The organism is Cupriavidus sp. H19C3 (genome assembly GCF_049393815.1).
GTDB lineage: Bacteria > Pseudomonadota > Gammaproteobacteria > Burkholderiales > Burkholderiaceae > Cupriavidus.
Map to the genome: position 1 here is coordinate 1,258,581 of NZ_CP184985.1, position 115,343 is coordinate 1,373,923.

Sequence of the window (115,343 nt, forward strand, 5' to 3'; positions counted from 1 at the left end):
GCGCCCAGTCCACTGGATGCGCCGGTCACCAGCGCGCGCTTGCCGCGCAGGCCGAGCCACGTTTCCTCCATCGATGTCTCCGTCCGTTTTTATATCAGGACGAAATTGTAGGATGATTTCATCCCATGTCAACCTGAGGAAATCCCCGGCGCCGCCGTCCGCGGACAATCCATTAAAATCGCGCTGGCGACGTCGGGGCTTGCGCCCCGCCTTGTACCCCGCCCTGCCGCCGCGGTGCACCCCGCCGTGCACCCCGCCGTGCACCCCATCCATTCTTTTTCTATCCGCCACGCACCTGTGTCCGCCCAAGCCGCCTCCGATTCCCGTCACGAGCCTTTGCCCGGGTGCGCACATGAGGGCGCGCATGAGGGCGCGCATGACGCCTCGCGCAACGATGGCGGTCATGGCCGCAGCGCATCGGATACGGTGTTCTTCGGCATCATGCATGGGCTGGAACTCGGCAGTTTCGTGCCGGGCCAGCGGCTGGTGGAAACCGACCTCGTGGCCGAGTTTGGCGTGGGCCGCAACTCGGTGCGCGAGGCGCTGCAGCGGCTGGCCGCCGAGGGCATTGTGGAATTGCCGCGCCATCGCGGCGCGATGATCCGCCGCCTGACCCTGCAGGACACGCTCGATGTCCTCGATGTGGCGGAGCGCATGACGGGCCTGCTGGCGCGCGCCGCCGCGCGTGGCAGCCAGGACCGCGCCCATGCGCAGGCGCTGCGCGCGGCCATCCAGGAACTCGCGGCCGCGGAAAAAACCAGGGGTGCCCGCGCCGCCGAGTCCTTTGCCGCCGCGCGGCGGCATTTCTACCGGACCCTGCTGGAGATGGGCGGCAATCGCGAACTGCGCCGGCTATTCCCCACCATCCATATGCCGATCGTGCACGCGCAGCATCGCCTCGCGTCGCTGCCGCAGATGCGGCTGGCCGACTACCGGCGCATTGCCAGCGCCGTGCTCGGCGGCGACGCCGACCAGGCCGAAGCCGCCGGGGCGGCGCACGTGCAGAATGTGCGGGCCGGCATCCTGGCGGCGCAGCCGGGTCCGGCCTGACGCCCGCCATCGGCACGCGAGCGCCGGCGCACGGCGCCCCTACACCCCACGCCCCGCATCCCGCTCCGCGCATCACCGCACTTCCCACCACTGTGCGTGCTGGCGCTAGCGCACCGCGCCGGTGACGGCGCTCAGGGTTGCGCGGCGACGGCCGGCACGTCCGGCGCGTCCGCGGCGCCGGCCAGCAGCACGAGATCGGCGATGGCCTTGCCGCCGGCCGACACATGCATGCGCATGGCCTCGGCGGCGGCATCGGCCTGGCCCGCGAGAATGGCCTCGACCACCACGCCATGCTCGCGATGGGAACTGGCCACGCGCGCATCGTGGATCAGACCCTTGCTTTGCCAATAGATGGCCAGGCGCCGCCGCAGCTGGATGATCTGTTCGGACAGGAAGGGGTTGGCGGCGGCCTGGTATAGCACGTCGTGAAACGCGCGGTTGGCCTCCACGTAGGCTGCCGTATCGGCACGCGCGGCATGGCCGCCGGCAGCCTCGTGCGCCTGCGCGAGCGCGGCCTTGCCCGCCTGGGTGATGCGCTGCGTGGCCAGCCGCGCGACCACGCCCTCCATTTCCGCCAGGGTCTCGAACATGGCCACCAGTTCGGCCGCGCTGGGCTTGTGCACGAACATGCCGGCGCGCGGCACGATCGTCACCAGCCCCTGCGCGGCCAGCATCAGCAGCGCCTCGCGCACCGGCGTGCGCGAACTCTCGAACTGATCTGCCAGCGCCTTCTCGTCGATCTGCGCGCCCGGGCGCAGCGCGCCACTCTGGATGGCGGCGATGATGCTTTCGCGAATACGGTCCTGTAACGATTGCACGGGTTAACCCCTGTTCGCCCACTCGTAAAATATCTGTAGGCTTTTTAGATATATCAACTAAGGTCTGAGATATTACGACATGGATGATAGCGCACCGGTTCTTACCGTGGATCGTCCCGGCACGGGACATACCGCCACGATATCGCTACAACGGCCTTCGGTGGCCAACCGCATCGGGCCGGGAGATCTCGCCGTGCTGCGCGACCATCTGCAAGCCGTCAATGCTATGCCGCATGTCCTGGTGCTGCGCTTTGTGGGCACCGGCAAGTATTTCTGCAGCGGCTACGACATCGGCGCGCTTGGCGACAAACGTGGTGCGGGCGCGGTCGACTTCGGCGACGTCATGGACCTGGTCGAAGCGGCGCGGCCGGTGACCATCGCCGCGGTCAACGGCGGCGTCTACGGCGGCGCCACCGACCTGTGCCTCGCCTGCGACTTCCGTATCGGCGTGCCCCACTGCGACATGTTCATGCCCGCCGCGCGGCTGGGCCTGCATTTCTATCGCGGCGGCATGGCGCGCTACGTATCGCGCCTTGGCGTCGATGCCGCCAAACACCTGTTTCTCACCGCCGACCGCATCGACGCGGCCACCATGCTGCGCATCGGCTTCCTGACCGAGATCGTGCCGGCCGACACGCTGCCTGCGCGCGTGGACGAACTGTCCGCGCAGCTCGCCGGCATGGCGCCGCTCGCGCTGCTCGGCATGAAGCGGCACCTGAACGCGCTGGCCCGTGGCCAGCTCGACGCGGAGGCACTGGCGCACGATATCGCGCGCGCCGAAGCCTCCGCGGACCTGCGCGAAGGCGCGGCGGCATGGCGCGAAAAGCGCGCACCGGTATTCCGCGGCCAGTAACGGCGCGGGGGCATCACCCGATAACGACATGGCGAGACCGCCAGCGAGGAGACAAGGCATGATGACAACGACGTATCGCGTGGCAGCCATCGCGGCCGCCGCACTGGCCTGCCTGCCGGGCGCCGCCACGGCCCAGGCGGCCGGCTACCCCAACAAGCCGATCCGGCTCGTGATCGGCTTTCCCGCCGGGGGCGGCGCCGACAATACCGCACGGCTCTACGGCGATGCGCTGAGCCGCGAGCTCGGCCAGCCCGTGGTCGTCGACAACCGCCCCGGCGCCGGCACCACCATCGCCGCGGAGTTCGTCGCCAAGGCACCGCCGGATGGCTATACGCTCTACATCGCCACCGCGAGCCTGATGGGCGGCGACAAGGTGCTCTACAAGAATATCCGCTACGAGCCGGCCGACTTTGCGCCGGTGACGCGGCTGGTGGCCGCGCCGCTGATCCTCGCGGTCAACAAGGACACCGGCATCCGCAATGTGCAGGAACTGCTCGACAAGGCCCGCGCCGAGCCCGGCGCGCTCAACTACTCGTCGTCCGGCAACGGCGTGATCACGCATCTTGCCGGCGTCTATTTCATCAAGCTGACCGGCGTGAAGATGACCCACGTGCCCTACAAGGGCGGGGCGCCGTCGGCCCAGGCCGTGGCCGCCGGCGACGTGCAGCTGACCTTCGGCACCGCGCCGTCGGTCAAGCCGATGATCGATACCCATAAGGTCATCCCCATCGCCGTCACCTCGGCACAGCGCTCGACCGCCAGTCCGCAGTTGCCGACCATCGCCGAGAGCGGCGTCAAGGGCTACGACCTGTCGGCCTGGTATGGGCTGTTCGCGCCGGCCAGAACGCCGCCCGAGATCATCGACAAGCTGTTTGCCGCCACCGTCAAGGTGATGGCGGACCCCGAGCTCAAGAAGAAATTCCTGGCACAGGGCGACGAAGTGTCGGTCTCCGAGTCGGTGGCGGCCTTCCGCGATTTCGCCACGCGCGAGGGCAAGGTGGGCGTGGACCTCGCGGTGTCCAGCGGGGCGAAGATCGATTGAGCGGGAGCGCAGCATGACCAACGACAACCACTCCTTGCCGCTGGCCGGCATTACCGTGGTGGACCTCACGCGGGTGCTCTCGGGCCCCTACTGCACCATGATGCTGGCGGACCTCGGCGCGCGCGTGATCAAGATCGAACACCCTGACGGCGGCGACGACTCGCGCCAGGTCGGACCCTTCGTCGATGGCGAATCGGCCTATTTCGCCTCGATCAACCGCAACAAGGAATCGATCGCGCTCGACCTCAAGCGCGCCGAGGATCGTGCGGTGCTCGATCGCATGCTGGTCGGCGCCGATGTCCTGGTGGAGAACTTCCGCGCCGGCGTCATGGACCGGCTCGGCTATACCTGGGACGCCCTGCACGCGCGCCATCCGCGTCTGGTCTATGCCTCGATCTCGGGCTTCGGCCAGACCGGGCCCTACCGCAACCGGCCCGCGTACGACATGGTGGTGCAGGCCATGGGCGGCCTGATGAGCGTGACCGGCGAGGCCGGCGGCAATCCGGCGCGCGTCGGTGTCTCGATCGGCGATATCGGCGCGGGGCTGTACGCGACCATCGGCATCCAGGCGGCGCTGCTCAAGCGCGCCCACACCGGCCTGGGCGAGCGCGTCGATATCTCGATGCTCGATTGCCAGGTGGCGCTGCTGGAGAACCCCATCGCGCGCTATTCGGCCACGGGCAGCGTGCCGAAGCCGCTGGGCACGCGCCATCCGTCGATCACGCCGTTCGACATGTTCGCCACGCAGGACGGCTTTATCGTCATCGCGGTGGGCAACGATGCACTGTTTGCGCGGCTGTGCGAGGCGCTGGGGCGCGTGGACTGGGCGCGCGACGAACGCTTTGCCACGGTGCCCGCGCGCAATACGCACCACGAAGCCCTCAAGCAATGCCTGGAAGCGCGCCTGGCGGACGGCACCACCGCGCATTGGGAAGCGATTCTCGAAGCCGCCGGCGTGCCGCATGGCCCGCTCAACGGCGTGCCACAGATCGTCGACGACGCGCACGTGGCGGCGCGCGGCATGCTGCTCGAGATCGGTATCGGCGCCGGCAGGACGCTGCGCGTGGCCGGCAATCCGGTCAAGGTCGGTGCCAGCCCGGCCCACGCCGTGGTCCGCAATCCGCCGGCGCTCGATCAGGACCGCGCCGCGCTGCTGGGCGAATTCCCGGCATCATTCCCGGCATCATTCCCGGCATCATTCCCGGCGTAGTTTCCGGCGTAGTTTCCGGCATCATTCCCGGCGTAGCACACGTCTCCCTTCCGCCCCCTGCGCTCCGCCTAAGCCTCCTTTCCGCCCCACCTGCCGCCCCTCCGTCCCCCCGCTGCCGGCGCCGCCACGGGCATGGCGGCCCTGGCCAGCCGGGCGGACCGGGGCATGTTTGCGCGCATGCATCACATGGATGGCGCGCGCATGCGCTACCATGCGGCTATGCGCCGGCGCCGCGCGCCCGCGCGCCGCCCCCTTCCCAGTCATGCGAAAGCCGGCCCCTGCGCCCGCTTTCCGCCCTGCCCTATGCCCGCTGAATGGATCATCAAAACATCTCGCTCATCACCACGCTCGCGGCCGGTTTCGGCATTGCCCTGATCCTCGGCTTTCTCGCGGAGCGCCTGCGGATACCGGCGCTGGTCGGCTATCTGCTGGCAGGCATCATCATCGGGCCGGCCACGCCGGGCTTTGTCGCGGACGTCAATCTCGCTTCGCAGTTATCCGAGATCGGGGTGATGCTGCTGATGTTCGGCGTCGGCCTGCATTTCTCGCTGCGCGACCTGCTCGCGGTCAAGCGCATTGCCGTGCCGGGCGCGGTGGCGCAGATGGCGCTGGCCACGGCGCTGGGCATGGCGGTAGCCTGGTGGTGGGGCTGGAACTGGGGCAGCGGGCTGATCTTCGGGCTGTCGCTGTCGTGTGCCAGCACGGTGGTACTGCTCAAGGCGCTGGAAACGCGCAACGTGCTGGAAAGCATGAACGGCCGCATCGCGGTGGGCTGGCTGGTGGTGGAAGACCTGGCCACCGTGCTGGTGCTGGTGTTGCTGCCTCCGCTGGCCGGCGTGCTGGGCGGCGATGCGCCCGCCGCGGATGCCGGCTCGCTCTGGGGCACCATCGGCTGGACGCTGCTGCAGGTGGCCGCCTTCGTCGCGGTGATGCTGATCGCCGGCCGCCGCATCCTGCCGTGGCTGCTGTGGCAGGTGTCGCGCACCGGCTCGCGCGAACTGTTCACGCTGTCGGTGGTGGCGTGCGCGATCGGCATCGCGTACGGCGCGGCGCAACTGTTCAGCGTGTCGTTTGCATTGGGCGCCTTCTTCTCGGGTATGGTCATGCGCGAGTCCGAGTTCAGCCACCGCGCGGCCGAGGAATCGCTGCCGTTGCGCGATGCATTCTCGGTGCTGTTCTTCGTCGCGGTGGGCATGCTGTTCGACCCGCGCATCCTGATCGAGGAGCCCGCCCACGTGCTCGGCGTGGTGCTGATCATCATGTTCGGCAAGTCGCTGGCCGCCCTGGCGCTGGTGATCGCGTTCCGCTATCCGCTCAACACGGCGCTCACGGTCTCGGCCAGCCTGGCGCAGATCGGCGAGTTCTCGTTCATCCTGGCCGGGCTGGGGATGTCGCTCAAGCTGCTGCCGCAGGAAGGCATGAGCCTGATCCTGGCGGGCGCGCTGATCTCGATTGCGCTGAACCCCTTGCTGTTCGCCTTTATCGAGCCCGTGCGGCGCTGGATCCTGGCACGTTCCGCGCTGGCGCGCCGGCTGGAGCAGCGTGAGGATCCCTATGCGGAACTGCCGATGGAGACCGAGCGCAAGTATCTGGAGGGTCAGGTGGTGCTGGTCGGCTACGGCCGCGTGGGCAGGCGGATCGCCCATGCGCTGGAGGCACACGGCGTGCCCTACGTGGTGGCCGAGCAGAACCGCGAACTGGTCGAGAGCCTGCGCAATCGCGGCATCGCCGCGGTGTCCGGCGATGCGGCGGAACCCGCGGTCCTGATCCAGGCCCATATCGCCAATGCCGCGCTGCTGGTGGTGGCCACCGCCAACCCCCTCGATGTCCGTCAGATGGCCCATATCGCCCGCACGCTCAACCCCGGCATCGAGATCGTGCTGCGCACGCATAGCGAGGAAGAGTCGGTACTCCTGACACGCGAAGGGGTCGGCAAGGTCTTCTTCGGCGAGGAAGAACTTGCCAAGGGCATGTCCGGCCATGTGCTCGCGCGCTTTGCGCCGCGCACGCAGGCGGCCTGACCGCCGATTGTTTCCGCACGGCGCGGGCTGATTGTTTCCGTCCGGCCGTGCCGCGCACAACGGCATGGCCAGGCGGTCGCCGTGGGCGCCATGGGCGTGTACCATCGCACGCTGTGCGGCGCGCTACCGTCGTCGCACTGACAGCCGTCGCACTGGCGGCCGTCACCCCGACAAGCGAGGCACCGGCAGCCCCGGGGAGCCGGATGCCGGATGCCGGATGCCGGCCGCCGGCCGCCGATAGCGCAAGCCCATGACCGATCCACTGCAGAAACTCTGTTGGGATGACCTGCGCCTGATCAAGGCGATTGCCGAGCGCGGCAGCCTGGTCGCAGCCGCCGAGGCGCTTGGCATCAACCACTCCACCATCTCGCGTCGCCTGGCCCAGGCGGAACGCACGCTGGGCGCGGTACTGTTCGACCGGCACCGCACCGGCTATGCCCCCACCGGTGCCGGTGCGGACATGATTGCGCTGGCCGAGCGTGTGGAGCGCGACATCGTCGGCGTGACGCGGCGCCTGTCGGGCGCCGCGCCGGGCCTCAAGGGCACGCTCCGCATCGCCACCAGCGACGCGCTGCTGCTGGACTTCCTCATGCCGGTCGTGGCCGCCTTCCGCACCGACAATCCGGCCATCCGCATCGACATCATGATCGGCAACAAGCCGCTCAATCTCGCACGCGGAGAAGCCGATATCGCCTTTCGGGCCACCACCGCGCCGCCGGAGAACCTGTTCGGACGCAAGGTCGGAACGGTGGCATGGGCGATCTATGGCCGGCGCATCGACTACGTGGGCCAGTCGTGCCCGCGCGATGCGCTGTACCAGCAGCGCTGGGTCTCGTACGGCAAGGGCCTGGCGGGTCTCAAGGCCTACCCGTTCATCGACGACCATGTCCATGCCGACCACATCGTGTACCGCAGCGATTCGGTGGCCAGCGTGGCGTCGGCGATCGCCGCCGGCATCGGCATCGGCCTCCTGCCGTGCATGCATGGCGACCTGCAACCGGGGCTGGTGCGCATCAGCGCGGTGGAACCCGCGGTCTACGACGAGCTATGGGTGCTGACCCATCCGGACATCCGCAAATCGGAACGCGTGCATGCCTTCATGACTTACTGCGCGGAGGCGCTCGGCGCGCAGCGCGACATCATCGAGGGCCGCACCTTGCGCACGGGCCCGTATCCCGACCGCCCGCTCTGATATCCGCATCGATGCGGATGAAGTTCCGCCCAAATGCACGGTTGCCAACGGCGATGGACTCTTAGAATCGTCGTGGCGCCGGCGGCATGGGCAATCCCTCGCTCCGGCCGGCGCCCGCCCGGCGCTGCATCGCGCCGGCGCTCGATACCAAGCATTCACAGAGGATTCCCGCATGAGCATCAAAGCCGTCGCCAAACCCGCCCGATCGCTGCTGAGCCCGACCGATCACGCGCTGATCCTGATCGACCATCAGTCGCAGATGGCATTCAACACCAAGTCGATCGACGTGAACAACCTGCGCACCAACGTCGGCATCGTGGCCGAGGCGGCCAAGGGGTTCAAGGTGCCGACGATCATCTCGACGATCTCGAAGGACACCTTCGCCGGTCCGCTGTTCCCGGAAGTGACCGAAGCCTTCCCGCATGCCGACATCACCGACCGCACGACCTCCAATGCGTGGGAAGACGAGAACTTCATCGCGCGCGTCAATGCCGTCGGCAAGGATCGCCTGGTCATCGCCGGCCTGTGGACCTCGGTCTGCTGCAACGGTCCGGTGCTGTCCGCGCTCGACCAGGGCTTCGAGGTTTACGTGCTGACCGACGCGTCGGGCGACTGTACGCTCGAAGCGCACGAGGCCGCGATCCAGCGCATGATCCAGGCCGGCGCCCGCCCCATCACGTCGCTGACCTACCTGCTCGAGCTGCAGCGCGACTGGGCCCGCGTGGCCACGTACGACCTGACCACCGGCATTGCCCAGCGTCACGGCGGCGCGTTCGGCATCGGCATCCAGTTCGTCAAGTCGATGTTCGCGCACTGAGACGCTGGCCGGCTCGCGGCGGACACCCTGCCCGTCGCGAGCCGGATCGCCGGGCGTGCCGCCCGCTACAGGATTTCGTCGCGCAGGTAGTACCAGCGATACAGCATGGCCTGGCCGAGCCGACGGAACGGCGTGGCCCAGTGCAGCGGCAGCGGCGAGTCGTAGATCGGCAGCGTAAAGGCCGAATCCGCGCGGCCCGCGATGCGATCGGCCATGCGCCGGCCCGCATGGGCCGAGAACGAGACCCCATTGCCGCCGTAGCCGAGCGCGTAGAACACCGACTGCGCCGGATCGGGCTGCACGATGCGCGGCATCATGTCGTGGCTGACGTCGACCCAGCCCCACCAAGAGTAGTCGATCTGGATGCCGCGCAGCGGCGGAAACTTGCGCGCGATGGCATCGACCAGCAGCTGGTAGTGCCGCTCCGCGGGCGCATCGGCGCCCGTGATGGCACTGCGGCTGCCGATCTGGAGCCGGCGGTCGGGCAACAGACGGTAGTAGAAGCGCAGCGTGCGCGTATCGGTGATGAACGTGGTCGAGCGGAAGCCCGTGGCTTCGATCTCGGCATCGGTCAGCGGGCGCGTGACGATCGAATTCGACAGTACCGGGAAGCACCTGCCGCGCAGCAGCGGCGTCAGGCCCGGCGCCGTATAGGCGCCCGTGGCAATGGCCACCGCGCGGGCGCGCACCGTGCCGCCCGGTGTCCGCAGGTAGTGGCTGCCATTGCGCGACTCCCAGCCGATCACCGGACTGGCCGGGTGCACGCTGGCGCCCAGTTCGCGCGCCATGCGCAGGTAGCCGTAGGCCAGCTTGAGCGGATGCACGCCGATGCCATCCGGCTCGAGCAGCGCGCCGCATGCGTCGCGGTCATCGCAATACCGCTCGCGCAGCTCCGCCTGCGACAGCATGCGTGTGTCGTAGCCAAACACCTCGCGCATGACGCGCGCCTCGTTCTGCAGGAAGGCCAGCTTCTTGGGACGATGCGCGGTATAGAGGTGGCCGCCGTCCTGGGCGTCGCAGTCGACTTGCGCGACCAGGCCGCGAAACGTCTCGAACCCGCTGCGGATCTCCGCGTCGAGCCGCCTGGCGGTCTCCATGCCCCACCGCTCGATCCATTGCGAGCGATAGAGCCGGCCGCTCGCGTTCTGGCCCTGGCCGCCGTTGCGGCTGGTGCAGCCCCATGCGGCCTGGTTGGCCTCCAGCACGGTGGCACGGATGCCATGCTCGCGCGCCAGGAACAAGGCGGTGGCCAGGCCGGTAAAGCCGGAGCCGATCACCACCACGTCGGCGTCGACATCGTGGGCGATGGGGCCGTCGTCGGGCGGCGGTTCGCCCGCCGACGCCACCCAGTAGGTGGGCGCATAGGCGCGGTCGTGCCCGGGGCCGGCCGAGACGAGCGGGTCGTAGCGTGGGTCGTAGGGTTGGCCTGGCGTGCGCCCAGGCGTCGCTGTCTTCGTGGCTGGCGTCGCGGCGTCCGCCCCCGCGTTTGCCGTTGCGCCCGAGGCGGGTTGGCGGTCGAGCTGGATCGTGGTCATGGTGCGCTCCGTCGGATCAGGCCGCGCGCAGCGGACGTTGCTTGCGATATGCGCACTTGACGTGGATCTTGCCGTCGCGGAATGTGAACAGGTCCACGCCGTCCGCTTCCAGCACGCGCCCTTCGCGGTCGGTGCCGTGGAACGTCCATTCGGATACGCCGCGTGTCCCGGCCACGAAATGGCGGCCGTTGCGCCATTGCGCATCGGGGAAATTGAGCCAGGCGGCGGCGAACGCCTGGCGTACGGCCGCCTGGCCCACATGGCGCGTGCCGCAGGCGTTGTCGCCGGCAACGGTTTCGAAAATGCAATCGTCGGTCATGAAGGTCATGAGCGCGTCGATATCGTGGCGGTTCCACGCATCGGCGAAGGCTTGCAGGACGTCGACAGTAACGGTATCGGACATGGTGGCGAGGCGTTGATTCGGAGTTGGATGCGCCGGCGGCGCGGGATGCGGCGGCGTTGACGTCAAGGTACGCCCGCAACGGCCGATGCAGGTAGGTCCAGCGTGTGACGATCGTTCGGGCCAGTGCGGGCGCCGCTGGTGCCAGCAGCAGTGGCGATGCCGGTGGCGGCGCCGCCAGAGACGCGACACGCGCGCCATGCCTCCGCCAGCGCGGCGCGCGGCAAGACGCCGCGCACGCCGATGGCGATCAGCACGCCGGGCGTTGCAGCGGGCCCCGGGCCGGCATGCCGGCGCACGCTGCCGCGCTTGCCGGCGAACTGCACTTCGCTGGCACCGAGCGCGTGGGTCTGCACCACCCCCTTCAGGCGCAGCACACCGGCCGGCATGGCACGCAGCAGCGCGCGCACGGCGTCGGTATCGAACACCGCATCGGCCGCGTCGAGGGCCATGCTGTCGAACAATGCGCCGTGATCGGCAGTGCCGCAGCAACAGGCCCCGGGGTGGTGGGCGCACGGCGACCATCGCGCGCTCGACATCGACGGCAGCGCCAGTCCGGTCAGCCATGCCAATGGCACATCGCCATCGGTGGCATGGACGATCGGCGCGGCGCCGGCGTGCGCGGCAATCCAGGCGTCTAGCGCGGGATCAGGCGCGCGGCCGTCCATCTTGTTGAGGATCACGACATCGGCCGCTGCCAGCTGCGCGGTAATCACGTCGGCGACGCGCGGATCCTCGGCATGGGAACGGATGGCCTGCGCGTCGGCCATCACCACCACACCATCGAGCGCCAGCGCGGGATCGGCCAGGCCGGCCTGCGCGATGCGCCACGGATCGGATACGCCACTGGCCTCGATCACGATCCATTCGGGCGGCTGCGGCGCCTCGATCAGCCCCGCGAGCGTGTCGACCAGGGCATCGCCGATCTGGCAGCAGACGCAGCCGTTGGTCAGGCTAATGGTGTCCGCCGAGCGGCTGCGCACCAGCGCCGCGTCGATATTGACCGCGCCGAAGTCATTGACCAGCAGTGCCATGCGCACGCCTTCCATGCGCGCCAGCAGGCGATTGACCAGCGTGGTCTTGCCCGCCCCGAGAAATCCGCCGATCACGGTCAGCGGGATGCGCGCCCGCCCCCGCGCCAGCCGTACCGCGCCAGTCATGCGCGCGGCGCCGCGAACACGCGGCCGCCCACCACGGTGCCCCACACGCCGATATCCTTGAGCTCGCTCGCCGGCACGCCGAGCGGATCGGCTTCCAGCACGCAGAAGTCCGCGCGCTTGCGCACCGCGATCGAGCCGATCTCGTGATCGAGCTTGAGCGTGAACGCCGCCCCCATCGTGATCGCATGCAGCGCCTGCGGCACCGTGATGCGCTCGGCCTCGCCCAGCACCACGCCGGCGGCGGTGCGGCGGTTGACCGCGCACCACGCGGTGAACAGCGGCGCCAGCGGCGTGATCGGCGCGTCCGAGTGGATCGCGAACGGTACCCCCAGGCGCGCGGCGGTGCCGCACGCGTCCATGCGGTGGGCGCGGTCCGGCCCCATGGTCAGGTTCAGGTGCGCATCGCCCCAGTAGTAGATATGGTTGGCAAACAGGTTGACGCACATGCCGAGCCGCGCCATACGCTGGAACTGCGCTTCGTCGGCCATCTGGCAGTGCTGCAGGGTATGCCGATGATCGGGGCGCGGATGCGCGGCCAGCGCGGCCTCCACCGCATCGAGCGCGACCTCGGTGGCCTCGTCGCCATTGGTATGGATATGCAGCTGGAAGCCGGCCCGGTGGAACGCGAGCACGGCCTCGTGCACGGTCCGCGGCGACAGCACCCAGATGCCGTTGGGCGCACCGTTGAAGTAGCCCGGCCAGCGTAGCCGCGCGGTAAAGCCCTGGATCGAACCGTCCACGACCAGCTTGACCATGCCCGCGTGCAGCTTGTCGTGGCTGGCCGCGATGGCGGCGCGCACACGTGCCACGCCGGCCTCGCCGACTACCGCCTCGCCCGGCCGGAACGCCGGCACCAGTCGCAACGGATACGCATCCTCGGCGCATACGCGCTGCATCATCTCGATGCTGTCGTCGGCGAGTTCGTTGACGAGATCGGTCGCGGTGGTCACGCCGGCCAGCAGCGCCGATTGCGCGAACATGCGCAAACCCAGCTCCGACATGCCGACCTTGCGGAACAGGTTGCCGATCAGCCGGTTGACCGGGAACATCGCCGCGAATTCCTGCAGCTCGCCATTGGGCTCGCCATCGGCAAAGCGCGCGATGCCCTCGATATCGGTATGGCGATCGATTTCCGCCGCGCGCAGCGTGGCGGTATTGACGTTCATCAGATGCATGCTCGCATGCGTGATGACGATCGGCCGCGTCAGCGATACGCGGTCCAGCTCGTTGACGGTGATGCGTGCGTCGCCAAAGAAGATCGGGTCGAAACCCCACGCCAGCAGCGGCGTCTCGGCCGGCACGCCCTGACGCGTCATCTCGGCCTCGGCCTCGACCAGGCGCGCGACCACCGCCGCAAACGTATCGAGCCCCCGCCACAGCTTGCCGTCGGGGCTGCGGCGGTCATGGAAGCCCACATACGGAAACTGCCAAAGCCCGCCCTCCATCGCATGCGAATGGCCTTCGACCAGGCCGGGCATCAGCACCTTGTCGGCAAAGCGCGTATCGAGCGCGTATGGGCCCCAGGCCGCCATCGTGTCCGCGTCGCCGACGGCGAGAATGCGGCCGTCGCGCACGGCAACGTGCGTGGCGGTGGGCTGCGCCGGGTTCATGGTCAGGATCTTGCGCGCGACAAAGACCGTGGTGGTGGAAGCGGTAACCGGGGCGGAAGGCGTAGTGGACATAAGGCAATCAGGTAGCGGGCAACGAGGTAACGGACCATCGGATCGCGGCAATCGGGCCGGACGGGAGCGGGCAGATCGCAGCGGACACGATTCAGACGAGAGGCATCGCCAGCGGCGGCAGGGGCGCACCATCGCGCGTGGCGACCAGATGGCAGCGCACCGCGCGCCCCTGCCCGACCTCGCGCAGCGCGGGCGGCTCGGCATGGCAGCGGGCCTCCGCCACGGGACAGCGCGTAGCAAAGCGACACCCCGGCGGCGGCGCGAGCGGACTTGGCGGGTCCCCTTCCAGGCGAATCCGCCGCGCCGCGCGCGCGCGGCCGCCACGCACGGTCGGTACCGCCGAGCTGAGCGCCACGCTGTACGGATGCAGCGGTTCGGCAAAGAACGCCTCGCGCGGCGCACGTTCCACGATCTGCCCGAGGTACAGCACGGCAACCTCGTCGCACAGATACTCGACCACCGACATGTCGTGCGAGATAAACAGATACGAGATGCCGCGCTGCTGCTGCAGGCGGCGCAGCAGGTTCAGCGTCTGCGCGCGCACCGCGATATCCAGCGCGGACACCGGCTCGTCGCAGATCACCAGGTCGGGCTCGCTGGCCAGCGCCCGCGCGATATTGATGCGCTGGCGTTGCCCGCCCGAGAACTGGTGCGGAAACAGATGGCGTTGCTCGGGCCGCAGGCCGACCGCCTCGAACAGCTCGGCCACGCGCGCGTCGCGCTGCGTGGCCTCCCCTACCTCCATCAGGTCGAGTGGCGCGCGCACCGCGTCGCCCGCGCGCTGGCGTGGATTGAGCGCGGAGTACGGGTCCTGGAACACCATCTGCACGCGCCGGCGCGCATGACGCAAGGTGTCGCCGGACATCAACGTAAGATCGCGCCCACCCAGGCGCACGGTGCCGGCAGTGACCTGCGCCAGCCGCGCCACCGCCAGCGCGGTGGTCGATTTGCCCGAGCCCGACTCGCCCACCAGCGCGAGGGTTTTGCCGCGCTCCACCGAAAACGACACGCCATCGACCGCGCGCACCACCGGTGCGGACTTGAACAGGCTGCCGCCGCGGCCACGAAAATGCACCTTCAGGTCATCGACTTCGAGCAGCTTCATACCGTGGCCTCCTCGGCGGCATGCGTGGTGTGGTCCGACAGCGCCCAACAGGCGGCACGCTGCGTGCCACTGACGGTGGTCAGCGCCGGCACCTCGGCCGCACAGCGCGCCTGCGCAAGCGCACAGCGCGAGCGAAAGGCGCAACCGCCACCGAGTTCCCAGATCGACGGCACCATGCCCGGAATCTCCGGCAATGGCGGACGCGTACGCCGGGCCTCGCCCTCGAGTTCGGGCAGGCAGGCGATCAGCCCACGCGTGTACGGATGCGCGGGCTGGTGCAGTACGTCGTGCGTGGTGCCCTCTTCCACCACGCGGCCTGCATACATCACGGCCACGCGGTCGGCCATCTCCGAGACCGCCCCCATATCGTGGGTGATCAGCACGAGCGCGGTCCCTTCGCGCGCCTGGCGCGCGCGCAGCAGGTCGAAGATCTGCGCCTGCACGGTGACGTCGAGCGCCGTGGTCGGTTCGTCGGCAATCAGCACGCGCGGCTCGCACGCGAGCGCCATGCCGATCATCACGCGTTGCTTCATGCCGCCCGACATCTGGTGCGGATAATCGTCGATACGCGACTCGGGCGCGGGAATGCCCACCACCCGCAGCAGGTCGATGGCACGGGCACGCGCCGCGTCACGCGACAGATCCAGATGCAGCCGCAGCGTTTCCACCAGCTGACGGCCCACGGTCATGACCGGGTTCAGGGAAGTCATCGGTTCCTGGAAGATCATGGCGACGCGATTGCCACGGATCTCGCGCATGCGCGCCGGCGTGGCGCGCAACAGGTCTTCGCCTTCCAGGCGAATCGTGCCGCCGGTGATGCGGCCGGGCGGCTGCGGAATCAGGCCCAGTACCGCGAGCGAGGTCATGCTCTTGCCGCAGCCGGATTCACCGACGATGCACAGCGTCTCGCCGGCATTGACGTGGAAGCTCACCCCGTTGAGCACCGTGGCGGCCCCGCGCGACGTGCGGAATTCGAGCCGCAGGTCGTCGACCTCCAGCACCCGTTCGGCGGCGCCACGTGCAGGGCTCCGGTCCGTGCCGCCAGTGGAGACAGTCTGGTTGGCCATGGTCATCGCTCCCTCAGCTTGGGATTCAGCGCATCGTTGAGACCGTCGCCGATCAGGCTGATCGCCAGTACGGTCAGGAAGATCGCGAGGCCGGGAAATGCCACGGCCCACCAGCAGCTCAGCAGATAAGGCCGCGCCGAGCCGATCATCAGGCCCCAGCTCATGCGGTTGGGATCGCTGAGCCCGAGGAACGACAGCCCCGCCTCGAACAGGATGGCGGCGCCGATCGCCATGGTCGCCGCCACCACCAGCGGCGGCAGCGCATTGGGCAGGATCACGCGCCAGATGATGCGGGCATTGCCGGCACCGATCGAGCGCTCGGCGCGGACAAAGTCGAGATTGCGAAAGCGCATGAACTCGGCCCGTGTCAAGCGCGCGGTGGCGGTCCACGTGGTCAGGCCGATCGCCACCGAGATGGTGGTCAGCGTCGGCGAGAACAGCGTGACCAGCACCATCGCGAACAGCAGCGCGGGCAGGACCTGGAAGAACTCCATCACGCGTGTCAGCGCTTCGTCGACCACACCGCCGTAGTAGCCCGCCATGGCACCCGCGCCAAGGCCGATCATGACCGACAGCAGTGCCGCCACGGCGCCCACGGCAAGGCTCGCGCGGCCGCCATAGACCAGGCCGGTGAGGATGTCGCGGCCGAGCTGATCCGTGCCGAGCCACGCCTCGGGCGTGCCGATCGGGCTCTGCGGCGCGGCCACCATCTCGAACGGATCGGCGTCCATCAGCATGGGGCCAAAGAGCGCCACCAGCACGATGATCAGCAGCAGCACGCTGCCGGCCACCGCGGCATGGCTGCGCACGAACATGCGCGCGGCCTCGCGCAGCGGCGACGACGCCGCTTTTGTCACGACGGGCACGGCCGGCACGGCCGACACCGGATGGGCGGCGGCGGGCATCTGGGGCACCGCGACCGGCGTCGACGCCACGGACGGCGCCGCCATCGGCACGCCAGGCACGGCCGGCCCGGCAGCAGGATTGGGAGTGGAGTTCATGCGGTACGGATGCGTGGATCGATCAGCCGGTACACGACGTCGGTGACCTGGTTCATCAGCACGACCATCACGGCAGAGCCGAGCAGGATGCCCAGCACGGTCGGATAGTCGCGGCGCAGGATGGAGTCGAACGCGAGCCGGCCCAGGCCGGGCCAGTTGAAGACCGTCTCCACGAGAATGGCGCCCGCGATCACGTTGCCGAACTGCAGCCCGAGCACGGTGACCACCGGCAGCAACGCGTTGCGCAGCGCATGGACGTAGAAGACGCCGGCTTCCGACACGCCCTTGGCCCGCGCGGTACGGATATAGTCGGCGCCGAGCAGGTCCAGCACGCTGGCGCGCGCCAGCCGGCTGTATTGCGCCAGGTGGACCAGGCTCAGCGTGACGGTGGGCAGCACCATGTGCCAGGCAACGTCGAGCACGCCGGCCAGACCGGTGCTGTCGGCCGCCATGGAGCGCATGTCGGAGACCGGCAGGATCGGCCACGCCGAGGCAAACACGATGACCAGCATCATGCCGCTCCAGAACACGGGCGCGGCGTTGCCCATCATCGACAGCACGGTGATCGCCTGCGACAGCAGCCCGTGCGGCTTGCGCGCGGCAAACACACCGAGCGCGGTGCCGATCACGAACGCCGTCACCACCGACGCCACCACCAGCAGCAGGGTGGCCGGCAGGCGGTCCAGGATCAGATCGGCCACCGGCAGGTTGAAGAAGTACGACATGCCAAGGTCGCCATGCGCGACGCGGCCGACGTAGACCGCAAGCTGCTTCCACAGTGGCTGGTCGAGGCCATACTCGGCGATCAGCTGCATACGCAGCTGGTCGCTCATCCCTCCCATGGTCCCGGCGATGGTCTCCACCGGATCGCCCGGCGCCATGCGAATGAGCAGGAAGTTGAGCACCACCACCGACAGCACCAGCAGCACCGCGTGGCAACCCTTGCGGCCGATCTTCAGCAACGCATTCATGATCGCGCCCTACTTGAAGTAGACCTCGTCCAGCGGCGACGCCGGCCCCCAGATCGAGGTGGGCAGGTTGCCGAGCTTCTTGCTGGCCACGGTGTAGTACGGGATCTCGTTGATATAGACGATGGGCACGTCGTCGGTAACGAGCTTCTGGAAGGTCGCGTAGTACGCCTTGCGCCGCGTGGCGTCGAGCGTGCTGGCGGCGGTCTCGAGCACTTCGTCGACCTTCGGGTTGCGGTACGACTGCGTATTGGTCCAGATGATCGGCTTGATATTGGTCGACATGTAGGTCCGTGCCACGCCGATGACCGGATCGCCCCAGTTGAAGACGCTGTCCATGGTCAGGTCGAAGTCATGCGCGGCCACGCGCTTGGCCCACGAGGCGAAGTCGGCCGAGGCGCGCACCTGCACCGTGATGCCAAGCTTCTTGAGCTGGGCGCGCACGTATTCCGCCACGTTCTTCTGCTGCTCATCGGATCCCGGCAGGTAATCGATCGTCAGCGTCAGCCGCTCGCCATTGGCGCCGCGCTTGAGACCCGCTTCGTCGAGCAACTGGTCGGCGCGCTTGAGGTCGTACGGATAACGATGCAGATCGTCGGTATAGAACGGGCTGCTACGTACCAGCGGGCCATCGGAGACGGTCGAAAAGCCGTTGTGCAGCGCCTTGACGATAAAGTTCTTGTCGAGCGCGCTGGCGATGGCGCGGCGCACGCGCACATCGTCGAGCGGCTTCTTCTCCAGATTGAAGGCGAGCCAGTTGAGGCCGCCGATGCCCTCGTAGCCCTTGCGCGTCAGCACCAGGTTCGGATTGGCCTGCATGCGCTTGAGGTCGGTGGACACCGAGGCAAACGCCATCATCTGGATGTCCCCGCGCTCCATGCCGAGCGCCAGGCTTTGCGCATCGGGGTTGATCGTGACCACCACCTTGTCCAGGTACGGACGGCCCGGCAGGAAGAACTTGTCGAAGCGCTGCATCACGATGCGCTGGCCCGGCACGAACTCGACCAGTTTGAACGGACCCGAGCCGACCAGACCGTTGGCGTTGGCCGGATGGGTCGACACGTCGCGCCCGTCGCCGTAGACATGCTTCGGCATGATCGGGCACAGGGCCGGCGACATGGCCAGCACGATGGCCGGATGTGGCTTGCTCATGCGGATGATGGCGGTGTAGCGGTCCGGCGTTTCCACCTTCTCCACCGGCGCCAGCATGGTCTGGAACGGATGCTTGGCCTTGATGGTCATGATCGAGAACGCGACATCCTCGGACGTGATGGGCTTGCCATCGTGAAACACCGCGTCATGGCGCAGGTTCAGCGTGAGCGATTTGCCGTCGTCCGACACCTTCCACGACTGCGCGAGATATGGCTGCGGCCGCCACTGGTCGTCGAAACGTAGCGGACTGGCGAACAGTTGCGTCGACGGCAGCGCGGTCGCCAGGCCCGACTGCACCGCACCGTTGAGATGGCGCGGCGTCTGCGTGCTGCCGATGACGAGCGTGCCGCCAGGCTTCGGCGTATCGGCGGCGCTCGCGGCATTGGCGATCAGCCCGGCCGCGGCGAAACATGCCACGGGCAGCACCATGCGGCGCAGGTGGGAAACGAGGGGGGCGAGGCCTGTCATGAAGTTCTCCTGGAGATCATGGCGCTGCAATGAACGGAATGCGGTGAGAAACAAGATAAGAGAGCGGCCGTTCGTCCACGTAGCGCCAACCCGCCACGATCGATGGTGCCAGCGTCCGGCGCGCGCCGGCGCGCTCAACTGGCCAGTGTGAACAGACCGATGGCAATCAGTGCAAGCTGCACCACGCGTGCGAATCGTGCCGACGGCAGGCGCGCAAACAGTGCCTCGCCGGCCATCGCGCCCGCACAGAAAAAGGGCAACAGCAGCGCGCTGCTGCGCAATGCGTCCCAATGCAGCTGGCCGTGCACGAGCAGGCCCAGCGATGCACCGGCAAACAACAACATGAAATAGGCGAGCAGGTTGGCGCGCACCGCGGGCGCGGACCCGCCACGGCCGCTGAAGTAATAGACCACCGGTGGCCCACCCAGGCCACCGATCGCGGTGAACAGACCGCTGGTGGCGCCGGCAAGCGTGGTAGGGACATGTCCGCCGCCATGGCGTACCTGCACGCCGAGCAGCGCGAGCAGCCCCATCAGCAGCACCAGTGCGCCCACGCCACGCCGCAGCAGGTGCGGGTCGAACTGCGTCACGACGTCGAGCGAGAGCTGATGGCAGGCGAGCGCGATGGCGGCCAGCACCGACACGCGCCACCAATCGACCAGCGCGATATGGCGCCGGATGCCCTGCCACGCGGTCAGCCCGTGCAGCAGCACGATCAGCACCGCCGCCTGCGCGGGCGAGACCACCAGCGCAAACAGCGGCGCCATGATCAGCGCGGCGCCAAAGCCGGTCAGGCCCTTGGCCAGACCGGCCAGGGCGGTAATCGCCGCCAGCGCGGCGAAGGTCGGTCCGTCCATCTCAATCGCGCGATGGCGCGCGATGGATGGCGAAGTTCGAAAACGCCTGGCAGGCCGGCATCAGTTCGATGGTATTGACGTTGACGTGCGGCGGCAGCGTCAGCAGCCAGTGCACGGTCTCCGCGATGTCCTCGGCGCGCAACGGCTGCGTGCCGTCATAAACGCCGGCCGCGCGCGCGGCGTCGCCATGGAAGCGCGTCACCGAGAATTCGGTACCGCCGCACAGCCCCGGTTCGATGCAGCTCACCCGCACGTTGTGCTGCACGAGGTCGGCACGCAGGTTCAGGCTGAACTGGTGCACAAAGGCCTTGGTGCCGCCGTACACGTTGCCGCCCGGATAGGGATAGGTCCCCGCGATCGAGCCCAGGTTGACCACGTGGCCGCTGCGGCGCGCCACCATCTGCGGCAGCACCGCATGCGTGCAGAACAGCAGCCCCTTGATATTGGTGTCGACCATGGTCTCCCAGTCCTCGAGACTGGCGGCATGTGCGGGTGCCACGCCAAGCGCAAGGCCGGCATTGTTGATCAGCGCATCGATCGGGCCGATGGTCTCGGTCACATAGGAGATGGCGGCCTGCACTTCCGAGCGGCAGCGCACGTCGAGTTCGAGCGGGTGCAGGTTGGGGCCGCAGCGTGCCGCCAGCGCGGCCAGCTTGTCGGCGCGCCGCGCGGTGGCGACGACGATGTGGCCCGCATGGCAAAGCCGTTCGGCGATGGCCTCGCCGAAACCGGCCGAGGCGCCGGTAACAAAGACGATCATTGCGCGCACTCCCGGCAGCCGGGGCGCAGCGCCAGGCAAATGACTTGCATGGACACGTTGGCCTCATAGGTGGTTCAAGCTTGAGACCAGTGTCGCGCACGCTGGACTGGCATGGTTAATGCCAGAGACGACTTTCGATCGTACCAGCCGGACCTGTCATGCGCCCCACCACCGTGCACCAGCTCATGTGGCACCAGTTGCTGCCACCTCCCGAACGCGAGGGCTCCACACTGCAGAGCCAGTTGCGCACGCATATCGTCAATGCGGTGCTCGACGGCCGTCTGGTCGCCGGCACCCGCTTGCCGTCCAGCCGCGAACTGGCGGAGATGCTGGAGATTTCGCGCAATACCGTGGTGCTGGTCTACGAGCGCCTGACCGAGGATGGCTTTGTCGAGAACCGGCCGCGCTGCGGGTACTTCGTCAGCCAGCGCAACCTGGCGCAGCCGCCGACCACGCCGGTCGAGGTGATGGACGACGCTCACGCGAAACTGGTGCAGCCCGGCACCACACAAGTGCAATGGCATGCGCGGCTGCGCGGTCGGGTGGCCGACAGCCGGTGGCTCGACAAGCCGCGCGACTGGCAACGCTATCGCTATCCGTTCCTCTACGGCCAGTTCGATCCCACGCTGTTTCCGGTCGCCCACTGGCGCGAATGCAGTCGCCATGCGCTAGACGTCGGCGCGATTCGCGGCTGGGCGCCCGATGCCATTGATCATGACGACCATTCGCTGGTGGACCAGCTGATCCGTCGCGTGCTACCGCGGCGCGGCATCGCCGCGCGACGCGAGGAGATCCTGCTCACCGTGGGCGCGCAGCAAGGGCTCTATCTGCTGGCCGAATTGCTGATCGCGCCAGGCACGCGCGTCGCGGTCGAGGACCCCGGTTATATGGATGCCCGCAATATCCTGCGGCGGCGCGGCGCCACGCTGGTGGGCCTCGACGTCGATGCGCACGGGCTGGTGCCGGACGAAGTCCGGCTGCGCGATTGCCGCTACCTGTATTGCACGCCGAGCCACCAGTGCCCGAGCGGCGTTACGCTCGACAACGAGCGGCGGCTTGCTCTGCTCGAATGGGCGCGGCGCGCGGACGGCGTGCTGATCGAGGACGACTACGATGCCGAGACGCAGTACCAGGGCCAGCCGCTGCCGGCCATCAAGGCGCTCGACCGCGACGACCGCGTGATCTATGTCGGCAGCCTGTCCAAGACCTTGTCACCGGGCCTGCGTATCGGCTATATCGTCGCGCCGGCGGAGGTCATCGCGGAACTGCGGCAGTTGCGACGCATGATGATCCGGCACCCGCCGGCCAACAACCAGCTGGCGGCAGCGCTCTTCATCGAGCATGGCCACTATGACCGGCTGATGTTCCGCATGCGCGACGCGCTGGCCATCCGCGCCGATGCACTGACGGAAGCGCTGCGCCGCCACATCCCCACGCTGTCTTTCGTCGCGCCTTCCGGTGGGTCGGCACTATGGGGCCGCTTTACCGACGGGGTGCGTACCGCCGAACTGCTGGAGGTGGCGCGCGCCCACGGCATCCTGATCGAGCCGGGCGAGCCGTTCTTCCTCGACTCCGACGATGGCGGCCATCACATCCGCTTTGGCTTCTCGTCGATTCCGGTGGAACGCATCGACGCGGGGATTCGCGAGCTCGCCAGGTTGCTGGCACGCTAGCCGGTGCGGCCGCCTGCATCCGTCGCCACACCGGGAAGGTGAACCGCCCGGACCATGCTGGCCGGCGGCGTCCTGATCGCCTTCGCTGCCGTGGGCCCGGCTGGCGGTCCTGCCGGCCGCGGGGATGGCCTACTCGATTTGTCATTTCTTGGCTCTACGAAGCGGCCATGTCTCGCGGTACCTTGAAGCCTCACTCAACCCAGGTACCCGCGCCATGTCCCACACCTTCGCCCTCCAGCATCTCGACACCCCCGCCGACCTGCGCCGCGCCTTCGCGGTCATGCAGGAACTGCGGCCCCACCTGCGTGACGTCGAGCAATTCGTTGCACAACTGATCCGCCAGCAGGAGCGCGGCTACCGGCTGCCGGCGGCGCTGGAAGGCGACCAGGTGGTGGGGCTGGCCGGCTATCGCCTGACCGAGAACCTGCTCTACGGCCGCTTTGTCTATGTCGACGACCTCGTGGTCACGGCGCGTTTGCGCCGCACCCAGGTGGGTGCGCAACTGCTCGACGGCGCCCGCGCCCAGGCGGTGGAGCACGACTGCAAGACCTTTGTGCTGGATACGGGGCTCGACATGGCGCTCGCGCAGCGCTTCTACTTCCGTCAGGGGCTGCTTGCGCGCGGCATGCACTTCGTGCAGCCGTTGCAGCCGCGCTGAGCGTCCCTGACGCGCCACCGGCCACTCGTCGCCACTCGTCGCCACTCGTCGCCACTCGTCGCCAACCGGCGCCAACCGCTGGCCACCGGCCCCGGGCGCGCCCGCCGGGGCTTACAGCAGCGCCAGGATGCGCTTGCCGAGCGCCTCCGCGCTGGCCTGCGACGCCACGTTGGTGAAGTTGAGCAGCAGCGCAGGCGCAATCCTGCCGCGCGCCCACAGCGTCAGCGCCTCGCCACTGAGGCCGGCCGCGCGCATGCGCGCGACCAGCTCGCGGTCGGACTGCTGGTGCCGGAGCCGCAGGACCAGGTGCATGCCACCCGCCTGCGCCTCGATCTCGACGTGTTCGCCGAGCACGCGGGCAAGGCCGGCCGCGGTGGCATCGCGACGTTCCGCATAGAGGCGGCGCATGCGCTGGATATGGCGCGCAAAGTGTCCTTCCGCCATGAACGCGCTGACCACTGCCTGCGTGAGCTGCGGGCTGCCGCCGGCGAACACCTGCAAGACCTGCTGGAAGCGCGCCACCTGCGCCGGCGGCACCACCAGGTAGGCCAGGCGCAGGCTCGGGAACAGCACCTTGCTGAAGGTACCCGCATAGAGCACGCGCCCCTCGCGATCGAGACTCTTGAGCGCCGAGAGTGGCCGGCTGGCGTAGCGGTATTCGCCGTCGTAGTCATCCTCGACGATCCACGCCTTGTTGCGCACAGCCCAGTCGAGCAGTGCGAGCCGGCGCGGCAGCGACAGCGTGACGCAGGTCGGCGACTGGTGCGCCGGTGTCACGACGACCGCGCGGGCGCGCGGTGCGCGCGTCATCGCGTCGGATACACGCATGCCCTCGCCGTCCACGCGCACGGGCATCAGCTGCATCTGCATGTGGTGCAGCAGCTCGCGCGTGGGCGGATAGCACGGATCCTCGATGCAGACCTGGTCGCCAGCTTTCAGCAGTGCGTGCGCGATGGTGCCGAGCGTATGGCGGTAGCCCGAGGTGATGAACACCTGCTCAGGCGTGCAGTCGATGCCGCGCGACACCTGCAGGTAAGCGGCAATCCGTGCGCGCAGTTCGGGGTGGCCGTGCACGGCGCTATGCGTGGTATCGACCGGTTGCAGCGTGCGCACGCACCGCGCGCCGAGCCGCGCCCACAGCTTGCGCGGAAACTCGTCGAGCGCCGGCAGGCCCATCTGGAAGGGTCGCACCGCGGCGGAGGCATGCAGGCCGGTCGCCAGGGTGGCATCCGCCAGTGGCCCGGCGGGCGGGGGGGCGAGATTCGATGCGCGGCGGGTGCCGTGGGGCCGCACCTGCCCCGCCCCCTGCCCCCCACCGTGACTTGCCGCCTGGCCCGCCGCGCGCGGGCGCAGGGTCAGGCCCGGCGTAACGACCGTGCCGGCCTGGCCGCGCGCCTGGATATAGCCTTCCGCCGCCAGCAGCGAATACGCGGCGTCGATGGTGCCGCGCGCGAGGCCCAGCTCCTTGGTCAGCGCGCGGACGGAAGGCACGCGGTCGCCGGGCTTGAGCGTGCCGCTGTCGATCGCGCCGCGGAAGCGGTCGTAGATCTGCCGATAGAGCGGCGCGGCCGCCGTCGTATCCAGTGGCGAGACAAGGCTGGTCTTCGCTGCGGTCATGGCCCAGGTCGATCGCTCGAAAAATGGAAAATCGATCATACCACCGCGTCTGCGGCAGCCCGGCCGCGCGACACCACCCGCGTTACCGCATGTGCCATCGTCACGCCATCGTCACGTCATCGCCACGTCATCGCCACGTCATGGCGGCTGCCAGTCCGCAAGGAATACGCCGTCATGTCATCGCGCGCGCCGCGTCATGGGCGAGCGCGCACGCCATGGCCCTAAGGCCAATGCCGGTCCGCGCCACGCGCGCCTATGCTAGGATCAGGCGCCGCCGCCGGCATGCGTGCATGCATGCCGCCTCCGATCACGCCATCTCCGCTCCCATGGCGACGCACACTTCCACTTCGATGCGGACCACCCGCCCCGCCTGGCTGCAACGTCTGCCCGGCCTGCAGGTGCTCAGGACTTATGAGCGGGCGTGGCTACCGCGCGATATCGCCGCCGGGCTGGTCTTGACCACCATGCTGGTTCCGGTTGGCATTGCCTATGCCGAAGCGTCGGGCGTGCCGGGCGTGTACGGCCTGTATGCCACCGTGGTGCCGCTGCTCGCCTATGCCCTGTTCGGCCCCAGCCGCATCCTCGTGCTCGGGCCCGATTCCGCGCTGGCCGCGCCGATCCTCGCGGTGGTGCTGGCCAGCGCCGCCGGCGATCCCGCGCGCGCGGTCGCCACGGCCAGCCTGATGGCGATCGTGGCCGGCCTGTTCTGCATCGTGCTGGGCCTGTTGCGGCTCGGGTTTATTACCGAGCTGCTGTCCAAGCCGATCCGCTATGGCTATATGAACGGCATCGCGCTCACGGTGCTGATCAGCCAGCTGCCCAAGCTGTTCGGCATTCGCGTCGACGATGCCGGCCCGCTGCGCGAACTGTGGCAGTTGGGCCAGGCCATCGTGCGTGGCGAGGGCAACGCGTATACCGCCGCCATCGGCGTCGGCAGCCTCGCCATCATACTGCTGCTCAAGCGCTATCTGCGCGTACCCGGCTTGCTGATCGCCGTGGTAGTCGCCACCGTGGCGGTCGGCGTGCTGAACCTCGACGCGCAGGGCGTCAAGGTGCTCGGCGAGATCCCGCAGGGCCTGCCCGCCTTCGTGGTGCCATGGCTCGACGGCGCCGACCTGGTCCGCATCGCGCTGGGCGGCTGCGCGGTGGCGCTGATTGCCTTTGCCGATACCAGCGTGCTGTCACGCAGCTTTGCCGCACGCGCGCACGTGCGCGTCGATCCCAACCAGGAAATGGTAGGCCTGGGCGCGGCCAACCTGGCGGCGGGCTTCTTCCAGGGCTTTCCCATCAGCAGCAGCGCCTCGCGCACGCCCGTGGCGGAAGCCGCCGGCGCGCGCACGCAGCTCGCCGGCGTGGTCGGCGCCATCGCCGTGGCGATCCTGCTGATGTTTGCGCCGACCCTGCTGCGCAACCTGCCGCACAGCGCGCTGGCCGCGGTGGTCATCGCATCCGCGCTCGGGCTGTTCGAGGTACGCGACCTGCGCCGCATCTATCGCATCCAGCAATGGGAATTCTGGCTGTCGATGCTGTGCTTCGCGGCCGTGGCCACATTTGGCGCGATCCCGGGCATCGGGCTCGCGGTGGTGATCGCCGTGATCGAGTTCCTGTGGGATGGCTGGCGCCCGCACTTTGCCGTGCTCGGCCGGGTGCGCGGCTTGCGCGGCTATCACGACCTCAAGCGCTATCCGCAGGCGGAGCTGATTCCCGGCCTGGTCCTGTTCCGCTGGGACGCGCCGCTGTTCTTTGCCAATGCCGACCTGTTCCAGCAGCGCCTGCTCGAGGCCGTGGACGACGCGCCGCCGCCGGTGCGCCGCGTGGTGGTGGCCGCGGAGCCGGTGACCAGCATCGACGTCACCTCCGCCGACATGCTGCGCGAGCTCGTCGACATGCTCGACGCGCGCGGCATTGCGCTGCACTTCGCCGAAATGAAGGACCCGGTGCGTGACAAGCTGCGACGCTTCGAACTGGCGCCTCTGTTCGGCGACGACCGCTTCGCGCCCACCGTCAGCAGCGCGGTCGATGCCTACCTCGACGCCATGGGCATGACGCACGAGGACTGATGCACGAGGACTGATGCACGAGGATTGATGCACGAGGACTGACGGCAGCGTACCGACGCGCGAGGATGGATGCAGGCGCTAGGCTCGCTCGCGCACGCGTGCCACCAGCATCAGCACGGCGCCCAGCAGGGCCAGCACCGCGCACCCGAGCAGCCAGTCGCGCGCGAGCACGTTCACCAGATAGCGCGGCGGATCCGAGGCGATCCGCACCATCTGCACCTCCAGGCCGTGCAGGGCGATGCGGAACAGGTTGAGACGCTCCGGCAGCGGCCCTTCGCTGGGATCGCTGAAGAAGACGCCGAGCGCTGCCAGCGCCAGCGCAGCACCGACCAGCCACGTGCCGACTCTGTACATGATGGTTCACCCCCTGCAAAAAGCGTCGACCATGGCGTGCGCGATTGCAATTGGTCCTTGGTCCAGCATTGGACCAAAGGCCCTTGGCAAAGCCCGTCGTCATCGCCCAGATTGATAGGACACGGCGCGTCGCCAGGACGGCATGGGATGAGGTATGGCAAAGGCACAACGGCGGACCGAGGGAGACCACGCCCCCGCGGAAGACCTTGGATCGAAGGCATACGAGCGTGCGCTGCGTCCGCTCCACGAGCAACTCGTCCATATGCAGCGCTGGGTCCAGGCGACCGGCGCCAAGATCTGCATCGTATTCGAGGGGCGCGACGGCGCCGGCAAAGGCGGGGCCATCAAGGCGTTGACGGAACGGGTCAGTCCGCGCGTGTTTCGCGTGGTCGCGCTGCCGGCGCCGACCGATCGCGAAAAAAGCCAGATGTACCTGCAACGGTATTTCCCGCATCTGCCCGCGGCGGGTGAAGTCGTCATCTTCGATCGCAGCTGGTACAACCGCGCCGGCGTGGAGCGCGTGATGAAATTCTGCGACCAGGCGCAGGTCGAGGCCTTCCTGCTTGCCGTGCCCCTGGTCGAGCGCGCGATCGTCGGCTCCAATATCGTGCTGATCAAGTACTGGCTCGAAGTCAGCGAGGCCGAGCAGACCCGCCGGCTCGAGGCGCGCATTCATGACGAGCGCAAGACCTGGAAGCTGACCGACATGGACCTCAAGTCGTATAGCCGCTGGTACGACTATTCGCGCGCCCGCGACGCCATGCTGGCCGCCTCCGATACCGACTTCGCGCCATGGCATATCGTGCGCTCCGACCATAAGCGTCGTGCGCGGCTCAATATCCTGCGTCACCTGCTCGACACGGTCGGCTACGAGCGGATCCCGCACAAGAAAGTGACCTTGCCCGAGCGGCAGAAGCCCGGCGGGTACCGCGAGCCCGACTATCCCTACCGCTATATCCCGGAACGATACTGACCGAGGAGACCGCCATGTCGACATCCGACCCGCTCACCGCTCAACCGGCGGAACCGTGCGCCGAAGCGCGGGGCCTGCATCAGTTCCTCGCCGCCGCGGAAGGCCGCATCGACCGCTGGCGCACCCTGCACCGGATTGCCCGCGCGCTGGCCGCACCGGGTACCGCGACCCCGGCCGACCTGTCGGCGCAGTTCCTCGAGGTCATGGAGGAATTGCGTCCGCTGGAGCAGCTTGCCGCCTACCCGGGGCCGGAGCTGTTCGACGAGGTCGCCGCGCGCCACGCCGAAGGCAACGTTGGTGCGCTGTCGCGCCTGGTCGGGCGCATCAGCGGCGCGCTGCTCTCCAACAGCTACCGTGATACGCCGCAGGCATGGCGCCCGGACGATGAAGCCGAAGTGCACCTGCCGGAGTTCCTGCCGCCGTCGATCGGGCGCGGCCAGGCCCGCAAACCCTATTTTGAAGTGCTCTTTGTCACCGGCGGCGAACGGTCGACGTGGCACGACCTGCGCGAATCGTTCCGGCGCCTGCGCCGCGACGACGACGCCTTCGTCTACGAAGTGGTCGTCACCGGCACCTTCGAGGACGCCTTGCTTGCCGCCATCTTCAACTTCAACCTGCAGGCCGTGGTGATCGTCGACGGCTTTCCGTTTGCATCGCAGCACACCTCCCCCGCGTTGCGCGAGATCATTACGCGCAATACCCCGGTGGGCATGCATGCGGGCAGCGAGGACATGGGCGTGGCGCTCGCGCGCGTGCTGCGCCGCCTGCGCCCCGAACTCGACGCCTTCCTGTCCACCGACCGCAATGTCGCCCACCTGGCCGGCACCGACGAGGCGGCGCCGTTGCGGCGCATCTTCTACGGGGCGGAAGAGCCGATGGAAGTCCATCTCGCCATTCTGGAAGGCGTGAAGGATCGCTACGAGACGCCCTATTTCGACAACCTCAAGAAGTATGCGGCGCGTCCCATCGGCACCTTCCATGCACTCCCGGTGGCACGGGGCAAGTCGATCTTCAAGTCGAACTGGATCCGCGATATGGGCGAGTTCTACGGCGCCAACCTGTTCCTGGCGGAATCGTCGGCCACCACCGGCGGCCTCGACAGCCTGCTGGAACCCACCGGCAATATCAAGCGCGCGCAGGACAAGGCGGCACGGGCGTTTGGCGGCGACCGCAGCTTCTTCGTCACCAACGGTACGTCCACCGCCAACAAGATCGTGCACCAGGCCCTGCTGTCTCCGGGCGATATCGTGCTGATCGACCGCGACTGCCACAAGTCGCATCATTACGGTATTGTGCTGGCCGGAGCGCAGCCCTACTACATCGACGCCTACCCGCTCACGCAGTACTCGATGTACGGGAGTCTGGCCATTCGCCCCATCAAACAGGCATTGCTGGCACTCAAGGCCGAGGGCAAGCTCGACCGCGCCCGCATGCTGGTGCTGACCAACTGCACCTTCGACGGCCATGTGGCCAATGTCCGCCGCACCATGCTGGAATGCCTGGCCATCAAGCCGGACCTGATCTTCCTGTGGGACGAGGCGTGGTTCGGCTATGCGCGCTTCTCGCCATTCCTGCGCATGCGTACCGCCATGGGCGGCGCGTATGCGTTGCGCAAGCTGATGCGCGACCCGGCCTATCGCGACAAGTTTGCGGCGCACCAGGCCTCCATCGACGGCTGGTCCGATACCGATACGCGCCTGCTCGACATGGCGCTGCTGCCGGACCCGGACAAGATGCGTGTGCGCGTCTACGAGACCGACTCGATCCACAAGTCGATGTCGGCGCTGCGCCAGGGCTCGATCGTGGTGGTCGCGGACCAGGACTTCCATACCGTCGAGGCCCAGTTCAAGGAAGCGTACTTCACGCATACCTCGACCTCGCCCAACCTGCAGATCATCGCGTCGATCGACCTCGCGCGGCGGCAGATGGAGCTGGAAGGCTACGAGCTCGTGCAACGGGCCCTGCAGCTCGCCATCGAACTGCGCCGCGAGATCAATACGCACCCGCTGATCTCGCGCTTCTTCCGCGCCGCCACGCCGGCCGAGATGATTCCGGAAGAATACCGGCGCTCGGGCTTTGCCGACTACGGCATGCCCGGCAAGACCGTGGCCGATACCGCGCAGGCGCTGCGCGAGGACGAATTCTTTCTCGACCCCACGCGCATCACCCTGCTCTGCGGACGGGCCGGCTACGACGGTACCCAGTTCAAGGGCATCCTGGCGGAAAAGTACGACATCCAGATCAACAAGACCTCGCGCAACAGCGTGCTGGTGCAGATCAATATCAACAACACGCGCAGCGACATGGCGCATCTGCTCAAGGCGCTGGCCGACGAGTCGCGCGAACTGGAGCGCCGGCTGGCCGAAGGCGGCGAGAACGAGCGCGAGGCGTTTGCCGCGCGGGTCAGGTCGCTGGTCGAGGACGTGCCGGACCTGCCCAACTTCAGCCGCTTCCACGATGGCCTGCGGCTGGACCGGCGCAGCGCCACGCCGGAAGGCGATATGCGCGCGGCCTACTACCTCGCGTATCGCCCGGAAGCGTGCGAATGCATCCGCCTCAACGACCCGCGCATCGACGACCGCCTGCGCGACGGCCCCGAACTGGTCTCGGCGAAGTTCGTGATCCCGTATCCGCCCGGCTTTCCGATCATGGTGCCGGGGCAGGTCATCACGCCCGAGACCATCGCCTTCATGCGCAAGCTCGACGTCAAGGAGATCCACGGCTTCAACGCCGCCCGCGGCCTGGAACTGATCCGCCCCGAGGCGCTCGATGCCCTGCGCAAGCCCGCATCATGATCGCGCGGCAAGCGCGTGGCGGCTCAATCCTTCAGCAGCGCCTTCTTCCATTCGCCGTTGGCCTGCTGGCAATACCAGCCCAGCCAGCGCTCGCTCTTGCCGGCGCGGCTCAGTTCGCTGCGGATCTTGCGGCAGCGCTGGCCGTTCTCGGTGCGGGTGGTGAGCGGTGTGAAGGTGCCTTCGGTGGTGCGGCCACGTGCGTCGGCGGGCAACTGGAAGGGCACGCTGGTGCCGTCGGGGCTTTCGCTGAGGGTCTTGCCGAAGGTGCTCATCAGCGTCGCGGTCTGGTTCTTGTCCAGCGTGCCGACGATGGTGCCCTGGAGAAAATGCTCGAAATAGCCATGGGCCGGCGCCGCGAGGCCGAGCAGCAGCGCCACGCCGGCACAACGCATGCCATAACCGATGGTTCGGTGGAGCGCCACAAGCTGTGTCATCTCGATTCCCCTGTCCGGTCTAACGTCGACTGATCCCTGCTGCGCCGGTCCGCTATGGCTTGGCCCCTGGCACCACCGACACCGCCACGGCTTCCGTATAGACCGCCTCCACGCGATCGCCGGGCTTGATGTCGTTGAGCTGAGCGGGATCCTCCACCATCAGGTCGACCACGCGCCCCTTCGGTCCCTTGAGCGTGACGGTCTTCGCCGCCTTGTCGACGGCCACCACCTGGGCCACCACCGTGACTTCACGTCCCATCCTGCCACCGGGCTTGGCGCCGGGTTGCGCGCGCTCCGCAATCTCGCGTTCGCGCGCCGAGGCAGCGCCGGCGCCTTTCTTGAGGCTGAGGGTCAACGCTTCCGTGTACTCCACGGTGACGATGTCGCCCACACGCAGCTGATCGAAATTGCGCGCCTCCTCGCCAATGGTCATGTCGACCACCCTCCCGGTGGTGGTCTTGAGCGTGACTTCACGCCTGGGCGCATTGATGGCGGTAATGGTCGCCGTGACGGTCGCCCTGCCGGTGGCTGTGGCGGTGCCCTGCCCGCGGGTGACATCGGTCCGGATGTCGGCCTGCGCCATCGCCGGCACAGGGTGCGCCAGCACGACCGCAAGCGAAACCAACACTGTCCTGAGCATATTGCCTCCTCGATTGCTGCGTGGTCCTGACACGCGGTGCACGTCACCGCGACCGTCTTCGCACCCGCTATTGCAAACGCTATCGCAACCGCTAGCGCAAGGTATAGCCGCGCCCCTCCATGCAGGCGGCGTACGCGCGGTTGTAGGTATCGATCGCCCCCTGCGACTGCGCTTGCGCGTTGGCCTGCGCATTGCGCTGGTTCTGCCGCGCCCGCGCCCCGCCAGCCATGGTGCCGACCGCGGCCCCGGCCGCGGCGCCCTTGCCCGCGTCGCCGGCAATGCCACCGATCACCGCGCCCCCGAGCGCCCCACGCGCGGCCCCGCCGACACGCTCGCCACCCCCCACGGCCGGGCCACTCGGTGGCGGCGGTTGCGCGGCCACGGCGGCAGGATCGATGCCGGTCTGGGACTTGGCCCAGGCATAGCATTGGCCATCGTCCTTCTGCTGCTGGGCCGCGCTCTGGCCCTTGGCCGGATACGGGATCGGCTTGTTCTGCGCCATGGCGGCGCCGCATGCGCCTGCCGACAGCACCATGACGATAAGACGCGTCTTCGTGCGGGACATGTCATTACTCCTGTTGACGACTGGCCAGCGGCGGCGCCGGCGGAGATCCGGCCGGCACTGGCGGCGGTTGTCCGTCGGGCGTCTCGGGCCAGCCACCGCCGAGCGCCTTGTACAACGCGATCAGCTGACCGAACTCCGCGCCGCGCAGGCTCGACTGGTCGAGCTGGGCGGCGAACAGCGCGCGCTCGGAGTCGAGCACCTCCAGGTAGCTGGTATAGCCGCCCTCATAGCGATCGCGTGCCAGCAATGCATAGCGCGACAGCGCCGCCACCTGGTCATCCTTTGCCGCTAACTGGCCCTGCGTCCGCTGCACCCCCACCAATGCGTCCGCCACTTCGCGGAACGCGGTCTGGATGGCCTGGCGGTACGCATGCAACGCCTGCGTCTGGCGCGCCTCGGCCTGCCTGACATCGCCGGCAATGGCACCGGCGGTAAAGATCGGCATGCTGATCACGCCGGCATAGGACCACGCGCGCGCGGACCCGGTCCACAGGCCCGACAGCGCCGTGCTGGCGGCACCGAACATGCCGGTCAGCGAAATGGTCGGAAAGTACTGCGCACGCGCGGCACCGATGCGCGCATTGGCGGCCACCAGCCCCTGCTCGGCCTGCAGCAGGTCGGGCCGCTGTTCCAGCAGTGACGACGGCAGCCCGACCGGCACGACGGGCAGCGTGAGCGCATCGATGGCCTTGCCGCGCGGTATTTCGCCAGGGTACTGGCCAAGCAGGTTGGCCAGCAGATCCTCCTGCAATGCCACCTGCAGGCGGAACTGCTCGACCGATGCCTGCGCCGAGGCGTACTCGGAGCGCGCCTGCGAATATTCGACTTCCGATACCACGCCGCCCTCGAACCGATCGCGAAAGACACCCAGCGCGCCCTCGCGGCTGGCGAGGGTCTCGCGAGCGATCCGCAGGCGGTTGTCGAGGTCGCGCAACGTGATATAGGCGCTGGCCACGGCCGTCACCACGCTAAGCTCGACACTGCGGCGCGCCTGCTCGCTCGCCAGGTATTCGGCACGCGCCGCCTCGGTCAGGCGGCGGATACGGCCAAACAGGTCGATCTCCCACGAGGCGAACACATCGGCGCGCACCTGATTGAAAGGATTGTCGATCGGCACCACGCTGCCGCCATTGCTGCTCAGCCGCTGGCGGCCACCGCCGAGCTCCGCGCCAACCTGCGGAAACAGGCCCGCGCGCACGGTCATGACGCGGCCGTAGTATTCCTCCACGCGCGCCGCGGCAATCAGCAAGTCCTGGTTGGCATGGCGCGCCACCACGATGAGGTCGTCGAGCACCGGGTCGCCCATCTGGCTCCACCAGTACACGTTAGCGGGCAGCGTGGCCGGCACGGCTTCCTCGGCAAAGCGATAGGCCGGTGGCGTCTCGACGGCGGGACGCGTGTAATCTGGCCCCACCGCGCATCCGCCGAGCAGCGCGAGGGCCAGCGCCGGTCCGAAGCGCGCCGCGCTCATACGCTGCCTCCGGACGGGGTGGATGGTGCGGATGGGGTGGTGGGCGCGGCGGGGGCGGAGGGCCCTGCCGATGCGGGCGGCACCGTATGTTCCGGCGGCACCGCCACCGTCCTGGAGCGCCGCTCCAGCCCCCAGTAGAACATCGGGATAAAGAACACCGCGATCACCGTGGCGCCCAGCATGCCGCCGATCACGCCGGTTCCGAGCGACTGCCGGCTGGCCGCCGACGCCCCGCTGGCGATGGCCAGCGGAATGCAGCCCAGGATAAACGCGAGCGAGGTCATGATGATCGGGCGCAGCCGCAGCTTGGACGCCTTGACCGCGGCATCGTAGGCGTTGAGTCCTTCCTTGTGCCGCATCTCCACCGCGAACTCGAAGATCAGGATGGCATTCTTGGCGGCCAGCGCGATCAGCACCGTCAGGCCGATCTGGAAGTAGACATCGTTCTCCATGCCCCGCAGCAGAATGCCGACCAGCGCGCCAAACAGCGCGAACGGCACGGCCAGCAGCACGCCGAGCGGCAACGACCATTTTTCGTACTGCGCGGCGAGGATCAGGAACACCATCAGCAGGGCAAATGCGAATACCATCGCGGCGGTCGAGCCGGCTTTCTTTTCCTCATAGGCCTGGCCGCTCCAGCCGTAGGCATAGCCTTCGCCCAGCACTTCGGCGGCCACCTGCTCCATCGCCTGCAGCGCCTGCCCCGAGCTGTAGCCGGGCGCGGCATCGCCGGTGATCTTGGCCGCGGGGAAGTTGTTGAAGCGCGTGACCAGGTCCGCGCCGGCCACATAGCGCGAGGTGGTGACCGCCTTGATCGGCACCATATCGCCCTTGGCATTGCGCACGTAGACGCGATCGAGATCCTCGGGCCGCGAGCGGTATTCGGGTTCGGCCTGCAGAATTACCTGGAACAGGCGGCTGTTCTTGGGAAACTGGCTGACGTACAGCGACCCGAACATGGTCTGCAACGCGGAATATACCTGCTCCACCGGCACGCCCTGCGTTTCGGCGCGCTCACGGTCAAGGTCGACCAGCAACTGCCGCGAACGCGTATTGATGGTGGTGCTGATGCCGCGCAGCTCCGGCCGCGCGCGCGCCTTGGCGATAAACGCGCGCACGCGTTCCTCCAGTTGCTGGTAGTTTGCGTCGCCCGTGCTCTGCAGCCAGAACTCGAAGCCGCCGGTCGTACCCAGCCCTGGAATCGACGGCGGATTGACGGGAATCACCAGGCCCTCGCGATAGGTCGAGAACTCGCGCGTGGCCTTGGCGATCAGGTCCGCCGCGCTCTCGCCGGGCCCGCGCTCGTGGAAACTCTTGAGCGTGACGAACAGCGTGCCCGCGTTGGCCTTGTTCTGCGAATCGATCAGGCTGTAGCCGTCGGGCACGGCCACCGACTTGACGCCGGGCTGTTCCGCGAACCAGCGCTCGGCCCGCTTGGAAAGGTCGCCGGTGCGGTCGAGGCTGGCCGCATCGGGTAGTACCACGGCCCCCAGCAGATAGCCCTGGTCCTCCACCGGCAGGAACGAGCCCGGAATGCGCATGAACAGCAATACGCTGACCGCGATCAGCGCCACCACCAGCGCAATCGAAATCAGCGCGCGCCGGATCACCAGCTGCACCGCACTGCCATAGCCCTCGACCATGCGGTCGAAGCTGCGGTTGAACCAGCGGAAGAAGCGGTTCTTCTCGTGGCTGCCGGGCTTGAGCAGGATGGCGGCGAGCGCCGGCGACAGCGTCAGCGCCACCACGCCCGACAGGAACACGGACACCGCGAGCGTGATGGCGAACTGCTTGTACAGCTGGCCCGTGATCCCCGACAGGAACGCCACCGGGATAAACACCGCCAGCAGCACCAGCACGATGGCGACCACCGGTCCGCCGACCTCGTCCATCGCATGCTTGGCGGCCACCTTCGGTGGCATGTTGTATTCCACCATATTGCGCTCGACGTTCTCGATCACCACGATGGCATCGTCCACCACGATGCCGATCGCCAGCACCATGCCGAACAGCGTCAGCATGTTGACGGAGAAGCCAAACGCGGACATCGCCATGAAGGTGCCGATGATCGACACCGGCACCGCGAGGATGGGCACCAGCGTGGCGCGGAAGCTCTGCAGGAACAGATACACGACCAGAATCACCAGGATCACCGCGTCGCGCAGCGTGTGCACCACCTCGTTGATCGACTCGTGCACGAACTCGGTGGTATCGAGCGCGACTTCGTACTCCATGCCGGGCGGAAAGCTCTTCCTGGCCTCTGCCAGCGTTTTTCTCACCTGCTCCGCCACCGCCAGCGCATTCGCACCCGGCTGCTGGTAGACCGCCATCAACGTGGCGGTCCTGCCCTTGAAGCGACTCCGCAGCGAATAGTCCTTGGAACCAAGTTCGGCGCGGCCGATATCCTTGAGCCGCACGATGGCGGCATCGCCCGACGCGGCACGCAGGATGATGTTCTCGAACTCGCCCGGTTCCGTCATGCGGCCCTTGGTCGTGACCGGAAAGGTCTGCTTGACCGGGCCATCCGTGGGCGACTGCCCGATGCGCCCGGCCGAGAACTGCTCGTTCTGGTTGCTGACCGCGCTCTTCACATCCTCTGCCGTGATGCCGAGCTGCGCCATGCGGTCCGGCCGCAGCCAGATGCGCATGGCATAGTCGGGCGTGCCGAAGATCGCCGCCTGGTTCGCGCCCGGAATGCGCTTGATGGCGTCGAGAATGTAGATGTTGGTGAAATTGTCGACAAAGGTCTGCGGGTAGCTGTTGTCCGGCGAGTACACCGCAATCACCATCATGAACGCCGACGAGCGCTTTTCGACCGTGACGCCCTGGCGCGTCACCGCCTCCGGCAGCGTCGGCAAGGCCAGGTTGACCCGGTTCTGCACGTCCACCTGGGCCAGCGCCGGATCGGTGCCGATCTCGAAGTAGACCGTCAGGTTCATATTGCCGGTGGAGGAACTGGTCGACGACATGTACAGCATGTTGTCGGCGCCGTTGACCTGCTGCTCGATTGGCGCCGCCACGTTCTGCGCCACCACCTCGGCGCTGGCGCCGGGATACGTGGTGGAAACGGTAATGCTCGGCGGCGTGATGTCGGGAAACTGCGCGATCGGCAGGTTGAACATCGCCACCAGGCCACCCACCACCAGGATGATCGACAGCACCGACGCGAAGATCGGACGGTCGATAAAAAAATGCGAGAGCTTCATGATGCCGCGCCCGTCTTCTGTCCCGGAGCGGGCGGGTTGGGCACCGGCGCCGCGGGCGCCGGTGCGGCCTGACCGGTGGTCGCAGGCCCCTTGCCGCTGGCCGGGCCCCCATCCTGCGCGAGCCGCACCGGTTTGACCGGTGCCCCCGGCGCCAGCTTGACCGAACCGTCGACGATGACGAACTCACCCGGTTTGAGCCCCGACAGGATCACCCAGTTGCCGGCCGACCACTCGCCTACGTCCACCACGCGTGGCTCCGCCTTGTCCTTGGCGACCACCCACACCGATTGTCCACGCTGGCCCTGCACCACGGCTTCCTGCGGCACCGTGATGGCGTGGGTGCGCATGGCGCCATACAGCCGCACCCGCACGAACTGCCCGGGCCGCAGCGCGCCCTTCTCGTTGGGCAACTCGGCGCGCACGAGGTAGGTGCCGGTATCCGGATTGAACGATGCGTCCGCGAACGCGATGCGTCCGCGGTTGGCAAAGACCGAACCATCGGCCAGGACGACCTCGACTTCCATCGCGCCGCGCTCGGGCAGCTTGAGCGTACCTTTGGCCTGCTGGGCCTGGGTCTGCAGCACCTCGTTCTCGGACAGGCTGAAGTTGACCCAGATCGGATCGAGCTTGGCCACGTAGGTGAGCAGGCTGTTGGTCGGGTCGATATAGGAGCCGACCTGCTTCTTGGCATAGCTCGACAACCCGTTGACGGGCGAGGTAATGACCGTATAACCAAGGTTGAGCCTGGCGTTGGTGACATTGGCGCGGGCCTGCTCCACCGCCGCGGCGGCGGCCTGTTCCTGCCCGGTGGCGTCGTCGAGGTCTTTCTGGCTCAAGGCGTTCTTGGCCGCCAATGGCTTGACGCGGTTGAGGTTGGCGCGCGCCGTGCCCAGGCGCGCCTGCTCCTGTGCCAGCTGCGCCTGTGCCGCATCGAGCGCCGCGCGGAACGGCTTCTCGTCCATCTTGAACAGCACCTGCCCGGCCTTCACCAGCGAGCCCTCGGTATAGAGGCGCTGCTCCAGGAAGCCGTTGACGCGCGCGCGGATCTCCACCTGCTGCGAACTCTGGGTCTCGCCCACGAACTCGTAGACCAGCGGCACGTCGCGCGGCGCCACCTCGATCACGCCAACCTCGGTGGCAGGCGGTGCCGCCGGGGCCTTGGCTTCCTGCCGGTGACAGCCTGCCAGCGCAAGCATGGCGAGCGCCAGCAGCGCGCGCTGCCTGCTCGTGGACGTCGGGGGCTTCCGCATGTCGTCTCTCCTCCGTTGGCCAGCCGATGGCCGGTCGCGGCATCGTGCACGCGACTACTGGAATCGCTCCCTGAGGACCAATGCGTTGAGCTTGTGGCCATGCCAGAACACGCCGTGGATACGCGGCTGCAACGCCTGCAGACGGCCGATATCGAGCGCGTGGAACGTGAGCGTGACGGCCGGTCGCGTGCCATCGCCCTCCTGGCGTTCGATCTCGTCGTAGGGCGGGAAGCCATAACGGCTCAGGAATTCCCGGATCTGTTCTTCCGTGGTATCGGGATGCAAGTTGGAAAGCATCAGCAGCGCCATGACCATTCCTTCGCTCGACTCTGATAAGAGTGTGTCTCCTCGCGCGCAAATGGCAATTGGACCAAGGACCAAAGGCGCGTGCGCGAGGCGTCCTACGCGATCACGCTGCGCACCAGGTCGACCAGGTACGCGGTATTGAACGGCTTGCGCAGATAGCCGATGGCACCGGCGGAAAGCGCCTTGTCGCGCGCTTCGGGCACATCGTGGGCGGTCATGAAGATGATGGGGATACGCGTGTCGGCCAGGCGGCGCTGCATCTCCAGGCCGTCGGGATCGGGCATGCACACGTCGAGAATGACGCAGCCCGGCCGGTACCACGGCTGCATCTGCATTTTCTGCAGCAGGGCGTTGCCCGTGGTGAAGGTGTCGACCTTCAGGCCCGCCGCGCGCAGCACGCGCGAGATTGCGCGCGCGACCGACTCGTCGTCGTCGACGACCGCCGCAAATTGTCCGCTGGATGCCATAGGAACGCCCAAGAAGCACGACCACCGACCGGCCGGGAGCGGCCAGCGTGGAACGCATCATGTGCCAAGGCTACGAAACCTGCGGAGCTCCCGATATTGGACGTTGGGCCAGCGCCGCGCCGCCGCACGCGAGGCCGGCCTGATCGGCGATGCGTACCAGCGCCGGCAACGAATCGACTTCGAGCTTCTGCATCACATGGGCGCGATGCACCTTGATGGTCTTTTCCACGGTGCCGAGTTCGCTGGCGACCTGCTTGTTGCGTCGGCCCGTTACGATCCAGGCCAGTACCTCGCGCTCACGCGGCGTCAGGCGATCGAGCTTCTGTCGCAGCGCCTTCATCTCCCTCGTGCGTGCAAACCATGCCGTCGCGGCCTCGCAGGCGCGGGCAATCGCGGGCAGCAACGCGTCGCCGGCCACGGGCTTTTGCAGGAAGTCGATGGCACCGGCCTGCATCGCCACCACGGCCTTGGCCACGTCGGCATGTCCGGTCAGGATGATCACGGGGATGCGCGCACTGACCAGCTTCTGCAATGCCATGCCGTCCATGTCCGGCATCAGGATATCGAGCACCAGGCAGGCCGGGCCCTTGTCGAGATCCACTTCGTCGAGAAAGCGCGCGGCGGACTCGAACGCGACGGCATGGTAGCCATGGGCGCCCAGCATGCGCACAAGCGCGCGGCGCACGCTCTCGTCGTCGTCAACGATATACAGGCTCGGTTGCGGTGCAGTCATGAGGTTCTCCGGTTGGGCGCCAGCGCGGACACCACGGCGCGCGGGCCGACGCCGCTCACGCGATGGAGCGCGCGCACCGGCGCTTCCGCGCGGTCCATGCGCAGCCGCAGCTCGAACGTCATGCCAGGGGCGCCCTCGTTGCGGATGGCGCGCAGACGGCCGCCGTTGCGTTCGGCCAGGGCCCGGCTGAACGACAGTCCGAGGCCCATGTTCTTGGGCTTGGAGGAGACGAACGGCTCGAAGATGCGCTGCAGGTTGCCAGCCTCCACGCCGCACCCGTTGTCGCGGACGGCCAGCACGAGCTCGTCGTCCTGCCGCTCGACCCGAATAAAGATGCGGCGCTCGCCGCGCGGCCGCACCGATTCCACCGCCTCGATGGCATTCAGCAACAGGTTGAACAGCACCAGCTGGATCTCCAGCGGGTCCCCCACCGCGGCGGGGAGGCCGCGCGGCACCTGCCGATGGAGCTCGACGCCACGCCCGTCCGCGTTGTCTCCGACGCGCCCGATCACCTCGCGAACGACATCGTCCACCTGGAACAGTACCGGCGCGGGCGCGTGACCGAGGACCAGCGCGCGCACGCTGCGGACGATCTCGCTGGCGCGCGAGGCGTCGCTGACGATATCGTTGAGCGTCGACACCATCTCGGCGATATCGAGCGGCTCCTTCGTCAGGTATTGCCGCGCCGCCTGGGCATTGCTGGTGATCGCCGTAAGTGGCTGGTTCAATTCATGCGCAAGCGAGCCGGCGAGCGGCCCGACCTCCGGTCCCAGCCCATGCACAAGCCGCTCGCCCGGCACGCGCCCGGCATTGCCGGCGCGTGCCAGCGCGCGCACGGCGAGCGTGGCCGCCAGCACGCCCAGCAGCACCCCGGACATGTTGAAGCGAAGGCGTATCGTCATGGCCGATGCCCCCCCGGCCCGGCCGCGCGCACGTGCCGTGGCTGTCGCGGCAGGCCGGACAATGTCACCAACGGTATGCACGATGGACAGCAAACGGTGGGGCCGCCACGCGAATGCGCGGCATGGGCATTGAGGACCGGCGTGCGCCGGCGGACGAGTACCAGATGAGGCATGAGACATCCCTGTTGGCTGCGGGGGACGTCCCGGGGTTGGCCAGCCGCACTGGGCAGGATGGACACGCGTCATCCTGCGAATCGCTCGCCTCTGGTCCCTTGTCTACCCCTGCGACCGCGCCATTTTTCTTGGTCGAACGGCTGCGCCAGCTCGGGCACACCCCGCCAGCGTCTGCTATTGCTGCCTCTGTTACCAACCTGTCGCTTATGTCGTCTTAAAAATTGCTGATATCACGTTAGGTCGCAAACATGACGAGTTCAATAAATTGTTTTAGAGAAATCCGATAGTGAAATACGAATATTTTTTATCGCGCGCGAAGCGCGCGGACGCTTGACGACGCAAGCGTTTGCAGCGGAGCGTGCAAAGCGGCATCGGCGGTGCATCGGCGAGCCATTGTGACGCCGGTACCACCGTCACACCCATGAGGATGCCATGGATGGTGATACCGTCAGGGTGATACCGGCTCCCACCCCGGCACAGGGTCGAAACTCTGGATCGCGGCCGCACGCGTCGCGGTCTGCGGCCCGAGGTCGCGCTCATAGACCTGGCCCTGGTGATTGACCATAAAGCTCTTGATGCCGGTCTCGCCATATTGCACGGGCCACGCCAGCACCGCAAAGCCGCCGAACAGCTCGCCATTGACCAGATAACCATATTTGCCGCCGGGCGCGGCATCCCCCTGCGACGTCAGCAGCCGGTAGCGGTAACCGTGATAGCCGGTCTGGCGCTGGCCGGCCCCGGCGGCGCGCAGAAACGCGGGTCCAAGCGGACTTGGCGGATCGCCCTCGGCGGTAGGCCAGTACAGGCCGTCGCGCTTGCCGGGCGAGCTGATCAGCTTGCGCGCGTACACCAGCATGCCATTGCCGTCGTGATCCTGGAGCGCATATTCGCGCTGCGCGTCGCAGACTGCGAGCATGGTCTCGATGGTGGCCCGCTCGTTGCGGCCAATCCGGCGCAAGCGCATTTCCGTGAGTCCCGCCGCCAGATCGAAACGCCAGCCGCCCTGGGCGCGCACCAGCGGGATAGGCAGGGTCCATCCCTCGTTGCCGACGACGATATGCGCGGTCCGGTCGTCCTGAGGCTGCACGGCATGGTGCTGGCTCCAGGCGGCGAGGAAGCGATAGCGCAGATCGGCCCCCAAGGGCGGGATCACGCGCCGCGCATCCCGGCCGAGCATGCGCTCCGTCGCGGCATCGTCGCTGCTGGCGATGGCGTCGCCAAACGCCACCATGGCCTGCTCGGGTGTGCGGAACACCTGCTGCGCGCGGGCGTCGGCAGGCAAGCCGCCATACCCGGCGCACGCGGCAGCCATCAGTGCGGTGGCCATCATGCGCGCATGCCATCGACTCATCGCTGCGGGCATGGCCGGCTCCTTCCAGACAAGATTGAGATTGAGATGCGAATGCACATACCAATACAAATGAACATGCGAGTTGGCGCCGGCGGGACCTGTATCGCGATGGGGATCGCTACCCGTGGCACCACCGACTCCGACGGGTACGCCACGCCATGACACGCGGCGGCGTTAGCGGCGGCGTCAGCGGCGGCGTTAGCGGCGGCGTCAGCGGCGGCCGCCCCCGCGTCCCCCGCCGCCGCGTGCGCCGCCGCCCCCTCCGCCGAAGCTGCGCCCTCCCTGTTGCCCGCCCCCATACGCCGCGCCACCCCTGCCGCCGGCACCGGCGCCAGCGGCGCTGGCCCGCCCACGGTCGAGGTCGCGCTGTGCACCGCTGCCACTGCCGACGCCCTGGAAGGCGCTGTCGCGCCCCCCAACGGTGCCACCACCAGCGCCACCACCGTAGCTGGTCTGGCGCGTGCCACGATCGGCGGCGCCCGCGCGGCCCGTTTCGCCACCGCGCGTGGCGCCACGCTCGCCGCCACGCGCGGCCGACCGATCGCCGGCCCGGTCGCCCGATCTGTCACCACTCCTGTCAGTGGCCCGGTCTCCCGCGCGATCTCCGGCTCTGTCACCCGTCCTGTCGCCGGACCTCCCTGCCCTGTCGCCACGATCGCCTCCACGCTCGCCGGCGTTTTCGCGCCCCCGGTACGCATCGCGCCGGTCCGCCCCCGCGCTGCCCTGGCCGAACTTCTCGCGCGTGGCGTTATCGCGATATGCCACGCCCTTGCGATGGCTCGCGTCGTGTTTCCAGCGATTGCCGCCTTCGACTTTGGTACGGTCAAAATTGCGGTCGATATTGGTGGCGCGGTTGATGTCGATGTTGACGTCGCCCCCGCCCCAGTTGCAGTTGGAGAAGATCGCGCCGGCGGCGGCGAGTCCCACCCCCCAGGCAAAGCCCGTCATCAGCGCCGCGCCCGGCACATAGCCGGGATAGTAGGCCGGGTACGGCGGCCAGTAGTACGGCGGATAGGTCGGGTAGGTCCAGCTGCCGTAGACCACCGCGGGGTTATAGGCGGGCACGTAGATGACTTGCGGGTTGGCCGGCTCGATGCGCACGACGGTCTGCGTGCTGCCCGCCGCGGCCGGCTCGACGATCACCTTCTGCTGCTCGGTGGTGGCCAGGTTGCCGGCCTCGCGCGCCTTGGCGCGCAGCCGCTGCACCGCCGCCAGCACGTCTTTCTCCTGCGCGAGGAATGCATCGCCCAGCTTCTGCGTCCAGTCGAGCTTGTCGTTCATCGGCTCCAGGATCTGCGGAAAGGCCACCAGCGATTTCACGCTCACGTCCCACGGCTGGTCCTGCACGGCCTTGACCGCCGCATCGCCCTTGGCGTTGGGATTGGCCTTGACCCAGCGCGCGGCCTGCACGATCTCGAGCGGATAGGTCGAGGCCATCAGCACCTGCGCGAGTACCGAATCCGGATAGAGCGCGATGGGCGCGACCAGCGCCTCGATCGCTTCGGGCGAGAAGGTCGGCGGCGCCGCCGCCTTGTCCTGCGCGGATGCCGGAGCGATGGCGAGGCACAGGCCCGCGCACAGGGCGACGCAGATACGCGCCCCTAGCGTGGACCATGCCGCTGACCATGCCATGGAACATGCCGCGAACCATGCAGCAGAGCACACCGCGTCCCGCCCGCTCGCGCGGTTCCCGGCGCGCCTCCGCTGGCAAATCCTACCCGTTCCATCGCTGCAGAGCGTCATCGCGCGCCTCCCGGGGCAAGCGGCAGCCACGGTGCCATCACCGTTCTGCTGCTCTTATAGGTGAGGCCCGCAGCGCGGGCAATGGAACCTTGGTCCAATACCGCACGCCCGCATGCCGCACCTATGCTGACGACGACCCTCTCATGACGCCATGACCCATATCTCGTCCAGCGATCCCTCCGCCCAAGCGGATGTCCCGCCCGCCACGTATATCGAACAGGCCTGCCAGTACTGCGCGCGCCGCACGCGCCTGCCCGGCGTGGCGCAGCCTTACCTGGCCGCGACGCTGGACTGGCGCCAGGAGCGCTACTACTACGTGTTCGGCCACGACCGCAAGAACACGCCGCGCCTGATCGAGGTATTCCATGCCGGCACCGGCGGCGCGCTGGAGCCGGTGGCCGCTTTCCGTTATCCGCCCGCGCTGGCGCAGCTGTTTCCGCTCGACATGGCCGCGCTCTATCACGCCAGTCCCTGGGGCACCACACCGCCGAGCATCAACGTTACGCAGCTGGCCGACGCCTTGCGCGAGATGCTGCGCGACGGCCGCAGCCGCGGCATGCGCCACGCCTAGTGTGCCGCCGTAGTTCTTTGGGCCAATTGAGCATCGCACCGTCTGCACCTACGGTGATTATCGGGACGCCCGCGCGCCACCGCGCGCCGCCGTTGCCGTCCATATCCTTCGTCACGCTGCATCATCTCCGGGAGACGCGTCAATGAATACCAGGGATACGTCAAAGCTTGCCGGCCTGTCGCCGTTCGAACTGAAGGACGAGCTCATCAAGCTCGCGGGCAGCGTCACCAACCGCATCATGCTCAATGCCGGGCGCGGCAATCCCAACTTCCTGGCCACCGTGCCGCGCCATGGCTTCTGGCAGCTCGGACTGTTCGCGATGATCGAGTCGGAGCGCTCGTTCTCCTATCTCGCCGAAGGCGTCGGCGGCTTTCCCCGCCGCGGCGGCATCGAGGAACGCTTCGACCTGTTCGCACGGCAACACCAGGACACCCCCGGCGTGAAATTCCTGTCCGGCGCGGTGTCGTTCGTGCGCGACCAGCTCGGGCTCAGCGCCGGCGACTTTCTCTACGAAATGTGCGAAGGCATCCTCGCGTGCAACTATCCCGTGCCGGACCGCATGCTGCGGGTCAGCGAAAAGATCGTCAAGCAGTACATCCGGCGCGAGATGATCGGCACGCACCCGTTCCAGGGCGACTTCGACCTGTTCGCCGTCGAGGGCGGCACCGCGGCCATGACGTACCTGTTCCATTCGATGCGCGTCAACCATCTGCTCCGGCCCGGCGACACCATCGCGCTGGGCAAGCCGATCTTCACGCCCTACATCGAGATCCCGGAGCTCGAGGAATTCAATCTCGAGGAGCTGGCGATCAATGCCGATCCGGCAAACGGGTGGCAATACCCCAATGCCGAGCTGGACAAGCTGCGCGATCCCAAGGTCAAGGCCTTCTTCGTGGTGAACCCAAGCAACCCGCCTTCGGTCCGCATGAGCGACGAGAGTCTCGAGTACCTCGCCACCATCGTGAAGGAGCGCCCCGACCTGATCATCCTGACCGACGACGTCTACGGTACCTTCGCCGACAATTTCGTCTCGCTCTTTGCCATGTGCCCGCGCAACACCATCCTGGTGTACTCGTACTCCAAGTACTTTGGCGCCACCGGCTGGCGTCTCGGTGTGATCGCCACCCACAAGTCCAACCTGCTCGACGAGCAGCTCGCCAGGCTGCCCAAGGAGGAGTGCGCGAGCCTCGACCGCCGCTATTCGTCGATCACCACGGAACCGCGCAAGCTGCCGTTTATCGATCGCCTGGTGGCCGACAGCCGCACGGTTGCGCTCAATCACACCGCCGGTCTGTCCACGCCGCAGCAGGTGCAGATGGTGCTGTTCTCCCTGTTCTCGCTGATGGACGCGGCGGACAGCTACAAGTGCGCGATGAAGCGGCTGATCCGCAGCCGCAAGGCGGCGCTGTACCGCGGCATGGGTGCCACACCGCAGGCAGTCGATGCCAATGTGGTCGACTACTACACGCTGCTCGACGTCGAACAGATGAGCCGCGAGGTCGGCCCCGAGTTCGTCGCCTGGCTGCTCGCCACGGTCAAGCCCCACGAACTGCTGTTCCGGCTCGCCGAGGAAGCCGGCGTGGTCCTGCTGCCCGGCGGTGGCTTTGGCACGCAGCATCCGTCGGGCCGGGTCTCGCTGGCCAACCTCAATGAAGAGGACTACGTCAAGATCGGGCGCTCGGTGCGCAAGCTGCGCGACGAATACCTGGAGCGCTACCGCGAGTCCAACGGCAAGGATCAGAAAGCGAAGAAGAAGTGAAGATCGCGGCCGCACGGTTGGCATGCAGGCGGCCGCGGGGGTGATATCGCCCCGTTCGATCCGATTCACGCCATTCACGCCATTCACGCCATCGACGGCATGGAAGGGAGGCAGCCATGACCTGGTTCGTTGCCACGCTCAAGGCGTATCCGGAAATCGCCATTTTTCTCGCATTGGGAATTGGCTACTGGGTCGGCGGCAAGAGCTTCAAGGGCTTCAGCCTCGGCGCGGTCACGTCCACCTTGCTGGTGGCAATCGCGATCGGCATCCTGGGCGTCAAGATCTCCGCCAACGTCAAATCGGTCTTCTTCCTCATGTTCCTGTTTGCGGTGGGATACGGGGTGGGGCCGCAGTTCGTGCGCGGCATTGCCAAGGACGGCGTGCCGCAGGCCATCTTTGCCGTGGTGCAGGCCGTGTTATCGCTGGCGGCTGCGGTCGGCGCGGCGATGCTGGCGGGCTACGACGTGGGTTCAGCCGCCGGCCTGTTCGCGGGTTCACAGACGATCTCCGCATCGATGGGGCTGGCCACCGACGCCATCAACCGGCTTGGCCTCGGGCCCGAGCAGACCCAGCCGCTGCTCGACGCCATGCCGATCGCCTACGCCGTCACCTACATCTTCGGCACGGTCGGCTCGGCGATCATCCTGGCACAGATCGGGCCCAAGCTGCTCGGCATCGACCTCGTCGCGGCCTGCAAGGACTATGAGCGGATCCTGGGCGCCGGCACCACTGGCGAGCAAGGCATCGAATGGCACGAGTTCGAGTTGCGCGCATATTCCCTGGCACCTGACAGCCCGTTCGCGGGCAAGACCGTGGGCGAACTGGAGGGCAGTACGAGGGAAGGCGTGCGCGCGTTTATCGAGCGCATCCGCCGTGGCAACGAGATCATCGAGGCCGATATCGATACCGTGCTGCAGGCTGGCGACGTGGTAGCCATCGGCGCCAAGCGCGATCAGTTGATTGCGCGCCTTGGTCCCAGCGGCCGTGAGGTCGAGGATGCCGAACTGCTGCGCGTACCGACCGAGGGTGTCGACATTTACGTCACCAACAAGGCCGTCGACGGCAAGACCCTGACCGAACTGGCACGCTGGCCCGGCGCGCGCGGCGTGTTCCTGAAAAAGATCAAGCGGGGGCCGACCGAGACCGTGATTCCCGTGCTGCCCAGGACGCAGCTGTATCGCGGTGACGTGATCACGGTGGTGGGCCGCACGCAGGACATCAATGCAACGGCCCGGCAGGTCGGCTATATCGATCGTCCGACCACCGTCACCGATGTCGCGTTCGTGTCGCTCGCCATCACCATCGGCGCGCTGATCGGCGCCATCGTCATCAACGTGGGCGGTATTCCGCTGACGGTCTCTACGGCGGGCGGCGCGCTGATCGCCGGCATCCTCTTCGGCTGGTACCGCGCCATCCGGCCCACCTTTGGCCGCATTCCGGAGCCTACCCTGTGGTTCATGAACTCCGTCGGCCTCAACGTCTTTATCGCGGTGGTCGGCATCTCGGCCGGGCCGGGCTTTATCGCCGGCCTGCAGAAACTCGGCGTCAGCCTGTTCCTGTGGGGCGTGGTGGCTACCAGCCTTCCGCTGATCGTCGGCATGTTCCTCGCCAAGTACGTGTTCCGCTTCCACCCTGCGCTGGTGCTGGGCGTCTGCGCGGGCGCGCGTACCACCACGGCGGCGCTCGGCATGATCTGCGAAGCGGCCCGAAGCCAGGTTCCCGGGCTGGGGTACACGGTGACCTACGCAGTCGGCAATACCCTGTTGACGATCTGGGGCATGGTCATGGTGATGATCCTGGCCTGAGCGCTGGGATCAGGCGCGGGCCCCCCGCGCCTCGCGCTGCCGCGCCTTGCGGGCCTCGATCATGCCGCGGATATTGAGCGCGGCCAGCGCGAACTGCAGGACCACCAGTGCATAGCCGCCGGTGTGGAGCCCCCAGGCGACCCACAGCGCGTTACTGGCAAGGAAAATCCAGAACCCGAGCTTGCGGCGACCCGCGCCGCGCGATCCCACCAGCCACGTGGCCAGCACGGTGACGGCCATCGCCGGCCATTGCATGAGGTCGAGCCAGTCCAAGGTCTCCTCCTGTGGCGGTGTTGCCCGACGGGCAAGTCGGGAAGAGTGTCGCCAATCCCGGATGGAAGGGATATCGGCCGGCCGCCTACAGGATGTTACGAACCCGGATGTGAATGATCGGAGACGTCGAATCAGACAAACGCTGACACCGCCGGCCCCGTCGACGTCATATCGTGAATGCGGGAATTGACCCCTCCCGAAATCATCACCCCTGCTCCGAACCCGCCGTTCCCCGACCGCGGGTTCTTTTTTTGCCTGGCACGCTTCAGCCGACGCTATTTCGGCTGCGCCTGCCCGCCAGCCTTGCCGCTCTTCGCCACGTCGTCGGGCTGCGGACGCTCGTCCGGAAACTTCTGCGGCGGATTGGCGTGCGCCGCGTTCGAGCGCGTGCCCTCCGTATAGGGATCGAACTTGCCACTTCGCTGTGCGCCGGACGCCTGGCCGGTCTTGTCGGCCGGCGCCTTGCCATTCTTCTTGCTGGCGGACTGGGCATGCGCACCGCCATACAGGTCGCCACCCTCCGTGTAGTTCTTCTGCGCGCTGGCCGGCGCGGCGGCAATCGCCATCGCGGTGGCGGCGAAAACGCCAATCATTTGCATGGTCTTCATGATCATTCCTCTCGGACACCCATGGAAAAAGCGACAACGACAATCGCTGCATGGAGTCTAGAGTCGGCATCGATTCGCCGATTGATGCAGGTCAACGGGTATGGCCGTACAGCGCCTAGCTTGAATGCACGCGGCGCGCACGCGCCTCCATCTGGCATATGCGCCGATGATCAGGAGTCAGCCATGACGGATCTTGCACTCTTCTACTATTCCCGCACGGGCGTCACGCGACAGGCCGCCCAGACGCTTGCCGGCATTCTCGACTGCCCGCTGTTCGAAGTGGCCGACGCCGACAGTCGTGCGGGCTTCCTCGGCGATCTGCGCTGCGTGATGGACAACCTGCTCGGCCGCAAGGTGCCGTATCGCTACGTCGGGCCGCCACTGTCGGCCTGTGGCCCGGCCGTGGTGATGGCGCCGGTGTGGGTTGGCCGGCTGGCCGCGCCGATGCGCAGCTTTCTCGCGGATCAGGGCCCGCAGCCTCATGGCGTGGCGGCCATCACGGTCATGGCGGGCCGGGGCGGCTTTCGTGCCGCCGAAGAAGTCGGCACCCTCACCGGCCATCCGCCGCACCCGGTGCTCGTGCTGCTGCAGCGCGAAATCGTCGATGGCGAGGCCAATCCGGACCTCAAGGCATTTGCCGAGACCCTGCGGCATCCGCAGACCGACACCGGACAAGCGCGCCCCGCCTGGCTATCGCCCAACGAGGCGTAGCGTGGCGAGCGATGTCGGCAGGTGGGCTGTCGGGGGGGTGGTCGGTCGATGGCCGGCCGGTTGTCGTCGGGTTGTCGTCGGGTTGTCGTCGGGTTGTCGTCGGGTTGTCGTCGGGTTGTCGTCGGGTCGTCGGTGGGTCGACGGCGGGAATCCAGGGCGGCCAGCGCCATCGGTGGTCGACCGACCGGCGCCAACGGCCGCGGCATTGCGCCATTACCGGTCGGCAACCGGCGCCACTTCCGCCACGCCCTCCCAATCGCCGCCGAGTGCAAGGAACAATGCCACCGTATCCTGCAGGCGCTGCGTACGCGCCTGCAGATAGCCGATGCTTGCCTGTTCGTACTGGGCATTGGCCACCAGCACCTGCAGATAGCTGGCCGTGCCCGCCTGGTAGCCGGCGCGCAACTCGTCCATCAGTTCGCGCGCGGCCTGCCGCGCCCGCGCCTGCGCCTCGACGACCAGCGCATCGTGTTCGAGCGCGCGCATGGCATCGGCCACCTGGGCAAACGCGGCCAGCACCACCTGCCGATAGCCGGCCTCGGCCGCGGCCAGCCGCGCCAGCGCCGCCTCGCGCCCGTAGTACAGCGTGCCGCCCTGGAACAGCGGCGCGGTCACGCCCGCCGCCACGCCCCACACGCCGCTGCCGGCCTGGAACAGTGCCGCCGGATTGCGCCCTTCGCGGCCATAGCTCGCGCTCAGCGCGATGCCCGGCAACATCGCCGCGGTCGCCACGCCCACCTCGGCCGAGGCCACATGCAGCTCCGCCTCGGCCACGAGCACATCGGGCCGGCGCCGCACGAGCGCCGACGGCAATACCCGTGGCAGATCGACCGGTAGCGTGATCTCGTCGAGCGACAGCACCAGCGGCGCCGCCTCCGCCGGAAAGCGCCCGGCCAGCGTCGCGCCAAGATGATCGGCCTGGTCCATGCGTTGCGCCAGCGGGGGCAACGTCGCTTCCAGCGTACCAAGCTGCGTCAGCAGGCTCAGTTCGCTGGCATGGGTGACGGTACCCGCATCGACCTGCGCGCGCGTGATCGCGATCTGGTCCCGCACAACACCCAGCAGTTCCTCGGTGGCGGCCATCTGCGCCGCATAGCCGGCCCGCGCAATCGCGGTATTGACCAGCGTACCGGTCAGCGTCAGCCACGTCGCCCCGAGCGTGTACCGCTGTGCGTCGGCCTGCGCCGCCAGCGACTCGACCGCACGGCGATTGCCACCGAAGATATCGAGCGCATAGCTGACAGTGGCGCCAAGCGTGAACACCGTGAAAATGCTTGCCGGCACCTCGCTGCCAAAGCGCGCGGGCGTGGCCGTCTGCCGTGCCGCCTGGGCCTGCGCCGCCACCTGCGGATAGAACACGCCCGCGCCGGCACGTACCGCCGCGCTGGCCTGCCGCAGGTTGGCCTGTGCCGCCTGCACGCTCGGATTGCCCGCCAGCGCCGCGTCCATGGCTTCGTCCAGTTCGGCGCTGCCGAAGCGGCGCCACCAGGCCGGCCATGCCGTGGCCTGCGCAAAGCGCTGGGCCTGGCCATCCGCCACCGGGGTCGTATCCGCTTCTCCGCCGCGCAGGTAGCCAGACACCTGTGGCGCGGGCGGCCGCACGAAGTCCGGCCCGACCGCGCATCCCGCCAGCAGACCCGCCAGGGCCAGGGCCATCGCGATACGCGTGCGCGTCAACGCGGTCATGACGCACCGCCGAGGTACACGTCCACCAACTGGCCCGGATAGATCGGCGGCTGTTGCGGCCGCTGGAAGCGGAAGATGACTGGCAACACGCGTACGTCGACCCGCTCGGTACGCTGGTCCGAAAGCTGGATCTTGGGCGTCAGGTAAGGCTGCACGCGGACGAATTCGAGCGGAACGCTGATGTCCGTGCCGCGCACGAACATCCTGGCAGGCATCGACGGTCCGGGTGCGAGTCGATGGACCAGGATCTCGTCGACATAGACGCGCACGGCCAGGCGATCCTGTCGCGTGCTCATGACCACCGTCGGCATATTGCCCTGCGTGTAGGTGCTATAGGTGCCTTGCGGCGACACATAGGCGCCCATCGACGTGTTGACCGCCATCACGATGCCGTCCACGGGAGCCCGCACCACATACTTCTGCAGCAATGCCTCGGCGGCTGCCGCCGCTCGCCGCAGCGCATCGCGCTGCTTCTCCTGGTTGCGGATATCGAACGACCAGGCCCCTGCGCGCGTCAGCGCGAGCTGCCGGCGCGCCACGTTCACGTTGCTGCGCGCCACCGCGACCGCATTGGCGGCGTTGTCGAGCGCGTCCTGGCTGACCGAGCGCGCATCGAGCTGCGACGATCGCCTGAGCTTGGCATACTGGTCCTCTACCGTCTTCAGGCCGGCGCCGGCCGCGTCCGCCTGTGCCTGCGCGACCTCCAGCGTCTCCTTGCGCGGCAGCGCGCGTAGCTGCGCCAGCTGCGCATCGGCGGCGTCGGCCTGGGCGGCCTGCTGCGCCGCCAGCGCGCGCTGCACCGAATCCTCGACCACGAGCAGTTCGTCGCCCTGCCTTACCACCTGCCCTTCGCGCGCCGATACCCGCACCACGGTGCCGGTCACCTCGGGATAGACATTGACGTTGGCACCGCTATCCTGGTCGCTCTCGACGATGCCGTTGGCATAGATGCCGCTGCGATAGGGGTTCGAGGCCGGCTGGTACACCGGCGGCAGCGGCGGCCGGCGGTAGGCAAACCACACTGCCGCCGCCACCCCGATGGCCAGGCCGGCGCCCGACAGCACGAACAGCCAGCGGATATTCTTCATGCCGCCTCCGCGCGCACGGTGGCCTTGAGGTGGCCATCTTCCATGTTGATGATTCGCGTGGCCATGTCGAAGATGCGCGCGTCGTGCGTGACCACCACGATGCAGCGCCGCTCGGTGAGGAGCGTGTCGCGAATAAAGGTCATGATCGTGCGTCCGGTATCGCCGTCGAGCGACGCGGTCGGTTCGTCGAGAATGAGGATGTCCGGCTGCGTCACGATCGCGCGCGCAATCGCCACGCGCTGCTGCTCGCCCCCGCTGAGCTTGACCGGCGGCAGATCGGCGCGGCTCTCCAGCCCCACGATGGCCAGGTACCGGCGTGCACTGGCCATGGCGTCGTCCCAGTCATGACGCCGCAGGATCAGCGGAATGGCCACGTTCTCCAGCGTGGTCAGGCGCGGAAACAGGTGGAAGTCCTGGAACACGAAGCCGATCTTCTGCAGCCGGAACGTGGCCAGTGCATCGTCGTCGAGGCCCCAGACGTCGGTCTCGCCAATGCGGACATGACCGGCGTCGGGCCGCAGGATGCCGGACAGCACGCTGAGCAGCGTCGTCTTGCCACTGCCGGACGGCCCCACGATAAACAACATCTCGCCCAGATAGGCGTCGACGCTGACATCGCGCAGCGCGTGGGTGCGCGCCTCGCCCTCGCCGAACCACTTCTCGATACCCCGCGCGGAGATGGCGACCGCCGGCACGTTCAGCCCCTGAAGATATCGAACGGCTCGATGCGCAACACCTTGCGCACGCCGATATAGCCCGACATGGCCGCGATCACCACCACCATCACCAGCGCCAGGCCGAGATTGGCATAGGTGATCATGGCCGCGTAGTCCGGCAGGCGCAGCCGCGCGGCGGCGATCAGCAACGCGCATAGCCCCACGCCAAGCCCGTATCCGGTAAGCGCCACGAATGCGGCCTGGAACAGGATCATGGCCACCAGCTCGTGGCCCTTGGCGCCGATGGCCTTGAGCGCACCAAATTTCTCCAGGTTCTCGACGATAAAGGTGTAGAAGGTCTGCCCCGAGATCGAGAGGCCGACAATAAAGCTGATGACCGTCATCAGCAGGATGTTGGTGCCGAGTCCGGTCTCGTACTTGTAGAACGCCGAGATGCGCTGGATAAACTGCTGGCTGGTCAGGGCGCGGTAGCCCAGCCGGCTGACGGCCGCCTGGATCCGCGCCACATCGGCGGGCGTCTTGGGTTCGACCAGGATGTAGGACACCGTATAGCGCGCGGTGGGCAGGTACTGCACCGCGCGCCGGTAGGTCGTATAGAGCGTCGGCACGCCGAACAGCCCGCTGGTGGGCACCTCCGCGATACCGACGATCACGCCGCGATGGTCGTTGATCTCGAAGTCGGTGCCGAGATCGGGATTCTCCAGCTTGCGAAACTCGGCGTCCTTGACCACCAGGAACGCATTCTCGGCAAAGATATCCTCGATCCGGCCGCGGATGACATGGGGCCGGCCAAACAGGCTGGTATCGTCAATGCCGACCACCGTGACCGGTTGATAGGTGCCGCTCTTGAGGCGCACCAGCGCCCCACCGGAAAACAGCGGCACCGCGAACCGCACCCCGTCGATGCTGCGCACGGCGTCGAGCACGTAGTCCGGCATGCCGATGGTATTGGCCACCGTATTGACGGCGGGGTCCATGACCCAGATGCTCGCCCCCACATTGAAGACCGACGAGGACGCACGATTCAGCACACCGGCAAACAGCGACGTCATCTCGATCATCAGGAATACCGCGAACGTAATCCCGACCAGCAGGCCGCTGAACTTGGCCCGGTCGTTGACCAGCAGCTTGTAGGCAAGCAACAGGATGCCCGGCATCGCGCGCCGACGCGGCGCATGCGGGGCGGATGCCAGCGGCTCCATGAACGCACTCCATATCAATAGGCACAGGCTAGGTCATGGGTTGCGACGTGGCTTGGGATAGATCAAGGAATCGGGTATCGCCGCGGCGGACGGCGCAAGCAGGTGTCGTCTGCGTGCGACACCCCACGACGATGGCAGCGCGCAACCGCATGCACTCTGATACGGTCGTTCCGTCATCGTTGACGCGACCGCACACGGGCACCTCGTCATGCACAAGAAAATCGAAAAGCCGCAAATGTCCGGCCCGGCACAACAGTCCGCGGCCAGCCAGTCCACCACGCGGCACGACGCCCTGCGCATTGCCGACGAGCGCCCCGCGGCCGTCGCCCAGCGTCGCATACAGACCCTCGCCGATGCCAGCGCCGCGTCCTCGCGCATGCGCGCCTGGCAATCGCAATCCGATGCCGGCACCGGCACGGTGCAGCGGCACGCCACCGCCGCGCCGTCCGGCCCCGGTGTGCGTGGCACGACCGTACGCCAGGCCCACGGCCCGCGCCCTGTCGTGCAGCGTAAGGAAGACCTCTACGACGACCACGAACTCGCGGCCAACCGGGACCAGAAGCAGGCCGAGGGGATTGCCGATACCAAGCTCGATGCGCCGCTCAAGCATCAGCGCTATCGCAAGCTCAACCGCATTGCCGGCGAACTCGACCGGCGTTCCGCCGCGCCGCACATCGGGCCAGTGGTGAGCGGGCTCAAGGGGTTCTTTGGCTATATCGAGAGCAAGGCCGATCTGGTCGCCACGACACCGCCCGAGAACACGGAGATCCACGACCGCTCACTGGCGGCGGTGCAGGACGCCGCGGCCAGCGGCACGGCGACCACTGCCGAAAATTTCGAAACCTACAGCATGCTAGGGCCGCTCGACTACTGGCTCCATAACCAGGCCAGCTCCGCCGATATCGCGACCGAACTCCACAAACTGCGGCTGAAGATGGCGGAACGCCCCGGTGTCAGCATCGTCGCGCACCGCGGCGGCGGCCCGACCAACCGCACGCGCGGCGGCCTGATCAAGGACACCGACTCACGCCGGCTGAACCGCCCCGCGGAGAACTCCAAGGCCGCGTTCGATGCGGCCTACGCCGAAACCACCCGCGACGCCACGCCGCGTCTCGACGGCATCGAATGCGACGTGTACCTGTCCCGCGACCACGTGCCGATGGTCAGTCACGACGGCAATATCCGCGAGCAGCTCTCCACCGCCCGTCGAACGTTGCATGCGGCGCTGGTCGGCGACGAGCGGCACCCGGCGTACGTCGGCGACCTTGACGCGGCCCAGTTGCAGACGGTCCAGCGGACCGATAGCCCCGACAGCGCCTTTATTACTCTCGACGGCCTGCTGAACGCATCGGTGGCCGTGGCCACCACCTACTACACCGCCACCGGCCACCCGCTGCGCATCGAAGTCGAAATGAAGGGGCGTCCGAAGAACAGCCGTGATCCCGTCGCCGTGGCGGCGTATGAGAAGACCATCGATAGCGCCGTGGGCAAAAGCATCAGCCGCTTCAAGAAGGCGCATCCGCAGCCGTATTGGGAAATCATTCTCTTCAACAACCTCGGCACGCGCGCGAGCGATTTCGATGCCATCCGCAAGCGCAAATCGCGGCTGGGACATCTCTATACCGGACTGGGCTCGAATAACCCCGACACCGGCCGCAGCGTCAACGCCGACGAACTGCGCATGGCGGCCTCCACGGCCAACCTTACCGCCATGAAGGACGTGGACGACATGATCGTCACCTACGTGCCTGGCGCCGAACGTCCGTACGACACACCCAAGGCCCAATATGGCAAGCTCGCCTTCGACCCCGGGCAGAAGAAGACCTACAAGGACGGGGTCAACCGCGACATGCAGGACACCACCGGCGAGCAGGCCACACTGATCAAGCAGATCCTGCGGGAGACGCGCGATAGCCGCAACGTTCACCTGCTGACCGACATCCCCGCCAACGCGCCAAAGTACAAGCAGTACCAGCAGGGTACGCGCGACGCGGCGGTCCTGGCCGCGTCACTGAACACCAAGGCGAGACCGCAGATGCATCAGCAATGGAGAACGCTCAACACCACGCAAAAGGCTGATGTCAAGGCGTTGGTCCTCGCCGAACGCGACAAGTATCCGGAGGTCCTGCGCCATATCTTCAGCGGCCTGTAGCCGGCGGCCCTGGTGATGCCGCGGCGGCCTGTTGCCGCAGCCCCTAGTGATTTTGCGGCGGCTGTTGCGGCTGTTGCGGCTGTGGCGGCTTCCGCCGCAGGATCACCCACGTCCGGATAAACGAGCGTGCCTGCTGGCTCTGCTGCTGCAGCGCCTGCTGGTGCTCCGGATGATGGGTCAGATCCACGCTGCGCGCGCGCCGGCGCCGTATCAGCGGCGCGGTATCGCGGCGGGTGCCGTCCGCGGTGGTGCCATACCGCAGGGACTCATGCGACCGATACAGTGCCTTGATCTGGGCTCCCGTGACGGGACCGTCAAGACCTGCGATGACCGCGCGCGCCTCGGCGCGGCGCTCCTGCGGAACATTGCGTTCGATATCGTCGCGTACCTGCGCGTAGGTCAGGTTATCGCCGTCGCCATAGGACGGCAGCTCGAGCCTGCGGCCGTACAGCGGTGTGGCATGCCAGATCGCCGGATCGATGAAGCTGACGCGGCCGCGCGCGGGCAGATCCACTCCTTCGATGCCACCCGGCCCGAATAGATTGGCCCGGCGCACGTCGGCCAGCAAGGTATGTGCGCTTTGCGGAAAGCCCTGCTCGTACGGCGCATGCCCCAGGTTGTCGTGCACATACTCCGGCGACGCACCTGGCTGCGGGTTGTTGTAGGTGAGGTTGACGAACAGCGTCTCGCCGACCGAGTCCTTGTGCAGCAGCCCGCCCCGGTCCGGCGTGCGATTGGGATAGAAATCGACATCGATGAAGACGTCGTGGGTCTGGCTGACATTGCGCCAGTTGGCGAGGATCCACTGAAGCTGGCCCGCACTGAGGAGCGTGCTCAAGACATTCTCCCGGATGCGCGCGAGCAAGGCATCATCGTCGACCACGAATCTCGCGGTGATGGACGGCGCCACCGCCTGTTCGATCGGCTTGTTGGTCGGCTGGATCGCGAGGTCGTTGTTATGGTCGGGCTGCAGCACGAAGCTTGCCACGCGGAGCGGCCGCCCAGGACTCGCCTGCAGGTCGTGCTGAAACTTGTTGCCAAGATCCTGCATCAGGCTGGCCTGATGATTGAAGAACGCGAAAGTGGTGTCGGCCACCTCGATCGCCGGCAAGCCCTTGCCCAGTTGCCGCCAGTCGGCGTCGAGAATCTCCGCCCAGCACAGCGCACCAATTCCGCCGGGGATGGGCGCATGCTGGCCCAGCCATTGCTGCCCCGCGTGGGTCAGGGCGATCATCACTTCCTGACGCTCCGCGCGCCCCCGGTAAGTGGCGCCCAGCGCCTCGCGCATATCGGCGGGCAGTGGCAGCACGGCATGCTGCGGTCCGTAGAAGCTGTTGCTATTGGCAAAGCGCACGCGCTGCACTGGCGCGTTGCCGCCGTACGCCGGGGCCGGCGCGGGCACCGATGCCGTCTCCGCGCCCTGTGCCACGCGCTGTACCGGCGCCTGGGAGGCGCGCATGGCCATGCTGCCCATGCGATCCGCCTCCGACTCGAGCGAGGCATCGTCGTTGAGCGCGGTACCGCCCGCGAGTTGCGCGGTGGGACGGACGCGACCCTGGGCCTGCTGCACGACATGCCACGCCTCATGCGGCAGGTGCCGCTCCTGACCGGGGCCGAGATGGATATCGCGCCCCTGTGCATAGGCATGGGCCATCATCTGCGCGGGCTTCGACGAGTTGTAATGCACCCGCACATCGGCCAGCGAATGTCCGGACAACCCCTCCAGATTGCTACGCAGCGCTTGCGGCAGCCGCTGACGCGCGCCCGCATCGGCCACTGCCTGCAGGGGATGGGTGGGGGTACGACCGGGTCCGCCGGAGGCTTGGTGTCCGTCCGCTTCCGGCGCGCGCCGACCTTCGCGCTGTCCCTCACCCTCTCGCTCCATATACGTCGGCATCACGAAATCCCCCCATACCCATGGTCAACCCTACCGACGTCGGGTGCGAGCCAGAGGCTTGCAGCCGTTAGCGAAATATCGTGTGGGTGAACTGGTTCATGCTGTTTATCGCGCGGATCATTGTCCCGTTCATCACGGGCCCCAGCGAATTGATAAATTTTTAATTCTGAATTTATCCCTAGTAGTTTTCCTACAATCTGTCGGTACGCCTCCGGATGAAGAGGTGACGAGAGCCCGCAGCGCAGACATCTCCATGAAAGCATGTCGCCGGGCAATAAGAATTCATTAAATTTGTGGCGGGGCAATGGATGACTGGAATGAAACGAGGAACGGGGGTGGTGCCTCGGTGCAGCATTGGCGCGGCCAGCGCCACGACGCGGACTGCATCGACGCTTTTCGATGGGACCACGCCCACACGCGATGCGCCCCCGCATTGCAAATGCCGCCCCCGCCCATCGCGCCGGGAACGTTCCGCCCCCCACCTTGCACCATCGCATTGCCCGCGCTGCGCGCGTGCGGTACGCGACCCGGCGCACGCGCCCACACTCGATAGCGAAGCCCTTGCTCGCGCGTTGCACGATGGCCCCGCGCAACTGCTTGCCTTTGCGTTGATGCAACTGGACCGGGCCAGCCAGCCGCAGGGCGATGGCGGCGACGCCGCCCTGCGTCATGGCCGGCAACTGGTCAAGGACGCGTTGCAAACCACGCGCAGCATGATCGGGGGCCTGCAGCAGATGGCGCGCAGCGGGGCGCCGGCGCTGACGCCGCCGCTGGCGGGGCAATGCATCGCCCTCGGCGCGGATGTCACGCGCATGACCGGATGCGCGATCGACACCGACTGTCCCGCGATCGCCTCCCTGCCCCCTCCACTCGTTTGCGAGCAACTGGTGCGCGCCGCGCGCGAACTGCTGCTCAACGCGTGCAAGCATGCCCCCGGCGCGCATATCCACCTCGCCCTGCGCGAGACCGCGTGCGACCCGCCCGGCATCAGGCTGACGGTCAGCGATAACGGCCCGGGCTTCGACCCGGACGAAGCGTGCAAGCCGATGCGTGGTCATAGCGGCTTGCGCGACCTGCCATCGCGGCTGGCAGCGATCGGCGCACGGCTGCGGCTCGATGCGCGCGCCGGCGCCGGCGTGCACGCGTGCATCGAATGGGAGCCTGCAGCGCACACGGCCGGTGCCACACCATACGCCGAAGGCGCGTCCGGCCCCCGGGCCGAGACCGGCAGCCTGGTGGCATCGCGATGAGCATCCGTGTCGCCTTGGCCGACGACCATGCCATGATGCGCGAGGGCCTGGCCTCCCTCCTTCAGCGCGAAAGCGATATCGAGGTGCTGGCGCAGGCCCGCAATGGCATGGAAATGCTGCAGATTGCGCGCGTGCAGCGTCCCGACGTGCTGGTGCTCGATATCGGCATGCCCATCCTCAACGGCGTGGAGGTCATCCGCCGGCTCAGCGCCGAATCCACCCCCTGCAAGATGCTTTGCCTCTCCGTCAACGACCGGCCCGCCGAAGTGATGGCCGCGCTCGACGCGGGCGCGTCGGGCTACGTGCTGAAGGAGAACTCCTACGACGAGCTCGCCCGCGCGATCCGTCGCGTGATGGCCAACCAGATCTTCCTCAGCGGCGAGCTGATCGGCACCGTGCTGCATGCGAGCCGCCAGGGCGGCAACGTGGTGGAAGCTATCCGCCTGCCGCAACTCACCGCGCGCGAACGCCAGATCGCGCAGCTGCTGGCGGAGGGCCACAGCACCCGCACCATCGCCCAGATGCTGTTCCTGAGCGACAAGACCGTGGCCAGTCATCGCGAGAACACCTATCGCAAGCTCGGCATCAACACCATTGCGGAGCTGACGCGATATGCGCTGCGGGAGGGCCTGAGCGCGTAGCGTCGACCCACCTGCCGGGGCGGCCGGGGCGTCTGTCACGGCTTCTCCGCGCGTGGCTTGAGCAAGGGATACAGCATGCTCAGGATGACGATCACCAGCACGCCGACCAGCAGCCGGCTGGTGATCTCGGACGAAGCGAGATCGGGGTCGCATCGCAGCAGCAGGCCACCGATCACCAGCGGCACGATGGCGGCCAGCAGCAGGTAAAGCTGATACGGACGGCCCAGCGCGCGCACACGGCACGAGCACAGGTACAGCACGAGCGATACCACCGCCACCATCACCAGCAGCCAGAACACGCCACGCAGCGCCCAGCGCCAGTCGCACACCACATTGCATAGCTGACTCACCGGTGCCTCGTTGGCGAGGATGGTGCCGCGCACGGTCTTTTCCGTCTGCGTCAGCACCGGCGCGTTGGCGAGCGGTTGCGGCCACAGCGCCACGCCACCGAAGTTGTCGTTGAAGTAGGCCATATCGTCGGCCAGCTGCTGTGGCTCGGCGCTGCCCACCGAGATCAGCGGCAGCATGCGGCGCACCATGATGGCCCGATTGGTGCCGACGAGGTCGGTGGTGGTCTCCACCGCCTCGCGCAACACCTTCTTGCTGCGCGTGGTGGGCTCCGGCAGCAGCACGATGTATTTCACCGTGACGTTGGTATTGCTACGGTATGCGCCCGATCTGGCGGTAATGCGTCCGTCCTGGAAGCGCGGATTCTCGGCGAGTACGAGCGTGTCGAACAGGTCGCCGAACGTCCAGCTGGGCGGGCGCGACTGCGCGGCCGGGGCGGGCCGCTCCTTGCCCTTGGCCCCGGCCCGGGTGGTGGCGGCGCTGGCCGCAGGGGCCGGGCTCCCGCTGCCGTTGGCGTCCTGCAGCGCCGGCACCAGGTCGCCGGCGCTGATCATAAGGTTCAGCGTCACCGGCCGCTTCTGCTTCTGCAGTTCCGCGATGATCGATCGGATCAGGCGTTCGCGAAAGCTCGCGAAGACCGCAAACCCCGGGTCGGCTGGCGACGGCAGCTGGTCGAGGAACAGCGTGACGCCATCGCCAAGATACGTGTCGCTCGCCAGCCCCGGGATGCGATCCTGCCAACGCGCGCCAAAGTCGCTCAGACGCGTATTGAGCATCTGTGCCATATGCAGGCCCACCTGGTCGGCAATGCGGCGGCGCTGGTCTTCCGGCAGGCGTTGCAGGAACTGCCAGTCACGGCGATAGACCGTCATGTCCAGCTTGCTGCCATAGCGATGCACGGCGCGGAAGAACTCGATCTCGGCGGCACTCGGCTGCAGTTGCAGGATATTGCCATCGTCGTCGAACGGCTGCGCGTAGTTGACAAGGCGATCGTACAAGCTGAAATCGAGCTTGGGGCCCTTCTCCGCGTCGCTCCAGTGCGGCACAAAGCCATAGACCTCGCCGTCGGCGGCATCGGTAAAGCAGTTGCAGCCGGTGCCCTGCCACCCGGGCGCGTTGCTCACCGCCGCGTCGTGGCTCCAGCGCGCCTGTTCGATCAGCCAGTTGCGGACCCGTGCCGGCAACAGCGTGCCTGGCAGATCCTGCCATTTGACCGGCGCCTCCGAAAGTTGCACGGGTGTCCTGGGCGGGGGCCCCTGCCAGGCCACGGCGCAGCGGTCGCGCCACTGCTCGGCGGTGGGCGAGGCCTGTCGCTTTGCCTGCGCGACACGATCGGTCAGCGCTGCCGCGTAGGCGCACACGCGTGCATCGAGCGCCGCGGCAAAGAGCGCGCGTGTAGGGTATTCCACGCCGACCAGCGGCTTCAGCAGAATCTCGAGTTGTGCGGAACCGGCGGCGGACAGCTCGTCGAGGCCGTCGCTTTCCGTGACCGTGGGGGCGGCGTTGATCGCGGCCGGTGCATCGGCCGCGCCGGCGCCCGCTTCCGATGTGGCGCCGGACGCGGGCTCGGACGCCGCGGATGCGGCCGGCGCGGCGGTATCGCCTTCCACGACCACCGGATTGACCTGTTTGAGCAGGTCGGCCGTCAGCATCCACGTATCGATCAGGTTCAGGCTGCGTACCGGCGTCTGCGTGGCGGCGATCGACACGGTCTCGATGGTGGGCACGGGCGCGTTGTCGGCGGGCCGGGCCGGCGCCTTGCCAGCCGGCTTTGGCCCGCGCGGCGCGACCACGTTGAGCGAGAAAGTCTGGCGCAGGCCCTGCCCGGTCTGGTCGTGCAGCGCCACCACGAAGGACTTGCGTCCGCGTTGGGCGGGCGTGCCGCTGACGGTGCCATCGGATGCCAGGCTCAGGCCGGCGGGCAGGCCGCGCTTCGGATCTTCGCGAATCTCCTCGAATGTGTAGGGCGGCTCGCCACCGGTCGCGATGAACTGGTAGCGATAGTCCTGATCGACCACGGCGGCCGGCAACGTGGTGACGGCCGTTTTCTCCAGCGACAGCGGTTCGCTGGGGCGCACGCAGGCCAGCGGCGGATAGGTGTTGGGGTTGACCGGCGGGCAGGACAGGTTCGACGTCGACGCGGGACGTGTCCCGATGGAGAGCGATGCCGGGGCGGTTGGCGGCGTCGGGGGCGGCGTCGTGGGCGGTCTCGTGGTCGAGGTCGTAGCCGGCGTGGTGACCGGTGTAGTGACCGGTGTAGTGGCCGGCATTGGTGACGGCGTCGTCGCCGCGGGCAAGGCGGCGGGCGCCGATGCCGCGGCCGTCGTGGCGCCGGCAGCCGACGCGCCCACGGAACTCGCCGTCGGCGCAGGCAGCAGCCCGTACAGGATCACCAGCACCACCCATACGACGAGGCCGGTCCATGCGCGCTTCATGCGGTTCTCCCTTCCTTGCGCATTTCCCGCGCCAGGCCGGCCAGCAGGTGCGCGCGCGTGAATTGCGTCACCCCCTCGCGGTTGGCCTGCAGCACTGCAAACCGCAGTACGTTCACCATCGCACCGCCAGACAGCTCATGCTGCTCCGCCAGCTCCGCCAGGTCGATATCGGCGGCGAGCCGCCCCGGTTGCGACAGCAGGCTGCGCCAGAGCCGCAGACGCTGGGTCGCATCGGGCATCGGAAAATAGATCATGGATTGAAAGCGACGCGAGAACGCGTCGTCGATATTGCCGCGCAGGTTGCTGGCCAGGATGACCACGCCGGGAAAGTCTTCCACGCGCTGCAACAGGTAGGCCACTTCCTGGTTGGCATGGCGGTCGTTGCTGCTCTGCGTGGCCGAGCGCTTGCCGAACAGCGCGTCGGCCTCGTCGAAGAACAGGATCCAGCGGCGGCTCTGTGCCTGGTCGAATACGCGTGCGAGGTTCTTTTCGGTCTCGCCGATGTACTTGGACACCACCATGGAGAGGTCGATGCGATAGACATCGGCCTGGGCGCCCTGTCCGAGCAGTGTCGCGGTAAGCGTCTTGCCGGTTCCCGGTGGTCCATGGAACAGGCAGCGATAGCCGGGCTTGACGGCCTTGCCGATGCCCCATTCGTCCATCAGCGCGGGGCCCGCCTGGAGCCAGGTCTGGATCATCGCGATCTCGTCCATTACCTCGGGCGCCAGGATGAGATCGTCCCAGGCAAGCGCGGTGGTGATGCGCTTGGCCGGAAACTGCGCGTTGTAGTCCGGCTTGTGCCAGACGCCGGTCTGCAGGCGTTGCAGTGCTTCCGCACTCAATAACAGCGCGCCGCTCAGTTGCGGTTCGCCGCCGACGTCACCGTCGAGCTGCACCAGCCCGCCCCGGGCAAAGGCGTGACGCGGGTCGAACAAGTCGAGCGTGGCGATGCGTTCGGTCAGGTCGCCGCCGGCAACGAGGAATACCGCGGTCTCCCCGCTCGGCAGGAAGCCTGCGTGACGCGTTGCCCGGGCGCCGCCGAATTCGCTGAAGCCGCGATCGAAATCGCGGTTCTTGACAAAGAACAGGTCGAGCGCCGCAGGCCGCAGGTGGGGTGCCATGGCGAGTGCCAGCACCAGCCGCTCGCGCTGGCCCAGACCATACTGCGCCACCACCTCCGCCAGCGCGCTGCCCGCTGGCAATGCCGGCGGCGGCGGCAACGGCTCGGGGGTGCCCTCGTGCGCAAAATGCTGGCGGAAGCGCAGGTCGAGCGCGGCCTCGAGCCAGTCCAGTTCGCGCCGCAACGCGTCGGCATGGCGCGTGCGCGTGGCGGCATCCATATCCGGCTGGGTGGATTCAGCGCCAGTCGACATAGAGTACCTCCTGCATCCAGGGCAATTTGATGGTGCCGAACGACCAGGGCAAGCGGTCCAGCAGCATGTCGAACGGGCCGGTCTTCAGCACCAGCCGCCAGTGCTTGCCTCCCTCGCCATACTCGGAGGCGAGCCGGCCTTCGCGCTGCAGGAAGGTCTGACGCAGGCCGGCGCGCGAGGTCTTGCCGAGCGCGGTCCAGTGCGCGATCACGGCGTCCAGGAGACTGTCCAGCACCCCACAGGTAGCATCGTCCAGCGCGTCTTCCTGCGCGTAATCCGGCAGCCAGTCGTCGGCATGGCGGGGGGCGGCAGGCCGGGTGTCGTCATGTGCGCGGCTCCCCGCGCGGCCCGGCGCGGCGCTGCCGTCGCGCCCCACCAACGGTGCTGACAACGGGATGCCGCACAACAGCTTGGGCAGCACGCATTCGGGCTCGCTTGCGCCGTCATGCCCTTCCACCAGATACGCCAGGCAGCGCACCGCACGCGACGCCGCCGCCGCGTCGCGAAACGCGTTGCCCTCCAGCAGATTCAGCATGGTGAACAGCCGCTGCGCGTAGGTGGCCAGCAGTACAAGGCCGGCATTGCCGACGTAATGGGGATGCCCCGAAGACGGATCCGCCGAAGGAGCAGCCCCCCACGGACGCGCCGCCGAAGGAGGAACTGCCGAAGGAGGGACTGCCGAAGGAGGGACTGCCGAATGGGAGGCGGCCAAATGGCGGCCTTCCGGATGCGGCGCTTCCGATAGCACCGCATGCGCAGGCGGGGTCCGACGCGAGACGCTGGCCTCGGCAGTGCCGGCAGTCCCGCCGGCAGCGCCAGCGACACCAGCAGACCTGCCAGTCGGCCCGCCTGGCGGCGGTGCGATGGCGTTGCGCACAGGCTGCAGGACCTCCCACCGTTCGGCGGCACTAGGCGCGCGCCCGAGCATGCGCACGGCCTGCGACATCGCCGTGCCGGCAAAAGAAAGCCAACGCAGCGACGACAACGCTGCGGCAACGCGCGCGAGCCATTGCCGCAACGGCGCGCCTTGGATCGGGTTGGCGGACGGCGTGAAAGCAGCCCTGGCCGCGCGCGCCGGCTCGCCCGACGCCGTGCGCACGTTCTTGTCGGGTGCCGTGCGCGGTGCCATGCGCAAGGCCTTACCCGCTGCCATGCCCGCTGCCGCGCCCTGCGCCATGCCGGATGCCATACCCGCCGTCATGCCCGGCGCCATGCCGGATGATGCCGGGCCCGCTGTCATGCCCTGCGCCATGCCCGGTGCCATGACTGGTGCCATGCCCAGCGCCATGCCCGATGCCATCCCTCGCGCCACGGTTGTCGCCATGCCCGTTGCCACGCCGGCGTTCTGCTCCCGACAAAGGTGGATCGCATAGCGCCGCGCAAGCATGGCGGGCGCGATGGGCAGATCCGCCGCGAACACGTAGCCGCTCAGGAATCGCCAGTGACTGCGCTGGCGTTCGGCCGCCGACCGCTTTGGCAGCAAAGCGGCATGCACCGCCTGCAGCGCATCGCTGGTCCGGCGCAGCGTACCGATATCGCGCGGACGCAGCGCCGCAAACAGTTCCCAACGCTGCGCCGGTGCGGTGCGCGCCATCCATGCCGCACACAGCGCCGGCTCGGCAAGCCAGTGGCTCAAACGGTTGCGCATGACCCAGTCACGACGTACGCGCGGCACACGGGCAAACGCGGCGAGGTGCGACAGTCGGGCTTCGAGGGTCGTCACCGTATGTAGCGCATGCCAGCGCCATGTGCGCGTCGATGGCAGTCTTTCAAAGCGATGCAGCGCGGGGACCGCATCGTGTGATGCCTGCTCAATGCGCGCAAGGCTGTCCTTTACGAGCCCTTCGCGGGCCCGCCCACCGCGCCCCTGGAGGGCACGACCGATGGGCTGTCCGCTGAGCTGTCCGGTGAGCTGTCCGGTGAGCTGTCCGGTGAGCTGTCCGGTGGGCCTACCGACTGGTCTACCGACTGGCCGTCCGACCGGGCGACCGGTGGTCCTGCCGATGGGCTCGCCGACGCGCTGTCCGGCAAGCTGGTTGCCGCCGCTCGCCAAAGACCGTTTGAGTGGCTCTTGAAGAGGTTGATCGGGAAGCCGCTCTGGGGACAGTTGCGGAGGCCGCAGCCACGGCCGCGGCCACGGCCGCACCACGGGTCGCACGATGGGCCGTACCAAGGGCCGTACCAAGGGCCGCTCCCATGACACCTGTGGCCGCGCCGCGCGAACGCAAGACGCGCCGAGCTGCCACGCCGCCACCGCCCGCTCCCAGAACCGTTGCCAACCGCGCTGGTCAGTCGGCGCACGCTCGCCCAACGCGAGTTGGCGCAAGGTGTATGCCACCAGCCAGGCCTGCAGTGCAGACACCCCGACGCGCGCGCCGCGCCCCGGCCGCGCCCCACGCGAAATCGCCGTCAGCGAAAACTGCCGCAGCGATTCGGCCCAATGCGCACCGCGCGTTGCCGCGACGACCGTGGGCGGCACAGGCAAGCCCCTCGCCATCGCGGCGGTGGCGGCCCGCGCCTGCTTGCCAACGATTCCGGTGGCGTCGGCAGACCCGGCCAGTATCTGTACGATGCGCCAGACGGTGTCGGCACCAAGCCGCGACAGCCAGCCGCCGGTCGTTGCGCGACGTAACGCCACGTCCCGCAGATGAATCCCAAGTTCGCCCGGCACCCGCGCATGCAGGTCGTCGAGCAGCAGTCTCAATGCGGCGCCTCGCAACGACGCGCTGCCGTCGAGCGCGGCCGCGAGCCGGCGTAACGCCGCCTCGACGGGCCGCTCGGGACGCATCGGCGCATTCGTCGGCGCGTTCGTCGGCGCAGTCGTCGGCGTACTCGTCGGCGTACTCGTCGGCGTACTTGTCGGCGTACTCGTCGGCGTACTCGTCGGCGTACTCGTCGGCGTACTCATCGGCACGGCGGCGCCAGCAGCGCCCCAAGCCACCGCTACCGTGTCCCCCGCGGATGTGGCGTGCGTCGCCGACAACGCATCCTGCTGCCCCGTCGCACGCCTCTTCCTGCGGGCCGACCGCTCGACCGCGGCAATCACCCCGCCCAGCAGCAACTGATCGAGCCGTGGCAGCATGCGCCCGGGCCGCGCTCGCGCGCCGGGCGCCGGATTGCCTTCGGCGCCATACGCCGCCGCATGCGCGACCGGTTGCAGCGCAGGCAGCCACTGCCCTAATCCGCCCTGCCCCAATGCGCCCTGCCCCAGTTGCCGTGCCAGCGCGGCGCCGAGTTCGCGCTGGAGCCGACGCAAACCATCCGCGCTCAAGGTTGCCGCGCGCTGTCCCCACATCAGACGGAAAGCCGAGACCCGCCACACCTGCTGCAACTGCTGGACCTGATAGGCACTGAGCCGCCCCCGTGCCTGCAACGGCGCGAGCACCTGCGCATCGAGCGTACTGAGGCTATCCGCCAGCTCCCGGTAGCGCACCCCGATCAGCGCTTGCAGGCCCTCATGCGGCGTAATGCGGCTCAAGCGCGCCAGCACGTAATCGCCAGGCTGCAAGCGTTGCAGCATCGACCACAGCCGCGGCCCGGTCCGACGCGCCAGCAGCGCAAGCCAGCCCGATAACGTACGCCCCGCCAGAGGGCTGTGCGACCACGGCAGATAGCCGCGTTGCAGATAGAACAGGAAGTGTTCCAGCGCCTGGTGGTCCGCCGGGCGCGGCGCCGCCGCGGACACGGCCATCCGGTCCGCGCCCTCGTCCGTGCCAACCTCCGTGCCAACCTCCGTGCCGTAGTCCGTGCCGACGCCCATGCCAGTGTCCGCGCCACGGTGCCCGTTACTCACGGCGCTCGGATCGCGCTCCTCGACGCCGTTGCCCCGCCGTGCGCCATCAGCCCCGCCACTCGCCCGGCGCGCCCGCGTCAGCGTCTCGACCAGCTGCGCCTCCAGCACAGCAGCCCATTCGCTCTCGCTGGCATCCACCGCCAGCGGCCCCGTATCGATCTCCAGCCGATCGATGCGCCAGTGCTCGCCAGGTGGCGACAACCGCGTAAACACCCGCGCCATCGTCTCGCGCCCCTTGCCGTTGAGAAAGCGGCTCAGGCGTGCCTGATATGCATGCACGGCCTCGCGCTCCATGGCGCAACGGCTCGTCCACGACAGCGTCTCGATGGCATGCCCGGGCATATGCGCCAGACGCAGCGGCGCATTCATCGCGCGCCTCCCCGCGGTGGCGCGCTCAGCCGATGCCGCAGGGCCGCCGCACAGGTATCGAGATGCGCCACGGCGGCCGCATCGTCAGGCGCATTCGCCTGCGCCTGCCGCGCCCGCAGCCATCTTTCGAAATCGCGCTCGAACGCCGCCAGCTCCGCCGCATCGAGCCAGTGCACATGCGGCAGGATATGCGCGGGGCAACCCAGCGCGACGGTCTCCTCCGCCAGATCGCGGAAGCTCTGATCCGCCCCGCGCGCCGTCCAGCCAGGCAGGATCACACTGAGGCGATGGGCATAGAAATCAGCCGGCACGTCCGCCGCCGCGCGCGCATCGCCAAGCGGCCGCAACAGGATATGCTCGACCAGATGCAGCCCCTCCGACTCGCGTTGCAGGCGGCACGCAAACTCGTGGAGATACAGGGCCGGCGCCAACACCCCGCCCGGCCCTTCCCGCACCGCGAGCGGCCACCACCCGCCATGCTCGTCAGGCCCGAGCCAAAGCTGCAACGTGCCGTCGGCACCGGAGCCCTGGTGGTAGCGCCCACCATGCGCCGCACAGCGCAGCAGCGCCCCTGGCCACCTTCGCGGCGCGAGGTCGGTGAAGTAGAAGGCGAGGCGATCCGCCACCTGGTCGAGCGCCGTGTCCTCGGCATAGTGCGCCGCGATACGGGCGCGCAGCGGTGCCGCCATGGTCAGCGCTTCCAGATCCGCCGGCGGCTCGGCAACATGACGGCGCGCATGCGCATGTCCGTCGTCGATACGCATGCCAAGCGCGGCCAGGCCGCCGGCCAGCAGCCGACTATGGGTCTGCGTAAAGCCGAGCAGCAGGCCGATGCGCTCCTGCAGCGGCGCGGTATTACCGCGCCGGCCCAACGACGGCCGGCTGTAGTCGAACGCACCCGCGCGATCGCGCGTATGCCGCACGATGCGCTGCACGAAACGACGCTTGCACTCGTACAGATGCGCCTGCCAGCCCGCGGCATCGAAGTAATAGCCAAAGCGCTGGATGCTGTGCTGATCGCAGTGCTCGCCATGCAACGCCAGCAGCAGGTCGAGCACGCGGCTGCGTCGCGCCAGTGCGTCATCACCTGCCGCCAGCGATCGCGCGGCCGCATCGGTCGGCTCGGCACAGACCCCGGCCAACCCCGGCACCTGCGTCGGCCCCAATGGCTCCCACCAGTAGCTGCTGGACGGTTGCGGCGTCAGGCTGAACAGCTCGCGCAGATGCTGCAATTGCGCGTTGCCATGCGCCATCCACTGCTCCAGCAACGCCAGATAGGCGCCAAACTGCGCCTCCCGATCCGCATCGGCAAGCGGGGCGGAATGGGCCTCGCGGTATAGCGGCGGCAGATGGTGCCACGTCGACAGGTAGGGGATTTCCGGCACATAGTGGCCGGACGGCCGGGGTAGCAGCTGGCCCGCGTAGGCGCGTGTGCGCGGCGGCACGCTGGCGACGCGCGCCGCCTGGCGCGCATCCGCCAGTTGCGCCAGCAACTCGCGAGTATCGAGATGGAACCGGCTGCCGCGCCGGGTGATGGTCCACCCCGACAAGGCAGCCTCCGTCTCGGGCCAGCGCAACTGCAGCGCCCAGTCGTCGCCCTGCCACTGCAGACTGTCGGTACTGTCGTCCCCGCCGCCCTCCGAGTCGCCCTCCGAGTCGCCCGTATCCTGCAGCACGAGCCGCAGGTCACTGATATCGGCAATGCCTTCGATCTCGCGCAGCGCGCGTGCAAGGTCGCTGAAGTAAAGACGGCTGTCTCGCCGCCCCGGACCATCGCCGGTGTCGCGCCGCAGATCTTCCTCCGCGATCCAGCCGCATTGCAGCGACGGCCCCTCGAACAGCCGGCTCGTACCCAACGGCCGGCCAAACGCATCTTGCTGCGCCAGGCGCGCCTGCACGGGCCGTCGCGGCGGCGCCGCGCTGACCAGACGCGCACAGCGCTGCACCAGTTCCACCAGGATGTCATTGAGATCGCGCGGCCCCTCCACGCTCATCTGGATCCGCAACGCGCACCAGCGCGGACGCAATACCTGCGGCAGCGTCGCGATGTCCTCGCCAAGGTTGCGCTGCGCGCGGTAGGCACGCGCGGTATCGCGCGCGGCGGCCGCATCGTCGCCGTCGTGCACGCGCAGCGCCATGCGCCACAGCCCGTCGTGGCCCGGCATGGTCAGGCGCAACTGATGCACCGCCGGCACGCGATCGAGCAGATAGCGCATCAGATCGAGGTCGGTGGTGGGCCGGCACGGCAGCGCCTCTTCGGCGCCGTGCAAGGCGTGGCGCCGATAGTGAATGCGGCCATCCGGCGCGGTCAGCAGGTCGGCGATCTCGGCATCGGCGCCAAACACGTTCTCGGTGATCGTGTAGCACAGCGCCTCGAGCAGCGTCACTCCGGGGTCGTGATAGTTGTAGTCCGTCCAGAACTCGCCGCTCAACGCTTGCGTGAGCGCAATGCCATGCCGCCGCAGATCCGGATAGCTGAACGGCGGATCGTCAGTCAGACGCTCGATGGTGGCGCTGTCGGCGGCGGGCTCCAGCGGCGACGGCAGAGCCGACGGCACCACCGACGCGGTGGGCGAGGCGCGACGCAGCAGGATGCTCATGGCTGGCCCTCGCTCATATGGGGATCGAACCAGAGTTGCGTGACCTGGGCCTGGATGCCCACGCCGGTACCGAAGTCGCACCCGGTGCGTATCTGCAGGCGATAACGCGCATTGCGCCCGCTGGTGCCGCTCCAGCGCAATTCGAGCCGGTCGCAGCGGCGGCTATAGAAGCCATGCGTACTGCGAATGCCACGCTTGCGGTTGAAGAAGTCGAACAGCCCGAGCGTGGGGTTGTAAGTATTCATGGCAATCGCGTGCACCAGGCCAAAGCGACCCTTGCCGCGCTGCCCCGCGCCCGCCACCACTTCAAGCGCCTGGCACCCTTCCAGATCGTCGGTCAGGTCCTGCCACTCGCCATTGGCCAGCAGCGGCACCGCGTGCTGGCGCGCGAGCGCGCCCTGCCGCCCGGTGGCGCGCACCACCCCGGCCACGTCCAGCGTTGCGCGCGGGCTTTCGGTGCCCACGCCAATGCGCCGATCCTGGTCCAGACACAGCACCGCGGACGGCAATGCCTGCGCCGCGCTGGCATCGGATCCGTTCCCTGCTGGCTCGGCGCGCCCCTGCACCAGCAGTTCGTCGTTGGCACCAAGCCCGAAGCGCCATGCCGGGCGCTCGGGGTCCTGATCGCGGAAGAAGCTCACCAGCGCATCGTGGCCGAGCGGCGAGTACACCTCGAAGCCATGTTCGACGGTCTTGCGAAAGCCCTCGTCGCTCATGTTGAGCATCGAGTCGATCAGATCGGCGAAGTGATCCTCGTTCGGCAGCGCGCCCTCGCGGAAATAGCGCTTGAGGGATTCCCGGTTCCTACTGGTCATGACGCACCTGCGCGGAAGGATTCGGCGCGGTGCCGCCGACAATGAACGTGCTGCCGACTTCCAGCCGGCGAATTCCCGTGACGTGCGGCACCAGCGGACCGATGTCGTCGCGCAGCTCCAGCAGGTGGCGGCGCGTCGGCAGCAACAGGCTCCACGGCTGCGCCGGTCGCAGCGTGCGCGCTTCGCCCCGGATGGTGTGTGTCGCGGTGTCGTGCAGCACGTTGAACTGACGGTCGTTGCGCACGATATGGAGCATCGACAGCTTGCCCACGGCATCCACCCCGGGCTGCGCGCGCAGGAATGCCTCCAGCGTATCGGCCCGCACGCTCCAGTCGAAATCGGCGCCGATCCCGTCCACATGCCAGGGCGACAGATATTCCACCAGCGCCTGGTTCAGCTGCCGCAACATGGCACCGGGATGACTACCGGGGACGAGCCTCAGGATGCAACGCACCTGCGCGCGCTCATACGCGGCATTGCGCACCAGCACTCGCGCTCCGCTCGGCGCACAGGCCTGCAGGTGCGCGCGCATGGCCTCCAGCAGCGCGGCATCGAAGCGCGGCGCCTCGGTGCTGCGGAACAACTCACCCGGCTGGGGATGCGGCACCACGGCCAGCAGGACCTGCCCCGGCAAGTTGGCCAGATGCTGGTGGCGGCGGCCGGCAGGATCGACCAGCGTGGCTTCGTGATGGGCAAAGCATCGCGCCTTGTACACCTGCGGAAACGCGTCGAGCAGCAGACGTTCGTAATCCCAGCGCGTGACTGCGCGCCGCTTGTGGCGCAGCCGCTCGGCCGCGCGCATGCGCACCGCTTCGGGCTGGTCCGCCGCGCGCCATCCATCGGCCGGGCCCACCTGCACCACCGCGCGCAAGCCGGGCACGCGCTCGCCGGGCATATTGATGGTGCCCGGCGGCACCGCGATCGGCGCCTGCTCGTCCGCCGGCAACACCGTGCGCGTGGCCGTGATGGCCTGCGCATGGACGCCGTAGAGCCCCGCCAGTTGCGTGAACCCCCAGTCCGCGCTGAGCCGCAGCCAGTAGCACTGTCCCGGCAGCGATGCGCAATTGGCCGTCATGCCGGCCGGCAGATTCAACTGCACGATGCCAGAGCGCAGCAGGCCCTGCGTGCCGTCGGACAACACCATATGCGGTGCCAGCGGCTGCCAGTGGCCGTCCTGCCAGGTGGCCCACTGCAGTGCCGGCGCGGCATCGCCCCAGCGCTCCGCCGCCTCTTCCTTGCGCAGATGGAAGAACAGGCTCAGCGTGCCCTGAAGGTCGTCGCCGCTGAGGCCGATAAAAAGATTGCCGTCGCCGGCATGGTGCGGCAACAGGCCGGGCGGCCGGCCATGCTGCGGCACCATCGCGGCGATACCGTACGGGTAAAGATGGTAGGCCCGGTGCAGCAGGCTGGCATCCGCGGCGTTGCCGTCGTCGACGGCAAAGCGGATATCCTGGGTCGACTGATAGTGCAGGGCCAGCCCTTGCAGCGTCGGCGTATAGGGCTCGCGGGGCAATGCCGTGGGCCGCTTGAGCCGGGTATTGCGGGTGAGCGTGGTACTCAGCAACGTGGGATAGATGGCATGGCCAAAGGCCGTGGGCGGTTCCGCCAGGTCGAGCCGGAAGAAGCCATTGCGGCTGCCCAGCCCGTACAGGAACGGCTGCGCTGCCGGCCGCGGTGGCGTGGCGCGATGGAGCCGGCGCAACGCGGCGCCGGGAAACACCAGATGGTGCTCGCGCAGCAGGCGCTCGCGCTCATGCACGGTCGAGAACATCGGCAACAGCGCTTCGTTGCCATTGCGCCATTGCCCGTCGGTCAGCACCGCCGTGCCGAGCCGGAAGCCGGCTGCGCGCCAGTCGCCGGGATAGCGTGCGTAATGCTCGGGAAAGCCACCGGGCAGGTCAGGCAGGTTGGCCCAGTTGAAGGACAGGTGCAGCAACTGCAGCGGCTTGCATGCCAGTTCCTGGCTGCCGAACACCAGGTAGCTGCCAGGCGTGGGCGCCGGCCCGAATGGCAGGAACGGCTTGGACGGGTCGAGCCGTCCAAGCTGGTTGTAGAGCACCACGTCACGCAGGTCGCGCACGTTGACGGTGAGGTTCATCTCGCTCAGCGTGTATTGGCCGAGCAGGCTATAGGCATACAGCCGGCCGCGCGTCTGTACCGCCAGTTGCAGCATGGCCTGCGCCGGCCATTGGGCGCCGTGCACGGCCGGGATGCAGGGCACCACGGGTGGTTGCTCGGCGCCGAGGCGCAGCACGAGTTCCATGCCCCCGCCCCAGGTATCGGCGGCCGGCGCGCGGCGATGCGTGAATACCTTGTCGACCGTGAGCCATCCGCTGGCCGTGCTCACCCGGGCCTGCCATACGCCGGCAAAGACGCGTTCGAAGATCAGGTCGCGCTCGGGGAGCTTGCCTTCCGCATCGTGGTTGTGCGGGGGATAGATCAGAATCAGCGGATCGTCGATTTCGACGCGCGGCTCCTCACGGCGGTCGGCCGTGCCCTCTGCTGCACTGCCTTTTGTGCCCTCTTTTGTGCCCTCTTTTGTGCCCTCTTTGGTGCCCTCTTTGGTGCCCTCTCTTGCGCTCCCTTTTGCACCCGCTTGCCCGTCCCTTGCCGTAGCCTCGGTGGCGGCCGTGGTCGCGCGCCCGCCCTGCTCGTTGCCCTCGTTGCCCTCGTTGCCGCGCAATCTCGCCGCATGCGCGCGCAGCGCCTGCAGATCCACCAGCCGCAGCTGCTCGTCGCCCGCCACCAGCCATACGGCAAACAACCGCCCGAGCCGCTCCGCAAACACCGCGGCATGGTCGCACGCCAGGCAGGCCGCCAGCAGGAATGCGAGTTGCACATCCGCCTCGAACGTTGCAGCACGCTGCCAGGCCGCCTGCGCCATGGCGGCGGGATCGAACGCGGGGGCCGCCCCACCCGGCCTGGGCCGTCCGGGAAAATGCTGGGCCTCGTAGGCGGCATAGGCCCGGAAGGCCTCGGTCAGCCACGCCACGTCCCGCTGCGCGCGCGGCGTGCGCAACGCGCGCACCAAGGCCTCGTCATTGGCGGCAGGATGCGCAAACTGCAAGCGAATACGAACCTCGCGCGTCCCTTCCTTCAGGCGCAGCAGCGGCGAGGCCAGCGCAAAGCCGAGCAAGGCATCCTGCGCGAGCGAGGCGGAGCCGCGCACCGCGCCGCCGAGCAAAGGCCACCACGCGGGCCGATCGACATACGCCGCATCGGGCGCCTGCAGCGGCAGCTGCTCGACCTTGAGGCGCGTCGCAAAGTCGAACTCGCGCTCCGGAGAGATCAGCGCATCGCGCTCCACCCGCAGCGTGCAGAGCGCCACCACCCGCGTGCCCGTCAGCGCCAGCGGTCCATCGGCCGTAAACGTCAGCACCTGACCCTGCGCGTCCTTGCCGCCCACAAAGCGCGTGCCGGCCGCGATCGGCACGATCCCCGCATGGCGCGGCTCCCGCTCCAGCAGCAGATGCACATGTTCCGGCAAACCGGGGCGTGGCGCCAGGCGCAAGACGTCGCGATAGTAGAAATCGATCAGCCGCTCCGGAAACCGATTGAGCGGCGCGCGGCTGTACTGGAACAGTTGCAGCGTCGCCAGCAACAGACCCATGGCAGGCTCATGGCGACCGCCGCCCAGGCTGCGTTCGAACAGCGCCTGAGCCTGCGGCTGCAGCCGTTGAATCGCCAGCGTCAGCGCCAGCCAGGCCCGGCGCAGCCATTGCCGGCGCGCGCGCCGGTCATCGGGCGCCAGTGCGGCCGTCAGCGGCGTCACGCGTGCGGCGCTAGCGGCGCGCAACCAGGCGGGATGCAGCGGAGCCTCGGCGACCGCGCCACCCGACCCACCCGACCCACCCGACCCACCAGACCCACCAGACGCACCAAACGCACCAAACGCCGTGCGCCCGGCCGTCACCACTGCCGCAAGTCCCTGCTCGATCTGCGCAAGCAACGCCTCGCCCAGCGCCGATCCGGCCTCGCCCTCGCGTCCGGCCAGCCACCAGCACCACCCGTCGTAGGTACGCACCAGGCGCCAGACGCGGGCCCACAGCGCAGCCTCGCCCTCGCGGTCGAGCGCAGCGAGAAACTCCTGCTCGAGCCGCGGTAGCGGAAACGTTGCCACTTCGGCCAGCACCACGCTTTCGTCCTGGCGTAATGTGGTATCCCAGCGCCCGGCATCGGCCCCGGCGCCGAACCTGAGGCTGGCCGCCTGCGCGAGCGTGATGCGTACGCGTTCCGCCAGCCCGATCTCGTCCGGCAGCACATGATCGGGGCGCAGCGTATCGGCCAGGCGCTGGTCTTGTCGGGTCCCGTTGGACATGCAGGCTCAGTAGGTGGCAACCGGCGACGTGGCCTGGTCGAGGTAAAGCGGATAGACGAGGTTGTGCCGCGTATTGGTCGTCCGCACGATGTAGTGCAGGCGGATATCGACTCGCCCTTCCAGCGTCAGCACCGTGGTGTCGATGTGATCGAGCAGAATGCGCGGCTCGAAGAACAGGATGGCCTTGCGGATCATCTCCTTGAGTTCGGTCAGCGTGCTCTCGTTGAGCGTCTCGAACACCGCGCGGCGCACCGCGCAGCCGTACGTGGGCTGCATCACGCGCTCGCCGGGGTAGGTACCCAGCAGAATGCGCAGGCTCTCCTCGATATCCTCCACGCCCGCCACCATGCCGACCTGGCGCGTGCGCGGATCGAACCGTAGGGGAAAGTGCCAGCCCCGGCCCAGGAACGGACTCATGGTCAGCCTCCGATCAGCACGGTGGGCAAGCCCAGCACGATGGCGCCGCCATGCGCCGTGGTATCGCCGATGCGCGCGGCGGGCCGGCCGCCGATCAGCACCGTGGTCGATCCCTGCACGATCACGTCGGGCGGCCCCACGCATACCGCGTTGTCGCCCACCACGGCGGCCGGAATCTTGCCGACCAGCACGGTCGGCACCCCGGGGCCGACGATCGGCCCGCCCACATGTGGAATCGGCGGCAGGCCCGGCGTCTGCATCGGACAGGTGTGCAAGTCGGTCAGGCGGGCGGCTGGTGGCATCGGGTTCCTTCAGTTGATCATGACCATGGCGCCCTGCACCGTGGTCTGGCCGGCGGCGGACAGCTCCGCGGTAGCGGCGCCCTTGCCGACAAAGCCCACCTGGGCCTCGCAGTTGATGTTCAGGCCAGACGCCTTGACGTCCGCCTGCGCGGTCATCTCGATCATCATGTTCGCGGTCATCTTGATATTGCCCTGCGCGTTGAGCGTGATGTCGTACGGACTGTCGCAGGCAATGCCGCTTTCCGACAGCTTGATGCTGTTGTTGTGCTGGTCCTGGATCAGGATCGACCTGGAGGTGTCGTCCAGCACCACCTTGTTCTGGCCCGGCGTGGTCACGGTGATGATCTTGTTCTCCTCGTCGAACTCGATCACATGCCTGGCGCGCGTCACGATCGCCTTGGTATTGTTGGCCGCCTCGATCGTGTAAGGCGGTTTGTGGCTGCCGCTATAGACCGCGCCGAGTACCACCGGGTGGCACGGATCGTCGTTGAGGTAGCCGACGATCACCTCGTCGTCCACCTCCGGCAGGAAAAACGCGCCGAATCCGTTCGACGCATAGCCCTGGATCAGGCGTGCCCACACCGGCTCCGTCTCGGCCTGCATCACCGGCAGCTTGATCTGGATACGCTGTGCATCGAGCGGATCGCCGTCGAGCTTGACCACCACGCCGATCTGCAGCCCCGAGATGCCGGGCAGCAACCCCGAGGCCAGCGGCGCCTCCACGTCGTCGCGGCGGGCGTGCCATTGCGGTTCCATGCCGAACTCCACGTCGGAGTGCCAGAAGCCGCCCACCAGCGCATGCTCCACCGCCGTCACGAACACCTTGCCGGCGAAACGCGTGCCCACGCCGGAGACGCCGACCACCGCGCCAGGCTTGGCCAGCGCCGTGCCCATGCAGCGCAGGTGGCCACGAATGCGCGCGAGTTCCGCCTTGGTCTGCGTGGCCTTGGCCCACGTCGTCAGGGAATCCGCCACCTGCGTGGTCGCCGATTGCAGCCCGAACGTGGCCGGGCTTGCCACCGCGGCCAGCGTGGCGCCCGTAAGGTTGCCCTGCCCGCTCAGCGCGCCCGGCTTGGCCGCACTGCCCTGCACGATCTTCTGCTGCGACGGGTCCCATGCGGTGGCGAGCGCCTCGCTGTACTGCATGCGCGCGTCGATGTCCGCGCTGAACTCGTAGAGATCGCGACCCCACTTGATGCCGAACACCGGCTCGCCGCTGGCATCGGGCGGCGCCACGGTGACCGCGCCGTCCGCCACATTCACCAGCATCCCGTTGAACTCGGCACGCGCGAGCAGAAAGTCCCAGTCGCTGCTGTAGTACTGCACCAGCTCGCCATAGCTGACGCTGGTGGCGGTAACCGTGGCGTCGAGCCCATGCGCCGACAGCAGCGTGGCCATCACGTCGCTGTCGGTCTGGTCGACATAGTTGGCATTGCGGCGGCCGATCGTCATCCGGGTGGCGACGTCGCGGCACTCGATGGTCAGGCGCGAATCGTTCTGCCCGTCGATCTTGACGCCAAAACGCACCACGATGCCGCTGAAGATCTGCGTCTCGTCATCGCCATACCCTGCGCTGATGGCGATCTTCACGCCAGGAATAAAGACCGACTGGTCCGCGCGCCGGAACTTGCCGGTGGGCATGTCACCGTCACGGATCACCACCTCGGCCCATGGAATCCGGTTGAACGCGTGTCGCACCGTAATGCCCAGCAGCGGCAGGTTCTGGTACTTGGTGCCATCGGCTTCCACTGTCACACGCAGCACGCCTTCGGCATCGATGGTCGGATAGTCGGCCATGGTCTACTCCAGCGGCGGGAAATGGAGTTCCATGCCCGGGGTCAGCGAGCGGAACTGGCGCAGTCCGTTGTAGCGGGCCACTGCCGTGTAGTAGCGGCCATCGCCATAGATCTTCTCGCACAGCAGGGGCAGCGTATCGCCGTCGCGTACCAGCACAAGGTGGCTCAGGTCGGGCGAGCTCGTACCGGCCTCGAGCTCGGCCTGCTTGTTGCTGGTGTACGAGTCGAACGCGAGCGCCGCCGTGGCCCGCAGCGGCGAGCCGCTCGGACGGAACAGCGTGTAGTCGACGCTGAAGCTCGTGAGACGGCCCTGGAACAGCAGCTTGCCCCACACGATCTGCACAATGCTGGGTTCATGGATCACCCCCTTGTACGTGTAGATCACCTTGCTCAACGCCTGGAGCTGGTCTTCCACCTCGGCCGGCATGGTGCTGTCCGGCGGCCGCGGGACCACGCCCGAGCCGTCGAACACCGGCGAGAACGACAGCTTGCCGGGCTGCATATGGCTGAACTTGCGGCCCGATCCCGTATCGCCCATCGGCTTGCGCTGCACAAAGCAGGTACGGCGCTCGTGCTTCATCTGCGACGGGTTGATCAGCAGCGAGATCGAGGTGCCCGGCCCATCCTGTTGCGAGATGGTGCCGTCGTCGGCCTCGGTGCAGGCGACGATCTTGAGCGGCGTGAGCGCGGCCGATGCGTCCGTCATTCAACGCTCCTGCAGCGACGCCATCTGCGCGCGCAGCGTGCGCAGCAGATTGCGCGCCTCGCGATGCTTGTTGCTGGCGTTCTCATCGGCCGCGCAGCAGTTGTCGCCCTCGTCCGAGTTGTCGGTGGCGGCGTTGGCATTGCCGCCGGCATTGGCCGATGGCGCGGGCGTCCCGCCGTGACCGCTCAGCTCGGAGCGGATCACCATCTGTCGGATTTCGAGCGTCATGTCTCACATCTCCCGCATGCAGTTGAGATAGGCGAATTCGATGGTCTCGATCGTGACCTCGTTCCGGGTGGAATTGAGGTCGTCCACGCTCCAGCGCACCGGGTACGCCGACGCGAAGGTCCAGCCGCGGATCTTCACGCCGGTCTCGTCGAGCAGGTACACCTTGACGTCCTGGGGCTGGATCGGCTGGGTCATGCCGGTCTCCAGCGTCTCCTTGCACCACCCCATCAACAGCGACTTGTCGTTGGCGACGCCGCGCTTCATGACCAGCTTCTCTTGCCGCACGCCCTTGGGCAGCTTGTAGACAAAACTGTTCTGGCCGCCCGCCTGCACGTCCTCGGTCTCCATGGTCACACCCATGCCGGAGACCTCCTGGAACGAGCAGTCGGCGCCCTGGCCGAAGCGCGTGAACTCCACCTGGAACGAGAACGACACCGGCATGAAGATGCTGGTGCCATCGCGCGATTTCTCGAACTCCATGCTCAGCTGTTGGCGATGGTCAGGCCTTCGTGCGCGATCTCGATGGTCTCGACCGCAACTTCATTGCCCTGCGCCTTCAGGTCCGTGCCGGTGATCTTGGCCGGCCACGCGTTGTTCAGCGTCCAGACCATGGTCGGGCTGCCGGATTCGTCGAGCAGGCTGATGATCACCGGCACCCGCTTGATGGTGTTCATCTTGATCTGGTTGAACCAGTCCCAGAACTTGTTGTCGGCCTTGAACACGCCCTTCTTCATGGTCACGTTGCCGTACTTCTTGAGCCCGGGCATCTTGACCGTGGAGAACACCGGGCTATCGCCCTGGCGATATTCGATCTGCTGCGCTTCCACATCGAGGCCCGAGACTTCCTCGAACGACATCACCGTGGAATCCCACTTGACCTGGAAATGGAACTTCGGAAGCGGCCAAACTTCCTTCGATTGTGCGGAACCGTCATCTGCCATGACACTTCTCCCTTGTTACGCCGTCAAAAATGAAAAGTCCGTCAGGATTTCTGCATCTGCTGCTGGAACGTGATCTCGATGAACTCGGCCGGCCGTACCATGGCCACCAGCACCGTCACGCGCAGGATGCCCTCGAGAATGTCGTCGGGCGTCATCGTCTCGCCCAGGCCCACGTGCACGCTGAACGCATCCTCGGGCACCGCGCCCGCCAGGCCGCCACGACGCCAGATGCTGGTCAGGAAGTTCTGGATCATGCTTTTGATGGTGACCCACGTGTTGGCCACATTGGGCTCGAACACCAGGGCCTTGGCCGCCAGCCGGCACGATTCCTCCAGCATGATCATGGTGCGGCGCACGTTGATATAGCGCCAGTCGAGGCTGTTGCCGTCGAGCGTACGCGCGCCCCATACCAGCACACCCTCGCCGATAAAGCTGCGGATCGCGTTGATCGACTTGCCCTGCGTGGTGACGTTGAGCTCCTCCTGGTCCGCCGACGAGATCGACACCGATGGCGACACCACCCCCGCGAGGCTCACGTTGGCGGGCGCCTTCCAGACGCCGCGCGTGTTGTCCACCATGGTGTAGATCCCCGCCATGGCCGGGCTCGGCGGCAGCAGGTTGAGCTGGTACTTGACCTCGCCCATGATGGTGTTGAACAGCGGGCTGATCGACAGCAGCGTCTTGTTCAGCAGCACCTTGTTGGTCAGGATCGCATCGTCGGACAGTGGCGGCGTGGCGGCGCTCCAGTCCTTGGAGATATCCGCGATGGCGCCGGACTGCTCCCGCACCTTGGGCGGGGCGTCATCGGGCGGCGTATCGGGCAGGCCCAGGTCCGCGCGCAGCAGTTGCGACAGCACGTCCGGGTTGGCGATGTTCTCGTAGCTGATGTCCTTGTCGCCCGTGACCGTGGTATTGAGCCATGGGTAATAGGCCGCCGCGAAGTCGAGGAAATTGATGCCGAGCGCATTGCGGAAGTCCGCCACCGGATCGCCGGCGGGATCGGTACGCGGCTTGTCGCCGCCCCAGATATCGAGGATTGCCACGCGGTTGCGCATCTTGTCGCCGCAGTGAGCCAGCATGGCCTGCTGCAGGTCGATGCAGACCTCCTTCTTGAACTTGATGGCCTCCGGAATCACGAGCATGGTCGGCTCCTGTTCCTTCAGCAGTTCCTCCACGCCGGCCTTGAACTTGTCGGCATCGAGGTCCTCGGTGTAGTCGCCCACCGAGACGATGTAGCACGGGCCGCCGCCGTTCTGGAAGAAGTGGCGCAGCGCCGAGTACAGCAGGTAGCCGCCGCCATCCTTGCCTTCCGGCATGGTCAGCACGTAGTCCTTGCCGCCCACGCGGAATGCCGCGAGTGCCGACGGATCGGTCTTCTCGGCGATGGTGAAGCGCGGAAACGGCGCATAGCCGAAGTACTGGTGGTACTCCGCCATCGAGCTGATGCGCCATGGCTTCATGCTGAGCGGCTTGTTGCGGTTGTCGGCAATCTGCGTGTGGCCGATAAATGCCGGAACCGCGGTTGCCACCTCCACCACGGAATTGGGGAAGGCGTTCTTTTCTACGATATAGACGCCAGGCGTCTTCATTGCACCCATGTAAAGCTCCCGATGAAAAGGTTAGCGATTGACAAAGATCTCCGATACATCGCGGAGCACACCATCGACAAATTCCCGCCGCAGGTCCGCCGGCGCGGCCAGCGGCAGGCGCGGCACCAGCACGCGCTCCGCCGCCCCCGTGCCGCGCCGCAATTGAAAGCGGTGCCCCGGCCGTTGCGCGAGCGCGAGCGGCGCCCGCGCACGGAACACCACCGCGGTCTCGCCATTCGGCAGCGTCTCGTTCTCCGGACCGGCGAAAGCGATACCATCCGCCGCATCGACGACCGCCAGTTCGTCACCCCACGCACCGAGCAGCAGGTACTTCCAGATGGTCTGGCGCACCGGCAACGTCAGGACCTGCTCGACCGGCGCGGCCTGCAACCACGCGTCCTCGCTTGCACAGTCGGGCGCAGCCAGCGGGATGACCGCGCGCACCGGCGTGCCTAGCGCACGGAAGTCGGTGTAGTACGCCCACAGCGGATCGGTAGACGCCAGCGTGAAGGCGAGGCCGCCTTGCTGCCAGGAAGCCCGCTCCCGCCACAGCCCTTCGCGCCGCGCATCGCTCGCCACCACCACATAGCGCTGTGCATCGCCGCGCAGCAGCAGGCCAAAGCGCGCCATCAGCGCGGCGCTGTCGGGCTCCGGCCGCAGCTGCAGCCCCGCCGGCCAACCCGCGGCGAAATAGGGATGGCGCACGCTCAGGCTGCCCACGACGCGATAGGTATCCATGGCGATTGCGGGGCTTACTGCGGCCGTGCGCCCACATCGGGCTGGCTGACCACGGGCGCCCGTCCCCGCGTGGTGGCGGGATCCAGGCAGATCAGCCGCACGCGGTACAGCACCGACGGCAGGTAATGGTTGCCATGCACGCCCCAGAGGCTGTGCAGGTCGCTCCGGCTCAGGTTCTCGATATTGACGACGAGGCGGTCGATACGACCGTCGAGTCCCGGCGCGTTCTGATGATCGAATACCGGTGAACCCTGGAAGAAGGTAATGGCTTCGGAGAGCAGGCGCAGCGCCTCGGGATAGGCCTGGCCACTGAAGGTGGCGGCGCACATGACCAGCAGGTTCAGGAACAACGGCTCCGCGCCGCGCACCGTGCTGGTCTGCACGGCACCGTTGGAAGACACGCGATGGGCCGCGGTATCCCGCTCCACGCAGGCCAGGAACAGTACCAGTTTGTTGCTGACGAGCGTGACCGTGCCACCGCCAGGCTCCTGGAGGTTGGACACGACCACCATATCCTCCGCGGTGGCAAGACGCCGGCGAAGGTGCTGGTTCAACTGCGTGGCAAGAAGGCCGAGCGCGCTGTCTATCACAGGCGACCCGTCCGGTTGGGGGCGACATTCAACGCTGACTCCTGACATCAACGACTGAAACGTTGGCGATGTTGCGCCGCCAGCGTCATGCCAGGCCATCAGGAGATTGCTGAAATTCGCTTCGGGATTTCCTAGGGAGGCGGCTGCGTTGGACTCGGCACGGGGCGGTCGGGTCCCAGCCGCGCAGACCGTCGTGCCGGCGGTCCCGCCCCACGCGGCGAGCGTCGTGCCGGGGGGAGGCAGCCGCATCGCCTACTGGCACCACCATGGCCGGACGCGGTAGCATTGAGCCCAACCTACCGGTCAAAGGGACAACGCCGTGGCAGACAACACCCATGCGATGCAGACGGACGACGCATCCACCCTCGCCCCCGGCCCGCTTCGTCGCGCCGTTACCGCTGTCGCACTCGCCAATCTCGCCTATTTCTTTGTCGAGTTCTTTGTCGCCAGAAACATTGGTTCCGTGTCACTGCTTGCCGACAGCATCGACTTTCTCGAGGACGCCTCGGTCAACTTCCTGATTCTGGTCGCCCTCGGATGGTCGGTACGCAACCGCGCCCGCGTGGGCATGGCCCTGGCCGCCATCCTGCTGGTACCAGCGGTCACACTGCTGTGGACCGCCTGGCAGAAATTCGGCACGCCCACGCCGCCGGAGCCTTGGCTCCTCTCGACGACGGGGCTTGGGGCGCTGATCGTGAACCTGTCGTGCGCGGGACTGCTGGCGAAGTTCCGGCACCATTCTGGCAGCCTGACGCGCGCCGCATTTCTTTCCGCCCGCAATGACGCCTACGCGAACATCGCCATCATTCTTGCCGGGCTGGTCACGCTGTCATGGCATTCGGGCTGGCCGGATCTGGTGGTAGGCCTGGGCATTGCCATCATGAACGCAGACGCCGCAAAGGAAGTGTGGCTCGCCGCACGGAACGAGCATCGGTCGGCGGCGCCGTAGGAAGGACAAAACCCGGCCTTGGCCGGGTTTCGATCGGTGGTCCTGGCCACCCGAACAGCGACGTCGGGCTGGCGGCGTGCAAAGCTGCGCGCCAACCAGAGCGCGAACGACAACGCTGAGGTGGCACCATAGCGCGCTTATTTGACGGCGGCGGTCTTCACGGCATCCCCGGTGTAGGCGAGGTCCGCCAGTGCCGCCCTGGCCTTCTCCGGTGTCTCCAGTTCCAGGATGATGCGGCCAACGGCAAAGCCCATGCTGGGATAGGTGCGCACGTACTTGGTTTCGCCAGCATCCAGCGCAAAACTCAGGGTCTTCTCGGTTTCCGTCGAGCTCGACGCGACGTACTTTCCGGCCGGACGATCCACAAAGAAGAAGCCGCCAGGCTTGGACTCCCCCACCACCTCGCCGTTGAGGCGAATGTCCGGCTGCACCGCCGCGCCGAACATCGACGCCGACCGCATAAAGTAGACGCGCCCCTCTCCCTGCTTGAGCGTCGGCATCGACGACGCCATCTCGCTGTGTTTGACCCCCGAAGCACACCCCGCCATCAACGACACCGCGAAGCCGGCGAACAGCATGCGTACAACGCTTTTCATTCTATTTCTCCTCATGTCAGTGGTACTACCGCAGTAACCGGGTTATAGCTCAGCTCCCCCGGCAGATAGAAGCCAGCCAGTGTCTTGTCATGAACAACGAGATAAGCTTCGTGAACCTGACGCGCAGCAATCGTGAAGCCATTCCCGACCGGAGGGAAGGGCGAGCGGACCGATCGCCCGACGCCCGACGCCCGACGCCCGAAGGGAAAGAGGCAAAGGGAGCAATGAATGGCAAATTTCATCTCTGATCAGGAGATTTATGCCGCTATCGACCTGGCATCAACTCCGCTGAAATAATAAGACTATTCCACAATTACGCGTGGAATTATTTCAATAAAATTTCGGCGCCTTGCTATTCAACGTATCGCTATTCGACGCATCGCTATTCGACGTATCGATTCGCGCATCGCGCTAATAGTGCGAAATTATGACTGAGCTATAGCTTCGCCGACGTCGTAATTTTGCGAATCTGCCGACATGCATAGCTTCCGACGCCGGACGACGCTGCTGACCACTCGCCCTCGGCGGTGTTGTCGCCGATGGACGACAGACCCAAACGCTGCAGAGCAGCGACAGCGCTGCCCCAAACAGTTTTGCTAGTGTCCTTTTTAAGTACCATTCAAGTACTTGAACTGTCCCACGCCGTTATGACACCGCTGACACCGTTCGATCAGAAGTCGCCCGCCGAGCAGGACGCGCTCGTCGATGCCATGGCCAATAACGACAGCGACGAGGTCTTCTGCGCCAACCCTGGCTCGGGGCAATGCCATCTATGTCTCCACGCCGGACACACCCTAGGGGCTCGTCGAGAAGCGCTTCCCCGACGCCCGGCGCCAGCTCGTGCGCTTCGACCTGGGCGGCGAGCACGTCGTCGTCGACAACGTGCAAACGGTATCCGATTTCACTCTGGGGCCGTAAAGCAACCCACAGAAACGACGAACCCGGCCAAAGCCGGGTTCGTCGTTCCTGGTCACTTACTGACAACAGGGAACCTCTTCAGCGGAGAGAAGTCGACCTTCCAGATATCGAGTTCAAACAACTCCCCACAGTCGTCCAAATTAACAGCAACCATTACTGGTACGCCGTCACTGTCAGCAAACTCTCTTTCAGAGAGTAAATCACCAAGGCGTTGCTGTCCCCCATCAGACCGGAGAAAGCGCAAACTGCCCATTCCACCATCATCCATTTCTTCGACGAGCGCGCTTGCCAACGATTTCAGCAATGCCTCTCCGTTCGGCTTTCCATCGATCAACGAGACAAGCAAACTCTTCTCGTCATCGCTCAGCAATCTCACGGTACCCATGTTCACCTCGGCGGCGTAATGCGGCCAACATTTATCGTTCCGTCCGGAAGTTTGAATGCCCTGTAACTGAAGGTTGTTCCGTTTACGACGACGGTGCCCGTGTACTGACCTTGAGGCAGCGACGCGCCAATGCTATTGAGATTGCTCGTCACCGCTCCCTGGACAGCCGTTGCGTCATAGCCGCCGCTTACAACGTGGCGGAACGTATGATAGCTCTGATTATCGTTAGCCCCGAACTGTATAGGTGACGTGTTTTTGGCTGCGCCATTTGTGGCTTCTGAACCAGCCCCAGCAGCCTTGGCTACCCCCAGCGCCCCGAGGAACGACACCAAGTCCCCGAAATCCGGATCGTCATACGGCAGCCTAGCGCTATTAGGGAACGGCACATAGTCCGGGTAACCGGGCAGTGCCCCACTTAGGAAGTTCGGAGCTGCCTCGACGAGCCCCACCGCTGTGTTCCAAGCTGCTCGGCCGGTATCAGCGAGCGCGCTTTTCGCCGTCCCGCAGCAGTTGTGGCCGGCCGCACACGTATTGTTCAGTGTCTCGTTCTGCGCAGCTCCCGCCGCTGCCAGCGCATTCTGGCCCAGCACCGCCGCGACACCACCACCCGCCAGCATCGACAGCGCCGTGATCGTCGCCAACTGGCCAGTCGTCGGATTACCCTGACCATCGGTCACGATGCCGGCGATCTGATTCGCCAGCAGCGCGCTCGTCGCCCCGCCGATGGCACCATATCCAGCACCCGACGCGTCCCTCGTTCGCAACGCCCCGCAAGCCTAGACGCAGCTTGGCTTCGCGGACGGTCAACGCCTCGACGTGGGTTCCCTTCCCAAGTTTTTTGCCCCAGACGCGGTTTTCGGCCGCACAACGGCATTTCGTTAAAGAGCAAGGCGCGCCCACACGGGCGTGCGGATGCACCGGTCGAATCCAACTCAGAGTACGATTGCTACGCAGGCAAGCGTGACCCGTGCGGCGGCGATCAGTCAAACTTTGACCGAAACCACGTATTCGGGACCAAGTTCGTTTTGCAGTTGCTCCGCGAGCTGGATCCCCTGCCTCTTGAAGGCCGCTTCTACGTCCATATTCTCGAAGCCAGAGCTCGCGGGGTCTGCCAAATTCAATGTTTCATCAAACGCACGCGCCCAATCAGAAAGCCGCTGCTTTAACTCGTCCGAGATCGGCAAGGCGCAAGGATCGATGTCCCCATACGCCCCCGGTGACAAGTCCCACAAGGGGTGACATTGGTAGTCTGCCATTACCTTTATTCTTTTCACTTCACGCTCCCGCGTGGGTTCGCACCCACGATAAAACCATTGCTTCCGACTGTAACAGCGATCCGTTGCTGTTGGCCGTTCACCGTCACCTCATAAATTGGACGTCCCGTCCCCGAACCCTGGGCAAGCTGGCGAAACTGTAGTCCCGGCATCGGAGCTGGCCGCCGCAATCAAGGAAATCAAGGAACTGCAGCGCCTGCTTGGGAAGAAGACGATGGAAGTCGAGATCCTGAAGGAGGCTGTTGAGTGGGGCCGCTCAAAAAACCTGATTGCGCGCTCGCCCTTGCTGCCGGGGGACGACCATTGAAAACGGTCTGCGAAGTTCTCGGCGTAGCGCGCTCCGGTGTGGCGGTGAAACGGGTTCGTCCGTCCGATTGGCAAGATGGTCGCAGCGCTAGAGTGACTGACGACACGGAACTGGTCGAAGAAATCCAGGCCCACGTTGCGCACCTGCCAACCTACGGCTACCGGCGCATCTGGGCGCTGCTGCGCCGCACTCGCGAGCTGGTCGGCGCACCGCGCACCAACCACAAGCGCGTGTATCGGGTCATGCGCGAGCATCATTTGTTGCTGCGCCGTCCCGGCGTGCGCCGAGACACTCGGCGGCACGACGGCCGCGTAGCCGTGGACACGAGCAATAGCCGCTGGTGCTCCGACGGATTCGAGTTCCGGTGCGACGACGGCACGCCGCTGCGCGTGACCTTCGCACTGGATTGCTGCGACCGAGAAGCGATTAGCTGGGCGGCAACGACTGGCGGCCATAGCGGGGACGTGGTGCGCGACGTCATGCTGGCTGCCGTCGAACAGCGCTTCGGCACCACGCATGCCCCGCAGCCCATCGAATGGCTTACGGACAACGGCTCGGCCTACATCGACCACCGCACGCGCAGCTTCGCTCGCGAACTGGGCCTGGAGCCGCTGACTACGCCGGTACGTTCACCGCAGAGCAATGGCATGGCCGAATCGTTCGTGAAGACCATGAAGCACAACTACGTCGCCTATATGGACAAGGCCGACGTGCCAACGGCACTCTCTCGCCTGGCCATTGCGTTTGAACACTACAATGAGCGCCACCCGCACAAAGCCCCGAAATATCGCTCACCGCGCGAGTTCAGACGGACTGCAGTGTCATCAACCTAGCGGTGTCTGCGTGTCCTGAGGTACAGGGGCAACTCCAGTCATGACCTCGCTCCTAACTACCCCAAGGGGATCAGTCATGACGGGGGCACATCCTCATCCTTGCTTAGCGCCTTGTCCACGGCATCCTGCCAGTCTTGCCAAGCACCAGGATCAGCCGGACCGTGCCCCTGCGTTATTTCCCGAGAAAGCGAACTCAACAGACCACCGATCTCATCTGCTTTTGTCCGCTCATACTCTTGTTCCAAGAAGTAGAACATCGCACGGTACGCCTGCTCAACAGTTAACCTTTTCTCTGTCATTGTCATTTCCATCCTGGCCGGGAAGGTGCGGCGAGCCCAGTCTCGGGGTTATAAGGTATTGGTGTTTTGTTGATGCCACCATTCCAAACCTGCCCGTTCTCCACGGTTCCCGGGGCGGTTCAGCCTTCAGAACGATCCCTATGTGAGGGAACGTCGTATCTTAAAGCGAATCGCGTAAGTCACCTCTCCCTTAACAGGCTGCTGAAATACCGGCAGCGGATGTCCGCGCGACGACTAGCTGAAGCGTTAATCTGAGGACTCCATACAACCCCACATTCATGCGCGGCGCTGACACCTTCACCGAAAGTTTGTTCACCATGCGGCGGCTGGAAGATTTCGTGCCGAAGTCCCACCCCTTGCGCCCGATCCGCACCATGGCGAACCAGGCGCTGGCGAAGATGGATCGGCTGTTCGCGCAAATGTACGAGGCCGATATCAAGGGTGGCCGGCCCAGCATCGCGCCGGAGAAGTTGCTGCGGGCCATGCTGCTGCAGGTGCTCTACAGCGTCCGGTCGGAGCGCCAGCTCATGGAACAGACGCACTACAACTTGCTGTATCGCTGGTTCATTGGCCTGGCGATGGATGATGTGGTCTGGGTGCCCAGCGTCTTCAGCAAGAACCGGGAACGGCTGATCAAGCACGATGCCGTGATCGACTTCTTCAACGAAGTGCTGGCCATCGCGCAGAAGAAGGACTGGCTGTCGGGCGAGCACTTCAGCGTCGACGGCACGTTGATTAAGGCGTGGGCTGGCCACAAGAGCTTTGTACGCAAGGATGGCGACGACAAAGACGATAACGACGGTGCTGACTTCAAGGGTGAAAAGCGCAGCAACGAGACGCACGAGTCCAAAACCGATCCCGATGCCAGGCTGTATCGCAAGGGCAAAACCGCCAGTGAACTGCGCTACATGGGTCATACCTTGAGCGACAACCGCCACGGCCTGGTGGTCAGCGCCATGGTGACCAATGCGGACGGACACGCCGAGCGCGAGGCCGCGAAGGTCATGCTTAACGATGCCAGGCAGGTGATTGAGGACCTGAATGTGGAAGTCACCGTGGGTGCGGACAAGGGCTACGACGCGCACGAGTTCATTCAAGCCTGCCTGGAGATGAAGGTGACGCCGCACGTCGCACAAAACACCTCCGGCCGGCGCTCGGCCGTTCCCGACGCCATTGCAGGCACCAAGGGTTATGCCATCTCACAGCAAAAGCGCAAGCTGATTGAACAAGGCTTTGGATGGGCCAAGACCGTTGGGCGCATGCGCCAGGTAATGGTGCGCGGTCGAAAGAAGGTCGACCAAATGTTTGTGCTGAGTATGGCCGCCTACAACCTCGTGCGCATGCGCTCGCTGGGACAAATCCGCCCACAGTTGCAGTAATCGTGGTGATGAGGCCCGAAACGGTCGTCAAATCAACGAAAAAGTCGGTGAAGTGACGCCGCGCTTCCGGATTGTGAAAAATAGCGAGCCCCTCAGGCTTGTAGAGGGAAGCTTCGCTTTTTACGCGGCTAGTACTTCAGCAGCCTGTTAAGGGCTGCACTTCGCCCGAATTTGAGGCACGGAGGGACGACCACCTGAAATTCCAGATGTGAGATAACGGTCCAAGGGAAACGTCGACAACCTACTCCGTGCAACGACTGAAAGCCAGACGCAACGCTGCGCCTAACTCTTCCGTCGAACTGCCAGCAGCAATAACTACATCTTCAATTCCATCGTCCTTGCTTCGACTCCAGCTATTGAGCTTTTCATGGTGACTTGGCGAAAAGACGAGGTCGTTTCCGGACAGCACTATGCTGCAACTCTTCATCTTCTTGAAGAGTGCTTGCTTGCTTTTGTATCCGTATCGGTCCATTAGAGACCTCGCCCATCTATCATCTTGCGATTCCACGGCCAATCTCAAACCCTTGGCCTCCTCAAGCGTCAAGAATCTGCTTTCCGTCAGCGCATTTTTTAAAGCGTCACCCAGAACATTGTCAGCAACGTCGACTGCAAACAAACGCTCTGGCGCTGTCGGCTCGGCCATGGCTAGTCGATATCCCGACTGAGGAATAATACAAATGAATTCTTCAGTGATCTTTGCCGTAACACGGCGCTTCCAAGTTGGTTCAATATTAATCATTTCGCCTTTGTCACGATCAACGTTACACCCTGACTCTTACCATACTCGATTGCTCGATTTATCTGTTCCCACTGTGCGGAAGTAGTAGTAGACGGCACAGCAAGTTGCAACTCTTTAGCGGTAATATTCTCGGCTGTCAATGTGACTCCACTGAGACTGGCTTCTTTGAAATTTGCAGCCTTATCAATATTTGACTTTATTGCCGAGTAAATCTGTGTCGGATTAGCTATTTTTGATGCCGTTGTCGTATCCAGTGTTTTGGCGCTAGTAGCAACACCTGTAGCTTCGTCATAGAAGTCGAAGGTTCTAAAGTTTGGCGGCAGCCTCGAACCTGCCGGCATCTTTGTAGCAAGATAGTCCTCCCACGGCATTCCTTTGTTAGCGACGCCTTTCCCCCATTGGATGCCTGCGTCGACGCCGCGAGCCCCCAGTCGCTCGACAATCTTGCCATAGACTGCCGCCCCTACTGGAATCGCTCCCAGAATCCCCGACAGCCACCGGTCTACCGTGTCAAGCGACTGTCCACTCAGGGTCTGGCCTGTCACTGCCTGGAATAGCATCGCCGCTGACCCGTAATACGGCAACAAATTTGACAGAGTATCGGCCAGCTTCAACGCTTGTTCAGGCGTCAGAGTATTCATCCGCGACAACATCGCCGCTGTCGCGGCATCCTGTCGCAGTTCGTCAATACGTTTGAAATCTTCCGTCGTACAGGATGTTCCGCACTCCTGATACAGTCGCCCGCTCAAATCCGCGGCGACCTTGCGTGCGTACGGTGGCGCTTGTGTTAGCGTATTGTTTATCGCCTCATTCTGAGCCGCTAATCCCGCCGATGTCACGTCGACGCCCAGCGCAGCCCCTGCCAATCCGCCCACCAGCGTAGACAGCCCCACGGTAATTGCCTGGCGAATCCGGTCTTCGTTGTAGGTCAACACTTCACTGTCGGCATAGACTTGGTCGCGAATCAACGGCGCCAGCAGCGCACTGGCTGCCCCACCGATGGCACCACCCGCACAATCCCCTCCTCCCAAACTCTGCGCCGCGCATCCAAGCAGCGCATGGGAAAGCACGTTCGACAGCGACCCTTCCGGCGTGTGTTCCGAACCGCCGATGCCATTGGCTGCAACCGCTGCGGCATCCTTCACCAGCCCACCCGCAAACGCCTGCCCAAAACTACCGCCGTACACCGCCGTGTTCACACCCGCGCTTATCGCCGAGCGGACCACCGTGGCTTCGGCATAGCTTCCAATGTTGGACGATGCCGCTGACCAGTTGCCCTTGGCAATGTTGTCGCCAAAGCTCGAAACGCCAGCCTTATCTACGTTCAGCCCGGCGAGTGCGCCTTGCGTGAGACCCGCGGTGCTTCGGCCATGAGCCGCTGTTTTGGCGTCATGCCGTCGATGCCCATGTTCGGGCGCTCATGATTGTATTGCCACATCCATTGCGTCGCGAACTCCCGCACGTGCGCCAGGTCTTCCCAGTAATACTGGGACCCGGCCGAAGCCGGGTTCGTCATGTCCGCGCCACTAATAACAACTACCACCAGCGTTCGAACTCTTTGAACTGAAGCGTTACATGGGCAAACGTATCGGCATCAATCGGAGAACGGAACGTGGCAGTAGTAATGGCTCCAGAGGTATCACGCTTCTTCATTTCCCACGTTAGCTCCAAGCACCCGCTCACCACGCCGAGCGTGAACGTGAAGTGATCACCCATATCAACAAGAGAGATCTTCGTTGTATCAGGTCCGGCTAGCCCCTGAACAAACGTATCCCACGTTGCGCAGTCGAACCATGCATTACCCCTATACGCCAGCTTATGTCCGAACTGCTGCACATCAACAGCGATCTGCATCCTCATTGACGGAACATGTTCATCCGTCTCGACAACGTCAAGGCACAATCGCAAGGGCTTTTCAATATTGATAACCATGGCTTGTATTACTTTCCTGTGGGAAGTGCATGGATAAGGGCTGGCATTTGCCCGGGCTGTCGCGGCGGGGCAAACTTCAACTCCCATCCTCCTACATTCACGAGCTGGTTGTATGGCACGCTAATCTTGTGTTGCCGTATTCACTGCTTCCTGCAAGCTCGCCAGTTGCTGTTGTGTCGTGAGCCGGACAACATTTGGAGGATGGAGTTGCCCCTGTACCTCAGGACACGCAGACACCGCTAGGTTGATGGCACTGCAGTCCGTCTGAACTCACGCGGTGAGCGGTATTTCAGGGCTTTGTGCGGGTGGCGCTCATTGTAGTGTTCAAACGCAATGGCCAGGCGAGAGAGTGCCGTTGGCACGTCGGCCTTGTCCATATAGGCGACGTAGTTGTGCTTCATGGTCTTCACGAACGATTCGGCCATGCCATTGCTTTGCGGTGAACGTACCGGCGTAGTCAGCGGCTCCAGGCCCAGTTCGCGAGCGAAGCTGCGCGTGCGGTGGTCGATGTAGGCCGAGCCGTTGTCCGTAAGCCATTCGATGGGCTGCGGGGCATGCGTGGTGCCGAAGCGCTGTTCGACGGCAGCTAGCATGACGTCGCGCACCACGTCCCCGCTATGGCCGCCAGTCGTTGCCGCCCAGCTAATCGCTTCTCGGTCGCAGCAGTCCAGTGCGAAGGTCACGCGCAGCGGCGTGCCGTCGTCGCACCGGAACTCGAATCCGTCGGAGCACCAGCGGCTATTGCTCCTGTCCACGGCCACGCGGCCGTCGTGCCGCCGAGTGTCTCGGCGCACGCCGGGACGGCGCAGCAACAAATGATGCTCGCGCATGACCCGATACACGCGCTTGTGGTTGGTGCGCGGTGCGCCGACCAGCTCGCGAGTGCGGCGCAGCAGCGCCCAGATGCGCCGGTAGCCGTAGGTTGGCAGGTGCGCAACGTGGGCCTGGATTTCTTCGACCAGTTCCGTGTCGTCAGTCACTCTAGCGCTGCGACCATCTTGCCAATCGGACGGACGAACCCGTTTCACCGCCACACCGGAGCGCGCTACGCCGAGAACTTCGCAGACCGTTTTCAATGGTCGTCCCCCGGCAGCAAGGGCGAGCGCGCAATCAGGTTTTTTGAGCGGCCCCACTCAACAGCCTCCTTCAGGATCTCGACTTCCATCGTCTTCTTCCCAAGCAGGCGCTGCAGTTCCTTGATTTCCTTGATTGCGGCGGCCAACTCCGATGCCGGGACTACAGTTTCGCCAGCTTGCACCGCTGCCAGACTGCCTTCCTGGTATTACTTGCGCCAGCCGAACACCTGGTTCGGATTCACGCCGTGCCGCCGGGCCACGGCAGACACCGAGGCGCCAGGGGCCAGCGTCTCCTGCACGATAGCGACTTTTTCCTGCGCCGTGCGCCGACGACGGCGCTCCGGCTCGGTCAGAATTTCGATGGGTTCCACGTAATGACTAGGCTTACTGATAGGCACAAGACTATCCCTTATTTTAAGAGAGTCCTTGTGTCCTCAGATACGTGGGGCCGCTCCAGCCACCATCTGAGCATATTCAGCCAAATGCTCAGTCGCATTGCCATGCACCCCAACACTTTGCCCATTTGGCAATGACATCTCAAAAGACTTGGGAATGACGGACCCCGGATAGGTTGGCTGCGTCGCCTTTATTGAGTCCCAGACCGTCCCGGTTGCACCTCCACCAATGCCCTTTGCCGCCACAAACTCGCTGATCTTGCCGTAGGCCGCTGCGCCCGCCGGAATCGCCCCCAGAATTCCCGACAACCACCGGTCCGCCGTCCCCAGTTCCTGGCCGCTGAGCGTCTGCCCCGTCACCGCCTGATACAGCATCGCCGCTGAACCATAGTACGGCAACAGATTCGACAATGAGTCAGCCAATTGCATCGCCGCACAGAAGCAAGTACCGTGTGATGTGAGTTACCACCCCGTCATGGATGGTGCGGTAAGCACAAAGACGTCATGCATCCCACTTTCTAAGCGAATAAACGCTGCCGCCGCGCAATTGTTCTGTTCGGCCATCCGGCGATCAACTGGGGGATCTACTCCATCCCAAATGCAATCCAGCCTCGCTTCAAATCCGGGAGCGTGCCAAATGCCTCCCTCTACCCGCGCAATGACCAGCCCATGCTCCACAGCACTCTCACAAACCGCAACCGCCGCATTGGTAGATAACTTCATCACAACGCTTCCGCCAAGAGTGAAGAAGTCGTCCGATGAATCGTACCGCTGTTGAAGATCAATTTTCATTACGACTCACTTCCACTGAATTCGGCTATCAGGAATCCAACCCGGATCATTTTTCCCGCTTACTTGAACAACCTCTCCTGTCCGATCATTCACGACAACATAGCCGTTCTTTGAACCATACACAGAGGCGGAATCGCTTCTCGGCAAGCCGTCGGGAGTCTTGGCAGCAGATCGGTTGTCGGTCGTAGTTCCGACCGGCCCCTGGTTAATGACGGTTCGCACGTCTTGCTCCGTCCATCCTCGCGCGTCAAGTTGGCCAGCAATCTTGCCGTCAATAGTGACATTGTTTGCTCCAGCACCATTCTGGATCTGAGCGATTGCCGTCAGACCTGCGCAAAGCGCCGGTGCCAGCATACACCCAGGATTGCCCAGAATCGTTGGCCCCTGCGGACCGCTCGCAGGCGTGCCCGTCAACGTCGAACGCTGCGGCCCATTGTTCGGCGTCGCAATGGAATTGCCTTTGCTGTTCTGATCTTCCAGCGGGTTCGTGAGTGGATCGGATTTCTGCGGGCCGTTGTTCGGTGTGCCGATGGGATCATCGGTCACCACCGGCATCGGCATCATCACCACACCAAATGGTGTCGGGACCGGCCGTGGCACGATTTTCACGCTCAGCGAATTGTTCAGCGCCTCGTTCTGCGCGGCCAGCACCGCACCCGTTGCATTCGCCCCGAGCAACGCACCAGCAGAGCCACCGATCAGCGTCGCCAACGCGACGGTCGTAGCGTTGTAGCCGATGTTTCCATACCTGACCGTCTGCGTGCCATCACCGTTGTCGATGATGGTCTGCTTCCCGTCATACAGCCCATCGCGAATCAGCGGCGCCGCAATGGCACTTGCCGCGCCGCCAATGGCACCACCCGCACAATCCCCTCCCCCCAAACTCTGCGCCGCGCATCCAAGCAGCGCATGGGAAAGCACGTTCGACAGCGACCCTTCCGGCGTGTGTTCCGAACCGCCGATGCCATTGGCTGCAACCGCTGCGGCATCCTTCACCAGCTCAGCTTCTCCTGGTCCGATACAGCCATGGCCAACAACGACAGCGACGAGGTCTTCCGCGCCCACCCTGGCTCGGGCCAATGCTATCTATGTCTCCACGCCGGACACCCCCTAGGGGCTCTTTGAGAAGCGCTTCCCCGACGGCAGGCGAAAGTTCGCGCACTTCGACCTGCAGGGCGAGCACGTTGTCGTCGATGACGTGCAAACAGTATTGGACCCGCCAGAGGAGCAATAAGGCAACGGCAGTAGAAACAACAAGACCCGACTTTGATCGGATATTGTTGTAATGTCTCCTTACCGGGCAGCAACCAGCATCAACTATTTGTCGCCGCTCAAATGTATTCCTTCGGAATGTGTTTGCATTGGGCGTCGTAGCTCCAATCCACAGACCTCTTGCTCTTGTCGAACCATTGTTTGCCTCCGGCAATCCATCTACTGCGCATTGCGCGCGTGCTTGCTGGCGTGCTGTCCTCGTAGCCAAACTCTGTACCACAGCATGGACATATTTCCCAAGTCGGCGATTTCCCGTCATCGCCCCAAGGGGGAAACGACAACTCGTAGCCGCATACTCGGCAATAGCTATCTCTTCTGTGCATTGAAGTAATCCATATTGGTTGCATATCCATGATGTGCCGGATCAGGCCTAAACATCGTCTTTGGTGCACCATTTTGAACCGCCCCGGGTTTAGTGGAGGCTCCACTCTTTGAGAGAATGGAGCCCATGAGCAAGCAAACCAAGTTTTCCCCCGAGGTCCGAGAGCGGGCCGTACGTCTGGTTCGAGAGCAGCGCAGCGAGCATCCGTCGCTGTGGGCGGCAGTCAAATCCATCGCACCGATGATAGGTTGCACGAGCCAGACACTATTGGGGTGGGTCAAGCAAGAGCAAGTCGAGAGCGGCGAGCGCGACGGTGTGACTACGTCGGAGCGTGAACGCCTCAAGGCGTTGGAGCGCGAGGTGAAGGAGTTGCGCCGCGCCAACGAGATCCTGAAGCTGGCGAGCGCGTTTTTCGCCCAGGCGGAGCTCGACCGCCGTTTGAAGTCCTGAAGGCCTCTGTCGATCTGCATCGCGACGCCTTCGGGGTCGAGCCGATCTGCAAAGTCTTGCAGATTGCTCCGTCGGGCTATCGGCGCCATGCTGCGCAGCTTCGCGATCCGTCGCGGTGCTCTGCGCGAGCCAAACGCGATCAGTGGCTTCGGCCCGAGATCAAGCGAGTCTGGCAGGCCAATATGCAGGTCTACGGGGCCGACAAGGTCTGGAAGCAGTTGAACCGGGAAGGCATTGCCGTGGCGCGCTGTACGGTCGAGCGGCTGATGAAGCAGCAGAGTTTGCGCGGCGTGATTCGCGGCAAGCGGGTCCGCACGACGACTCCAGATGCGAGAGCGGCGCGCCCGCCGGATCTGGTCAATCGTCAGTTCAGGGCCCAGCGGCCGAACCAACTCTGGGTTTCGGACTTCACCTACGTTTCGACGTGGCAGGGCTGGCTGTACGTGGCCTTCGTGATCGACGTGTTCGCACGGCGCATCGTCGGCTGGCGGGTCAGTTCGTCGATGACTACGGACTTCGTTCTGGATGCACTTGAACAGGCGCTTTACGCTCGCCAGCCTGGCGGTGATGGTTCTCTCATCCACCACTCCGATAGGGGGTCGCAGTACGTCAGCATTCGCTATAGCGAGCGTTTGGCCGAGGCGGCCATCGAGCCGTCGGTTGGTAGCCGGGACGATAGTTATGACAACGCCTTGGCTGAGACGATCAACGGCCTGTACAAGGCTGAACTGATCCATCGCCGCACTGCCTGGAAGACGCGTGAATCTGTTGAGCTGGCCACGCTGGAATGGGTGGCCTGGTTCAATCACCACCGCCTGATGGAACCGCTCGGCTATATCCCGCCCGCCGAAGCTGAGGCAAACTACTATCGGCAGCTTCAAATGCCTGCTACCGAACCGCTATTAACTTAAACCAACCAGCCTCCACGGATCCCGGGGCGGTTCACGAGAGTCACACCTATCCGTCTCAAAGCAATCGTTCAACAGCCTCCTCATCCGATTTGGCGAATACAACATCGAAGTGATGTGCTTCCTCTGCGCGCCAGTCAAGAACGGAGTCGCGCAACAAACGCAAATAGATCTTCAGATCCGATTCGGGCAACATCGGAAGCTCGGGATGAATGAGCACGACGTCGTGTTCATTCATCCAACTGAAATCACGGAAGCAGTCAAACAGTGCATCCCAATTCGAGCCAAAATAGGCTGGGAATGCGAGCACGGACGCAAGCGCTTCCAGTAGAGCACTCTTCGTTCCGATGCCAGAGGGGAGCACGGCAACGAACGCGTCCTTTTGGTGGCAATTGTCAAGTTCCGCCTCGTAGCGAAAAGGGTTCGCGATTTTCATGGTATTCACCTTTTCACGGGAGTGAACGTCTTGTAGTGATCTGGCGTGTAAAACACCTCGCCATTTTTCCCAGTCACGATCCGCTGAGGACCAACACCTTTCACATTGGGTGTGGGAACAACGTATTCAGTGTAGTAACCCGCTGGCTGCTGCGGCAACAGACCTTCATTATTGTTGAAGGTGGCGCCGTCATTGCGTGACGGATATTTTACGCCGCTCGCGATTCGGTCCAGCGTCGGTTGAAGGTCAACGGTGCCTTGATAGACGTTTCCGGTAGCGCGGTCGGTGACAGTGACACCATTGATCATTGGCGCCGAACCGGAGATGTCGCTTGAAGCACTGGCGGGCCCCGTACCCCCACTCAACACATTGGACAGCTTGTCGACCCCATCCTTGACCGACGCGATCACCGTCACCGCCGCGCAAGGCAATCCAGCAGCAGATCTGCAACCTGGGTTGGCCAGAATCGTCGGCCCTCGCGGGTTGGTTGCCGGCGTGCCGGTCAACGTCGAACCCTGCGGCCCGTTGTTCGGCGTGGCAATGGCATTGCCCTTGCTGTTCTGATCTTCCAGCGGGTTCGTGAGCGGATCAGATTTCTGTGGCCCATTGTTCGGCGTGCCGATCGGGTCATCCGTCACCACCGGCATCGGCATCATCACCACACCAAATGGTGTCGGAACGGGCCGCGGCACGATCTTCACGCTCAGCGCATTGTTCAGCGACTCGTTCTGTGCCGCCAACGCCGCAGCCGTAGCATTCGCGCCGAGCAGTTGCCCGGCAGAACCACCGATCAGGGTCGCCAGCGCCACCGTCGCCGCGTTGTAGGCCGTGTTCTCGTACTTGATGGCTCCCGTGCCATCGCCGTTGTCCACAACGGTTTGGCTACCGTCATACAGGCCATCCCGCACCAGCGGCGCCACGATGGCCGACGTGGCCCCGCCAATGGCACCACCCGCACAATCCCCTCCCCCCAAACTCTGCGCCGCGCATCCAAGCAGCGCATGGGAAAGCACGTTCGACAGCGACCCTTCCGGCGTGTGTTCCGAACCACCGATGCCATTGGCTGCAACCGCTGCGGCATCCTTCACCAGCCCACCCGCAAACGCCTGCCCAAAACTACCGCCGTACACCGCCGTGTTCACACCCGCGCTTATCGCCGAGCGGACCACCGTGGCTTCGGCATAGCTTCCGATGTTGGACGATGCCGCTGACCAGTTGCCCTTGGCAATGTTGTCGCCAAAGCTCGAAACGCCAGCCTTATCTACGTATCGACCCCGGACACCCCCAAGAGGCTCGTCGAGAAGCGCTTCTCCGACGGCAGGCGACAGTTTGTGCGCTTCGACCTGGACGGTGAGCACGTCGTTGTCGACAACGTGCAAACGGTATCCGGCTCCGCTCCGGAACCGTAAAGAAGTACCGCAGAAACGATAGACCCGGCTGAGGCCGGGTCTATCGTTTCTGCAAGATTTGCTTGTCGATTATCGCGTCACCACACATTCCAGACTTTGCCGACACCATCATCTAGAAGCAAGGCCTCTGGGCCCGAGCGATCCTCGTCTCGAAGACTAACCTCAATAGCGGAACCGTCGCTAAAAGAGAGCCTTATGTATTCCCCCGGTACCTCTTGCGCTGCGTTGACTACACATCCAATCCGGGCACACAACTCATCGCGATATCCACCGCCCCCAACCGAACAACGCGCACGACCTACGACTACAACCGGCCAAACGTAGGCATTCAATCGGGGGCCCTCGAAGTGAAGCTGCAGATAATCGCGGATAAACGTTATCGCTTCAAGCTCGCGACCCTCTATACAGTGCAGCGCCGTTTTACTTTCACCAGTCATCATTGACCCCTTATTTCCCCGGGATGTGCCACATCGGATCCGTCTTCGGAATCGTTTTTCCTGTCAATGGATTCACCGCTTGACCACTCGCATTATTGTATGACCCATAGCCGTACGGATAAGGGTATGGGCCTGTGGTGATCGGATCCATAAACCGGAAGCCCGTTGTATTTGGATTCAGCCCGTTGCCACCGGCTCCTCCTTGGAACTGCATACCCCTGCCGTTGTTCGCCAGCTCCGGCCCGGTAGCACCATTCGGTACCGGATATGCTGTCCCACCTGGCGATACGATGAAGTTTGGCACACCTCCCTTGGCCCCACCGAGTACGAGCGGGCTCGGCCCGACCATGGCAGGCCTATCCGATCCACCGGTGTTCGGCACCGTTCCTGTCTGACCGAACGCCCGACGCTCTGCCTCCATCATCTTGCGCACGTCGTCCGGTATGGTAGGCTTCTTCGCACCACTGGTCGCATTGTTCAGCGCCTCATTCTGCGCTGCCAGCGCGGCCGACGTGGAGTTCCCGCCCAGGAGCAGCCCGGCGGAGCCGCCGATGAGCGTCGCAAACCCTACCGTTACCGCCTGTCGCACCGGGTCATCGCTGTAATTCACCACCCGGCTGTCGGCGTAGACCCCATCCCGTATCAACGGCGCCGCGATCGCACTGGCTGCCCCGCCAATGGCACCACCCGCACAATCCCCTCCCCCCAAACTCTGCGCCGCGCATCCAAGCAGCGCATGGGAAAGCACGTTCGACAGCGACCCTTCCGGCGTGTGTTCCGAACCACCGATGCCATTGGCTGCAACCGCTGCGGCATCCTTCACCAGCCCACCCGCAAACGCCTGCCCAAAACTACCGCCGTACACCGCCGTGTTCACACCCGCGCTTATCGCCGAGCGGACCACCGTGGCTTCGGCATAGCTTCCGATGTTGGACGATGCCGCTGACCAGTTGCCCTTGGCAATGTTGTCGCCAAAGCTCGAAACGCCAGCCTTATCTACGTTCAGCCCGGCGAGTGCGCCTTGCGTGAGACCCGCGGTGACGGCAGCCACCGCGCCAGCCTTGAGCGCTGCGCCAATATTCAGCGAGCCGGTCGTGATGACCTGCGCGACCATACTGGACAACGTGCCCGCGATTGCCGCGTCGATGGCGACAGCCAGCATCGCCTGCATGGCCGTCATCTCGGCCAACGCCACCCCCATCAGCGCAGCGCCAGCCCCAGCCGTCACGATCGAAATCGCCACCGCGGCAACCATGGCCACAATCTGGCCTAGTACACCGAAGCCCTTCTTCTCCTTGATGAACTGCGTATGCAAGTCATCCTGAAGCGAGCCTTCCTCATAGCTCAGACCAAGGCTCTGCTTGAGCTGCGACACCAGCGCCGCGCTGGCGTCTTCGTCCACCGTGCCATCCGCGCGCGTTATGCGCAATGCGTCGTTGATCGCACGGATGCTGTCGGCCTCGATGTCCATGTGCATCGCCGACAGATACCCCCCGGGCTGCACCACCGTGCCCGTAATGACGTTCCAGCCCCCACTCGCCTTGTAGGCATTGGTGCCGATATCCACTACGTTCGGGCTCAGATCCAGGCTGCCTGCCTTCACCGCCAGCGTATCGGTGGCTACCACCTGGCCGCTGTTGCGCAGCTGGCCATCCACCGTCACGCTGATATCCCGCCCGCTGATCGTGCCGCCGGTGGGCGTCGCCATTGCCTGGGCATAGCCCTCCGGCAGGTACACCTGCGGCACCAGCGCGTTGACCGTCGGACACACCACGCTCGACACGGTGCTGCATCGAGGATCAGGGACAGCTTGCTCGACGTACCAGAGCATCGGCGCATCCAGCGCCATTACCTGGTCATCCGTCAGTGCCTGGCCAAGCTTGATGTGGTTGTCCCTGGCGTAGTCCGCCGCGTTCTTGTAGAGGCTCAGCTTCTCCTGGTCCGATACAGCCATGGCCAACAACGACAGCGACCAGGTCTTCTGCGCCCACCCTGGCTCGGGGCAATGCCATCTATGTCTCCACGCCGGACACCCCCTAGGGGCTCGTCGAGAAGCGCTTCCCCGACGGCCGGCGAAAGTTCGTGCGCTTCGACCTGGGCGGCGAGCACGTCGTCGTCGACAACGTGCAAACGGTATCCGGCTCCTCAAGCGAGCTGTAGTACAACCCGCAGAAACGACAGACCCGGCCGAGGCCGGGTCTGTCGTTGCACGCTGTCCAAGCAGCAATTGATACGGACCTATCCTAGGTGTAGGCCGTCATTTCGCTGGTACAGCGAGTTGCTTAGCCACTAGGTCCTTCAATGCTGCAATGGCAGCTTCAATTTCTGCGGCAAACACTGATACATCTTCGCCTCGATCTAATGCTATTGCCCGGGCTTGTTCCAGCGAGAACCAATGTTCATGGAACTCCGTACGCCAGTTAGAGGGCAAGTTGGGAACGCACAACAATAGCCCTTCCAGCACATCGAGTAGCCGTTTCAGCGAGATCCTATGATCTGTGTAATCAATAAGGAAGTCACACATCAAAGCCAACTGACGCCGCTCGTATTCATTCATATTGATGTAGCTCATTGCTTGATCTTGCCATAGTCAACGGTAATTACCCTGCCGCTCTTGGAGTCAATGATCACCGTCAGGTCGTTCGACGGATTGTAGTACGCCGCAGTACCAGGGTATTTGCCGCCAATCGCATATGCCGGGCTAATAGTGTCTTGCACAACGGTCGGTGGAATACCCTGAGCTTGCATACGGTCAAGAGCATGCCCTGAGTAATCGGTACCCCCAATGGTCGCAGGAACATTAGTGCCGTCTGGCACCGTCAGCCGTCCGCCTCCTACGCCTACCGAGCCGTCGGGGGTAACAAGTTGCCCCCCTCGGCTACCCGTCGGTGTCGCTGCGGAAGTGTTGTCCGTACCGTTACCGCCGCCAAGCCCGTCTTGGATCTGCGCAATTGCCGTCAGCCCCGCGCAGAGCGCTGGCGACAGCATACACCCAGGATTGCCCAGAATCGTTGGCGCCTGTGGACCGCTCGCGGGCGTGCCCGTCAGCGTCGAACCCTGCGGACCGTTGTTCGGTGTCGCAATAGCATTGCCCTTGCTGTTCTGATCTTCCAGCGGGTTCGTGAGTGGATCGGATTTCTGCGGACCGTTGTTCGGTGTGCCGATGGGATCATCGGTCACCACCGGCATCGGCATCATCACCACACCAAACGGTGTCGGGACCGGCCGTGGCACGATTTTCACGCTCAGCGAATTGTTCAGCGCCTCGTTCTGCGCCGCCAGCGCCGCCGCAGTGGCATTCGTCCCGAGCAATGCACCAGCAGAGCCACCGATCAGCGTCGCCAGTGCCACGGTCGTGGCGTTGTAGCCCGTGTTCTCGTACTTGATGGTTCTCGTGCCATCGCCGTTGTCTACGACTGTTTGGCTACCGTCATACAGACCATCCCGGATCAACGGCGCCGCGATGGCCGATGCGGCCCCGCCAATGGCACCGTCTACACAGTCAAGCGTGCAGAGGGGGGCTCAATCGAATAGCAGCATCACGTCGAGCGACATACCTGCAGTATTTCCCCTTCGGCAAAGTGCCGCATTTCCCACAAGGTAAATCGCACGCCAGGTGAAAGTAGAGGCCGAACCAGGTCAAAATACAGAAACTTGATCGGCACTTCCGCAGTGTTTCCAGGCGTGAGGCCATGGTGCACTTGATCCAGCAATAGGCGGCAGTCGAAACCTTGGTTCTCAATGAACAGCGGACAACCATACCTTGTAGCGGGAATCCCTGATGCTTTCCCCCCCGCATCCGGCGTAAACATGGTGACTCTGGCGATGATGTCAGGCTGCATTGTCGTTACTTTCCTGGTAAAGCCATGCTACCGCCAATACTGGGGGTCAACTTGGGCAGCAGATTGTTCGGGATCACGTAAGCAGGTATTCCACCATCAACCGTGACCGATTCTATCCCGCGCAAGATGCCAATCGGTATCTGCGTAGTTACAGTGGTATACGCGGGATCTCCGAATGCACTTACTGCCTGCCTTGCATAGTCAGAAGCTGCCGAAGATGACGTTGTAAAGTACTTGCCCTCGGCCGAGCCAAGGTTCCTCAGCCCTCCCGTTGCTTGGATGTCTGCAAGTTCGGCGGGCCCCACCGCTCGGTATAGGGTCGTCACATCGTTTCCGACTGATCTTGTCATACCCAAGAGACCAACACCCTTGAGTGTGCCTGCGAGCAGCCTCTTCACCAACCCGGTACCAATCAGGTCATCTGGCGAGAAGGTCGGCAACTCAAGCCCCTGTGCTTTCGCCTGCGCAATCTGCCAGCTCTTGTCCAGGACCTGACAGTCTGCGGAGCTGGCAGCCCCGCAACCCAGGGATGTTTTCTGATCCTGAATCCAGTTCGCAAGGGACTGACAGCTACTTCCCTCACATTTGGTCAGACCATCGGCCAGGATGCCGTTGCTTTTTTTATCCCGTTCTGCATAGATGTTGGCGGCAGCACATGACGACAAAACGCGGTTCGCGCACTCCCGCTTGGCCTTCTCGAACGCTAGTCGATCCTTGGGGCTCAGGTAATTGTTTAGCGCCTCGTTCTGCGCGGCACCGGCTGCAGCTGTCGCGCTCTGACCCAGCGCCGCCGCCAAGCCACTGCCCGCCAGCATAGCTACAGCGGTCACCACCGTCTGGTTCATCGGGTCCGCACGGTCGGCATCCGTCTGAATACCCAGCGCACCACCCACCAGCGGCGCCACAATGGCCGACGACGCCCCGCCAATGGCACCACCCGCACAATCCCCTCCCCCCAAACTCTGCGCCGCGCATCCAAGCAGCGCATGGGAAAGCACGTTCGACAGCGACCCTTCCGGCGTGTGTTCCGAACCGCCGATGCCATTGGCTGCAACCGCTGCGGCATCCTTCACCAGCCCACCCGCAAACGCCTGCCCAAAACTACCGCCGTACACCGCCGTGTTCACACCCGCGCTTATCGCCGAGCGGACCACCGTGGCTTCGGCATAGCTTCCGATGTTGGACGATGCCGCTGACCAGTTGCCCTTGGCAATGTTGTCGCCAAAGCTCGAAACGCCAGCCTTATCTACGTTCAGCCCGGCGAGTGCGCCTTGCGTGAGACCCGCGGTGACGGCAGCCACCGCGCCAGCCTTGAGCGCTGCGCCAATATTCAGCGAGCCGGTCGTGATGACCTGCGCGACCATACTGGACAACGTGCCCGCGATTGCCGCGTCGATGGCGACAGCCAGCATCGCCTGCATGGCCGTCATCTCGGCCAACGCCACCCCCATCAGCGCAGCGCCAGCCCCAGCCGTCACGATCGAAATCGCCACCGCGGCAACCATGGCCACAATCTGGCCTAGTACACCGAAGCCCTTCTTCTCCTTGATGAACTGCGTATGCAAGTCATCCTGAAGCGAGCCTTCCTCATAGCTCAGACCAAGGCTCTGCTTGAGCTGCGACACCAGCGCCGCGCTGGCGTCTTCGTCCACCGTGCCATCCGCGCGCGTTATGCGCAATGCGTCGTTGATCGCACGGATGCTGTCGGCCTCGATGTCCATGTGCATCGCCGACAGATACCCCCCGGGCTGCACCACCGTGCCCGTAATGACGTTCCAGCCCCCACTCGCCTTGTAGGCATTGGTGCCGATATCCACTACGTTCGGGCTCAGATCCAGGCTGCCTGCCTTCACCGCCAGCGTATCGGTGGCTACCACCTGGCCGCTGTTGCGCAGCTGGCCATCCACCGTCACGCTGATATCCCGCCCGCTGATCGTGCCGCCGGTGGGCGTCGCCATTGCCTGGGCATAGCCCTCCGGCAGGTACACCTGCGGCACCAGCACGTTGACCGTCGGACACACCACGCTCGACACGGTGCTGCATCGAGGATCAGGGACAGCTTGCTCGACGTACCAGAGCATCGGCGCATCCAGCGCCATTACCTGGTCATCCGTCAGTGCCTGGCCAAGCTTGATGTGGTTGTCCCTGGCGTAGTCCGCCGCGTTCTTGTAGAGGCTCAGCTTCTCCTGGTCCGATACCGACAGGTTGTTCTGCGCATCCCACGACAGGCCACTGATAAAGCTCTCTTGCCCGGTCTGCATCAGCGCGGCCTGCTGCAGCTTCTGAGACTCGGTGTACGGGTCGTAGTAGAAAGCGACGTTGCCGGGACGCAAGTCGGCTGGCAGCTGCGCGAGCAGGCTGTCGGGCGTTACGCCGGCCAGTACGCCTGTGGCCGGGTTCGGGCTAACGTATTGCGCGCGATCGGTGGTCGCAGTCGGTGCGATGAGCGGTGTTCCGCCAGGATTCGCATTGAAATGCCAGTCGACCGTCGGCGTACTACCCGTGGTGGGAGCGGCGGGCGTGGCGACGATCACGGGCTGGAATTGCCATGGTGTATCCGCATTCGGATTCTGCGCCGGCGTCGCGGCCGGAACCTCACCTGCCGGTGTCGCCACCGGCCCCAGCGGGATAACCTGCCGCGGCGGGGCCGACGGCGGGGTTGGCTGGGTTGGCGCCGTATAGCCGTTGACCAGCGAGACCCCGGTCAGATCCACCGTGGTGCCGAGGATATTGCCGGTGTTGACGATCTGGCCGCCCGAGTTCACCGAGAGCGAGCCACCCGCCTGAATGGCCGACGCGATATTGCCGATCGCCGAGCGCCCCGCCGTGTCATGCCAGCGGTCGCCGCCGCTGCGCTTTTCCTGCCAGCGCCCTTGCCAGTCCGCATTCAGGGCGATGGCGGTATTGTCCACGCCACCGCTGGCCTGGATGCTGACATTGCGCCCGCCGCTGATCAGGCCGCCGTGATTGCCGACCGTGCCACCGTTGAACGTGACATCGCGCGCACCGCTGATCACGGCCGCAGGGCCATTGGCGGCATCCTCGATCGCCATGCACTGGCTGTTGCCATACGTGCCACCCGGATTGCAGCCACCGGCATAGCCCGGATTCTGACCGCCGTAGCTCTTCTGAATCTTGCCCGGGTCCAGCGACTTGTTGACCAGCGCCGTGGCGGTAATCGCCACGGCGCCCGAGATCGATTGGATCGCACCCGCCTGATTGGTCACGGTGCCGCCCGCATTGATCGTGACGTTTCCTTGCGACGCGAGTGTGGCGTGGAGGTTCGCCACGTTACCCGCATTGATGGTCAGCGTGTTGCCAGCCGCGATGGTGCTGGGTGTCTGCTGCCATGCCACGCTGTCCACGTGCGGGTTGCTGTCGTCCGGACAATCGCCACCTGGTACGCAGCCCGGTGTCGATGTGACACGGCTTTCGTGAAGGCCCTGGTTGGTAAAGGTGCCTGGCGTGGTAATGGTGACCTTGCCCGCGGCGGCGATATCGCCGGCATTGGTCAGGTCGCCGCTGCCGTTCAGTGCGAGATTGCCGCCCGAGGTGATCTGGCCTGCCTTGCCGAGGATCGAGGTGACGGACGACTGCACCGGCGCGGTTACCGGCGCCCCATCCGCGCGGGTGCCAACAGTCATTGGCGAGGCCGTATAGCCAGGCGCTCCGCATGCATCACCCTGGCATACCGGCGGCGGATTGCCGAACATCAGCTGGTTGTAGCCGGTGACAAAACCCCGGTCGTCGGTCGCGCCGATCGCCTTCAACTGGGCGAGAAACGCGCTCAATTCCGTCTGGTTGACCACGTCGGTCACCGAATTGGTCAAGGTCGCCGAGCGGCTGTTGTCCAGCACGGCCACGCTGAGCACCACGTCGCGCGCCGCGGAAATGATGCCCCCTTTGTTCGAGAGCAGCGATGCGGTGACATCGAGATTGCCGCCGCTAACGATCTGGCCGGCGGTACCGTCCGCCTGCTTGACGACGGTCCGATCTACGGTGGGGAGCGCCACGACCGGCGCGCCGGACGGCAGCGGGCCCGCCGTGGCATCCGTGCCCACATGCCACATCGGCACCCAGTGAAGGCCATCCTCGCCTCCAGCGGAATACGGGGCGACACCGCTCACCGGCGAGATGGACGTGCCGTCTGAATTGCGGGTCAGGTCGCCGATCCTGATGTCGACCGGATTGCCGGGTGTCGGCCCCGAGCAATTCTCGCAATCGCCACCCACCCAAGGCTGGTAGCTGCCGATCACGGTCGAGTTCAGCAGCGAATCGTTGGTGGCCTTGGTCGTGGTACTACCGGCATCCACGGGCCCCGTGCGATCGTTGAGCACGGTCCCCGCGGCAATATGGAAATTGCCGTTGGCGCCGATCACTCCGCCGGTATTGTTCAGCGTGCCGCCGATATCGACCTTGACGTCGCCATTGGCCTGCGTTTTTGCGCCGGCATTGTCGTAGTTGCCGCCCGTGATCGCGATATTGCCGAGCGCTTCAGTCACACCGCGATTGACGACATTGCCATCGAGCGCGAGCGTGCCATTGGCGTGAAGTGTGCCGGTGTTGGTCAGGTTGCTCGACGACAGCGAGACATTGGCCCCCCCGATGATCTGGCCGGTATTGGTCAAGGCGCCCCCAGTTGCCAGCGACAGATCGCCCGCCTTCTGGATGGTGCCGCTATTGGTAATGCCCTGGCTGGCATTGAGTACGACCTTGCCGCCGGGCACGGTCCATGTGCCGGTGTTGTCGATGGCAAGGGCGCCCAGCGTGAGCGTGCCATTGGCATTGAGATTGCCCGTGGTGCCAGCAGACGGATCGAAGACCTGGTTCGGGGCATTGATGGTCAGGTCATTGCCCGCCAGCAACTGCCCGCCGGCATTGTTGAAGCTGCCGCCACCGCCAAGTATCGCGAGCCCGAGATTACCGATGGTCGGCCGCGCTCCCGTCAGATCGCCGGCAAACAGCGTGCCTCCCTGATTGCTGAGCAACGCATCGGTCGTCACCGCCAGCGCGTTGGTACCGACGATCAGGCCATGGGCATTGTCGACCGAGCCGGCCGTCAACGTGGTGTTCTGGCCGCCAATGGTGCCCCGGTTGGTAACACTGGATACATTGAGCTGGACCGTCGCCCCGGCCAGCGAGTCGGTGTTGCTCAAGGTACCGCCTGTCACGGTCATCTGCTGCGTGGCGACAGTCGCGCCCTGGTTGCTGACAGTGGCACCATCGAGCCGCACATTGCTGGCGGTGGTATTGCCGCTCAGCGCCAGGCTGTTGGCGGCGCTGGCATCCAGCGTGCCTGTCACCGCGTTGGACTGCGCCGCTGCGGCACTCAGGCGAATGTCATTGCCGCGCAGCGTGGCATTCTGGCCAATCCACGTAAGCGCCTTGACGTCGAGCGTGCGCCCGGCATTGGCGGCAAGGCCGCCGCCCACCAGCGTGCTGCCACTGATCGTGATATCCCTGGCCGCCTCCAGGCTCGCGTTACCGACCGTGGTGATCGAGCCGCCCAGGGTCGCCGAGCCATTGAGGGAGACCACGGCGGTATCGCCACCGCTGGCGAGACCACCCGCGACATCGACGTCGCCTCCGGCGCCAATCGCCGTATGACCGTCGCTGGTCAGCGCGCCACGGATGGCGACATCGCCTGCGGCAGCCGTCACCAGCGTATTGCCGCCGCTCTGTGCCTGGCCGCCCACCGTGACATTGCGTGCCGCGGCAAGCGCAATGTCCGCATTGCTGCCGATCTGCCCGCTCGTGCTGATACTGCCCGTTTGCGCCGTGACAGCGAGTTCGCCGGCGGCGACGACCTGGCCGCCAAGCATCACGTCGGTACCCGCGGTTACGGTCAGCGTACCTGGTGAAACCACGTTGCCGGCAGTGGTCACGTTACCGGTTACTGCGGACAGCGACACATTGCCTGTGGTACTGCCCGCCGCGCCGTTGACGGTGAGGTTGCGTTGCGAAGAGAGATTCAGCTCTCCGGCCGACACCGCACTGCCATCGATGGTCGTATCACGTGCCGCCTGCAACGCGATGGTGCCCGGCGCAGCGATATCGCCACGCAGGTGAATATCGCCCACCCCGTCCTGCCCGGCCGCCTGCACAAGAATACTTGCGCCACTGACGGTCCCGCCCACGTCCACGCTGCCGGCGGCCGACAGCGTCACGGCCTCCTGCGCCTTCACCCCACCCGCGCCCAGGATAGCGCCGCCAGCCGCCACGTTGACCGCCTTGCCGGACGCGAGCGTACCGTCAAGCATTACGTCCTTGCCGGCGCTCACGGCATATCCCGCTTCGCCCTGGCCGTTGCCCGCCGCCAGCACGTTGCCGTTGGCATGGATGGCAACCGCCTGTTTGGCATACGTATTGCCGACCTTGACGTTACCTGCCGCGTCAAGGGTCAGGTTACCTGCGGAGGCGGCGAGGTTTCCGTCCGCGCGCACGCCCAGGCCCGCGGCAGTGCTGACGATCTTGATCTGCCCGGCGTTCATCGCGCCAAACGCCGTGGCGTCGATGGCAAGCCCGTTGGCGGTGCTGGTATTCGTGGCGGCATCGTTGGCCGAGGTGGCTGCCGTGGCAAAACCGCCAAGACCGCTAGCGGCCGGCATCACGCGCTGGCGGCCGGCGATCAGGTTGATCTCGTTGCCAGCGTTGAGCGCGGCATCGATGCCGATGGATTCTGCAATCAGGTTGATATTGCCGACGGTGCCTTCAATCCCTGTGGCGCCACCCTGACCCGGAGTGGGATTGGCAATCTGGATCCGGCCGCCCTCGACCAGAAATCCCGCCGCCGCCGCGGCATCGAAGCTCGTTGGCGTGCCACCGCCCGTCAGCCACTGCGGCGTGCCGGTAGTCAGCGTGACCTGGGTGGTATTGGTAAAGCCCGCACCGTTGACGAATACGCCGCCCGGCGCCGCCACCACGAGTCCAGCCGGGGCACCAAAGATCTCCACGGCGCCGTTGATCTGCGCAGGCGCGGAACTGGTGACCTGGTTGACGATCAGCCGCGCCGGTCCCGAGGCCGCCAGACTGGCGTTGGCCTCCACCCGTCCGCCCAGAAAGCTGCCGCCGCCGGTAGTACTGTTATTGAGAATCAGCCCGATCGGGTCCACCACGAAGGACCGGTACTGGTTCAACGAGATACCCTGCGCGTTGGGTGTGGTGATACCGACCACAGGTACCCCGCCCGGGGGTGCGCCCGGGCCTGTTGTCACGCCTAGCGCCGGCGTAAAGCGGATCGGCGCCGCAGGATCGATAACGGGGGCAGCTTGCGCGGAGGGAAAGCGCAGGTCGATGGCCACCGGCACATAGGACATTGCCCATTGCATCAGCCGTTGCCGCAGGGCACCTGCATGCACCGCGAGCGCCTCGGCTTCCATGGCCCCGGCCGCCAGCGTCCCTGCCGCCTGTGACGCCTGCATCAGCGTGACATGGACCGGGCCGACCCACAACGTGACCGCCAGCGTGGCGGCAATGGCGCGCGCAAACATGCTACGTCGGCCAAGGTCGGCCAGCGAGGTGAGTTCAGTCGTTTCAGTCGGCAAGAGAGGCTCGCGATGCATGGTGTTCTTCCGCGTCTGGGTGCTTCTTTTTTTGTCGAGGCGCCAGCCCCGTTACTGCGTGATCTTTGCCTTCAGCAGCAACTGCGTGACCATCGCGATGGTCGCCTTCTCCAGTGCCTGCGCCTGCAGCGCCTGCTGGATGCCGGGCCGTGCCACGTCATACGCAGGCACCTGGGTGGCGCGCACCGCATCGACCTTCACCAGATAGCGCCGCTCGTTCCACGCAATCGGGGCTGGGCTGACCGCTCCGGCCGGCAATGAGGAGGCCGCCTGCGCCAATGGCAACGGCAGGCTCTGCGTGTGTCCGTCCTGCGCCGGCACCTTGAAGCTGATCCACTCCAGCGCGCCACCACTGCTCCGGCTTGGTGACAGGCTGACGGCCTGCGCCACCCTGGCGAAGTCTTCTCCGGCCTTGATGCGCGCAAGCGCGGCGTTGGCGGCGGCGTCATCGGCTACCTCGATCACACGCGCCTTGTATTCACGTTCGCCCAGCGTGGCGACGATCGCGTCATAGCGCGCGCGCACCTGCGCCTCGGTAACCGGCTCGGGCTTGATGTGGTCCTTGAGCCAGGCCTGCATCAGGATCTGGTTGCGCGCGTCGCGCAGTTGCGCCTGCACATCGGCGCGCGACTCCAGCGCCTTGTCCTTGCTCGCCTCCTGACGGAACAGCTCACGCGCGATGAGCTGCTGCTTGATGGCCTCGCGCGCCGACGGTGTGTCCGGCATGCCGGCCGACCTGGTTGCCGCAGTGATGTCGGCGTCGGAGATCGTCACGCCATTGACCGATGCCGCGGCGGCCGCGGTAGCGCCATACACCGCTTGCAGGCCAAGCAGCAGGGCTGCGATGCAAAGGGTCGGGCGAATGCGATGAACTTGCATGGAAGGACTCCTCAATAAATCCAGTTGAGCGTGGCAAGTACGATGCCGCGCCTGGGTCCGAGCACGGCCGGCTGCGCCAGCGGCGCACCAACCAGCAGCTCGCTGGTAAAGGTCTGGCCGGCCCACTGGGCCGAGAGGCGAACGCCGGCGCCGGCACCCGCCACGGCTTGCCATCGATGGGTGGCCACGTACTGGGTCTGGCCACCGTCGACAAACAGGTACGGCTCCATGCGGACGCCGAACCGCACGGGGACATCGGCCCACGCGAATTCGTTGCGCAGGTATGCGCCGCGGTCGCCGGATATCACGCCTTCACGAAATCCGCGCACGGTGCTCATGCCACCCGCGTAGATCTGCTCTGAGCCAAACAGCGCCACATTGGTCCACTGGCCGACCAGTTGCGCGCGCCATACAAGCAATGCCCGGTCGAACACGCGCCGCAGCGGCAACTGCATGGTCACGTTGCCATCGAGCTTGTTGAATTGCGCGTGGGCTTCGTCGGCGCGGATATCCGACGGGTCGTGTGTGGCATGAAACGCATTGAGTCCGCGCGAATAGCCCGCCTCCGCGGTGGCATAGCCCTGCTGGCCGTTGGCGGCAAAGCGCCACAGGCCACTCCAGGCGGCACGCAGTACCGTCAGGCGTTGCGGGTCAAGTTCGAGGTTGTTGATCTCGCGCTCGCTCTTGCGCCACGTCAGGGTGAGGTCTACTGCCTGCCGGCCGCGCTGGCTGCGGGTCAGGACGCGATTCCAGCCGAACGTATGGCCCAGGCTGCGGCCATATAGCAGCGCGCTATCGCCGATCGTGTTCTGGTATTCCGAGAGCGAAGCCGTATAACTGAAGGTGTTGTAGCCAAACGGTACGGCGGCCGACGCTACCGCCGCGTTGGTATCGGTTGTGCCCACGTAGCTTGCCGAGAGCGACTCCTGCAGGCCAAGCGCATTATCGGCATCTACACCAAGCCGCGTACGCGTGATGCCGGTCACGCGGCTGCCGTAGTTGTCGACGCCCGCATTGAAGCGAAAGCGGTCACCGGGCGTGTTGTTGAGCGCCACGATCGATCCACCTGGCGTCTGGCCGGGCAGGATCTGCATTTCGGCACGATTGCGGCGCAGCCGGTTGATCTGATCGACACCCTGCTCGAGGTCCGGCAGCCGGAGCGTGTCGCCGGGCTCGGGAAACTGCCACGTGGTTCCGGCATCGGTGATCCAGCCTCCGCCCACCGTACCGAACCAGGCAGCGGGTGATTTCCCGTTGAGCCGGAACGACTCCACGCGCCCGGCCACCACCGTCACCACCAGTACGCCGCTGGCGAGATTCTGCTCGCCGAGGTAGGCACGGGTGGTGATATACCCGCGCGTCACAAACGCTTCGGTAAAGCGCCGCAACAGCAGATTGATCCGATTGGTGCCGAGCGCATGGCCGACAAACGGCGTGGTGATAGCTGTCACCTCGCCGTCGGTAAGCACCGTGTTGCCGCGTACCTCGATGCGCCGGATTTCGAACGTAGCCGAAGTCTCGGCAATCGCTTCCACCGGGGTCTCGGGCGCGATGTCCACGCGGCTCTCAATCCGGGTCGGCGGCTGCGTGGCTTCACGCTCGCGCTCGCGCTGGCGTTGCTCCCGCAGCAATCGTTGCGCCGGGTCTTCGGGCGGCACCTGCGCGAGCACCGGCACCCCTGCGGGCAGCAACGTGGCGACTACCGCCGCGGCGACCATGGCACGAGCTGGCTTGCACGCGATCA

94 protein-coding genes, 2 pseudogenes and 1 other annotated feature (3 of these 97 running past the window's edge) are annotated in these 115,343 nt (G+C 65.9%); of the genes and pseudogenes, 23 read left to right on the forward strand and 73 right to left on the reverse strand.

Features of this window, described 5'->3' with window-relative positions; genetic code table 11:
* Nucleotides 1-71, reverse strand: the beginning of a protein-coding gene (locus DFLDMN_RS05755; protein WP_423197516.1) for an SDR family NAD(P)-dependent oxidoreductase. 682 nt of this gene lie to the left of the window's left edge; 71 of the gene's 753 nt are visible here — the first part of the coding sequence; the start codon lies at nucleotides 69-71; its stop codon lies beyond the left edge, outside the window.
* A gap of 370 nt (nucleotides 72-441) precedes the next feature.
* Here DFLDMN_RS05755 and DFLDMN_RS05760 point away from each other — a divergent pair, with 370 nt between their 5' ends.
* Complete coding sequence (locus DFLDMN_RS05760; protein ID WP_423198330.1) at nucleotides 442-1,050, forward strand: GntR family transcriptional regulator; 609 nt, start codon at nucleotides 442-444, stop codon at nucleotides 1,048-1,050.
* A 131-nt stretch (nucleotides 1,051-1,181) separates the two neighbouring features.
* On the opposite strand, the gene DFLDMN_RS05765 is transcribed toward DFLDMN_RS05760, so the two are convergent.
* The gene (locus DFLDMN_RS05765) at nucleotides 1,182-1,868 is read right to left on the reverse strand and encodes a GntR family transcriptional regulator (RefSeq protein WP_423197517.1); all 687 of its coding nucleotides are present in this window, start codon (nucleotides 1,866-1,868) and stop codon (nucleotides 1,182-1,184) included.
* Nucleotides 1,869-1,947: 79 nt separating this feature from the next.
* Here DFLDMN_RS05765 and DFLDMN_RS05770 point away from each other — a divergent pair, with 79 nt between their 5' ends.
* The 6 genes from DFLDMN_RS05770 to DFLDMN_RS05795 all read left to right on the forward strand — a co-directional run bounded on the left by DFLDMN_RS05770 (nucleotide 1,948) and on the right by DFLDMN_RS05795 (nucleotide 9,003).
* On the forward strand, nucleotides 1,948-2,721 hold the full coding sequence (locus tag DFLDMN_RS05770; RefSeq protein WP_423197518.1) for an enoyl-CoA hydratase/isomerase family protein: 774 nt from the start codon (nucleotides 1,948-1,950) through the stop codon (nucleotides 2,719-2,721).
* A gap of 61 nt (nucleotides 2,722-2,782) precedes the next feature.
* Entirely contained in the window at nucleotides 2,783-3,763 is a 981-nt protein-coding gene (locus DFLDMN_RS05775; protein WP_423198331.1) for a tripartite tricarboxylate transporter substrate binding protein, read from the forward strand.
* Nucleotides 3,764-3,776: 13 nt separating this feature from the next.
* Nucleotides 3,777-4,973, forward strand: coding sequence for a CaiB/BaiF CoA transferase family protein (locus DFLDMN_RS05780; protein ID WP_423197519.1), 1,197 nt, complete (start codon nucleotides 3,777-3,779; stop codon nucleotides 4,971-4,973).
* A 314-nt stretch (nucleotides 4,974-5,287) separates the two neighbouring features.
* A complete protein-coding gene (gene ybaL, locus DFLDMN_RS05785) occupies nucleotides 5,288-6,994 on the forward strand; it encodes a YbaL family putative K(+) efflux transporter (protein WP_423197520.1) in 1,707 nt (568 codons plus the stop codon).
* Between the two features lie 250 nt (nucleotides 6,995-7,244).
* Complete coding sequence (locus DFLDMN_RS05790) at nucleotides 7,245-8,186, forward strand: LysR family transcriptional regulator (RefSeq protein ID WP_423197521.1); 942 nt, start codon at nucleotides 7,245-7,247, stop codon at nucleotides 8,184-8,186.
* A 172-nt stretch (nucleotides 8,187-8,358) separates the two neighbouring features.
* Nucleotides 8,359-9,003, forward strand: coding sequence for a hydrolase (locus DFLDMN_RS05795; RefSeq protein WP_423197522.1), 645 nt, complete (start codon nucleotides 8,359-8,361; stop codon nucleotides 9,001-9,003).
* Nucleotides 9,004-9,068: 65 nt separating this feature from the next.
* Here DFLDMN_RS05795 and DFLDMN_RS05800 read toward each other — a convergent pair whose 3' ends face one another.
* The 11 genes from DFLDMN_RS05800 to DFLDMN_RS05850 form a co-directional block, all read right to left on the reverse strand.
* Nucleotides 9,069-10,538, reverse strand: a complete 1,470-nt coding sequence (locus DFLDMN_RS05800) for an NAD(P)/FAD-dependent oxidoreductase (RefSeq protein WP_423197523.1) — start codon at nucleotides 10,536-10,538, stop codon at nucleotides 9,069-9,071.
* Nucleotides 10,539-10,554: 16 nt separating this feature from the next.
* Nucleotides 10,555-10,941 (reverse strand): nuclear transport factor 2 family protein, encoded by a 387-nt coding sequence (locus DFLDMN_RS05805; protein WP_423197524.1) that lies wholly within the window; start codon nucleotides 10,939-10,941, stop codon nucleotides 10,555-10,557.
* A 62-nt stretch (nucleotides 10,942-11,003) separates the two neighbouring features.
* The gene (locus DFLDMN_RS05810; RefSeq protein ID WP_423197525.1) at nucleotides 11,004-12,098 is read right to left on the reverse strand and encodes a CobW family GTP-binding protein; all 1,095 of its coding nucleotides are present in this window, start codon (nucleotides 12,096-12,098) and stop codon (nucleotides 11,004-11,006) included.
* Nucleotides 12,095-13,780, reverse strand: coding sequence for an amidohydrolase (locus DFLDMN_RS05815; protein ID WP_423197526.1), 1,686 nt, complete (start codon nucleotides 13,778-13,780; stop codon nucleotides 12,095-12,097). The genes DFLDMN_RS05810 and DFLDMN_RS05815 overlap by 4 nt, the downstream gene beginning before the upstream one ends.
* Nucleotides 13,781-13,871: 91 nt before the next feature.
* Entirely contained in the window at nucleotides 13,872-14,885 is a 1,014-nt protein-coding gene (locus DFLDMN_RS05820) for an ABC transporter ATP-binding protein (RefSeq protein ID WP_423197527.1), read from the reverse strand.
* Nucleotides 14,882-15,952 carry an ABC transporter ATP-binding protein gene (locus DFLDMN_RS05825; protein ID WP_423197528.1) on the reverse strand — a complete coding sequence of 357 codons (1,071 nt, stop codon included), beginning with the start codon at nucleotides 15,950-15,952 and terminating at the stop codon, nucleotides 14,882-14,884. Before DFLDMN_RS05825 ends, DFLDMN_RS05820 begins: the two co-directional genes overlap by 4 nt.
* 2 nt (nucleotides 15,953-15,954) lie before the next feature.
* Nucleotides 15,955-16,857 (reverse strand): ABC transporter permease, encoded by a 903-nt coding sequence (locus DFLDMN_RS05830; RefSeq protein WP_423198332.1) that lies wholly within the window; start codon nucleotides 16,855-16,857, stop codon nucleotides 15,955-15,957.
* 92 nt (nucleotides 16,858-16,949) lie between these two features.
* A complete protein-coding gene (locus tag DFLDMN_RS05835; protein ID WP_423197529.1) occupies nucleotides 16,950-17,924 on the reverse strand; it encodes an ABC transporter permease in 975 nt (324 codons plus the stop codon).
* Between the two features lie 9 nt (nucleotides 17,925-17,933).
* Nucleotides 17,934-19,502 (reverse strand): ABC transporter substrate-binding protein, encoded by a 1,569-nt coding sequence (locus DFLDMN_RS05840; RefSeq protein ID WP_423198333.1) that lies wholly within the window; start codon nucleotides 19,500-19,502, stop codon nucleotides 17,934-17,936.
* Between the two features lie 173 nt (nucleotides 19,503-19,675).
* Complete coding sequence (locus tag DFLDMN_RS05845) at nucleotides 19,676-20,398, reverse strand: sulfite exporter TauE/SafE family protein (protein WP_423197530.1); 723 nt, start codon at nucleotides 20,396-20,398, stop codon at nucleotides 19,676-19,678.
* A gap of 1 nt (nucleotide 20,399) precedes the next feature.
* Nucleotides 20,400-21,158, reverse strand: coding sequence for an SDR family NAD(P)-dependent oxidoreductase (locus DFLDMN_RS05850; RefSeq protein WP_423197531.1), 759 nt, complete (start codon nucleotides 21,156-21,158; stop codon nucleotides 20,400-20,402).
* Nucleotides 21,159-21,316: 158 nt separating this feature from the next.
* Here DFLDMN_RS05850 and DFLDMN_RS05855 point away from each other — a divergent pair, with 158 nt between their 5' ends.
* Nucleotides 21,317-22,831 (forward strand): PLP-dependent aminotransferase family protein, encoded by a 1,515-nt coding sequence (locus DFLDMN_RS05855; RefSeq protein ID WP_423197532.1) that lies wholly within the window; start codon nucleotides 21,317-21,319, stop codon nucleotides 22,829-22,831.
* Between the two features lie 214 nt (nucleotides 22,832-23,045).
* Complete coding sequence (locus DFLDMN_RS05860) at nucleotides 23,046-23,489, forward strand: GNAT family N-acetyltransferase (protein WP_423197533.1); 444 nt, start codon at nucleotides 23,046-23,048, stop codon at nucleotides 23,487-23,489.
* Between the two features lie 111 nt (nucleotides 23,490-23,600).
* Here DFLDMN_RS05860 and DFLDMN_RS05865 read toward each other — a convergent pair whose 3' ends face one another.
* A complete protein-coding gene (locus tag DFLDMN_RS05865; protein WP_423197534.1) occupies nucleotides 23,601-25,106 on the reverse strand; it encodes a PLP-dependent aminotransferase family protein in 1,506 nt (501 codons plus the stop codon).
* 350 nt (nucleotides 25,107-25,456) lie between these two features.
* On the opposite strand from DFLDMN_RS05865, the gene DFLDMN_RS05870 reads away from it, so the two are divergent.
* Nucleotides 25,457-27,166 (forward strand): SulP family inorganic anion transporter, encoded by a 1,710-nt coding sequence (locus tag DFLDMN_RS05870; protein ID WP_423197535.1) that lies wholly within the window; start codon nucleotides 25,457-25,459, stop codon nucleotides 27,164-27,166.
* Nucleotides 27,167-27,244: 78 nt separating this feature from the next.
* Here the strand turns inward: DFLDMN_RS05870 and DFLDMN_RS05875 are convergent, their stop codons facing one another.
* Nucleotides 27,245-27,520, reverse strand: a complete 276-nt coding sequence (locus DFLDMN_RS05875; RefSeq protein ID WP_423197536.1) for a hypothetical protein — start codon at nucleotides 27,518-27,520, stop codon at nucleotides 27,245-27,247.
* A 154-nt stretch (nucleotides 27,521-27,674) separates the two neighbouring features.
* On the opposite strand from DFLDMN_RS05875, the gene ppk2 reads away from it, so the two are divergent.
* Together ppk2 and DFLDMN_RS05885 are read left to right on the forward strand one after the other, a co-directional pair.
* On the forward strand, nucleotides 27,675-28,493 hold the full coding sequence (ppk2, locus tag DFLDMN_RS05880; protein ID WP_423197537.1) for a polyphosphate kinase 2: 819 nt from the start codon (nucleotides 27,675-27,677) through the stop codon (nucleotides 28,491-28,493).
* Nucleotides 28,494-28,507: 14 nt separating this feature from the next.
* Entirely contained in the window at nucleotides 28,508-31,288 is a 2,781-nt protein-coding gene (locus tag DFLDMN_RS05885; protein WP_423197538.1) for a decarboxylase, read from the forward strand.
* A gap of 23 nt (nucleotides 31,289-31,311) precedes the next feature.
* Here DFLDMN_RS05885 and DFLDMN_RS05890 read toward each other — a convergent pair whose 3' ends face one another.
* The 12 genes from DFLDMN_RS05890 to DFLDMN_RS05945 form a co-directional block, all read right to left on the reverse strand.
* Nucleotides 31,312-31,722 (reverse strand): hypothetical protein, encoded by a 411-nt coding sequence (locus DFLDMN_RS05890; protein ID WP_423197539.1) that lies wholly within the window; start codon nucleotides 31,720-31,722, stop codon nucleotides 31,312-31,314.
* Between the two features lie 52 nt (nucleotides 31,723-31,774).
* Complete coding sequence (locus DFLDMN_RS05895; protein ID WP_423197540.1) at nucleotides 31,775-32,362, reverse strand: hypothetical protein; 588 nt, start codon at nucleotides 32,360-32,362, stop codon at nucleotides 31,775-31,777.
* A gap of 91 nt (nucleotides 32,363-32,453) precedes the next feature.
* Entirely contained in the window at nucleotides 32,454-32,897 is a 444-nt protein-coding gene (locus DFLDMN_RS05900) for a glycine zipper domain-containing protein (RefSeq protein WP_423198334.1), read from the reverse strand.
* Nucleotides 32,898-32,931: 34 nt separating this feature from the next.
* Nucleotides 32,932-34,398, reverse strand: a complete 1,467-nt coding sequence (locus DFLDMN_RS05905) for an efflux transporter outer membrane subunit (RefSeq protein WP_423197541.1) — start codon at nucleotides 34,396-34,398, stop codon at nucleotides 32,932-32,934.
* Nucleotides 34,395-37,604: an efflux RND transporter permease subunit gene (locus DFLDMN_RS05910; RefSeq protein WP_423197542.1), complete on the reverse strand. Its 3,210-nt coding sequence runs from the start codon at nucleotides 37,602-37,604 to the stop codon at nucleotides 34,395-34,397. Before DFLDMN_RS05910 ends, DFLDMN_RS05905 begins: the two co-directional genes overlap by 4 nt.
* On the reverse strand, nucleotides 37,601-38,854 hold the full coding sequence (locus DFLDMN_RS05915; protein WP_423197543.1) for an efflux RND transporter periplasmic adaptor subunit: 1,254 nt from the start codon (nucleotides 38,852-38,854) through the stop codon (nucleotides 37,601-37,603). Before DFLDMN_RS05915 ends, DFLDMN_RS05910 begins: the two co-directional genes overlap by 4 nt.
* Nucleotides 38,855-38,908: 54 nt before the next feature.
* On the reverse strand, nucleotides 38,909-39,163 hold the full coding sequence (locus DFLDMN_RS05920) for an RNA recognition motif domain-containing protein (protein ID WP_423197544.1): 255 nt from the start codon (nucleotides 39,161-39,163) through the stop codon (nucleotides 38,909-38,911).
* Between the two features lie 92 nt (nucleotides 39,164-39,255).
* Nucleotides 39,256-39,627 carry a response regulator transcription factor gene (locus tag DFLDMN_RS05925; RefSeq protein WP_423197545.1) on the reverse strand — a complete coding sequence of 124 codons (372 nt, stop codon included), beginning with the start codon at nucleotides 39,625-39,627 and terminating at the stop codon, nucleotides 39,256-39,258.
* Nucleotides 39,628-39,697: 70 nt separating this feature from the next.
* Nucleotides 39,698-40,360, reverse strand: coding sequence for a response regulator transcription factor (locus DFLDMN_RS05930; protein ID WP_423197546.1), 663 nt, complete (start codon nucleotides 40,358-40,360; stop codon nucleotides 39,698-39,700).
* Nucleotides 40,357-41,262 (reverse strand): sensor histidine kinase, encoded by a 906-nt coding sequence (locus DFLDMN_RS05935; protein ID WP_423197547.1) that lies wholly within the window; start codon nucleotides 41,260-41,262, stop codon nucleotides 40,357-40,359. Before DFLDMN_RS05935 ends, DFLDMN_RS05930 begins: the two co-directional genes overlap by 4 nt.
* A gap of 622 nt (nucleotides 41,263-41,884) precedes the next feature.
* A complete protein-coding gene (locus DFLDMN_RS05940) occupies nucleotides 41,885-42,799 on the reverse strand; it encodes a DUF2950 domain-containing protein (protein ID WP_423197548.1) in 915 nt (304 codons plus the stop codon).
* Between the two features lie 198 nt (nucleotides 42,800-42,997).
* Nucleotides 42,998-44,419 carry a DUF3300 domain-containing protein gene (locus tag DFLDMN_RS05945; RefSeq protein WP_423197549.1) on the reverse strand — a complete coding sequence of 474 codons (1,422 nt, stop codon included), beginning with the start codon at nucleotides 44,417-44,419 and terminating at the stop codon, nucleotides 42,998-43,000.
* 262 nt (nucleotides 44,420-44,681) lie between these two features.
* Here DFLDMN_RS05945 and DFLDMN_RS05950 point away from each other — a divergent pair, with 262 nt between their 5' ends.
* From DFLDMN_RS05950 to aspT, 3 genes are all read left to right on the forward strand, one after another.
* On the forward strand, nucleotides 44,682-45,101 hold the full coding sequence (locus DFLDMN_RS05950; protein ID WP_423197550.1) for a hypothetical protein: 420 nt from the start codon (nucleotides 44,682-44,684) through the stop codon (nucleotides 45,099-45,101).
* A 142-nt stretch (nucleotides 45,102-45,243) separates the two neighbouring features.
* Complete coding sequence (locus tag DFLDMN_RS05955) at nucleotides 45,244-46,860, forward strand: bifunctional aspartate transaminase/aspartate 4-decarboxylase (RefSeq protein ID WP_423197551.1); 1,617 nt, start codon at nucleotides 45,244-45,246, stop codon at nucleotides 46,858-46,860.
* 116 nt (nucleotides 46,861-46,976) lie between these two features.
* Nucleotides 46,977-48,665, forward strand: coding sequence for an aspartate-alanine antiporter family protein (gene aspT / locus DFLDMN_RS05960; protein WP_423197552.1), 1,689 nt, complete (start codon nucleotides 46,977-46,979; stop codon nucleotides 48,663-48,665).
* Between the two features lie 9 nt (nucleotides 48,666-48,674).
* Here aspT and DFLDMN_RS05965 read toward each other — a convergent pair whose 3' ends face one another.
* Nucleotides 48,675-48,938 carry a hypothetical protein gene (locus DFLDMN_RS05965; RefSeq protein ID WP_423197553.1) on the reverse strand — a complete coding sequence of 88 codons (264 nt, stop codon included), beginning with the start codon at nucleotides 48,936-48,938 and terminating at the stop codon, nucleotides 48,675-48,677.
* A gap of 275 nt (nucleotides 48,939-49,213) precedes the next feature.
* Nucleotides 49,214-49,546 (reverse strand): hypothetical protein, encoded by a 333-nt coding sequence (locus tag DFLDMN_RS05970; protein ID WP_423197555.1) that lies wholly within the window; start codon nucleotides 49,544-49,546, stop codon nucleotides 49,214-49,216.
* Nucleotides 49,547-49,729: 183 nt separating this feature from the next.
* Here DFLDMN_RS05970 and DFLDMN_RS05975 point away from each other — a divergent pair, with 183 nt between their 5' ends.
* Nucleotides 49,730-50,257 carry a flavodoxin family protein gene (locus DFLDMN_RS05975; RefSeq protein ID WP_423197556.1) on the forward strand — a complete coding sequence of 176 codons (528 nt, stop codon included), beginning with the start codon at nucleotides 49,730-49,732 and terminating at the stop codon, nucleotides 50,255-50,257.
* Between the two features lie 213 nt (nucleotides 50,258-50,470).
* Here the strand turns inward: DFLDMN_RS05975 and DFLDMN_RS05980 are convergent, their stop codons facing one another.
* The 4 genes from DFLDMN_RS05980 to DFLDMN_RS05995 are packed head-to-tail and all read right to left on the reverse strand — an operon-like array spanning nucleotide 50,471 to nucleotide 54,865.
* Nucleotides 50,471-51,943 (reverse strand): efflux transporter outer membrane subunit, encoded by a 1,473-nt coding sequence (locus tag DFLDMN_RS05980; RefSeq protein ID WP_423197557.1) that lies wholly within the window; start codon nucleotides 51,941-51,943, stop codon nucleotides 50,471-50,473.
* The gene (locus tag DFLDMN_RS05985; protein WP_423197558.1) at nucleotides 51,940-53,031 is read right to left on the reverse strand and encodes an HlyD family secretion protein; all 1,092 of its coding nucleotides are present in this window, start codon (nucleotides 53,029-53,031) and stop codon (nucleotides 51,940-51,942) included. Before DFLDMN_RS05985 ends, DFLDMN_RS05980 begins: the two co-directional genes overlap by 4 nt.
* Nucleotides 53,028-53,726, reverse strand: coding sequence for an ABC transporter ATP-binding protein (locus DFLDMN_RS05990; protein ID WP_423197559.1), 699 nt, complete (start codon nucleotides 53,724-53,726; stop codon nucleotides 53,028-53,030). Before DFLDMN_RS05990 ends, DFLDMN_RS05985 begins: the two co-directional genes overlap by 4 nt.
* Nucleotides 53,727-53,728: 2 nt before the next feature.
* Nucleotides 53,729-54,865 carry an ABC transporter permease gene (locus tag DFLDMN_RS05995; protein WP_423198335.1) on the reverse strand — a complete coding sequence of 379 codons (1,137 nt, stop codon included), beginning with the start codon at nucleotides 54,863-54,865 and terminating at the stop codon, nucleotides 53,729-53,731.
* Between the two features lie 253 nt (nucleotides 54,866-55,118).
* Between DFLDMN_RS05995 and DFLDMN_RS06000 the strand changes: the two genes are divergently transcribed.
* Nucleotides 55,119-57,062 carry a glycerophosphodiester phosphodiesterase family protein gene (locus tag DFLDMN_RS06000; protein ID WP_423197560.1) on the forward strand — a complete coding sequence of 648 codons (1,944 nt, stop codon included), beginning with the start codon at nucleotides 55,119-55,121 and terminating at the stop codon, nucleotides 57,060-57,062.
* Between the two features lie 43 nt (nucleotides 57,063-57,105).
* Here the strand turns inward: DFLDMN_RS06000 and DFLDMN_RS06005 are convergent, their stop codons facing one another.
* Nucleotides 57,106-58,959 carry a DUF4157 domain-containing protein gene (locus DFLDMN_RS06005; protein ID WP_423197561.1) on the reverse strand — a complete coding sequence of 618 codons (1,854 nt, stop codon included), beginning with the start codon at nucleotides 58,957-58,959 and terminating at the stop codon, nucleotides 57,106-57,108.
* A 317-nt stretch (nucleotides 58,960-59,276) separates the two neighbouring features.
* Between DFLDMN_RS06005 and DFLDMN_RS06010 the strand changes: the two genes are divergently transcribed.
* Both DFLDMN_RS06010 and DFLDMN_RS06015 read left to right on the forward strand, forming a co-directional pair.
* Nucleotides 59,277-60,209 (forward strand): sensor histidine kinase, encoded by a 933-nt coding sequence (locus DFLDMN_RS06010; RefSeq protein ID WP_423197562.1) that lies wholly within the window; start codon nucleotides 59,277-59,279, stop codon nucleotides 60,207-60,209.
* The gene (locus tag DFLDMN_RS06015; RefSeq protein ID WP_423197563.1) at nucleotides 60,206-60,850 is read left to right on the forward strand and encodes a response regulator; all 645 of its coding nucleotides are present in this window, start codon (nucleotides 60,206-60,208) and stop codon (nucleotides 60,848-60,850) included. Before DFLDMN_RS06010 ends, DFLDMN_RS06015 begins: the two co-directional genes overlap by 4 nt.
* 35 nt (nucleotides 60,851-60,885) lie before the next feature.
* On the opposite strand, the gene DFLDMN_RS06020 is transcribed toward DFLDMN_RS06015, so the two are convergent.
* From DFLDMN_RS06020 to DFLDMN_RS06095, 16 genes are read right to left on the reverse strand one after another with little or no spacing between them, the layout of a single operon-like run.
* On the reverse strand, nucleotides 60,886-63,633 hold the full coding sequence (locus DFLDMN_RS06020; protein WP_423197564.1) for an Ig domain-containing protein: 2,748 nt from the start codon (nucleotides 63,631-63,633) through the stop codon (nucleotides 60,886-60,888).
* A complete protein-coding gene (locus DFLDMN_RS06025; RefSeq protein ID WP_423197565.1) occupies nucleotides 63,630-65,006 on the reverse strand; it encodes an ATP-binding protein in 1,377 nt (458 codons plus the stop codon). The genes DFLDMN_RS06020 and DFLDMN_RS06025 overlap by 4 nt, the downstream gene beginning before the upstream one ends.
* Nucleotides 64,990-69,168: a contractile injection system tape measure protein gene (locus DFLDMN_RS06030; protein ID WP_423197566.1), complete on the reverse strand. Its 4,179-nt coding sequence runs from the start codon at nucleotides 69,166-69,168 to the stop codon at nucleotides 64,990-64,992. The genes DFLDMN_RS06025 and DFLDMN_RS06030 overlap by 17 nt, the downstream gene beginning before the upstream one ends.
* Entirely contained in the window at nucleotides 69,165-71,768 is a 2,604-nt protein-coding gene (locus DFLDMN_RS06035) for a hypothetical protein (RefSeq protein ID WP_423197567.1), read from the reverse strand. The genes DFLDMN_RS06030 and DFLDMN_RS06035 overlap by 4 nt, the downstream gene beginning before the upstream one ends.
* Complete coding sequence (locus tag DFLDMN_RS06040; protein WP_423197568.1) at nucleotides 71,765-72,583, reverse strand: hypothetical protein; 819 nt, start codon at nucleotides 72,581-72,583, stop codon at nucleotides 71,765-71,767. Before DFLDMN_RS06040 ends, DFLDMN_RS06035 begins: the two co-directional genes overlap by 4 nt.
* Nucleotides 72,573-76,901, reverse strand: a complete 4,329-nt coding sequence (locus DFLDMN_RS06045; RefSeq protein WP_423197569.1) for a hypothetical protein — start codon at nucleotides 76,899-76,901, stop codon at nucleotides 72,573-72,575. The genes DFLDMN_RS06040 and DFLDMN_RS06045 overlap by 11 nt, the downstream gene beginning before the upstream one ends.
* A gap of 6 nt (nucleotides 76,902-76,907) precedes the next feature.
* A complete protein-coding gene (locus tag DFLDMN_RS06050) occupies nucleotides 76,908-77,318 on the reverse strand; it encodes a GPW/gp25 family protein (RefSeq protein ID WP_423197570.1) in 411 nt (136 codons plus the stop codon).
* A gap of 2 nt (nucleotides 77,319-77,320) precedes the next feature.
* Entirely contained in the window at nucleotides 77,321-77,620 is a 300-nt protein-coding gene (locus DFLDMN_RS06055) for a PAAR domain-containing protein (RefSeq protein WP_423197571.1), read from the reverse strand.
* 9 nt (nucleotides 77,621-77,629) lie between these two features.
* Nucleotides 77,630-79,417 carry a type VI secretion system tip protein VgrG gene (gene vgrG, locus DFLDMN_RS06060; protein ID WP_423197572.1) on the reverse strand — a complete coding sequence of 596 codons (1,788 nt, stop codon included), beginning with the start codon at nucleotides 79,415-79,417 and terminating at the stop codon, nucleotides 77,630-77,632.
* Between the two features lie 3 nt (nucleotides 79,418-79,420).
* A complete protein-coding gene (locus DFLDMN_RS06065; RefSeq protein WP_423197573.1) occupies nucleotides 79,421-80,122 on the reverse strand; it encodes a CIS tube protein in 702 nt (233 codons plus the stop codon).
* Nucleotides 80,123-80,350, reverse strand: a complete 228-nt coding sequence (locus DFLDMN_RS06070) for a hypothetical protein (RefSeq protein ID WP_423197574.1) — start codon at nucleotides 80,348-80,350, stop codon at nucleotides 80,123-80,125.
* A gap of 3 nt (nucleotides 80,351-80,353) precedes the next feature.
* Nucleotides 80,354-80,830: a phage tail protein gene (locus DFLDMN_RS06075; protein WP_423197575.1), complete on the reverse strand. Its 477-nt coding sequence runs from the start codon at nucleotides 80,828-80,830 to the stop codon at nucleotides 80,354-80,356.
* A gap of 2 nt (nucleotides 80,831-80,832) precedes the next feature.
* Nucleotides 80,833-81,291 carry a phage tail protein gene (locus DFLDMN_RS06080; RefSeq protein ID WP_423197576.1) on the reverse strand — a complete coding sequence of 153 codons (459 nt, stop codon included), beginning with the start codon at nucleotides 81,289-81,291 and terminating at the stop codon, nucleotides 80,833-80,835.
* Nucleotides 81,292-81,332: 41 nt separating this feature from the next.
* Entirely contained in the window at nucleotides 81,333-82,889 is a 1,557-nt protein-coding gene (locus DFLDMN_RS06085) for a phage tail sheath family protein (RefSeq protein WP_423197577.1), read from the reverse strand.
* A 21-nt stretch (nucleotides 82,890-82,910) separates the two neighbouring features.
* Nucleotides 82,911-83,618 (reverse strand): hypothetical protein, encoded by a 708-nt coding sequence (locus DFLDMN_RS06090; protein WP_423197578.1) that lies wholly within the window; start codon nucleotides 83,616-83,618, stop codon nucleotides 82,911-82,913.
* A gap of 14 nt (nucleotides 83,619-83,632) precedes the next feature.
* Nucleotides 83,633-84,457 (reverse strand): DUF4255 domain-containing protein, encoded by an 825-nt coding sequence (locus tag DFLDMN_RS06095; protein WP_423197579.1) that lies wholly within the window; start codon nucleotides 84,455-84,457, stop codon nucleotides 83,633-83,635.
* Between the two features lie 70 nt (nucleotides 84,458-84,527).
* Here DFLDMN_RS06095 and DFLDMN_RS06100 point away from each other — a divergent pair, with 70 nt between their 5' ends.
* Nucleotides 84,528-85,157, forward strand: coding sequence for a cation transporter (locus DFLDMN_RS06100; protein ID WP_423197580.1), 630 nt, complete (start codon nucleotides 84,528-84,530; stop codon nucleotides 85,155-85,157).
* Nucleotides 85,158-85,294: 137 nt separating this feature from the next.
* Here the strand turns inward: DFLDMN_RS06100 and DFLDMN_RS06105 are convergent, their stop codons facing one another.
* The 4 genes from DFLDMN_RS06105 to DFLDMN_RS06120 form a co-directional block, all read right to left on the reverse strand.
* Nucleotides 85,295-85,753, reverse strand: coding sequence for a DUF2846 domain-containing protein (locus DFLDMN_RS06105; protein WP_423197581.1), 459 nt, complete (start codon nucleotides 85,751-85,753; stop codon nucleotides 85,295-85,297).
* Between the two features lie 970 nt (nucleotides 85,754-86,723).
* Nucleotides 86,724-87,056 carry a DUF6984 family protein gene (locus DFLDMN_RS06110; protein WP_423197582.1) on the reverse strand — a complete coding sequence of 111 codons (333 nt, stop codon included), beginning with the start codon at nucleotides 87,054-87,056 and terminating at the stop codon, nucleotides 86,724-86,726.
* 2 nt (nucleotides 87,057-87,058) lie between these two features.
* Nucleotides 87,059-87,820: a VENN motif pre-toxin domain-containing protein gene (locus DFLDMN_RS06115; RefSeq protein WP_423197583.1), complete on the reverse strand. Its 762-nt coding sequence runs from the start codon at nucleotides 87,818-87,820 to the stop codon at nucleotides 87,059-87,061.
* A 219-nt stretch (nucleotides 87,821-88,039) separates the two neighbouring features.
* Nucleotides 88,040-88,312 (reverse strand): hypothetical protein, encoded by a 273-nt coding sequence (locus DFLDMN_RS06120; RefSeq protein WP_423197584.1) that lies wholly within the window; start codon nucleotides 88,310-88,312, stop codon nucleotides 88,040-88,042.
* Between the two features lie 142 nt (nucleotides 88,313-88,454).
* Between DFLDMN_RS06120 and DFLDMN_RS06125 the strand changes: the two are divergent.
* Nucleotides 88,455-89,470: pseudogene (locus tag DFLDMN_RS06125) on the forward strand (IS3 family transposase); the annotation flags it as partial.
* Nucleotides 89,471-89,544: 74 nt separating this feature from the next.
* On the opposite strand, the gene DFLDMN_RS06130 reads toward DFLDMN_RS06125, so the two are convergent.
* Complete coding sequence (locus tag DFLDMN_RS06130; RefSeq protein ID WP_423197585.1) at nucleotides 89,545-89,769, reverse strand: hypothetical protein; 225 nt, start codon at nucleotides 89,767-89,769, stop codon at nucleotides 89,545-89,547.
* A gap of 278 nt (nucleotides 89,770-90,047) precedes the next feature.
* On the opposite strand from DFLDMN_RS06130, the gene DFLDMN_RS06135 reads away from it, so the two are divergent.
* Complete coding sequence (locus DFLDMN_RS06135) at nucleotides 90,048-91,148, forward strand: IS5-like element ISRme1 family transposase (protein ID WP_205182406.1); 1,101 nt, start codon at nucleotides 90,048-90,050, stop codon at nucleotides 91,146-91,148.
* 241 nt (nucleotides 91,149-91,389) lie between these two features.
* Here DFLDMN_RS06135 and DFLDMN_RS06140 read toward each other — a convergent pair whose 3' ends face one another.
* From DFLDMN_RS06140 to DFLDMN_RS06175, 8 genes and pseudogenes are all read right to left on the reverse strand, one after another.
* The gene (locus DFLDMN_RS06140) at nucleotides 91,390-91,887 is read right to left on the reverse strand and encodes a contact-dependent growth inhibition system immunity protein (protein ID WP_423197586.1); all 498 of its coding nucleotides are present in this window, start codon (nucleotides 91,885-91,887) and stop codon (nucleotides 91,390-91,392) included.
* A complete protein-coding gene (locus tag DFLDMN_RS06145; protein ID WP_423198336.1) occupies nucleotides 91,884-93,215 on the reverse strand; it encodes a DUF637 domain-containing protein in 1,332 nt (443 codons plus the stop codon). The genes DFLDMN_RS06140 and DFLDMN_RS06145 overlap by 4 nt, the downstream gene beginning before the upstream one ends.
* A complete protein-coding gene (locus DFLDMN_RS06150) occupies nucleotides 93,212-93,403 on the reverse strand; it encodes an integrase core domain-containing protein (RefSeq protein ID WP_423197587.1) in 192 nt (63 codons plus the stop codon). The genes DFLDMN_RS06145 and DFLDMN_RS06150 overlap by 4 nt, the downstream gene beginning before the upstream one ends.
* 20 nt (nucleotides 93,404-93,423) lie before the next feature.
* On the reverse strand, nucleotides 93,424-93,819 hold the full coding sequence (locus tag DFLDMN_RS06155; RefSeq protein WP_423197588.1) for a hypothetical protein: 396 nt from the start codon (nucleotides 93,817-93,819) through the stop codon (nucleotides 93,424-93,426).
* Between the two features lie 239 nt (nucleotides 93,820-94,058).
* Nucleotides 94,059-95,257, reverse strand: a pseudogene (locus DFLDMN_RS06160) (IS3 family transposase).
* A 72-nt stretch (nucleotides 95,258-95,329) separates the two neighbouring features.
* Nucleotides 95,330-95,719, reverse strand: coding sequence for a hypothetical protein (locus tag DFLDMN_RS06165; protein WP_423197589.1), 390 nt, complete (start codon nucleotides 95,717-95,719; stop codon nucleotides 95,330-95,332).
* A 33-nt stretch (nucleotides 95,720-95,752) separates the two neighbouring features.
* Entirely contained in the window at nucleotides 95,753-96,082 is a 330-nt protein-coding gene (locus DFLDMN_RS06170; RefSeq protein WP_423197590.1) for a colicin immunity protein, read from the reverse strand.
* A 6-nt stretch (nucleotides 96,083-96,088) separates the two neighbouring features.
* Complete coding sequence (locus DFLDMN_RS06175; RefSeq protein WP_423197591.1) at nucleotides 96,089-97,078, reverse strand: colicin E5-related ribonuclease; 990 nt, start codon at nucleotides 97,076-97,078, stop codon at nucleotides 96,089-96,091.
* Between the two features lie 724 nt (nucleotides 97,079-97,802).
* On the opposite strand from DFLDMN_RS06175, the gene DFLDMN_RS06180 reads away from it, so the two are divergent.
* A protein-coding gene (locus DFLDMN_RS06180) for an IS3 family transposase (protein WP_423197592.1) occupies nucleotides 97,803-99,037 on the forward strand; the annotation gives its coding sequence in 2 pieces (ribosomal slippage) (nucleotides 97,803-98,091 and nucleotides 98,091-99,037; 1,236 coding nt in all).
* Nucleotides 98,081-98,197: a sequence feature (AL1L pseudoknot), on the forward strand. It overlaps the preceding gene by 117 nt.
* A 55-nt stretch (nucleotides 99,038-99,092) precedes the next feature.
* On the opposite strand, the gene DFLDMN_RS06185 is transcribed toward DFLDMN_RS06180, so the two are convergent.
* The gene (locus DFLDMN_RS06185) at nucleotides 99,093-99,470 is read right to left on the reverse strand and encodes a barstar family protein (RefSeq protein ID WP_423197593.1); all 378 of its coding nucleotides are present in this window, start codon (nucleotides 99,468-99,470) and stop codon (nucleotides 99,093-99,095) included.
* Between the two features lie 5 nt (nucleotides 99,471-99,475).
* Nucleotides 99,476-100,849 carry a DUF637 domain-containing protein gene (locus DFLDMN_RS06190; protein WP_423197594.1) on the reverse strand — a complete coding sequence of 458 codons (1,374 nt, stop codon included), beginning with the start codon at nucleotides 100,847-100,849 and terminating at the stop codon, nucleotides 99,476-99,478.
* 477 nt (nucleotides 100,850-101,326) lie between these two features.
* Nucleotides 101,327-103,270, reverse strand: coding sequence for a DUF637 domain-containing protein (locus DFLDMN_RS06195; RefSeq protein ID WP_423197595.1), 1,944 nt, complete (start codon nucleotides 103,268-103,270; stop codon nucleotides 101,327-101,329).
* A gap of 303 nt (nucleotides 103,271-103,573) precedes the next feature.
* Nucleotides 103,574-103,888, reverse strand: a complete 315-nt coding sequence (locus tag DFLDMN_RS06200) for a hypothetical protein (protein ID WP_423197596.1) — start codon at nucleotides 103,886-103,888, stop codon at nucleotides 103,574-103,576.
* A complete protein-coding gene (locus tag DFLDMN_RS06205) occupies nucleotides 103,885-104,769 on the reverse strand; it encodes a hypothetical protein (protein ID WP_423197597.1) in 885 nt (294 codons plus the stop codon). The genes DFLDMN_RS06200 and DFLDMN_RS06205 overlap by 4 nt, the downstream gene beginning before the upstream one ends.
* Before the next feature lie 86 nt (nucleotides 104,770-104,855).
* Nucleotides 104,856-105,158 (reverse strand): hypothetical protein, encoded by a 303-nt coding sequence (locus DFLDMN_RS06210; RefSeq protein ID WP_423197598.1) that lies wholly within the window; start codon nucleotides 105,156-105,158, stop codon nucleotides 104,856-104,858.
* Nucleotides 105,159-105,163: 5 nt separating this feature from the next.
* Nucleotides 105,164-112,720, reverse strand: coding sequence for a filamentous hemagglutinin N-terminal domain-containing protein (locus DFLDMN_RS06215; RefSeq protein ID WP_423197599.1), 7,557 nt, complete (start codon nucleotides 112,718-112,720; stop codon nucleotides 105,164-105,166).
* A gap of 51 nt (nucleotides 112,721-112,771) precedes the next feature.
* Nucleotides 112,772-113,599, reverse strand: a complete 828-nt coding sequence (locus tag DFLDMN_RS06220) for a peptidyl-prolyl cis-trans isomerase (protein WP_423197600.1) — start codon at nucleotides 113,597-113,599, stop codon at nucleotides 112,772-112,774.
* Nucleotides 113,600-113,610: 11 nt separating this feature from the next.
* Nucleotides 113,611-115,343 carry the 3' portion of a ShlB/FhaC/HecB family hemolysin secretion/activation protein gene (locus tag DFLDMN_RS06225; RefSeq protein WP_423197601.1) on the reverse strand. Its footprint extends 1 nt past the window's final position, so only the last 1,733 of its 1,734 coding nucleotides appear in the window; only part of the start codon is in view: it crosses the right edge, with 2 bases visible at nucleotides 115,342-115,343; its stop codon occupies nucleotides 113,611-113,613.
* Nucleotides 115,341-115,343, reverse strand: partial view of a filamentous hemagglutinin N-terminal domain-containing protein gene (locus tag DFLDMN_RS06230; protein WP_423197602.1) — the 3' end only. It continues 2,454 nt past the right edge of the window; 3 of the gene's 2,457 nt are visible here — the last part of the coding sequence; its start codon lies off the right edge, out of view; the stop codon is at nucleotides 115,341-115,343. Before DFLDMN_RS06230 ends, DFLDMN_RS06225 begins: the two co-directional genes overlap by 4 nt.

Coding starts and splice junctions, on each gene's coding strand:
- DFLDMN_RS06075 (WP_423197575.1), bottom strand. CDS start 80,830: ATGGAGTTCGAGAAATCGCGCGATGGCACCAGCATCTTCATGCCGGTG.
- DFLDMN_RS06150 (WP_423197587.1), bottom strand. CDS start 93,403: ATGACGAACCCGGCTTCGGCCGGGTCCCAGTATTACTGGGAAGACCTG.
- DFLDMN_RS05900 (WP_423198334.1), bottom strand. CDS start 32,897: ATGGTGCTGTCGGCAGGCGCATGCGGCGCCGCCATGGCGCAGAACAAG.
- DFLDMN_RS06070 (WP_423197574.1), bottom strand. CDS start 80,350: ATGACGCTCGAAATCCGACAGATGGTGATCCGCTCCGAGCTGAGCGGT.
- DFLDMN_RS06155 (WP_423197588.1), bottom strand. CDS start 93,819: ATGGTTATCAATATTGAAAAGCCCTTGCGATTGTGCCTTGACGTTGTC.
- DFLDMN_RS06120 (WP_423197584.1), bottom strand. CDS start 88,312: ATGGCAGACTACCAATGTCACCCCTTGTGGGACTTGTCACCGGGGGCG.
- vgrG (WP_423197572.1), bottom strand. CDS start 79,417: ATGGCCGACTATCCGACCATCGATGCCGAAGGCGTGCTGCGTGTGACA.
- DFLDMN_RS05995 (WP_423198335.1), bottom strand. CDS start 54,865: ATGCCGGGCATCCTGTTGCTTGCCTACAAGCTGCTGGTCAACGACCGG.
- DFLDMN_RS06030 (WP_423197566.1), bottom strand. CDS start 69,168: ATGAATGCGCCGCTGCGTCTGGCGCATATGCCCGGGCATGCCATCGAG.
- DFLDMN_RS06085 (WP_423197577.1), bottom strand. CDS start 82,889: ATGGGTGCAATGAAGACGCCTGGCGTCTATATCGTAGAAAAGAACGCC.
- DFLDMN_RS05920 (WP_423197544.1), bottom strand. CDS start 39,163: ATGGCGCTGCTGATGCTTTCCAACTTGCATCCCGATACCACGGAAGAA.
- DFLDMN_RS06050 (WP_423197570.1), bottom strand. CDS start 77,318: ATGAGTCCGTTCCTGGGCCGGGGCTGGCACTTTCCCCTACGGTTCGAT.
- DFLDMN_RS05810 (WP_423197525.1), bottom strand. CDS start 12,098: ATGACTGGCGCGGTACGGCTGGCGCGGGGGCGGGCGCGCATCCCGCTG.
- DFLDMN_RS05870 (WP_423197535.1), top strand. CDS start 25,457: ATGCGGACCACCCGCCCCGCCTGGCTGCAACGTCTGCCCGGCCTGCAG.
- DFLDMN_RS05865 (WP_423197534.1), bottom strand. CDS start 25,106: ATGACCGCAGCGAAGACCAGCCTTGTCTCGCCACTGGATACGACGGCG.
- DFLDMN_RS05790 (WP_423197521.1), top strand. CDS start 7,245: ATGACCGATCCACTGCAGAAACTCTGTTGGGATGACCTGCGCCTGATC.
- DFLDMN_RS05890 (WP_423197539.1), bottom strand. CDS start 31,722: ATGACACAGCTTGTGGCGCTCCACCGAACCATCGGTTATGGCATGCGT.
- DFLDMN_RS05970 (WP_423197555.1), bottom strand. CDS start 49,546: ATGAAGACCATGCAAATGATTGGCGTTTTCGCCGCCACCGCGATGGCG.
- DFLDMN_RS06035 (WP_423197567.1), bottom strand. CDS start 71,768: ATGAGCATCCTGCTGCGTCGCGCCTCGCCCACCGCGTCGGTGGTGCCG.
- DFLDMN_RS05830 (WP_423198332.1), bottom strand. CDS start 16,857: ATGCCCGCCGCCGCCCATCCGGTGTCGGCCGTGCCGGCCGTGCCCGTC.
- DFLDMN_RS05780 (WP_423197519.1), top strand. CDS start 3,777: ATGACCAACGACAACCACTCCTTGCCGCTGGCCGGCATTACCGTGGTG.
- DFLDMN_RS06090 (WP_423197578.1), bottom strand. CDS start 83,618: ATGGATACCTATCGCGTCGTGGGCAGCCTGAGCGTGCGCCATCCCTAT.
- DFLDMN_RS06130 (WP_423197585.1), bottom strand. CDS start 89,769: ATGACAGAGAAAAGGTTAACTGTTGAGCAGGCGTACCGTGCGATGTTC.
- DFLDMN_RS05770 (WP_423197518.1), top strand. CDS start 1,948: ATGGATGATAGCGCACCGGTTCTTACCGTGGATCGTCCCGGCACGGGA.
- DFLDMN_RS05825 (WP_423197528.1), bottom strand. CDS start 15,952: ATGGCCAACCAGACTGTCTCCACTGGCGGCACGGACCGGAGCCCTGCA.
- DFLDMN_RS05895 (WP_423197540.1), bottom strand. CDS start 32,362: ATGCTCAGGACAGTGTTGGTTTCGCTTGCGGTCGTGCTGGCGCACCCT.
- DFLDMN_RS05855 (WP_423197532.1), top strand. CDS start 21,317: ATGCGCCCCACCACCGTGCACCAGCTCATGTGGCACCAGTTGCTGCCA.
- DFLDMN_RS05980 (WP_423197557.1), bottom strand. CDS start 51,943: ATGACCGCGTTGACGCGCACGCGTATCGCGATGGCCCTGGCCCTGGCG.
- DFLDMN_RS06195 (WP_423197595.1), bottom strand. CDS start 103,270: ATGGCTGTATCGGACCAGGAGAAGCTGAGCCTCTACAAGAACGCGGCG.
- DFLDMN_RS06065 (WP_423197573.1), bottom strand. CDS start 80,122: ATGACGGACGCATCGGCCGCGCTCACGCCGCTCAAGATCGTCGCCTGC.
- DFLDMN_RS05850 (WP_423197531.1), bottom strand. CDS start 21,158: ATGATCGTCTTTGTTACCGGCGCCTCGGCCGGTTTCGGCGAGGCCATC.
- DFLDMN_RS06015 (WP_423197563.1), top strand. CDS start 60,206: ATGAGCATCCGTGTCGCCTTGGCCGACGACCATGCCATGATGCGCGAG.
- ppk2 (WP_423197537.1), top strand. CDS start 27,675: ATGGCAAAGGCACAACGGCGGACCGAGGGAGACCACGCCCCCGCGGAA.
- DFLDMN_RS06215 (WP_423197599.1), bottom strand. CDS start 112,720: ATGCATCGCGAGCCTCTCTTGCCGACTGAAACGACTGAACTCACCTCG.
- DFLDMN_RS05840 (WP_423198333.1), bottom strand. CDS start 19,502: ATGGTGCTGCCCGTGGCATGTTTCGCCGCGGCCGGGCTGATCGCCAAT.
- DFLDMN_RS06020 (WP_423197564.1), bottom strand. CDS start 63,633: ATGAAGCGCGCATGGACCGGCCTCGTCGTATGGGTGGTGCTGGTGATC.
- DFLDMN_RS05820 (WP_423197527.1), bottom strand. CDS start 14,885: ATGAAGCTGCTCGAAGTCGATGACCTGAAGGTGCATTTTCGTGGCCGC.
- DFLDMN_RS06140 (WP_423197586.1), bottom strand. CDS start 91,887: ATGATTAATATTGAACCAACTTGGAAGCGCCGTGTTACGGCAAAGATC.
- DFLDMN_RS06080 (WP_423197576.1), bottom strand. CDS start 81,291: ATGGCAGATGACGGTTCCGCACAATCGAAGGAAGTTTGGCCGCTTCCG.
- DFLDMN_RS05950 (WP_423197550.1), top strand. CDS start 44,682: ATGACCCATATCTCGTCCAGCGATCCCTCCGCCCAAGCGGATGTCCCG.
- DFLDMN_RS06165 (WP_423197589.1), bottom strand. CDS start 95,719: ATGCAATTGGCTGACTCATTGTCGAATCTGTTGCCGTACTATGGTTCA.
- DFLDMN_RS06110 (WP_423197582.1), bottom strand. CDS start 87,056: ATGGGTACCGTGAGATTGCTGAGCGATGACGAGAAGAGTTTGCTTGTC.
- DFLDMN_RS05845 (WP_423197530.1), bottom strand. CDS start 20,398: ATGGACGGACCGACCTTCGCCGCGCTGGCGGCGATTACCGCCCTGGCC.
- DFLDMN_RS06055 (WP_423197571.1), bottom strand. CDS start 77,620: ATGCCACCAGCCGCCCGCCTGACCGACTTGCACACCTGTCCGATGCAG.
- DFLDMN_RS05930 (WP_423197546.1), bottom strand. CDS start 40,360: ATGACTGCACCGCAACCGAGCCTGTATATCGTTGACGACGACGAGAGC.
- DFLDMN_RS05940 (WP_423197548.1), bottom strand. CDS start 42,799: ATGCCCGCAGCGATGAGTCGATGGCATGCGCGCATGATGGCCACCGCA.
- DFLDMN_RS05955 (WP_423197551.1), top strand. CDS start 45,244: ATGAATACCAGGGATACGTCAAAGCTTGCCGGCCTGTCGCCGTTCGAA.
- DFLDMN_RS05985 (WP_423197558.1), bottom strand. CDS start 53,031: ATGAAGAATATCCGCTGGCTGTTCGTGCTGTCGGGCGCCGGCCTGGCC.
- DFLDMN_RS05795 (WP_423197522.1), top strand. CDS start 8,359: ATGAGCATCAAAGCCGTCGCCAAACCCGCCCGATCGCTGCTGAGCCCG.
- DFLDMN_RS06025 (WP_423197565.1), bottom strand. CDS start 65,006: ATGTCGACTGGCGCTGAATCCACCCAGCCGGATATGGATGCCGCCACG.
- DFLDMN_RS06185 (WP_423197593.1), bottom strand. CDS start 99,470: ATGAAAATCGCGAACCCTTTTCGCTACGAGGCGGAACTTGACAATTGC.
- DFLDMN_RS05805 (WP_423197524.1), bottom strand. CDS start 10,941: ATGTCCGATACCGTTACTGTCGACGTCCTGCAAGCCTTCGCCGATGCG.
- DFLDMN_RS06000 (WP_423197560.1), top strand. CDS start 55,119: ATGCACAAGAAAATCGAAAAGCCGCAAATGTCCGGCCCGGCACAACAG.
- DFLDMN_RS06010 (WP_423197562.1), top strand. CDS start 59,277: ATGAAACGAGGAACGGGGGTGGTGCCTCGGTGCAGCATTGGCGCGGCC.
- DFLDMN_RS06210 (WP_423197598.1), bottom strand. CDS start 105,158: ATGCAGCCTGACATCATCGCCAGAGTCACCATGTTTACGCCGGATGCG.
- DFLDMN_RS06135 (WP_205182406.1), top strand. CDS start 90,048: ATGCGCGGCGCTGACACCTTCACCGAAAGTTTGTTCACCATGCGGCGG.
- DFLDMN_RS06095 (WP_423197579.1), bottom strand. CDS start 84,457: ATGCGGCTGCCTCCCCCCGGCACGACGCTCGCCGCGTGGGGCGGGACC.
- DFLDMN_RS05760 (WP_423198330.1), top strand. CDS start 442: ATGCATGGGCTGGAACTCGGCAGTTTCGTGCCGGGCCAGCGGCTGGTG.
- DFLDMN_RS06045 (WP_423197569.1), bottom strand. CDS start 76,901: ATGTCCAACGGGACCCGACAAGACCAGCGCCTGGCCGATACGCTGCGC.
- DFLDMN_RS05915 (WP_423197543.1), bottom strand. CDS start 38,854: ATGCGGAAGCCCCCGACGTCCACGAGCAGGCAGCGCGCGCTGCTGGCG.
- DFLDMN_RS05860 (WP_423197533.1), top strand. CDS start 23,046: ATGTCCCACACCTTCGCCCTCCAGCATCTCGACACCCCCGCCGACCTG.
- DFLDMN_RS05885 (WP_423197538.1), top strand. CDS start 28,508: ATGTCGACATCCGACCCGCTCACCGCTCAACCGGCGGAACCGTGCGCC.
- DFLDMN_RS05975 (WP_423197556.1), top strand. CDS start 49,730: ATGACGGATCTTGCACTCTTCTACTATTCCCGCACGGGCGTCACGCGA.
- DFLDMN_RS05945 (WP_423197549.1), bottom strand. CDS start 44,419: ATGGCATGGTCAGCGGCATGGTCCACGCTAGGGGCGCGTATCTGCGTC.
- DFLDMN_RS06005 (WP_423197561.1), bottom strand. CDS start 58,959: ATGCCGACGTATATGGAGCGAGAGGGTGAGGGACAGCGCGAAGGTCGG.
- DFLDMN_RS06040 (WP_423197568.1), bottom strand. CDS start 72,583: ATGACCAGTAGGAACCGGGAATCCCTCAAGCGCTATTTCCGCGAGGGC.
- DFLDMN_RS05910 (WP_423197542.1), bottom strand. CDS start 37,604: ATGAAGCTCTCGCATTTTTTTATCGACCGTCCGATCTTCGCGTCGGTG.
- DFLDMN_RS06220 (WP_423197600.1), bottom strand. CDS start 113,599: ATGCAAGTTCATCGCATTCGCCCGACCCTTTGCATCGCAGCCCTGCTG.
- ybaL (WP_423197520.1), top strand. CDS start 5,288: ATGGATCATCAAAACATCTCGCTCATCACCACGCTCGCGGCCGGTTTC.
- DFLDMN_RS06105 (WP_423197581.1), bottom strand. CDS start 85,753: ATGAAAAGCGTTGTACGCATGCTGTTCGCCGGCTTCGCGGTGTCGTTG.
- DFLDMN_RS05835 (WP_423197529.1), bottom strand. CDS start 17,924: ATGAATGCGTTGCTGAAGATCGGCCGCAAGGGTTGCCACGCGGTGCTG.
- DFLDMN_RS05875 (WP_423197536.1), bottom strand. CDS start 27,520: ATGTACAGAGTCGGCACGTGGCTGGTCGGTGCTGCGCTGGCGCTGGCA.
- aspT (WP_423197552.1), top strand. CDS start 46,977: ATGACCTGGTTCGTTGCCACGCTCAAGGCGTATCCGGAAATCGCCATT.
- DFLDMN_RS05905 (WP_423197541.1), bottom strand. CDS start 34,398: ATGAGCGCGGCGCGCTTCGGACCGGCGCTGGCCCTCGCGCTGCTCGGC.
- DFLDMN_RS05925 (WP_423197545.1), bottom strand. CDS start 39,627: ATGGCATCCAGCGGACAATTTGCGGCGGTCGTCGACGACGACGAGTCG.
- DFLDMN_RS05800 (WP_423197523.1), bottom strand. CDS start 10,538: ATGACCACGATCCAGCTCGACCGCCAACCCGCCTCGGGCGCAACGGCA.
- DFLDMN_RS05815 (WP_423197526.1), bottom strand. CDS start 13,780: ATGTCCACTACGCCTTCCGCCCCGGTTACCGCTTCCACCACCACGGTC.
- DFLDMN_RS06170 (WP_423197590.1), bottom strand. CDS start 96,082: ATGAAAATTGATCTTCAACAGCGGTACGATTCATCGGACGACTTCTTC.
- DFLDMN_RS06200 (WP_423197596.1), bottom strand. CDS start 103,888: ATGAGCTACATCAATATGAATGAATACGAGCGGCGTCAGTTGGCTTTG.
- DFLDMN_RS05775 (WP_423198331.1), top strand. CDS start 2,783: ATGACAACGACGTATCGCGTGGCAGCCATCGCGGCCGCCGCACTGGCC.
- DFLDMN_RS05935 (WP_423197547.1), bottom strand. CDS start 41,262: ATGACGATACGCCTTCGCTTCAACATGTCCGGGGTGCTGCTGGGCGTG.